This window comes from Streptomyces sp. NPDC033180 (genome assembly GCF_055577645.1).
In genome coordinates, this window is the sequence record NZ_JBVIPU010000005.1 from 57,412 (window position 1) to 156,668 (window position 99,257).

At 70.1% G+C, this 99,257-nt stretch carries 91 protein-coding genes and 1 pseudogene (1 of these 92 running past the window's edge); 56 read left to right on the forward strand and 36 right to left on the reverse strand.

The window, feature by feature from the left end; all coding sequences use genetic code 11:
- On the forward strand, positions 1-129 hold the 3' end of the coding sequence (locus ACZ5WE_RS16785; RefSeq protein ID WP_467688663.1) for a GNAT family N-acetyltransferase. Its footprint begins 993 nt before the window's first position; only the last 129 of its 1,122 coding nucleotides appear in the window; its start codon lies off the left edge, out of view; its stop codon occupies positions 127-129.
- A 56-nt stretch (positions 130-185) separates the two neighbouring features.
- Here the strand turns inward: ACZ5WE_RS16785 and ACZ5WE_RS16790 are convergent, their stop codons facing one another.
- Positions 186-1,367, reverse strand: coding sequence for a glycoside hydrolase family 26 protein (locus tag ACZ5WE_RS16790; RefSeq protein WP_467688664.1), 1,182 nt, complete (start codon positions 1,365-1,367; stop codon positions 186-188).
- A gap of 130 nt (positions 1,368-1,497) precedes the next feature.
- Between ACZ5WE_RS16790 and ACZ5WE_RS16795 the strand changes: the two genes are divergently transcribed.
- The gene (locus ACZ5WE_RS16795) at positions 1,498-2,769 is read left to right on the forward strand and encodes a carboxylate--amine ligase (protein ID WP_467688666.1); all 1,272 of its coding nucleotides are present in this window, start codon (positions 1,498-1,500) and stop codon (positions 2,767-2,769) included.
- A complete protein-coding gene (locus ACZ5WE_RS16800) occupies positions 2,762-4,042 on the forward strand; it encodes an NAD(P)-binding domain-containing protein (RefSeq protein ID WP_467688668.1) in 1,281 nt (426 codons plus the stop codon). Before ACZ5WE_RS16795 ends, ACZ5WE_RS16800 begins: the two co-directional genes overlap by 8 nt.
- Before the next feature lie 192 nt (positions 4,043-4,234).
- Here the strand turns inward: ACZ5WE_RS16800 and ACZ5WE_RS16805 are convergent, their stop codons facing one another.
- From ACZ5WE_RS16805 to ACZ5WE_RS16815, 3 genes are all read right to left on the reverse strand, one after another.
- Entirely contained in the window at positions 4,235-5,113 is an 879-nt protein-coding gene (locus ACZ5WE_RS16805) for a chaplin (RefSeq protein ID WP_467688670.1), read from the reverse strand.
- Positions 5,114-5,209: 96 nt separating this feature from the next.
- Positions 5,210-5,467 carry a chaplin gene (locus ACZ5WE_RS16810; RefSeq protein ID WP_467689191.1) on the reverse strand — a complete coding sequence of 86 codons (258 nt, stop codon included), beginning with the start codon at positions 5,465-5,467 and terminating at the stop codon, positions 5,210-5,212.
- Positions 5,468-5,679: 212 nt separating this feature from the next.
- On the reverse strand, positions 5,680-6,090 hold the full coding sequence (locus ACZ5WE_RS16815; RefSeq protein WP_467688672.1) for a rodlin: 411 nt from the start codon (positions 6,088-6,090) through the stop codon (positions 5,680-5,682).
- A 206-nt stretch (positions 6,091-6,296) separates the two neighbouring features.
- Here ACZ5WE_RS16815 and ACZ5WE_RS16820 point away from each other — a divergent pair, with 206 nt between their 5' ends.
- From ACZ5WE_RS16820 to ACZ5WE_RS16850, 7 genes are all read left to right on the forward strand, one after another.
- Positions 6,297-6,707 carry a rodlin gene (locus ACZ5WE_RS16820; protein ID WP_467688674.1) on the forward strand — a complete coding sequence of 137 codons (411 nt, stop codon included), beginning with the start codon at positions 6,297-6,299 and terminating at the stop codon, positions 6,705-6,707.
- Positions 6,708-7,307: 600 nt separating this feature from the next.
- Complete coding sequence (locus ACZ5WE_RS16825) at positions 7,308-8,243, forward strand: LCP family protein (protein ID WP_467688676.1); 936 nt, start codon at positions 7,308-7,310, stop codon at positions 8,241-8,243.
- A 111-nt stretch (positions 8,244-8,354) separates the two neighbouring features.
- On the forward strand, positions 8,355-8,762 hold the full coding sequence (locus ACZ5WE_RS16830) for a rodlin (RefSeq protein ID WP_467688678.1): 408 nt from the start codon (positions 8,355-8,357) through the stop codon (positions 8,760-8,762).
- A 105-nt stretch (positions 8,763-8,867) separates the two neighbouring features.
- Complete coding sequence (locus ACZ5WE_RS16835) at positions 8,868-9,167, forward strand: trypco2 family protein (protein ID WP_467688679.1); 300 nt, start codon at positions 8,868-8,870, stop codon at positions 9,165-9,167.
- Positions 9,168-9,178: 11 nt separating this feature from the next.
- The gene (locus tag ACZ5WE_RS16840) at positions 9,179-10,246 is read left to right on the forward strand and encodes an effector-associated domain 2-containing protein (protein ID WP_467688681.1); all 1,068 of its coding nucleotides are present in this window, start codon (positions 9,179-9,181) and stop codon (positions 10,244-10,246) included.
- 124 nt (positions 10,247-10,370) lie between these two features.
- Positions 10,371-10,538, forward strand: a complete 168-nt coding sequence (locus ACZ5WE_RS16845) for a hypothetical protein (protein ID WP_160507013.1) — start codon at positions 10,371-10,373, stop codon at positions 10,536-10,538.
- A gap of 29 nt (positions 10,539-10,567) precedes the next feature.
- On the forward strand, positions 10,568-12,466 hold the full coding sequence (locus tag ACZ5WE_RS16850) for an HEXXH motif domain-containing protein (RefSeq protein ID WP_467688682.1): 1,899 nt from the start codon (positions 10,568-10,570) through the stop codon (positions 12,464-12,466).
- Between the two features lie 49 nt (positions 12,467-12,515).
- Here ACZ5WE_RS16850 and fxsT read toward each other — a convergent pair whose 3' ends face one another.
- From fxsT to ACZ5WE_RS16865, 3 genes are all read right to left on the reverse strand, one after another.
- Positions 12,516-16,415, reverse strand: a complete 3,900-nt coding sequence (fxsT, locus tag ACZ5WE_RS16855) for an FxSxx-COOH system tetratricopeptide repeat protein (RefSeq protein WP_467688684.1) — start codon at positions 16,413-16,415, stop codon at positions 12,516-12,518.
- Positions 16,416-16,771: 356 nt separating this feature from the next.
- A complete protein-coding gene (locus tag ACZ5WE_RS16860) occupies positions 16,772-18,223 on the reverse strand; it encodes a VMAP-C domain-containing protein (protein WP_467688686.1) in 1,452 nt (483 codons plus the stop codon).
- A gap of 247 nt (positions 18,224-18,470) precedes the next feature.
- Positions 18,471-19,577 carry a threonine synthase gene (locus tag ACZ5WE_RS16865; protein ID WP_467688688.1) on the reverse strand — a complete coding sequence of 369 codons (1,107 nt, stop codon included), beginning with the start codon at positions 19,575-19,577 and terminating at the stop codon, positions 18,471-18,473.
- A gap of 250 nt (positions 19,578-19,827) precedes the next feature.
- On the opposite strand from ACZ5WE_RS16865, the gene ACZ5WE_RS16870 reads away from it, so the two are divergent.
- Positions 19,828-21,402 (forward strand): S8 family peptidase, encoded by a 1,575-nt coding sequence (locus ACZ5WE_RS16870; RefSeq protein WP_467688690.1) that lies wholly within the window; start codon positions 19,828-19,830, stop codon positions 21,400-21,402.
- Here the strand turns inward: ACZ5WE_RS16870 and ACZ5WE_RS16875 are convergent.
- Positions 21,399-21,539, reverse strand: a complete 141-nt coding sequence (locus ACZ5WE_RS16875) for a hypothetical protein (protein WP_467688691.1) — start codon at positions 21,537-21,539, stop codon at positions 21,399-21,401. The two genes, ACZ5WE_RS16870 and ACZ5WE_RS16875, sit on opposite strands and share 4 nt — an antisense overlap.
- A gap of 40 nt (positions 21,540-21,579) precedes the next feature.
- Here ACZ5WE_RS16875 and ACZ5WE_RS16880 point away from each other — a divergent pair, with 40 nt between their 5' ends.
- From ACZ5WE_RS16880 to ACZ5WE_RS16905, 6 genes are all read left to right on the forward strand, one after another.
- Positions 21,580-22,845: an alpha/beta hydrolase fold domain-containing protein gene (locus ACZ5WE_RS16880; RefSeq protein ID WP_467688693.1), complete on the forward strand. Its 1,266-nt coding sequence runs from the start codon at positions 21,580-21,582 to the stop codon at positions 22,843-22,845.
- Between the two features lie 177 nt (positions 22,846-23,022).
- Positions 23,023-23,775 (forward strand): GntR family transcriptional regulator, encoded by a 753-nt coding sequence (locus ACZ5WE_RS16885; RefSeq protein WP_467688695.1) that lies wholly within the window; start codon positions 23,023-23,025, stop codon positions 23,773-23,775.
- Between the two features lie 295 nt (positions 23,776-24,070).
- Positions 24,071-24,256 carry an SPOR domain-containing protein gene (locus tag ACZ5WE_RS16890; protein ID WP_467688697.1) on the forward strand — a complete coding sequence of 62 codons (186 nt, stop codon included), beginning with the start codon at positions 24,071-24,073 and terminating at the stop codon, positions 24,254-24,256.
- An 18-nt stretch (positions 24,257-24,274) separates the two neighbouring features.
- Positions 24,275-24,661: a (deoxy)nucleoside triphosphate pyrophosphohydrolase gene (locus ACZ5WE_RS16895; protein ID WP_467688699.1), complete on the forward strand. Its 387-nt coding sequence runs from the start codon at positions 24,275-24,277 to the stop codon at positions 24,659-24,661.
- 159 nt (positions 24,662-24,820) lie between these two features.
- On the forward strand, positions 24,821-25,237 hold the full coding sequence (locus tag ACZ5WE_RS16900; RefSeq protein WP_467688701.1) for an ATP-binding protein: 417 nt from the start codon (positions 24,821-24,823) through the stop codon (positions 25,235-25,237).
- 166 nt (positions 25,238-25,403) lie between these two features.
- Positions 25,404-28,031, forward strand: a complete 2,628-nt coding sequence (locus tag ACZ5WE_RS16905; RefSeq protein ID WP_467688703.1) for a SpoIIE family protein phosphatase — start codon at positions 25,404-25,406, stop codon at positions 28,029-28,031.
- A 14-nt stretch (positions 28,032-28,045) separates the two neighbouring features.
- Here ACZ5WE_RS16905 and ACZ5WE_RS16910 read toward each other — a convergent pair whose 3' ends face one another.
- The 8 genes from ACZ5WE_RS16910 to ACZ5WE_RS16945 form a co-directional block, all read right to left on the reverse strand.
- Positions 28,046-28,759 carry a PspA/IM30 family protein gene (locus tag ACZ5WE_RS16910; RefSeq protein WP_467688705.1) on the reverse strand — a complete coding sequence of 238 codons (714 nt, stop codon included), beginning with the start codon at positions 28,757-28,759 and terminating at the stop codon, positions 28,046-28,048.
- A 52-nt stretch (positions 28,760-28,811) separates the two neighbouring features.
- On the reverse strand, positions 28,812-30,923 hold the full coding sequence (locus tag ACZ5WE_RS16915; RefSeq protein ID WP_467688707.1) for a TPM domain-containing protein: 2,112 nt from the start codon (positions 30,921-30,923) through the stop codon (positions 28,812-28,814).
- A gap of 121 nt (positions 30,924-31,044) precedes the next feature.
- Positions 31,045-31,719, reverse strand: a complete 675-nt coding sequence (locus ACZ5WE_RS16920; protein ID WP_467688709.1) for a phosphotransferase — start codon at positions 31,717-31,719, stop codon at positions 31,045-31,047.
- 47 nt (positions 31,720-31,766) lie between these two features.
- Positions 31,767-32,999 carry an alpha/beta hydrolase gene (locus ACZ5WE_RS16925; protein WP_467688711.1) on the reverse strand — a complete coding sequence of 411 codons (1,233 nt, stop codon included), beginning with the start codon at positions 32,997-32,999 and terminating at the stop codon, positions 31,767-31,769.
- 104 nt (positions 33,000-33,103) lie between these two features.
- Positions 33,104-33,910: a succinate dehydrogenase/fumarate reductase iron-sulfur subunit gene (locus tag ACZ5WE_RS16930; protein ID WP_467688712.1), complete on the reverse strand. Its 807-nt coding sequence runs from the start codon at positions 33,908-33,910 to the stop codon at positions 33,104-33,106.
- Positions 33,907-35,844: a fumarate reductase/succinate dehydrogenase flavoprotein subunit gene (locus ACZ5WE_RS16935; RefSeq protein WP_467688714.1), complete on the reverse strand. Its 1,938-nt coding sequence runs from the start codon at positions 35,842-35,844 to the stop codon at positions 33,907-33,909. The genes ACZ5WE_RS16930 and ACZ5WE_RS16935 overlap by 4 nt, the downstream gene beginning before the upstream one ends.
- Positions 35,844-36,677 (reverse strand): hypothetical protein, encoded by an 834-nt coding sequence (locus ACZ5WE_RS16940; protein WP_467688716.1) that lies wholly within the window; start codon positions 36,675-36,677, stop codon positions 35,844-35,846. Before ACZ5WE_RS16940 ends, ACZ5WE_RS16935 begins: the two co-directional genes overlap by 1 nt.
- Before the next feature lie 76 nt (positions 36,678-36,753).
- Positions 36,754-37,071 carry a hypothetical protein gene (locus tag ACZ5WE_RS16945; RefSeq protein WP_467688718.1) on the reverse strand — a complete coding sequence of 106 codons (318 nt, stop codon included), beginning with the start codon at positions 37,069-37,071 and terminating at the stop codon, positions 36,754-36,756.
- Between the two features lie 378 nt (positions 37,072-37,449).
- Here ACZ5WE_RS16945 and ACZ5WE_RS16950 point away from each other — a divergent pair, with 378 nt between their 5' ends.
- The 7 genes from ACZ5WE_RS16950 to ACZ5WE_RS16980 all read left to right on the forward strand — a co-directional run bounded on the left by ACZ5WE_RS16950 (position 37,450) and on the right by ACZ5WE_RS16980 (position 48,433).
- Positions 37,450-39,774, forward strand: coding sequence for an ABC transporter family substrate-binding protein (locus tag ACZ5WE_RS16950; protein ID WP_467688720.1), 2,325 nt, complete (start codon positions 37,450-37,452; stop codon positions 39,772-39,774).
- A 331-nt stretch (positions 39,775-40,105) separates the two neighbouring features.
- Positions 40,106-41,980, forward strand: coding sequence for a translational GTPase TypA (gene typA, locus ACZ5WE_RS16955; protein WP_467688722.1), 1,875 nt, complete (start codon positions 40,106-40,108; stop codon positions 41,978-41,980).
- Positions 41,981-42,615: 635 nt separating this feature from the next.
- Positions 42,616-44,241 carry a peptide ABC transporter substrate-binding protein gene (locus ACZ5WE_RS16960; RefSeq protein WP_467688724.1) on the forward strand — a complete coding sequence of 542 codons (1,626 nt, stop codon included), beginning with the start codon at positions 42,616-42,618 and terminating at the stop codon, positions 44,239-44,241.
- Between the two features lie 81 nt (positions 44,242-44,322).
- Positions 44,323-45,252 (forward strand): ABC transporter permease, encoded by a 930-nt coding sequence (locus tag ACZ5WE_RS16965; RefSeq protein ID WP_467688725.1) that lies wholly within the window; start codon positions 44,323-44,325, stop codon positions 45,250-45,252.
- A complete protein-coding gene (locus ACZ5WE_RS16970; protein WP_467688727.1) occupies positions 45,245-46,201 on the forward strand; it encodes an ABC transporter permease in 957 nt (318 codons plus the stop codon). The genes ACZ5WE_RS16965 and ACZ5WE_RS16970 overlap by 8 nt, the downstream gene beginning before the upstream one ends.
- An 11-nt stretch (positions 46,202-46,212) precedes the next feature.
- The gene (locus ACZ5WE_RS16975) at positions 46,213-47,274 is read left to right on the forward strand and encodes an ABC transporter ATP-binding protein (RefSeq protein ID WP_467688729.1); all 1,062 of its coding nucleotides are present in this window, start codon (positions 46,213-46,215) and stop codon (positions 47,272-47,274) included.
- On the forward strand, positions 47,267-48,433 hold the full coding sequence (locus tag ACZ5WE_RS16980) for an ABC transporter ATP-binding protein (protein ID WP_399395119.1): 1,167 nt from the start codon (positions 47,267-47,269) through the stop codon (positions 48,431-48,433). The genes ACZ5WE_RS16975 and ACZ5WE_RS16980 overlap by 8 nt, the downstream gene beginning before the upstream one ends.
- Before the next feature lie 455 nt (positions 48,434-48,888).
- On the opposite strand, the gene ACZ5WE_RS16985 is transcribed toward ACZ5WE_RS16980, so the two are convergent.
- A complete protein-coding gene (locus tag ACZ5WE_RS16985) occupies positions 48,889-49,491 on the reverse strand; it encodes a hypothetical protein (protein ID WP_467688731.1) in 603 nt (200 codons plus the stop codon).
- A gap of 588 nt (positions 49,492-50,079) precedes the next feature.
- On the opposite strand from ACZ5WE_RS16985, the gene ACZ5WE_RS16990 reads away from it, so the two are divergent.
- The 5 genes from ACZ5WE_RS16990 (at position 50,080) to ACZ5WE_RS17010 (ending at position 55,863) form a co-directional block, all read left to right on the forward strand.
- Positions 50,080-51,711, forward strand: a complete 1,632-nt coding sequence (locus ACZ5WE_RS16990; RefSeq protein WP_467688733.1) for a peptide ABC transporter substrate-binding protein — start codon at positions 50,080-50,082, stop codon at positions 51,709-51,711.
- 70 nt (positions 51,712-51,781) lie between these two features.
- Positions 51,782-52,705: an ABC transporter permease gene (locus tag ACZ5WE_RS16995; RefSeq protein ID WP_467688735.1), complete on the forward strand. Its 924-nt coding sequence runs from the start codon at positions 51,782-51,784 to the stop codon at positions 52,703-52,705.
- The gene (locus ACZ5WE_RS17000; protein WP_467688737.1) at positions 52,698-53,675 is read left to right on the forward strand and encodes an ABC transporter permease; all 978 of its coding nucleotides are present in this window, start codon (positions 52,698-52,700) and stop codon (positions 53,673-53,675) included. Before ACZ5WE_RS16995 ends, ACZ5WE_RS17000 begins: the two co-directional genes overlap by 8 nt.
- A 6-nt stretch (positions 53,676-53,681) precedes the next feature.
- On the forward strand, positions 53,682-54,737 hold the full coding sequence (locus tag ACZ5WE_RS17005) for an ABC transporter ATP-binding protein (RefSeq protein WP_467688739.1): 1,056 nt from the start codon (positions 53,682-53,684) through the stop codon (positions 54,735-54,737).
- Positions 54,738-54,789: 52 nt separating this feature from the next.
- Positions 54,790-55,863 (forward strand): ABC transporter ATP-binding protein, encoded by a 1,074-nt coding sequence (locus ACZ5WE_RS17010; RefSeq protein WP_467689193.1) that lies wholly within the window; start codon positions 54,790-54,792, stop codon positions 55,861-55,863.
- Positions 55,864-56,126: 263 nt separating this feature from the next.
- On the opposite strand, the gene ACZ5WE_RS17015 is transcribed toward ACZ5WE_RS17010, so the two are convergent.
- Positions 56,127-58,304: a S9 family peptidase gene (locus ACZ5WE_RS17015; RefSeq protein WP_467688741.1), complete on the reverse strand. Its 2,178-nt coding sequence runs from the start codon at positions 58,302-58,304 to the stop codon at positions 56,127-56,129.
- A 149-nt stretch (positions 58,305-58,453) separates the two neighbouring features.
- Between ACZ5WE_RS17015 and ACZ5WE_RS17020 the strand changes: the two genes are divergently transcribed.
- The 8 genes from ACZ5WE_RS17020 (at position 58,454) to ACZ5WE_RS17055 (ending at position 66,168) form a co-directional block, all read left to right on the forward strand.
- Positions 58,454-58,648, forward strand: a complete 195-nt coding sequence (locus ACZ5WE_RS17020; protein WP_467688743.1) for a hypothetical protein — start codon at positions 58,454-58,456, stop codon at positions 58,646-58,648.
- Between the two features lie 64 nt (positions 58,649-58,712).
- A complete protein-coding gene (mshB, locus tag ACZ5WE_RS17025; RefSeq protein ID WP_467688744.1) occupies positions 58,713-59,681 on the forward strand; it encodes an N-acetyl-1-D-myo-inositol-2-amino-2-deoxy-alpha-D-glucopyranoside deacetylase in 969 nt (322 codons plus the stop codon).
- Positions 59,682-59,770: 89 nt separating this feature from the next.
- Positions 59,771-60,151, forward strand: coding sequence for a DUF6113 family protein (locus tag ACZ5WE_RS17030; protein ID WP_467689195.1), 381 nt, complete (start codon positions 59,771-59,773; stop codon positions 60,149-60,151).
- A gap of 170 nt (positions 60,152-60,321) precedes the next feature.
- Positions 60,322-62,499, forward strand: coding sequence for a hypothetical protein (locus tag ACZ5WE_RS17035; protein ID WP_467688746.1), 2,178 nt, complete (start codon positions 60,322-60,324; stop codon positions 62,497-62,499).
- A gap of 132 nt (positions 62,500-62,631) precedes the next feature.
- The gene (locus ACZ5WE_RS17040) at positions 62,632-63,600 is read left to right on the forward strand and encodes an ABC transporter ATP-binding protein (RefSeq protein WP_467688748.1); all 969 of its coding nucleotides are present in this window, start codon (positions 62,632-62,634) and stop codon (positions 63,598-63,600) included.
- Complete coding sequence (locus ACZ5WE_RS17045; protein WP_467688750.1) at positions 63,594-64,328, forward strand: ABC transporter permease; 735 nt, start codon at positions 63,594-63,596, stop codon at positions 64,326-64,328. Before ACZ5WE_RS17040 ends, ACZ5WE_RS17045 begins: the two co-directional genes overlap by 7 nt.
- A complete protein-coding gene (locus tag ACZ5WE_RS17050; RefSeq protein WP_467689197.1) occupies positions 64,316-65,542 on the forward strand; it encodes a sensor histidine kinase in 1,227 nt (408 codons plus the stop codon). The genes ACZ5WE_RS17045 and ACZ5WE_RS17050 overlap by 13 nt, the downstream gene beginning before the upstream one ends.
- A complete protein-coding gene (locus ACZ5WE_RS17055; protein WP_467688752.1) occupies positions 65,539-66,168 on the forward strand; it encodes a response regulator in 630 nt (209 codons plus the stop codon). Before ACZ5WE_RS17050 ends, ACZ5WE_RS17055 begins: the two co-directional genes overlap by 4 nt.
- Before the next feature lie 18 nt (positions 66,169-66,186).
- Here the strand turns inward: ACZ5WE_RS17055 and ACZ5WE_RS17060 are convergent, their stop codons facing one another.
- Positions 66,187-67,029 carry a transglutaminase family protein gene (locus tag ACZ5WE_RS17060; RefSeq protein WP_467688754.1) on the reverse strand — a complete coding sequence of 281 codons (843 nt, stop codon included), beginning with the start codon at positions 67,027-67,029 and terminating at the stop codon, positions 66,187-66,189.
- A 69-nt stretch (positions 67,030-67,098) separates the two neighbouring features.
- Positions 67,099-67,566, reverse strand: coding sequence for a DUF2000 family protein (locus tag ACZ5WE_RS17065; RefSeq protein ID WP_467688756.1), 468 nt, complete (start codon positions 67,564-67,566; stop codon positions 67,099-67,101).
- A 49-nt stretch (positions 67,567-67,615) separates the two neighbouring features.
- On the opposite strand from ACZ5WE_RS17065, the gene ACZ5WE_RS17070 reads away from it, so the two are divergent.
- Positions 67,616-68,422, forward strand: a complete 807-nt coding sequence (locus ACZ5WE_RS17070) for a helix-turn-helix transcriptional regulator (RefSeq protein WP_467688758.1) — start codon at positions 67,616-67,618, stop codon at positions 68,420-68,422.
- Between the two features lie 10 nt (positions 68,423-68,432).
- Here ACZ5WE_RS17070 and ACZ5WE_RS17075 read toward each other — a convergent pair whose 3' ends face one another.
- Both ACZ5WE_RS17075 and ACZ5WE_RS17080 read right to left on the reverse strand, forming a co-directional pair.
- Positions 68,433-69,269 carry a transglutaminase family protein gene (locus ACZ5WE_RS17075; RefSeq protein ID WP_467688760.1) on the reverse strand — a complete coding sequence of 279 codons (837 nt, stop codon included), beginning with the start codon at positions 69,267-69,269 and terminating at the stop codon, positions 68,433-68,435.
- A gap of 37 nt (positions 69,270-69,306) precedes the next feature.
- Entirely contained in the window at positions 69,307-70,326 is a 1,020-nt protein-coding gene (locus ACZ5WE_RS17080; protein ID WP_467688762.1) for a GNAT family N-acetyltransferase, read from the reverse strand.
- A gap of 143 nt (positions 70,327-70,469) precedes the next feature.
- Between ACZ5WE_RS17080 and fdxA the strand changes: the two genes are divergently transcribed.
- Positions 70,470-70,790: a ferredoxin gene (gene fdxA, locus ACZ5WE_RS17085; RefSeq protein ID WP_030573070.1), complete on the forward strand. Its 321-nt coding sequence runs from the start codon at positions 70,470-70,472 to the stop codon at positions 70,788-70,790.
- Positions 70,791-70,904: 114 nt separating this feature from the next.
- Positions 70,905-72,008 carry a bifunctional succinyldiaminopimelate transaminase/glutamate-prephenate aminotransferase gene (locus ACZ5WE_RS17090; RefSeq protein WP_467688764.1) on the forward strand — a complete coding sequence of 368 codons (1,104 nt, stop codon included), beginning with the start codon at positions 70,905-70,907 and terminating at the stop codon, positions 72,006-72,008.
- A 74-nt stretch (positions 72,009-72,082) separates the two neighbouring features.
- On the opposite strand, the gene ACZ5WE_RS17095 is transcribed toward ACZ5WE_RS17090, so the two are convergent.
- Entirely contained in the window at positions 72,083-72,526 is a 444-nt protein-coding gene (locus tag ACZ5WE_RS17095; RefSeq protein ID WP_467688766.1) for an ATP-binding protein, read from the reverse strand.
- A gap of 302 nt (positions 72,527-72,828) precedes the next feature.
- The gene (locus ACZ5WE_RS17100; RefSeq protein ID WP_467688768.1) at positions 72,829-73,761 is read right to left on the reverse strand and encodes a VldE C-terminal domain-containing protein; all 933 of its coding nucleotides are present in this window, start codon (positions 73,759-73,761) and stop codon (positions 72,829-72,831) included.
- A 62-nt stretch (positions 73,762-73,823) separates the two neighbouring features.
- On the opposite strand from ACZ5WE_RS17100, the gene dapE reads away from it, so the two are divergent.
- Both dapE and ACZ5WE_RS17110 read left to right on the forward strand, forming a co-directional pair.
- Positions 73,824-74,915, forward strand: a complete 1,092-nt coding sequence (dapE, locus tag ACZ5WE_RS17105; RefSeq protein WP_467688770.1) for a succinyl-diaminopimelate desuccinylase — start codon at positions 73,824-73,826, stop codon at positions 74,913-74,915.
- 105 nt (positions 74,916-75,020) lie between these two features.
- On the forward strand, positions 75,021-75,776 hold the full coding sequence (locus ACZ5WE_RS17110) for an LOG family protein (protein WP_467688772.1): 756 nt from the start codon (positions 75,021-75,023) through the stop codon (positions 75,774-75,776).
- Between the two features lie 214 nt (positions 75,777-75,990).
- Here the strand turns inward: ACZ5WE_RS17110 and folP are convergent, their stop codons facing one another.
- Positions 75,991-76,851, reverse strand: coding sequence for a dihydropteroate synthase (gene folP / locus ACZ5WE_RS17115; protein ID WP_467688774.1), 861 nt, complete (start codon positions 76,849-76,851; stop codon positions 75,991-75,993).
- Positions 76,852-76,975: 124 nt separating this feature from the next.
- Here folP and ACZ5WE_RS17120 point away from each other — a divergent pair, with 124 nt between their 5' ends.
- Positions 76,976-77,380 (forward strand): DivIVA domain-containing protein, encoded by a 405-nt coding sequence (locus ACZ5WE_RS17120; RefSeq protein ID WP_467688776.1) that lies wholly within the window; start codon positions 76,976-76,978, stop codon positions 77,378-77,380.
- Entirely contained in the window at positions 77,377-77,967 is a 591-nt protein-coding gene (locus ACZ5WE_RS17125; RefSeq protein WP_467688778.1) for a DNA-3-methyladenine glycosylase I, read from the forward strand. The genes ACZ5WE_RS17120 and ACZ5WE_RS17125 overlap by 4 nt, the downstream gene beginning before the upstream one ends.
- On the opposite strand, the gene chcB is transcribed toward ACZ5WE_RS17125, so the two are convergent.
- Positions 77,964-78,764 (reverse strand): 2-cyclohexenylcarbonyl CoA isomerase, encoded by an 801-nt coding sequence (gene chcB / locus ACZ5WE_RS17130; RefSeq protein WP_467688780.1) that lies wholly within the window; start codon positions 78,762-78,764, stop codon positions 77,964-77,966. The genes ACZ5WE_RS17125 and chcB overlap by 4 nt on opposite strands.
- 320 nt (positions 78,765-79,084) lie before the next feature.
- On the opposite strand from chcB, the gene ACZ5WE_RS17135 reads away from it, so the two are divergent.
- Complete coding sequence (locus tag ACZ5WE_RS17135) at positions 79,085-79,252, forward strand: DUF3117 domain-containing protein (RefSeq protein WP_003966491.1); 168 nt, start codon at positions 79,085-79,087, stop codon at positions 79,250-79,252.
- Positions 79,253-79,469: 217 nt separating this feature from the next.
- On the opposite strand, the gene ACZ5WE_RS17140 is transcribed toward ACZ5WE_RS17135, so the two are convergent.
- Positions 79,470-80,168: an O-methyltransferase gene (locus ACZ5WE_RS17140; protein ID WP_467689199.1), complete on the reverse strand. Its 699-nt coding sequence runs from the start codon at positions 80,166-80,168 to the stop codon at positions 79,470-79,472.
- Between the two features lie 153 nt (positions 80,169-80,321).
- On the opposite strand from ACZ5WE_RS17140, the gene sigE reads away from it, so the two are divergent.
- From sigE to ACZ5WE_RS17165, 5 genes are all read left to right on the forward strand, one after another.
- Positions 80,322-81,089 (forward strand): RNA polymerase sigma factor SigE, encoded by a 768-nt coding sequence (gene sigE / locus ACZ5WE_RS17145; protein WP_467688782.1) that lies wholly within the window; start codon positions 80,322-80,324, stop codon positions 81,087-81,089.
- Complete coding sequence (locus ACZ5WE_RS17150) at positions 81,086-82,186, forward strand: anti-sigma factor family protein (protein WP_467688784.1); 1,101 nt, start codon at positions 81,086-81,088, stop codon at positions 82,184-82,186. Before sigE ends, ACZ5WE_RS17150 begins: the two co-directional genes overlap by 4 nt.
- Positions 82,187-82,314: 128 nt before the next feature.
- On the forward strand, positions 82,315-84,237 hold the full coding sequence (locus tag ACZ5WE_RS17155; RefSeq protein ID WP_467688786.1) for a S1C family serine protease: 1,923 nt from the start codon (positions 82,315-82,317) through the stop codon (positions 84,235-84,237).
- Positions 84,238-84,319: 82 nt separating this feature from the next.
- Positions 84,320-84,802: a sec-independent translocase gene (locus tag ACZ5WE_RS17160; protein ID WP_467688788.1), complete on the forward strand. Its 483-nt coding sequence runs from the start codon at positions 84,320-84,322 to the stop codon at positions 84,800-84,802.
- Between the two features lie 186 nt (positions 84,803-84,988).
- A complete protein-coding gene (locus tag ACZ5WE_RS17165) occupies positions 84,989-85,663 on the forward strand; it encodes a hypothetical protein (RefSeq protein WP_467688790.1) in 675 nt (224 codons plus the stop codon).
- 86 nt (positions 85,664-85,749) lie between these two features.
- On the opposite strand, the gene ACZ5WE_RS17170 is transcribed toward ACZ5WE_RS17165, so the two are convergent.
- From ACZ5WE_RS17170 to ACZ5WE_RS17180, 3 genes are read right to left on the reverse strand one after another with little or no spacing between them, the layout of a single operon-like run.
- Positions 85,750-86,883 carry an Mrp/NBP35 family ATP-binding protein gene (locus ACZ5WE_RS17170; RefSeq protein ID WP_467688792.1) on the reverse strand — a complete coding sequence of 378 codons (1,134 nt, stop codon included), beginning with the start codon at positions 86,881-86,883 and terminating at the stop codon, positions 85,750-85,752.
- A 44-nt stretch (positions 86,884-86,927) separates the two neighbouring features.
- Positions 86,928-87,503, reverse strand: coding sequence for a DUF1003 domain-containing protein (locus ACZ5WE_RS17175; protein ID WP_467688794.1), 576 nt, complete (start codon positions 87,501-87,503; stop codon positions 86,928-86,930).
- The gene (locus tag ACZ5WE_RS17180) at positions 87,490-88,764 is read right to left on the reverse strand and encodes a magnesium transporter MgtE N-terminal domain-containing protein (protein WP_467688796.1); all 1,275 of its coding nucleotides are present in this window, start codon (positions 88,762-88,764) and stop codon (positions 87,490-87,492) included. Before ACZ5WE_RS17180 ends, ACZ5WE_RS17175 begins: the two co-directional genes overlap by 14 nt.
- A 247-nt stretch (positions 88,765-89,011) precedes the next feature.
- Between ACZ5WE_RS17180 and ACZ5WE_RS17185 the strand changes: the two genes are divergently transcribed.
- Positions 89,012-89,734: a hypothetical protein gene (locus ACZ5WE_RS17185; protein ID WP_467689201.1), complete on the forward strand. Its 723-nt coding sequence runs from the start codon at positions 89,012-89,014 to the stop codon at positions 89,732-89,734.
- A gap of 20 nt (positions 89,735-89,754) precedes the next feature.
- Here ACZ5WE_RS17185 and ACZ5WE_RS17190 read toward each other — a convergent pair whose 3' ends face one another.
- Both ACZ5WE_RS17190 and ACZ5WE_RS17195 read right to left on the reverse strand, forming a co-directional pair.
- A complete protein-coding gene (locus ACZ5WE_RS17190; RefSeq protein ID WP_467688798.1) occupies positions 89,755-90,267 on the reverse strand; it encodes a hypothetical protein in 513 nt (170 codons plus the stop codon).
- Between the two features lie 34 nt (positions 90,268-90,301).
- Positions 90,302-91,423, reverse strand: coding sequence for a magnesium and cobalt transport protein CorA (locus ACZ5WE_RS17195; protein ID WP_467688800.1), 1,122 nt, complete (start codon positions 91,421-91,423; stop codon positions 90,302-90,304).
- A 471-nt stretch (positions 91,424-91,894) separates the two neighbouring features.
- On the opposite strand from ACZ5WE_RS17195, the gene ACZ5WE_RS17200 reads away from it, so the two are divergent.
- Positions 91,895-92,479 (forward strand): suppressor of fused domain protein, encoded by a 585-nt coding sequence (locus tag ACZ5WE_RS17200; protein ID WP_467688801.1) that lies wholly within the window; start codon positions 91,895-91,897, stop codon positions 92,477-92,479.
- A gap of 18 nt (positions 92,480-92,497) precedes the next feature.
- On the opposite strand, the gene ACZ5WE_RS17205 is transcribed toward ACZ5WE_RS17200, so the two are convergent.
- Positions 92,498-93,775 carry an MFS transporter gene (locus ACZ5WE_RS17205; protein WP_467688803.1) on the reverse strand — a complete coding sequence of 426 codons (1,278 nt, stop codon included), beginning with the start codon at positions 93,773-93,775 and terminating at the stop codon, positions 92,498-92,500.
- A 161-nt stretch (positions 93,776-93,936) separates the two neighbouring features.
- Here ACZ5WE_RS17205 and ACZ5WE_RS17210 point away from each other — a divergent pair, with 161 nt between their 5' ends.
- The 3 genes from ACZ5WE_RS17210 (at position 93,937) to ACZ5WE_RS17220 (ending at position 96,312) form a co-directional block, all read left to right on the forward strand.
- Positions 93,937-94,578 carry a DUF6758 family protein gene (locus ACZ5WE_RS17210; protein ID WP_249587912.1) on the forward strand — a complete coding sequence of 214 codons (642 nt, stop codon included), beginning with the start codon at positions 93,937-93,939 and terminating at the stop codon, positions 94,576-94,578.
- 183 nt (positions 94,579-94,761) lie between these two features.
- Positions 94,762-95,637, forward strand: a complete 876-nt coding sequence (locus tag ACZ5WE_RS17215) for a PHP domain-containing protein (RefSeq protein WP_467688805.1) — start codon at positions 94,762-94,764, stop codon at positions 95,635-95,637.
- Positions 95,638-95,706: 69 nt separating this feature from the next.
- Entirely contained in the window at positions 95,707-96,312 is a 606-nt protein-coding gene (locus tag ACZ5WE_RS17220; RefSeq protein WP_467688807.1) for a MarC family protein, read from the forward strand.
- Between the two features lie 175 nt (positions 96,313-96,487).
- Here the strand turns inward: ACZ5WE_RS17220 and ACZ5WE_RS17225 are convergent, their stop codons facing one another.
- Positions 96,488-96,640: a hypothetical protein gene (locus tag ACZ5WE_RS17225; RefSeq protein WP_167829028.1), complete on the reverse strand. Its 153-nt coding sequence runs from the start codon at positions 96,638-96,640 to the stop codon at positions 96,488-96,490.
- A 200-nt stretch (positions 96,641-96,840) separates the two neighbouring features.
- Here ACZ5WE_RS17225 and ACZ5WE_RS17230 point away from each other — a divergent pair, with 200 nt between their 5' ends.
- Positions 96,841-97,758, forward strand: a complete 918-nt coding sequence (locus tag ACZ5WE_RS17230; protein ID WP_467688809.1) for an NYN domain-containing protein — start codon at positions 96,841-96,843, stop codon at positions 97,756-97,758.
- Here the strand turns inward: ACZ5WE_RS17230 and ACZ5WE_RS17235 are convergent.
- The gene (locus ACZ5WE_RS17235; protein ID WP_467688811.1) at positions 97,755-98,627 is read right to left on the reverse strand and encodes an alpha/beta fold hydrolase; all 873 of its coding nucleotides are present in this window, start codon (positions 98,625-98,627) and stop codon (positions 97,755-97,757) included. The genes ACZ5WE_RS17230 and ACZ5WE_RS17235 overlap by 4 nt on opposite strands.
- A 226-nt stretch (positions 98,628-98,853) precedes the next feature.
- A pseudogene (locus ACZ5WE_RS17240) lies at positions 98,854-99,257 on the reverse strand (DEAD/DEAH box helicase); the annotation flags it as partial.

Consider the following 99,257-nt stretch of genomic DNA (forward strand, 5'->3'; position numbering starts at 1 on the left):
GCCCGAAGGCGCACCGTCCCCGTGCTGCGGGCCGCCGCGTGGGAGGCGGCGGCCCGCAGCCGGGGCAAGGAGTTCCTGCGCGAACGCCGCGAACGCCGGGAACGCCGGGAGCGCCGGGACTGTTCCTGACGAGAACGCCAGGAACGGTCCTGATCAGTTCCTGACCAGTCCTGCCCGGAGCCCGCCTACGACCGCTTGTACCAGTCGAGGCGCATGCACAGCTTGCCGCCGAGCCAGTGCTCGACCCAGTCGCCCAGGTTCAGCGGGGAACAGTTCGGCGGTGTCGTGGGCTTCGTCGGCTCGGGGGTCGGCTCGGTGTCCTTGCGGCCGAAGAGCAGCGCCCGGTAGGCCTTGGACGACTTGGGATTGTCGTCGCACTGCCACACGCCGTGCGGGCAGTAGTCGGTGACGGTGTTGTACAGCGGCTTGTGCTCGTCCATCCAGGCGAGCATTTTCCGCATGTACTCCTCGTTGTCGCCGTTACGGAAAAGGCCCCACTCCGGGTAGGAGATCTCCTTGCCGTGGGCCTCAGCGAATTCCACGTGCTGTCGCAGGCCGTACGGCTCGCTGACCTGCTCGGCGAAATCGGTTCCCGATGGCTGGTCGTACGAGTCCATGCCGACGATGTCCACGACGTCGTCACCCGGATAGCACTGCGTCCAGGGAATGGCGTCCCGGCCCCTGTTCGGCGTGAAGTCGAACTTGAACTTCTGGCCCGGCACCGAACGCATTGTCGTGACGATGCGTTTCCAGTACTTCTTCCAGGACTCCGGGTCGGGGCCGCATCGATGGGTGTACGTGGTGCCGTTCATTTCCCAGCCGAGCACCACCACGGTGTCCGGAACGTCGAGCTTCACGAGCCGCTCGGCGAGGGCGCGGTAATGCTGGTCGAATTCCCCGGCGGCGCCCCGGCGGAGCAGCGAACGGACCTCCCAGTCGCCGACGTGTTCCTCGTTGCGCTCCATCATGGGGACGTTGAGCACGAAGAGCCGGTCGTCCTTCTCGCGCCGCCACTGGGCCCAGCTCTCGAGGAAGTTCGGGGCCCCCTCGATATTGCTCCACCGATCGCCCGGCAGGTAGGTGTGCCCCACGCGCAGCTCGGCGCCGCCCAGCCATGTGCTGAGCTCGGTCATGCGCTCCACGCCCTGGGGCCCGTAGGTGAGGTAGGCCCCGAACGCGGGGGCGTTGATCGGGGACGTCGGTGATGTGGGGGACGTGGGGGACGTGGGGGACGTGGGGGTCGGACCGGGGTCCTGTCCGGCTCCCCACGCGTAGCCAGGTCCGACGGCGAGCGCTGCTGATACGACGATTCCGGTGGCAACGAATGCCGGCCGTTTACGGGTGGTCCGGCGTCTCTGCAAGGCCATGGCCGCTCCTCATGCTGCTCCTTCGTCCACTGACACTCAGTCATATGTATTTCTATTGCGCCAATCGAGCCCCTAATCCTTTGGGCGTGCCCATCGCCCGCATGGGGGATCGAATTGAGAGGATTCGGCCGTGCTAACTCTCGACACCCGGGTCCCCGCGGTTCTGCTGCGGATCGACCGGAACCCCTTTCATCACGGCACGCTCGGAGCTGTTCGGTCTTTGGGCCGTGCGGGAGTGGAGGTACACGTAGCGGCCTCGGATTCCGTGGGGAGCCCGGTGCGCGAATCCCGATATCTGCACCAGACGCATCCTCCGCCACTGCCGGGCGCCTCACTCCAGGAGGTCGCCGTCGTGTTGCGCCGCATCTCCCACCGGGTGGCAAGGCCCGCCGTGCTCATTCCGATGGACGACGCGGGCGCCCTCGCGATCGGGCGCCTGCACAAAGAGCTGGCCGACATCTATCTCCTGCCGGACCAGCCGAGCGGACTCGCGGAACGGGTGGCCGACAAGGCGACGCTGGCCCAGCTGTGCGCCTCGGCCGGCATCCCGCACCCGGTGACGCTCCTGCCGGAGTCCGCGGCCCAAGCGGCAGCCGCCGTGCGGCAGTTGGGGCTCCCCGTGGTAGCGAAATGGAGCCGCCCGTGGCTGGTCCCCGGCGCCACGGGCCTGCGTAGCACGGTTCTGGTGCGGTCGGCGCGTCAGGTCCAGGAGCTCTACCGGCGGAGCGAGGAGGCGGGCAGCCGCCTCCTGCTGCAGGCGTTCCTGCCGGGCGGCTCCGGCCGCGACTGGTTCGTCCACGGATACGTCGACCGGAAGGGGGCCGTGCGCGGCGGCGGCACCGGGCGCAAGCACCGCGCCTGGCCCCGCGGGGCGGGCCTGACGGCGGTGGGCGAGTGGACACCCGACCCCGGCCTGCGGGCCGGCGTGGACAGACTGGTCGCCACCCTCGGCTACCGGGGGATCTTCGACCTCGACTTCCGGGTGGACGCCGCGACGGGCGAGCACTGCCTGCTCGACTTCAACCCGCGGCCCGGCGCCCAGTTCCGCCTTTTCGCCGACGGGGCCGACCTGGACGTGGTGCGCGCCCAGCACCTGGACATGACACACCGGCCGCTGCCGGCCGCCGCCGTACTCCCGGGCCGCTCCTTCGTCGTGGAGAACTACTCACCGCTGGCCGCCGTGCGCGTCCTGATCACGGCCGGGCCCGCCGCCACCGCGCCGCACCGCCGCGAACTGGCCTGGCACGCCCAGGACGACATGGCTCCCGCGCGTGCCATGTGGGTGCTGTGGTGCCGCCACGTGACGCGGCGGCTGGTCGGTCGACTGCGGCGGACGGTACGCCCCGCCGCGCCGACGACGCCCGTACCGATGACGAGAGAACGAGCAGTCGCCGATGCATGACCTGTTGGTTGTCGGAGCCGGCCCCTACGGGCTCTCCATCGCGTCACACGCCGCCGACGCCGGACTCGACGTACGCGTCCTCGGCCGGCCCATGGCGTCCTGGCGCGACCACATGCCGCGGGGGATGTTCCTGAAGTCGGAGCCCTGGGCGTCGAACCTCTCCGACCCGCGCCGCCGCTACAGCCTCGCCGCGTACTGCGAGCGCAACGGGACGCGAGCCCGGCACGGCGAACCGATCTCCGTGGAGACGTTCGCCTCGTACGGCCTGTGGTTCGCACGGCACGCCGTACCGGACGTCGACCAACGCATGGTGGCGTCGGTCGGGGCCTGCTCCGGGGGCTTCGAGGTGGTCACCGATGACGGTCGGACCGTCCGCGCCCGCACGGTGGCCCTGGCCGTCGGTGTGATCCCCTTCGTCGAAATCCCCCCGGTGCTGCACGGGCTCGGCACGGAGCACGTCTCGCACAGCAGCCACCACCGTGACCTGAACCGCTTCCGCGGCCGGGACGTCACCGTGATCGGCGGCGGCCAGGCCGCCCTGGAGACCGCGGCGCTCCTCGCCGAACAGGGAACGCGCGTCCGGGTCCTGGCCCGGTCGCGGCGGCTGAGCTGGAACAGCGTGCCCCCGGCGTGGAAGCGTCCGTGGTGGGAGTCCACCCGCGCTCCGCACAGCGGCCTCGGCTGCGGATGGCGCAACTGGTTCTACGCCGAGGTGCCGGGCGGCTTCCGGCGGCTGCCCGAGGCCACGCGCGCCCGAGTCCTTGCGGCGGCGCTCGGGCCGGCGGGGGCCTGGTGGGTGCGTGAGCGGGTCGAGTCACGCGTCGAGGTGCTGCTCGACCACGAGGTCGTCACGGCGTCGGCAGCGGCGGGTCGCGTGCGGCTCGCGACCGTGGGCAACGCGTGCGGCGGCCCGGACTTCGAGACCGACCACGTCATCGCGGCCACCGGCTTCAGGGCCACAAGCGCGCGCCTTGGCCTGCTGGCCCCGGACCTGCGCGGCAGCCTGGCGGTGAACGCCGCAGGGGAGCCCTGCGCCTCCGCCGAGTTCGAGTCCTCGTACCCCGGTCTGTTCCTCGCGGGCCTGGTGACGGCGTCCAGCTTCGGCCCGGCCATGCGCTTCGTGCACGGCGCCTCCTTCACGGCGGGCCGGCTGGTACGGGGCGTTCGGCGCAGCCTCCGGCGGGGGCCGGGACACCCCCGCGGCCGTCAAGCGCCGAGCGGCTCTCCCGCATCCCGGGAACTCGATCAGGTGATGCCATCGGCGAACGGGTGAATCGGTTCTTCGTCTGCGGCGATCAAGTGGTGGACTCTGTCGTCATGGGACGGGCCTGGTTGCCCTCCGCCAGCCGTCGGCGTCTTCGCCGTAGGTCGGCAACACCCCCCTTCGCGGGCCGGCCCCCCTCCCCTTCTGGCGGGGAAGAGACCCTCGGGTGTCTCTTCCCCGCCAGTGGCTTGTCCGGGCGTCCTAGCGGCCGGATGCAGCGCGCCCGCGGCGGTACAGGATCCCCCCGCCGACCAGCAGAGCGGCGCTGGCCGCCGCGGCGGCCAGGAGGTCCTGGTCGCTCCCGGTCTCAGCGAGCCGAGTGGACGCGTGCTGCGCCTCGTGGGCGGCCGACGGCAGCTGCCGAGCGGTCGAGGACGCGACGTACTGCGGTGGCTGACCGGCCTTCACCGGCGGGATGGCGCGGTCGGTCGGCGTCTCGGCCGCCCGGGGAGGCATCTCGTGTGAGGGAGGCGTCTCGGGCGAGTGAGGCGTCTCGTGCCGCGGGGGCGTCGGCGCGGACGCTCCGGTGGCGCAGCCGTTGCCGGCGGCCGGGTTGAGCAGACCGATCACGTCCACGGTGTTGCCGCAGGCCTTGACCGGGACGTCCGCGGGCGCCTGTGCGTTGTTGCCCGACAGGATGCCGGGCGAGTTGCTTGCCTCGCTCCGCGCCAGTGACTGGCTGCCCGCGTGCGTGCCCGGGTATGTGTCCGAGTGGGTGTCCCTGTCCGGGGTGTGGCCGTAACCCGGCCCGTCGTCCGTACGGGTGGACGCTCGCTGCGGGGTCGCCGCGTGCTGCGTCGCCGCGTGCCGCGGAGCACCGGCGTGCTCCTTGTGGGAACCCCCGGCGTTCGCGCAGTTGTTGCCCATGGCGGGATTGCCCACGCCGACCACGTTCGCGCTGTTGCCGCAGGCGTTCACCGGCACCTCCACGGGGGCCTGCACGCTGTTCCCCGACAAGATTCCGGGCGAATTCGCCGCCACGGCGTCCCCGCCCGCGGCGAACGCGGTCGAGCCGGACAGGGAGAGGATGCTGCTCGCGGCCGCGGTCGCGAGCATCCCTTTACCAATGACCTGTCGCATCTAGTTGTCTTTCTCTGAGCAGTGGAAAGCCGGCCTTGGAGGCGTAGCGACGCTCCAAGGCCGGCCATGAAAAGCAGCCTGTGGCTGGGTGCTACCTCAGACGTTGGCGCAGGTGTTGCCGAACGTCGGGTTCAGCAGGGCGATCACGTCGACGGTGTTGCCGCACACGTTGAGCGGAACGTGCAGCGGGACCTGGACGATGTTGCCGGAGAGAACGCCCGGGGACCCGACGGCCGCGGCCTCGGCGCCGGAGTCGGCGAACGCGGGGGCCGCCATGCTCATGGCCATCACGACACCAGCGATGATCGTTGCGCTCTTCTTGTGCTTCACAGAAGTTCCCTTCTCTGTGGTCATGCCGATCTGGCAGTCGAAACCGAGCGAGCTCTTCATGTACGTCTCGCACCATGACCCGCAGTTGGCAAACGAGTTGACGGTCCGGAAGAAACCGCCGGTTTCGACCGATCGGGAAATTCACCCGAATTACCGCATTCAAAAATGAAGAAGCCCGGGCTGCCGGCCACGCCTTGCGGCGGGCAGGCAGCCCGAGCGCTTCTCACGCCGGCAGATCAGCCGTTGCGCTCACCGTTCCCGGAGAGGACCGGGATGTCGTTCAGGATGTGCGACAGCGGCTCGTCGCCCTTGGCCTGCGTCGAGTTCTCGGTGCACTGCTGGTTCTGCGGCGCCGACAGGATCGGGATGTCCTGGACACCGACGTTCACGAGTCCGACGAGTGAGGTGAGGTTCGCCTTGACCGGCAGGCCGACACAGGGCTTGTTCAGCGAACCCTGGACGAGGGAGAGCTGGGGGCTCATGTCGCCGTGCGTCGCGGAGTTGCCGTACGCCTGCTGGGCACCGTTGCCGCTGAGGGAGGTGGTGCCGTGGTCGTCACCGATGGCCAGCGCCGACGGGGCCGCGGCAGCGGACATACCGACGACGGAAACGGCAACTGCCGCCGTGGCCATAGCCTTCTTCATCATTTTGTGTGTTCCTTTTCTGGCAGAAGCTCGAGTCACTGCGAGCTGACCAACCGGTCGGCGTGAGTTTGAGTTTCGGGGCTTCACTCGGTTGGGGTCGGTGTCGGCCTCGCATTGGGCCATCAGAGTGAATCGGAGCAACTATGCGCAGGGCGTGGAGTTAATCAGAGCGCTCCGGCGAACGGGGTTTCTCCAGAAGGGAATTACTTGTGATCAAGAAGGGTATGGCTGCAGCCGCGGTTGCCGTCTCCGTCGTCGGCATGTCGGCCGCCGCAGCTCCGTCGGCCATGGCGATCGGTGACGACCACGGCACCACGTCGCTCAGCGGCAACGGTGCCAAGCAGGCCTACGGCAACTCCGCCACGTACGGCAACATGAGCCCGCAGATGGCACTGATCCAGGGTTCGCTGAACAAGCCCTGCATCGGTCTCCCGGTCAAGGCGAACCTCACCTCGCTCGTCGGACTCGTGAACGTCGGTGTCCAGGACATCCCGATCCTGTCGGCGCCGCAGAACCAGCAGTGCACCGAGAACTCGACGCAGGCCAAGGGCGACGAGCCGCTGTCGCACATCCTCTCCGACATCCCGGTCCTCTCCGGGAACGGTAAGGCCAACCACTGATACCCCCACGCATCGCACAGCGGGCCGCCGTTCACCGGCGGCCCGCTGCCGTGTTCCGCACCCTTCGCGCCGTCAGCCACGCGGCCAGGGATCGTGCGACATGAGGGCTCGCCATTCCTGGTCGAGACGGCCCGGAACGGTTCTTCCCTGCCTTGCCCAGGAATCCTGCAGCGACGTGAAGATGGGGTCATCGACGCGGCGTTCCGGAGAATCTCTGCTCAGCGGGATGAGGCCCTGCCGCTTCCATTGACGCTTGAAGTCAGCCATGTTCCCTCGCCATCGACGGGCGTGTGTCGACCCATCTGTTCCAGATATGGAATCCGGGGAAACCGAACGGCTTAGGGCGAACGAGTTGTTGTTCGTGCGCGCCATGAACTACCGCGTTCAACAGTGGCGTCGAGCGGTTTACCGTTTCTTCGTCCCGGTTCCCCCGCAGCGGAGTCCAGCTTGCGTACTCACCTCAACCCACCGGCCGGATCCCGGCGCGCGCGGAGTTTGCGTATCGCCATTCCGGGGGTTCTTCTGATCGCCGCCGCAGTCGGAACGGGAAACGCCACGGCGCTGCCGCTCCCTGCCCAACGCGTCGATGTCTTCGGCGACATGGAGAATCGACCGAACGAGGGACGCGGTACGAATATCCTCCTGATGGGCACGGACGGCCGCGACACCATCACGCGCAAGGAGAAACGGGAGTTCTACGCGGGCGGAGTCGCCTGCGACTGCACGGACACGCTCATGCTGGTCCATGTCTCCGAGGCACAGGACCGCGTCAGCGTCGTGAGCCTGCCCCGGGACTCCTACGCCGACATTCCGGCGCACCGCGACAAGGCCACGGGACGGGAACGCCCGGCACACCCGGGGAAGATCAACGGCGCCTACGCGGAAGGCGGTCCCGCGCTGTCGGTGCGGACGGTCGAGGGCATGACCGGCGTCCGTGTCGACCGGTATCTGCAACTCGACTTCCGGCGCTTCATGGACAGCGTCGAGACGGTCGGCGGGGTGCGGGTCTGCACGACCCGCGCGCTCAAGGACAAGACGACGAAGCTCGACCTCGCGCCCGGCAGCCATCTGCTCAACGGCGGCCGGTCCCTGCAGTACGTCCGCTCCCGCCACGTGGACGCGAGCGCCGACTTCGGGCGGATCCAGCGCCAGCAGCGCTTCCTCGTCGCCGCGCTGCGCGGCGTACGTACCGAGAACGTCCTGGCCGACCCGGTCAGGGCAGCACGGCTCGGCCGGTTGCTTGTCGGCTCGGCACGGGTCGACCGGGGGTTCAGCGCCGAGCAGATCCTGAAGCTCGCCACGCGGTTGGGCGGACTCCCGGCGTCGTCCATGGAGTTCACCACGGTGCCGGTCAGCGGCTTCAGCGAGAAGCTGAACGGCTCGCTGCAGTGGGACAGGGCCAAGGCCGCCAAGGTCTTCACGGCCCTCCAGCAGGATCAGCCTCTGACGACGCCCAACTCGCAGGCCAGGCTGAGCGATCCGCCCCGGTTCGGGAGCCCCGCGACCGTCCGTGGTGACACCCTGGAATGCCGTTGACGGCCGTCTGATTACTGGGCCAACCGGGTCGAAGGTCGAAACCATTGCCGTGTCAGGCAGTTGATCATCACGCGGCTCTGCCAAGGGAGCCCGCTCTTGAAGGGAATCAAAATGAACAAGCTGTGGGCATCCGCGGCCATTGCCGCCTCCGTCGCCGGAATCTCGGCAGGGATGGCCCCCCAGGCCCTGGCGATCGGTGACGACCGCGGCACCACGTCGCTCAGCGGCAACGGCGCCGAGACGGCGTTCGGCAACTCGGCGACGAAGGGCAACCAGAGCCCCCAGCTGACGCTCGTCCAGGGCACGCTGAACAAGCCCTGTGTCGCCGTGCCGGTCAAGGCGAACATCACCTCGCTGGTCGCGCTCGTCAACGTCGGTGTCCAGGACATCCCGATCCTGTCGGCGCCGCAGAACCAGCAGTGCACCGAGAACTCGACGCAGGCCAAGGGCGACGAGCCGATCTCGCACATCCTGAACGACATCCCGGTCCTGTCCGGGAACGGCTCCGGCAACGGCTGACCAAGCCCTCAGGGGCCGGCCGTCGTCGTGCCGGCCGGCCCCTTCGGCTCTCCCCCGTGTCGCCTCCGCCGTGTGGAGGCGACACGCCGGGGGTAGAGGCCCGGCGTGATTGAACTCGCCGAAATGATCGCGCAGTTACGTGGAGAACTCGCCGCCGCCATGGCCGCGGCCGAGGATGAGGAACTGCGCTTCGAGCTGGGTGCCGTACAGCTGGAGGCGGAGTTCGCCGTACAGCGGTCCGCCGGCGCTGACGGCAGGATCCGCTTCTGGGTCGTCGAGGCAGGTGCCTCCGGCCAGCAGGCGAACAGCACCACCCACCGTGTCTGTCTCAGCCTGGAACCCCGCGTCCGCGGCTCCGATCAGCGGCCCTGGGTCCGCGGTGACCGGACCGCACGCGAGCGCTGAGCCCGGACACCATGTCGGCGTCAGAGGGTCTTGAAGCGGCGCGGGTCGCCGAGATACTGGTGGAGACGCCGGGCAAAGAGCCCGGACGGCGCGGGTCCGGCTACCGCGTGGGGGACAGGTCCGTCCTGACGGCCGCACATGTGGTCACGGGCCCCGTGACGTCGGTGCGAGTGCGCTTCGACGCCGATCTGCCGGGGGAGTGGAGCGCCGACGCACGCGTCGTGCTGCTCGCCGAGGCCGCGGACATGGCGCTCCTGGAGATCATGACCGCGTTACCCGGAGGCGCGGCTGTCGGGAGTCCCCGCTACGGCGCCGTGCCCGAATCCGACGTGGTGCTGCCCGTCAGCGCGATGGGCTTTCCCCGTTTCAAGCTGCGGGACGACAGCATGCGCCTCCTCGACGACGGCGCCCCCAGTCAGTACCGGGACTCCTGCCATGTCTCGGGGACCGTTTCCGTCCTGTCCAACCGCCGTGAGGGCACACTCGAACTGGCCGTTCTCGCGCCGCGCGCGGACCCCGAACCGGAGCGCTCGCCGTGGGAGGGAATGTCGGGTGCGGTGGTCTGGTCCGGCGGTGCCGTCATCGGTGTGATCAGTGCCCACCACCGCTCGGACGGCCTGGGGCGGCTCGCGGCCGGCAGGGTGGCGCACTGGTACGGCGCACTGTCATCGGCCGAGGTGGAACACCTGCATGAGGCCGCGGGTCTCCCGCGGCCCGGAGGGCTCGGTTCCGTGGCGGATCCGGAGGGGCCCGCGGCGCCCGCAAGTCTGGCCGATCTCCCCTCTGACCTGCCGTTACGTGAACTCATGGGGCTCGTCGACGCGTTGGTGGAGGTCCCTGCCCTGAAGGACGCCTCGGGCTTGGGCCTGGTGCTCGCCAGCATCGACGCGGAGATCGCCGCGAACCGGCCGAGGGACTCCAGACTCAGGATGGACATCTACGGCATCGTGCACACCTGTCTGCACTACCGGGGCACGCTCGATCAGCTCCTGGAGACGGTCCGGCTCCTTGAGGGGCAGTCGACGCAAGTGGCCCGCATTGACCGCGAGGCCGCCCAACTGGCCAAGCGGTACAGCTGACTTGATGTCGGGCACGGCTCGGATGCGGGGTTTCGCAGCGTGCCGTGCTGGGTCATCATGAGGGGGAAAGGGATGGCGCATGCACGGAATCGCGGGAGGGGACTTGGCAGCCGTGGAGCAATCGATGCCTGCCGTCGAGTCCGATCTCGTAGATCTCTCGGGGGTTTCTCTTGAAGCGCTGCTCTCCATGGACGGTACGGCCATCGCCGTGTCGCTGGAACAGCTCCTGCGGCACATTGACGGCCCCCAGGCCATCGCCGTGTCGTACAACCCCCCGGACCGCATCGACTGAGGAGATCGGTACGGTGCGGTGGAGGGCCCATGGCGGGTAAGTCCGCGATATCCGCGGCCCTGTCGTTCCACCAACTCTCGGCGGCCGGCGTCCGCGCCCTGGCGCGCGGCGAGGGCGGCAGGGAAGTGGTGGACGAGCTGCTCGCCGCGGAGCGCAGTCGGCGGCTGCTGATGCTGCGTGCCCTGGACGACGGGCTGTCCCGGAGCGGTCTGCCGCTCGGCTTCGAGGAGGCGCTGTCACCCGGGCCGGCCTGGGAGCTCCTCGAGCGGGTTCAGAGACAGGCGCCCGAGGTGTTCGAGGACGTGCTGATGTGCCCGCACACCGGCATGTGGCTCTCGCTCGCGCTGCGCCGGCTCAGGGGGACGTCGTACGAGGACGCGCCTTTGTGGGTGGTGACCGGACATCTGTCGGCGCTGGCCGCGGCGGCCGGCGCCCGAGCCGGTCTTGACGTCTCGATGACCGTTCCGGTGCGCCGCGGCGTCGTGCCGCTGCCGACGCTGGGATGCGCGGTTCTTCCGGTGGCCGAACCGTGGAGCACGGCACATGTCGTCGCTGAGGGCGGGTCGTTACGGGTCGTCGGCGAGAGCGGCGAAGTGGCCGTGCCCTGCGACTGGCGGGAGAGCGGTCCGGGCTGGCATGCGGTGCGCCGCGTGGCCGTCGGGTCCGAAGACCGCGTCAAACGGCTTGTCCTGGAGGAGCTGGATCCCTACCGCACGTTCCCCCGCCCGAGCGAGCCGACTCTCATGTCGGCTTCGGAGGACGTGAGCTGGCGCAAAATGCTGGCCGCCGCGTGGGAGGTCCTGCTGCGCGACGACGCGGAGAGCGCCGACGCGATGCGCCCCGGGCTGATGTCGGTGGCGCCTGTGTCGGCCAGGGAGCGGTTCCGGCCGTACAGCGGGACGGCGGGTGACGCGTTCGGCAGCGTCACGGCCTCCCACCCGGACGATGCGGCACAGCTCGCGGCCACGCTGGTGCACGAGTTCCAGCACACCAAGCTCGGCGGACTCATGCATCTGGGACCGCTGACCCGTCGGGCACAGGGCCCGGACCCGGACCCGGGCCCGGAGCAGCCGGAAGAGCTCTTCTACGCTCCCTGGCGCGACGACCCGCGGCCCTTGGGCGGCCTGATGCAGGGTATCTACGCCTTCGCGGGGGTCGCCCGCTTCTGGCGCGTCCACCGGCAGGCCGCCGACGCCGCGTACGCCCCGCTGGCCCACTTCGAGTTCGCGCTGTGGCGTGCCCAGGTCTGGTCCACGCTGAATCTGGTGGCGGGCCATGGGCAGTTGACGCCTCTGGGCCGACAGGTCATCGAAGCGCTGCGTGAGAGATGCGCGAAGTGGATGGCCGACGAGGTACCGGACCGCGAGCTGGAGCTGGCCCGGGAAGCCGCGGCAGACCACCGGGCCCGCTGGCGTGCCCAACATCTGCGGCCACCCGCCGCGGCCGTCCAGGAGGCGGTACGAGCCTGGCAGCGGGGGGAGAGCCGTCCGCCGGCGTCCCTGGCGGCCGAGCCCGAGCTCGTCCCGGATCCGGAAGGCCGGCACTTGGACGTGGCGGCCATTCTGGCCCGCTACCGCATCAGCGAGCCCGACGGAACCTGGCGGCAGACGGCTGCCACGGCGGAAGGCGTCAAGGGCGTCGACGCGGCCGATGTCCTGCTGGCCTGCGGCGACCGCGCCGGAGCCGAGGACGCCTACGCCGCTCAGCTGTCCGGTCGGGGCGCACCGGTGGCCGCCTGGGCGGGCCTGGGGCGGGCGCTCGGCGGCGCTGCGGACGACGAGGGCGGGAGCGCCGCCGCCCGGCTTCTGCGCCGGTACCCGGAGCGGGCCCGCGCCGTGCAGGACGCGCTGCGGGCCGGGACGGGCCATGGCGCGGACCCCGTACGGCTCGCCGAGTGGCTGGGCCGGGGCGGTACGGCAGGAGGCTAGAGGAGGCCGGCCGGGGCACGAACCCCGCAGCCGGCCCCGCCTCGTCGCGTTACAGCGACACCGGGTCGATGTCGCAGTTGGCCCGCTGGCCTTCCTTGGCCTGGAGGGTCGCGGGGTGCGGACCGGCCTCGTCGCGGATCCGGGGTGCGTCGAGCACGCGCTCCATGCGCTCCAGGGTGTCGGCCCGCAGCGCGTTGCCCGCCGCTTCCTCCCCGACCACGATGAGGTCCATCGCGAGGTTGCTCGCGCAGGCCAGGGTGGTGGGGTGGTCGGGGCCGAACGTCGACTGGCAGAGCGCGAGCGTCGTCTCACCACGCCTGCGCGCGTCCTGGTGGTGGGAGAGCGCGGCCAGGTCACTCGCCAGGTTGATCGCACAGGCGAGGGAGATCGGGTGGCCGGGGCCGAGCCGTTCGGCGAGCGAGGTGAGGGACGCCTCGTTCAGTCTGCGTGCCTCGTCGGGCTGGGCAAGGAGGCGCAACGTGACCGCGAGGTTGATGTCGGCCGAAAGGACGTGCGGGTGGTGCGGGTCGAAGATGCTGCGGTAGCCCTGGCAGGCCTTGATGCCGCGGGTGCGTGCCGCCTGCAGGTCGCCGTTCTGGCGCAGTGCCACCGACAGGGTCAGCGCGGTGGAGAGCGTCTGGGGGTGGGTGTCGCCGTAGCGCCGGGTGAACTGGGCGTAGGCGTCGGTGGCCAGTTCCAGGGAGCGTACGTGGTCGCCCTCCTTGCGGTACGACTCGCTGAGCTGGCGCATCACGCCGACCGTGGAGGGGTTGGCGCGGCCGAAGACGTCACGGAAGGCGCCGAGCACGGCTTCCTGGAGTGCGCGGGCGCCGACGTAGTCCCCGGTCTCGCGCACGTCGATGGCCACGGAGTTCTCCGTGACCAGGGTTCGCTGGTCGTCCCGGCCGAACAGCCGCATCTTCAACCCCAGTGTGTGGCGGTCGAGTTCGAGTGCGCGGCGGAACTCGCCGGTCAGGCGCAGGCTGACGCCGAGGTTGTGGGCGATGTTCATCGTCGTGGGGTCGTCCTCGCCGAACGCCCTGCGGGCCCGCTCGAAGGCGGTCTCGTCCAGCGCGGCGCCGAGGGCGAAGTGTCCTTCGACGCGGCGTACGGCCGCTTCGAGCTGGATCGCGTCCAGGGCGTCTTCCCTGGTGTCCTCGCGGTCGGTGGGGGCGGTGCGTTCGTAGATGCCCTTGAGCTGGTCCACCAGGGCGGCAGCGTCGTCGTAGCGGCCGACGACGCGGTACATGATGCACAGCCACTGGCCCATGAGGACGGTCTGCTGGTCCTCCTCGCCGAAGATCGTCAGCCAGGTGTCCCAGGCCTGCTCGGAGAAGTCGAGCGAGACCTCGTGATCGCCCCAGTAGTAGAGGTACTTGGCGATGTTCATGACAAGCTGACGCACCCAGGGCTGGTCCGACTTGATGGCGTCGGAGGCGATGACGTGACCGTACAGCTCGGCGTAGCGCTGCCAACTGGCCGCGTTGTTGGGCGATTTCGGGTCGGCTGCGGCGAGCAGAGTGTGGGCGCCATGGCGCATGCGGGTCTGCTCCTCAGGGGTCATGCGGTTGTTCAGGACGAGCTGAACAAGGCGGTGCATCTCGATGGAGTTCGTACGGTGGTCGATGCGTGCGAGGGAGTAGCGGTTCACCTCCCTTATGGCGCGCGCGAGCCGCATGGGGTCGTTCAGTGTCGCGTCGAGCTCGGGGAAGATGCTGCTGTTTCCCAGGCCCGAGAAGATGGACCGCGAAATCGGGTCGGGAGCGAAGTACGAGCAGAGCTGCAGCAGCCGCAGGGCTGACGGGCTGCGGTTCTCCAGATGGTCCAGGGAGACGTTCCAGGCGGCAGCCACCGGCAGTTGGTAGTCCGGCGGCGGGGCCACTTCGAGGAGTTCTGTGCGCTTGTCCTCGAAGAGCCGGAGGTACTCGGATGCCGGCATGCCCGTCTCCGCACGCCAGGCGGCGGCCTGCTCCAGGGCGAGCGGCAGGTCTCCGAGCGCCTCGGCAAGCCGGTCGGCCTCGTCGTCCTGGAGGGGCGGCCCGGAGTGGCGCAGGAGCTCCTTGCTCTCCTCACGGGTGAAGACATCCACCTCGAGCGAGCCGCCGACCAGGCCCCACCGCCTGTTGCGCGAGGTGACCAGGATCGTGCCGTTGCCCCCCGTGGGGAAGTAGTGGCGAACCTGTTCCGGATTGTCGGCGTTGTCGAAAATCAGCAGCCAGCGTGAGAAAGGACGGCCCTCGCGCAGCGCCTCGCGCACCGCGGGGCCCGCGATATTGGCCTCGGTGCTGGTCTCAAGACCCAGGCGGCCCGCCAGCTCCACGAGCGCCTGCCCGATCTGGCCGGGCCGCTCCGAGGGAATCCACCAGACGATGTCGTACTCGGCCTGATGGCGGTATGCGTATTCAATGGCCAGCTGGGTCTTGCCCACGCCGCCCATGCCGTGAATGGCCTCCGGCAGGACCGTGGTCGTGCCTTCCCGCAGGCGGTCGCCGAGGAGTTCGAGGAGTGCCATCCGGCCGGTGAAATTGGGGTTCCGAGGCGGTAGGTTTCCCCAGACGCGCGGCTGTGATGTGCGGTCCCCCTCCATCGTTTGCTGGGGCGTAGTCGACATCACCGATGCTCCTTCAGGATCGGGCCGAGAGACGGGGGTTCCACCGCTTTTCTCCAGGCTGACTGCGTAGCGACGATCGTGCCAGCCAAGTACCCCTGCCAGCAGGGCGGCGCGCTGCATGAAACGTCCGGAGAGTGCTCTCAGCGCGGCGAGTTCCACGCGGAGGAAGCCGATATTGCGACTGTTCACCCGGGGCATGGCCAGGGTGTCGAGCGGTTCGGCGGGGGAGGGGAGCAGCGAGGGGGCGCCGGTGCCGTCACCCGCCAGTAACGCGCGTACGTCGTGCAGGATCCGTGCCGTGTCGCTGCGGCGGCCCAGCGCGAGCAGCTCCTCGCGGATGTCGGGAGCGAAGGAGAACGCCACGTCCGTGATGTCGTCGCCCTGTTCTCCGCTGGGCCGGACGAGGCCGCTCATCAGCAGCTCCGACGCGTGCGCCGGGCCCGCTCCCGGCGTGGTCTCCAGGACCTTGCGGATGAGGGGGAGGCTCAGGGGGGCTGCGGATAAGCGTGTCGCCAGCGTGAAGGCGGTGGGAGACGCACCGGCGCGATAGTCCGACACGCGCTCCGAGGCGGGCACCGTGCTGCGCGGGTCGGGGACGTCGTCCGTCCAGGGCAGGGCGCGCGCGGCATCGGGCCTGCGCTTCCACTCCCGCGCCCGGATGGCGGACATCTCGAGCCACCGCGGCTCGGATCCCACGACGAGCTGGGTCCAGGCCTCGGCCCAGCGGTTGGTCAGCGCGAGGACCGGCACGAGGACGGCGTCCCCCTCGACCTCCGGTTCGGCCGGGTCGCGCGACTCCAGCGGGGCCTCGCGCAGCTCCCATTCGAGCCGGCTGTTGGCCGCCCAGGCGTGGTCGGCCCGCAGCCGCACCCGGCAGACGTCCAGACCCGTGCGGAACCACAGCTGCTGGGGGAGCACATGCACGACGGCGACCGGGCAGGTGCGGCCCCAGGCGCGCAGCAGGGGCATGACCGCGCCCGACCGCCAGCCGGCCGCGAGCCCGTCGGTCAGGACGAGGATCACGCGGCGCATGTCTCCCGCGCTGCCGAGCGGTTCCTCGGGGCCGAGTCGGGCGGGGTCGGTCTCGTCGGTGCCGCGCAGGCTCAGCACGCGGACGCGCGCGAAGTCCCCCTCGCGGTTCAGCTCGTCGACCAGGTCGTCGACAGCGTGGTCCCAGATCTTCATGGTCAGGTGGCTGTCGAGGACGAGGATCGCTTCGGAGCGCTCCCGTCTGCCCGACTGGCCGGTCCTCGCATGCCCGAGTCGGCCGAGAACGGACGCGGCCTCACGACGTGCCCGCGTTGCCGGTCCCTGCCGCGGCCCTCCGTCGTCATGCATATGCGCCCTCAAGGCGTCGTGGCGGCCAGGACAATGGTGCGGAGTCCCGCAGTGCGCGGGCGTGCGTGACATCCACAAGCGCAGCGTGACAGTGCGCCCGCAGTGCAAGCAAGGGGGTACGGCGGCATGGGCCGGGGCGCACGGAAATCGTGCTAGAAGTCGCGCCCGGGGCAGGGGAGTTCGTGCCCACGGCGGAGAAGGTGATGCCCCCGGCGCGTGGCTCCGTGCGCCCGGCCCGCAGGCGCGTGCGCCCGGCGGGTAACGGCCGGGTGGCGGCGGAGGCCGGTTCGTTCACGGCGCGGCACCCCCTTTCGCCGAGTGCGGGAGGTTCCCGGGGCGGTGGCCGGCGGGCCCGTTCAACTCGTCACCGGCGTACGGTCGGGGCCGGGCGGCCCGGGTCTGCGTTCCGGATCGTCGAGGAGGATCGCCAGATGGCGTCCCACGTGGTTGTCCCAGCCCTCGGGGCCCAGCGCCAGAGCTTCCTTGCGCCAATTTCCGGCGCGCGTCACCAGGCCGGCCAGGCCCCTGTCCTGGACCATCTCGGCGACCGCCTCCTTGAAGGCCGGGTCGCCGCAGTCACCGCGGTGCCAGATCATCGCGGGCACGCCCGCCCGCAGACCCGCCATGAACTCCTGATGGCTGGCGGGTGAGTCGGTGCCGGGCGGCTGGCTCAGCACCAGACAGACCGCGTGGTCGTCCTCCTTCAGCTCGCGCTCCAGATGGAAGTGCGACTGGCCGGGAGGGTTGAAGTACGAATGGCTGTCGGCCGGTTGCTCCTTGAGCTGGCGCCACTTCTTGTGCCACGGACGGTGCCAGGCGGCCTTGCGCAGGCGCTCGAAGCTGCGGATCAGCACCGCGTAGTCCATCACCAGGGGAGTGGGTGACGAGGACGAGGACTCCTTGTGCCACCACTCCACGGGTTCGCCCAGTAATTCCCACGGGAGGATGAATTCCAGGACGACCGGCTGTCTCAGGTCCGCCCACCGCTCCTCGGTCTGCTCGATGAGGACCTCGACCTCGGCGGGCAGGTCGTCGCGGTGCAGATGCAGGGTCTCGCCCGGCACGGGATGCCAGCCCTCGGCGTCCGACTGCCGCCAGTGGGAGAGGAAATAGCGGTCGGGGTCCACCCCGTCGGGCTCGAACTGGATCATCAGATACGCGGGCACCATGGACGGCGGGGCCTGCCGGGCCAGGTCGCCGCGCTGCCAGTCGGCGATCTGCTCCTCGAGGCCCCACGTCCTGGCCTGCTGACGGTTCCAGCGACGCAGGTCCTCCGCTGCCTCCATCTGTCCGTCCTCCACGAGCCGTTCGGCGGCCAGGGCCAGGAACGCCATGCTGACGGGGAGTTCCTTCGCGGCGGTGTTGTCGCCGGCCAGTCGTAGAAAGACTGCCCATCCCGTGTCGCACCACGCGGGCAGTTCCTGCGTGCGTGAGCGGCTGGCCCGCCGGGCGAGCGTGGCGAGCCCGGCCGACGAGCGCATGTCCCGCAGGATGGGTTGCAAGGGACGCAGATCGGCGCCGTCGAAGAACTCCACGGCCTCCCACTCGTCCACAAGAGGCAGCAGTGACGCGATGGCGGAGGACTGCTGCTCCAGATACTGCAGGCAGCGCACCAGGCAGCCCAGCCCGTCAGGGACCTGCGCGCAGTGCTCCACCAGCTGCAGCAGCCAGGGCCGCAGCGCCGCGTTGCGCAGGGGCTCCACCGGGGATGCCAGCTCGTCGCTCAGCATGCGCACCCATAAGTCGGCGCTGTTCTCCTGTCGTACCGTGCCCGAGTCCTGCAGTACGTCGACGATGTCGGCGACCAATTCGTTGCGAACCCTCGCAGGGCTGCGCCCTTCCACCCCCGTGACCTCCCGATCGCCACCAGCAGTCAGAGTTCAGCACTCATGTGGATCGATGGTGCGGCACCGTCATATCGATGGTGGCGACAAGCGTACGACCACAGTCCAGCTCAGGGCAGGCCTCCGGCCATGAGTAGAGCTGAGCTGTGACCATTCATCGCGTGCCGCCAACTCCCCCGCGGGTACGGTCAGTTCGCTCGGACGGGTGATTTCATCCGGCGGCAAGTCCTGACTTCAGACCCGCCCCGCACAGCGGAACCACAGCAGTCCGCTCGCCGAGCGCGCCGTCGCGTACGGCCGCCCAGCACGCGACACCGGTCGCTTCGACGAACAACCCGCGTCCCGCCAGATCCAGCTGGGCGGCCCGGATCTGGTCCTCCGTGACCGTCAGGAAGCCACCGCCGAGACCGCGTACGGCCCTCAGAATCTGCCGTGCGCGGGGCGGGCTCGCAATCGCGATGCCCTCCGCGAGCGTGGGCGCCGCCGAAGTGGAGCCCAGGGGCTCGTCGGCGCCCGCGTGCCATGCCTCGGCCAGCGGGGAGACGGCGGCGGCCTGCACGGCGTACAGCGCGGGTGCCTTCGCGATCAGGCCCGCCGCGTGCAGTTCCCGCACCGCGAGGGCCGCGCCGAGCAGCAGGGTGCCGTTGCCCACGGGCACGACGAGCGCGTCCGGCAGCCGGCCCCCCAGGTCCTCCCACAGTTCATGGACGTACGTCTTGGTGCCTTGCAGGAAGTAGGGGTTGTGGACGTGCGAGGCGTAGAAGGTGCCCGGTTCGTCGGCTGCCGCCCGGGTCGTCCATGCCGTCTTCTCGCGGTCTCCGGGGACGACTTCGAGCCGCGCCCCGTGTGCGCCGATCTGCTCGAGCTTCTTCGGCGACGTGCCCTCGGGGACGTACACCGTGCAGGGCAGCCCGGCCCGGGCGCAGTACGCGGCGATCGCCGTGCCCGCGTTGCCGCTGCTGTCCGCGATCACCCGCTCCGGGGCGAGACGCTGCGCGAGGGCGGCGAGCATGACCGCGCCCCGGTCCTTGAAGGAGAGCGTCGGCATCAGGAAGTCGAGCTTGGCCGAGATCGCGCCATCCAGCGGTACGAGCGGTGTGCGGCCCTCGCCGAGCGAGAACGCGGGGGCGGGCAGCGGCAGGGACTCCGCGTACCGCCACAGTGAATTGACCCTTCCGTTCAGGGACTTCAGCGGGGCGGGATTGGGGGAGAAGTCCAGGTCGAGGGGGCCGCGGCAGACGGGGCAGCACCAAGCGAGGGTGCCTGCGGGGACACGGGTTCCGTCGGTGGGGCAGAAACAATCCGGCAGTGCTGTCATGTGGCCAGGCTAGTTGGGGCAGTTGGGGCCGATGTGTCATGACGGGTGTTTGGCGGTCATGTTACGTCCGGTACTGACCCTTGTGAGATTCCTATGGATCCGCCAATCTTTCGTCCCGACGAAGGCAGGTTTTCGTCTCGGTGAGGGTAAGAACGAGCATTTTGTTTGACATGTCCCTGTCGGCACCCCTGTCTGCGTCATCCCTCACCATCCCCCACCAGCGCACCACCTATTGAGGAGGACCCCTCAGATGGCAGTGATGCGTCATACCCGCCGAAGACTGGCCGGGATCAGCACGACAGCGGCCCTGGCCCTCACCCTCGGCGTCGTCTCCGCCCTCCCGGCGACCGCTCAGCCGGGTCAGGCCGAAGGCACGATCGAGAACGCCGGGGCCCCCGGGGCGATACCGGGCAGCTACATAGTCAGCCTCGACGAGGACGCCGCGAAGGCGGGCTCCGAGGAGGGCAGGGCGCTGGCCGAGAAGTACGGCGCCGAGATCGACCGCACGTACAAGAAGGTTCTCAACGGCTACGCGGTCGAGCTCTCCGCGGCCGAGGCGAAGAAGTTCGCCGCGGACCCGGCGGTCGCGTCCGTCGTGCAGAACCGGACGTTCACCGTCGACGCCACCCAGCCCAACCCGCCGTCCTGGGGCCTGGACCGCATCGACCAGAAGACGCTCCCGCTGAACAACTCGTACACCTATCCGGACTCCGCCGGTGAGGGCGTCACGGCGTACGTCATCGACACCGGAGTCCGCATCAGCCACAGCGACTTCGGCGGACGCGCCTCCTACGGCTATGACGCCATCGACAACGACAACACCGCACAGGACGGCCACGGCCACGGCACGCATGTCGCCGGCACCGTCGGCGGAACCCTGCACGGCGTGGCCAAGAAGGCGAAGATCGTCGGCGTGCGCGTCCTGAACAACCAGGGCTCAGGCACCACCGCGCAGGTCGTCGCCGGCATCGACTGGGTCGCCAGGAACGCGGTCAAGCCCGCCGTCGCGAACATGTCGCTCGGCGGCGGCGCCGACAGCGCACTGGACACGGCCGTACGCAACGCCATCGCGTCCGGCATCACCTTCGCCGTCGCGGCCGGCAACGAGTCCGTCAACGCCTCGACGCGCTCTCCCGCGCGTGTGACCGAGGCCATCACGGTCGGCGCCACCACGAGCACCGACGCCAAGGCGAGCTACTCCAACTTCGGCAGCGTCCTCGACCTGTTCGCGCCCGGCTCGTCCATCACCTCGGCCTGGAACACCAACGACACGGCGACGAACACCATCTCGGGTACGTCGATGGCCTCCCCGCACACCGCGGGTGCCGCGGCGCTCTATCTCGCGGACAACCGCGCGGCGACCCCGGCGCAGGTGTCCGCGGCGCTGGTCAGCGCGGCCTCCACCGGCGTCGTCACCAGTCCCGGGTCGGGCTCGCCCAACCGCCTCCTGAACGTGGGCCCCGGCTCGACGAACCCTCCGGGCCCCAAGTTCGAGAACGCGACCGACTACGCGATCAACGACAACGCCACGGCCGAGTCCCCGGTCACCGTGAGCGGCGTCCCGGGCTCCGCCCCCGCCGCCCTGAGCGTGCCGGTAGCCATCAAGCACACCTACGTGGGTGACCTCCAGGTGCAGCTGATCGCGCCCGACGGCAGCGCGTACACGCTGAAGGGCTATGGAACCGGCGGTAGTTCCGACGACATCAACACCACGTACACGGTGAACGCGTCGTCGGAGACGGCCAACGGCACGTGGAAGCTGCGGGTGAGTGACAACGCGGCGCAGGACGTCGGCAGGATCGACTCCTGGGCGCTGCAGTTCTAGGCCGCGGGCCTTGAGCTGAGCTGCTCCCGTACGTGCGCGCTCTCGCCCTCGGGGAAGGGCTCCGGGTCGTCGACCCGGCCCGCCGCGAGGGCGAGGTGCGTCGCGTGAAGGCGCGGTCGTATGACGAGGCCGCTCACCTTAAGGGCCTTTTGTCCGCTTCTGTGATAGTTCTTCGGCGTGACGACTGTCGTGACGCCGGCCGTCGCGGGCCGCCGCACTCCGGGGCCCGCGGCATCGGACTCTCCCCGAAGGGGCAGCCGCAACGGCAGGAACGGGCCCAGGGTTTCGCGCCTCGCGCACCTGACCCGCTGGCTCCTCGTCGCCGTCGCCCTCCTGAACGCCGCCCTCGTCGTGCTCGTCGCCTCCCCGCTGCCCCGCGTCTCCCTCCTGGTGCTCGTCGCGGCGGCGGTCACCTCCTGGGGGCTCGCGCTCGTGCCGCCCGCGGTCATCGGCCTGGTCGCCGGAGTGGCCGCGGGGCGGCGTCACCCCTGGTGCGCCGGGTTGGCCGTCCTGACCGCGTTCGTCGCACTCGTGTACGGCGTCATGCCGTACGCCGCCGCCTACCGCACCGCCCGGGACCACGGGCAACCCCTGGCACCCAGCGCCTACTTCGAGGGCGTCAACTACGCCAAGGCCCCCGACGGCGACCGCACCCGCCGCTACGCGCGTATCGGTGAGCGTCGCGAGAAGCTGGACCTCTGGACCCTGCCGAAGCGGGCGGGGGTGCGTCACCCGGCCGTGGTCTGGGTGCACGGGGGAGGCTGGAACAAGGGACACCGCAGCCAGAGCCCGGCGTGGAACCGGTGGTTCAACGCGCGGGGCTGGTCGGTCTTCGACATCGACTACCGGCTCGCGCCCCGCGTGACCCAGCTCGATCAGATCGGCGACGTGAAGTGCGCCGTGGGCTGGCTGCGGCGGCACGCGCGCGTGTTCGGCATCGATCCCGACCGCCTTGTGCTCGCGGGGAGTTCGGCGGGCGGAAATCTCGCGCTCGCGGCCGCCTATACGGAGGGTGATGACCGCGTCCCCGCGTCCTGTGCGGTGCGTGACAGCTCGGTCGCCGGGGTGATCTCCCTCTACGGGCCGACCGACATGGCACGCCTCATCGCCGGGACCGCGCTGCGCGGCGACCCCATGATCCCGCGGCTGATGGGCGGTTCGGCGAAGGCCGTCCCCGCTCGCTACCTGCTCGGTTCGCCCGCGAAGCTCGTACGGGCCGATGTGCCGCCCACGCTCCTGCTGCACGGCAGCGCGGACCGGGCGGTGCCGGTGGCGCAGGCGCGCGAGCTGGCGCGGCGCCTTGACGCGGCCGGGGCGCCGTCGACGTATGTCGAACTCCCCTGGGCCGACCACTGCTTCGACGTGAACTGGGGCGGCTGGGGGAGTCAGATCGCCAGATCGGCGATCTCCCGCTTCCTCGCCATCCGCGGCGAGAGCGCTTGACCGACGCCCTCCCCCGGACTGCCCCGGGAAAGTGATCGCCATAGCCGCGGAAAGCCCCTGCGTAAAGCCCTGCACACCTCAAAATCATCACTTCGGGTGATTCCTTGGCCTTGGGTTGCGGTCAACAACCCACGGTTGCCAGGCTGTTGCTGTCTGTCAACCTGATGGGAGTGGCCAGTGACTTTCGGTGAACAGCCGGCGTATCTGCGTGTCGCGGGTGATCTCCGCAAGAAGATCGTCGACGGTTCGCTGCCGCCGCACACCCGGCTCCCTTCGCAGGCCAGAATCCGCGAGGAGTACGGGGTGTCGGACACGGTCGCTCTGGAGGCCCGCAAGGTCCTGATGGCCGAAGGTCTGGTCGAAGGACGTTCCGGATCCGGCACCTATGTGCGCGAGCGCCCCGTGCCCCGCCGCGTGGCCCGCACCGGCTACCGAGCGTCCGGCGGCTCGACGCCCTTCCGTCAGGAGCAGGCGGAGGACGGCGCGCGCGGCACCTGGGAGTCGCGCAGCGAGCAGGTGGAGGCCAGGAGTGCGATCGCCGAGCGTCTTGGCATCCGCGCGGGCGACCGCGTCATGTGCACCAAGTACGTCTACCGCGACGCGGGCGAGGTGATGATGCTCTCCACCTCCTGGGAGCCCCTCGCCGTCACCGGACGCACTCCGGTGATGCTTCCCGAGGAAGGGCCGCTCGGCGGCTGCGGAGTGGTCGAGCGGATGGCGGCCATCGACGTGGTCGTGGACAACGTCGCGGAGGAGGTCGGCGCGCGCCCGGGGCTTGCGGAGGAGCTCATGGCGCTCGGCGGTGTCCCCGGGCATGTGGTGATCGTCGTGCAACGGACGTACTTCGCGTCGGGCAAACCGGTCGAGACGGCCGACGTCGTGGTGCCCGCGGACCGGTATCGCATCGCATATCACCTGCCGGTGAGGTGACGGAGCGCTCCGGCGCACGCCCGAAGTCCGGGCGGGCCCGTCTGTTCATGGGGACCACGAGGTGACGCGCGCTCAACTTCCGTAACGCCCGAACAGTCAGCCTCGGCACGAACCGGTGCCACCAGGGGGCGCATCCGACAGGTGCGCCCCCTCGGCGTTGGCCAATTGCGTACCTCTTTGTGCAAAGTCGTATCCGCTGAGTAAAGGTCGGGCGTAGGCTCGGGCATATGCGGATTGCGGTTTCCTTACTGATCGAGGCGTGGCGCGCGCCGGGGGCGGCGAGCGGAGGGGCGCGATGAATGACGGAACGGCCGTACTTCCCTGGCTCGTGATACGTCAGGATGACAACGGCAACCGCTACAGGGTGGGCAGGTACGCGACGAAGGCCGAGGCCGAGAAGATCGCGGAAAGCCTCGACGACCACGGCCGCCGCCAGCTGTACAGCGTGGAGAAGCTGAGCCAGAACGGCAGCGCGCGCTGACCGCATAGGCTCCGCCGCATGACGGAACGGATCGTGGTGGGCGCCGCCCTGTACGAGGACGGCCGCCTGCTGGCCGCGCGGCGCAGCGCGCCCCCTGAGCTCGCGGGCCGCTGGGAACTGCCCGGCGGGAAGGTCGAGCCGGGCGAGCACCCCGAGGAAGCCCTGGTGCGAGAGCTGCGCGAAGAGCTGGGCGTCGCCGCCGAGCCGGTGGCGAGGGTGCCGGGGGAGTGGCCGCTCAAGCCGGGGTACGTCCTGTGGGTGTGGACGGCGAAGCTCCTGTCCGGAGCCCCCGAGCCCCTGGAGGACCACGACGAACTGCGCTGGCTCTCGCCGGACGAGGTCTGGTCGGTTGACTGGCTGGACGCGGACGTCCCGGCGGTGGCGGTCGCGATGAAGTGCCGTTAGCAGGGGGAGCGCGCGAGGTCATGCCTCCCCACACTTGAGCCCCACCTACGCCGTTCGTGCCACTGTGCGCCCAGGTAAGCGGTAGTTCCGCCGGGATATCGGGTATGTGCCCATTAACCCCATGAAACCGGACAAGGGTCCGCTGTTGCTGGTCTGGAAGTGATCGGCGTGATCGACACCGAAGGCGACTGCGCCGAGTGGGATTTTCCCGCGGACCCGGGCGCCGTGCGCATGGCCCGTGCCGTCGTCCGCAAGCAGCTCGGTGCCTGGGGCCTGGCCGCCCTCGGTGACATCACCGTGCTCCTCGTGAGCGAACTGGTGACCAACTCCCTGCGGCACGCGTCAGGCCCCATCGGGGTACGGCTCGTACGCCCGGCCGGGCCTTCGGGCACCCTCCTCGTGGAGGTGTCCGATCCGCTCCCCGACCCGCCCCGGGAGCGTGACACCACACCTGATGACGAGGGGGGCAGGGGTATCCAGTTGGTGGCCCGCGCGTCGCGACGCTGGGGGACGCGACAGGGCAGGACGGGGAAGACGGGGAAGACGGTGTGGTTCGAGCTGGTGCTGCCGGGTTAGAAGACTGGCAGCGTGGGACAGACACAAGACGGTCACGGGCCAAAAAGAGTTGAGTCCGTGCTGTGATCGTGAACGCCGTGTGGCGTGGCTCCGTAGTGCTGGATACTGCGGGCAGCCGCATCCGGTGACCGGTGCCGGACGTGGTGAGCTGGAGGGGACGGTTCGCGTGAGCGAGATACCAGCGAAGGCGACGGAGCAGGACGGGCCGTCGGGTGACGCCAGGGGCGAAGCTGCGGATGATGTGATGTGGCAGAGCAGTCCACCCGGTTCGATCTACGACTACATCAAGGTGGCCTCGTTCTCGATAGGCCCCGACGGTCTCATCGACCAGTGGAGCCTGCGGGCCGAGCGGCTGTTCGGAGTGGCCGCCGACGACGCCGTGGGCAGGGACCCGATCGAGGCCTTCGTCCCGTCCGAGCTGCGCAGCAGCGGGCACCGCAAGATGGCGGAGATCCTGGACGGCAGGGAGTGGACCGGATCCGTTCCCTTCCGGGCGCCCGCGCGGTCCGACGGGTCCGACGGGTCCGACGCGGAGACCCACAAGGGCTCCGAGGGCATCGCCGAGGTCTATGTGATGCCGACCGAGACGGAGGAGGGCGAGCGGGCCGCCGTCTGCATCGTCGTCGACGTGCGGGCGCTCCGGCAGATCGAGACCGACCTCGCCGCCTCGCAGGCCATTTTCGGCCAATCTCCCTTCGGTTTCCTGCTGTTCGGCACGGACCTGAAGGTGCAGCGGGCCAACCGCCGCTTCGCCGCGGTCTTCGGCGGCGGCGTCGAGGAGCACCGCGGCCGCACCGTCCACGACTATCTGCCGCGGCACGAGGCCGACCGCATGGCCGCCGCCCTCAAGCGCGTCCTGGAGACCGGCGACTCCGTCACGGACATGCAGATCGTCGGCCCCGCCCCCGGCAGCAACGAACGCCGCCACTGGTCGATCAACCTCTACCGCGTGCACAGCGGTTCGGGCCGGCCCATCGGCGTCGCGGGCCTCGGCACCGACGTCACCCGACGGCACGCCGCCGCCCGCGAAGCCGCCCACGCCCGCCGCAACCTCGCCCTGCTCAACGAGGCGGGCGCCCGGATCGGCAACTCCCTCGACCTGGAGACGACCGCGCGCGAGCTGCTCGACGTCACCGTCCCCGGCTTCTGCGACCTCGCCTCCGTAGACCTCTACCAGGGGTTGCTCGTCGGCGACGAGACACCTCCCGGCCTCGCCGACGGCAGCGCCGAGCTGCGCCGCGTCGCCTTCGCCAGCGCAGTCGCCGACGCGCCCTTCCCGGAGGGCGGCCACCCCGTCGACGTGGGCGCCGTGCACCGCTTCGCCTTCACATCGCCCTGCGCCGACGCCCTGCGCACGGCACGGCCGCGGCTCGTCTCCGCGGCCGACGACGGCTCCGCGAGCAGGCTCACCGGGGGGCTCATCCAGTCGACGCTCGCCGTGCCGATGGTCGCCCACGACACCGTCGTCGGCCTCGCCCAGTTCTCCCGCACCAAGGGGAGCGAGCCCTTCGGGGAGCGCGATCGCGCCCTCGCCGTCGAGCTCGCCGCGCGCGCCGCCGTCTGTATCGACAACGCACGCCTCTACCGCCGCGAGCACGAACGCGCGCTGATACTGCAGCGCTCCCTGCTGCCGCCGGGCGATCCCGAGGCGTCCGGCCTGGACATCGCCTGCCGCTATCTGCCGGGCAACGCGGCCACCGAAGTCGGCGGCGACTGGTTCGACGTCATCGAACTGCCGGGCCACCGCACCGCCCTGGTCGTCGGTGACGTCATGGGCCGCGGCCTGCGCGCCGCCGTCGCCATGGGCGAACTGCGCACCGCCGTACGCACCTTGGCGCTCCTCGACCTGGAGCCCGCCGAGGTACTCTCCGCGCTCGATGAGATCGCCCGCGGCCTCGGCGACCCCTCGGGCACCCAGCAGGCCACCAGAGCGGCCCGCCAGACGCGTTCCGCGAACGGGACGGACCTCTCGGAGGTCTACCTCGCCACCTGCGTCTACGCGGTCTACGACGCCGTCACGCGCCGCTGCACCTTCGCCAACGCCGGCCACCTGCCGCCCGTACTCGTCGAGCCCGGCGAATCGCCGCTCATGCTCGACGTGCCGCCCGGCATGCCGCTGGGCGTCGGCGGTGAGCCCTTCGAGGAGGTCGAGGTCGAGCTGCCCGAGGGCGCCCTGCTCGCGCTCTACACGGACGGGCTCGTCGAATCCCGCGACCACCCCCTGGACGAGGGCCTGAACGCGTTCGTACGCGCCCTCGACGACTCCGCGCCCGCCCTTGAGGACGTCTGCGACCACGTCCTGAACACCCTCGACACCCACCACGGGGAGGACGACATCGCGCTGCTCATGGCGCGCATCCAGGGCCTGCCCGCCGAGGCCGTCGGCGACTGGACGCTGCCGCGTGACCCGAAGTCGGTGGGCCGGGCCCGCGAACTGGCCTGCGCGCAGCTGCGCACCTGGGACCTGGAACCCCTCTGCGACACGACCGAACTGCTGGTCAGCGAGCTCGTCACCAACGCGCTCCGGTACGGCGAGGGCGACATCCGGTTGCGGCTCCTGCTGGATCGCACCCTGGTGTGCGAGGTGTGGGACGCGGGCCTCGTCCAGCCGCGCCGCCGCCGGGCGCGCGACACGGACGAGGGTGGGCGCGGGCTGCAGCTCGTCGGCCTGCTGAGCGCCGCGTGGGGCTCGCGCAGGACGCCGCGCGGCAAGACGGTGTGGTTCGAGATGCCGTTGCCGGACAGCGGGGTGGAGCCGATGGACGCGGCGGAGGCGCTGCTCAGTCTGTTCTGAGTGCCTCTACGTGGTCATGTGGTCGCTTTGAGGGCGGCCAGGCGGGCTTCGACCTCCGCCGTGTCACCCAGGCTGTCCAGCTGCTCGAACTGCGCGTCCAAGGAGGATGCGGCGAGCTCCTGCTTCCCCAGCGCCTTGGCCTCCTCGCGGCGCACCTTGTCCTCGAAGCGGCTCAACTCGCTGGCCGGATCGAGGACATTGATGTTCTGGGCGGCGTCCATCATCTGGTTCTGCGCCTGCGCGGTCTTGGAACGGGCGATCAGTTGGTCGCGCTTCGACTGGAGCTGGGTCAGCTTGGCCTTCATCTGGTCGAGGCCGGACTTCAGCTTGTCGACGACCTCGGCCTGCGAGGCGATCGTCGGCTCGGCGTCCTTGGCCTCCCGCTCGGACTGCAGCTGCCGCTGCAGCGCGACCTTGGCGAGGCCGTCGAACTTGTCGGCTTCCACGGCACTGCCGCCCGATCGCAGCTCGTCCGCCTTCTTGCTGGCGGCGACCGCCTTGGTGCCCCATTCGGCGGCGGCGTCCTGGTCCTCCTTGTGGTCCAGTTCCAGCATCCGCAGATTGCCGATGGTGGTCGCGACCGCCTCCTCGGCCTCCCGGATGTTGTTCGTGTAGTCGCGGATCAGCTGGTCGAGCATCTTCTGCGGGTCCTCGGCCTGATCGAGGACGGAGTTGATGTTGGCCTTGGCGAGCTGGGCCACGCGGCCGAGGATCGTCTGCTTGGTCATGACGGGCTCCTTCATATGAGGGGTGGTGGGAGAGGGGCAGGGCGGGCATGGCTCAGAACCTTCCGCCCCCGCCCATCCGCCCCCGGGTCCCCCCGCCGCCGAAGCTTCCGGGGCCGCCGCCTCCGAAGCCGCCTCCCCCGAAGCCGCCCCCTCCGAAGCCCCCTCCGCCCATCCCGCGGCCCCCGCCTCCGAAGAGCTCGCCGAGGATGATGCCGCCGAGTACCGCGCCGCCCATGCCGCCGCCGCGCCCGCCGACGCCTCCGTAAGGGTTGCCGTAGCCGCGTACGTCGCGTTCGGCGAGCTGCTGGGCCTGCCGGGCCAGGGCGTCGGCCTGTTGGGCCTCGGCGAGCGCCGCGGAGGCATCGGTGTCCTGGGCGGCCTGCGCGCCCGAGAGGTGCCGCTGGGCCTCGGCCAGACGGGTCCGCGCCTCGCTGCCCACCCCGCCCCGGTGCGTGCCGATGAAGTCCGCCGCCGTTCCCACGGCGCTGCGCGCGGTGAGCAGGGCCTGGCCGAGGAGGGTGGCGGCGCGCTGCCTGGTGACCTCGCGTTCGCGGGCGCCCGCGAGGGACTCGTCGAGGAGCGCGTCGGCCTCCTCGACCCTGCGCAGGGCGTCGATCGGGTCGTGCGGGCCCGCGGCCATCTTCTTGCGGACCTCGGCGACCACCGTCTGGGCGCGGGCGATGCGGCCGTGCAGGTCGGCCGTGGAGGCTCCCGCCGTGGTGCCTTCGAGGAGGCCGCGCGCCTCGGCGAGGTCGGTCTCCGTCTCGGTGAGCGCGGCGGGGAGCTTCTCCGCGGCCAGCGCGAGCTCGTCGGCGAGCCGGTCGACGGCGTCCACGAAGGTGCCCGCCTGGTCGACGGCGCCTTCGGCGGCCCGTAGATGGACGGCGGCCTTGCCGTTGTCGCCCGCGTCGATGGCCTGGCGGGCCTCGTTCAGATGCGTCGTGGCGAAGAGGAGACGGTCCTTGGCCTGCTCCACATGGCCGAGGACGGGCGCCGAGGCGGGCGCCGCGTACTGTTCGCGGATCGCGCCGAGGGTGGTGTCCGCCGCGGTGGTGCGGGCCGTGACCTCCCTGAACACCTGCTCGGCGTGGTCCAGGGCCCCCGTGACGTCGCGTTCGAGGGCGCGCAGTTGGTCGAAGCCGGCCGCTTCGGCGTCGAGGCGGCGGCCCGCCTCGGTGCAGCGCGCGACGATCTCGTCCAGCATGGTGCGCCGGGTCGCGTCGTCCTCCGGATAGGCGTCGTCCAGCTGCTGGCGCAGCTTGAAGGCTGTGGTCAGCTCGGAGCGCGCGTACGCGAGCGCGTCCGTGAAGGGCCGCACCGCCTCGTCGCCGAACTGCGCGGTGGCGAAACCGAGTTCCTCAGCGCTGGTGCGGATCGCGTCGTCGGTCTCCACCAGGAGCTGCTTGCTCTGCTTGTCGAGCTCCGGGAGCGGAGTCGGCCCCTCGCCCGCCGCCCCCTTGCCCCAGCCGCCGCCTCCGGGCGTCGTACGCGTGTTGGTGCGCCGCTTGCGGCGGCTGTACGCGACCGCCGCAAGGGCGCCCGCGCCGCCGACCACCACGATGGGCAGGACGAGGTCGCCGGTGGCCGTCTCGTCCCCGCTGCTGCCGCCGCCGCCCGGATCCGCCGCTCCCGGGGTGATCGCCGGGGTCGGGACGGGCCCGCCGGAGAGCACCGCGCTGTAGCCGTTCGCGGCGCCGATGGCCGCGCCGGCCCAGTCGTTCTGCCGCAGCGCGGGCTTGATCGCGGTGGTCGCGACGTCCTGGAGCTGGGCCTCGGTGAGCCGGGAATCGGCGTCCGCGGAGTAGGCGTACTGGCGGTCGTGCGTGGCCACGGCGAGCAGCACGTCGTCCAGGCCGAGCCCGTTGCGCTCGGCGGTGGCATCCGCCCAGTCCTGCGAGCCGCGCCCGGAGAAGTCCCGAACGTAGACGACGAAGAGCTGGAGGCCGCGGTCGTCGTAGAGCCGGTCGAGTGCCCGCGCGGTGGCCTCCTCGCGGTCGCCGAGCGCGCCCACCTTGTCGGTGATCTGGCCGTCACGCGAGAGCGTGACCGGGTCGTCGGCCGGGGCGGCGAGTGCCACGGGGGCGGACAGGAGCAGCAGGCACCACGTGAGCAGTGCGCCGGCTACCGCTGTCGCCCGCACGGCTATGTGCGAGGGCGGCGTCACATTTGGGAGCGTATGACCGTCTTGGGGGGTGCGCGACCGGGGGGCGCGGCCCGCGGTGTGCGGCCCGTGGGGAGGGCGGCGTCTCTCTCCAGTGCCCCTCTCCCGCCCCGGGCCCCCGGCGCTACTCCAGCACCAGTTCCACCGCCGCATCCAGCCACCGCACCTCGTCCGCCCCCAGCGTCGGATTCGCCGCCCGGCGCGCGCGGGCCTCCGCCAGGTGGCTGTCGGCCGTGGCCCTGACGTCGACCGCCGCATCCGTCAGGAGCGTGGCCAGAGCGACACGTGACCCCGCGGCCTCAGGCCTCCCGCTCACCGCGACCTCCGCGAGGATCAGCGCCGACATCGCCCAGTCGAGGCCCGGCGGGCCCTCCTCCGTGGTGGTCCAGTCGATCACCACGGGGCCCTCCGGCGTGAGGATCACGTTCTCCGGGTGGAGGTCGAGGTGCAGGACGCGGTCCGTGGGCGAGGTGGACGAGCGGGCAGGAAGGGCGTGCAGCGTGTGCAGCAACCGGGCAAGGACCACGGCCGCCTCCTCCGGCGTGATCGCACCCCGCATCGCGGCCTGCGCCATGGTCGGCCCCGACAGCCGCCCCATGACCAGGTCGGTACGCCGTGACCCGGGCTCGGCCGGGCGGACCCGCGGTACGGGGTAGCCGTGCTCCGACAGATACGTCATGACGGCGGCCTCGTCCGTCGCGTCGGTCCCGTCCCGATACCGACGCAGCACCCATGTGTCGTCCAGCGCGAAGACATCCGCGGTGCGTCCGGTACCGAGCAGCCGATCAGTCATCCCCATCCCGGGAGCGTAAGACGCCTCCATGCCTCGCGCAGCGGGATGGCGCCTCACCCCGCGAACTCCACCTCCGGGTACTTCCCCGAAGGCCCGTCAAGGAGGTGGTCGTTCCGGCCTCGCAGCCAGCGGTCGAAGAACGACGTCGCGTACGCCCGCTCCGCTGCCACCGCGCGGCTCGGGTCCACCGAGCCGATGTTCTCCTCGATGACCTTGCCGTCCACACCGGCCTGCGGGAGCAGCGCGGCGAGGTCCGAGTACGTCTGGTGCACCGAGCCTCGCAGGGTCAGGTTCCGCTTCCAGCCGGTCGAGTGGGACCAGAACGCGCGCCACGACGGTTCCGTCGTACGGTCGCTGCCCTGCCTTCCCATGAGGAGGAACGGGCCGCTCAGGCCGTGCTGGGCCACCGGCGTCAGGTTCGTGCCGTTCGGTTCGGGGTTGTTCTCCAGGGTGCCATCCATGTTCATGCCCGCCTTGACCCGGGCGTCCTCGTACATGGTCTCGGCAGCCGCGATGCCGCCCGCCGACTGGCCGAACATGCCCACCCGCTTGTGGTCCACGACCCTGGAGAGGCCGTTCGGAAGCGAGCCGAGGCGGTCCAGTACGAACTTCGAGTCGGCCACCCGGACGTCGAGCACCTTCTTGAGCAGCGCGGGCACCGCTTCGTTCCGCTGCGCCTCCTCGAGGGCCTTGATGAGCGGGGCGTCGTCCTTGACCGAGCCGTCGGGGAACTGCACCCCCGGCGCCTCATAGGTGTGGTCGATCGTCACCACCACATAGCCCCGGCTCGCCAGCTCCTCGACCACCGAAGTACCCCAGGTGCGCGGGTCGTTGGCGCCCGCCGCGTACAGCAGGACCGGACGGCGCCCCTCGCTCGTGTCGGCCGGGGCTCCCTCTCGCGCGTGCGTACGCGTCGCCGCGAAGTCGATCGCGTCCTTGGGGATGCCGTGGGGCGATCTCGCGTTCCAGCGCTCAGCCGCGCCGGGCGCCATGTACGGGGCGAGACGGTGTCCCGCGCCCTTCGGACTTCCCGCCGCCGGATACCAGACGCTGATCATCAGCTCTCGGTACGGCACGGACGTCACCCAGGGGTCGTGCCGCGAGGTGTCGACGACGCGAGCCGACACCGTGCCGATCCGGTGCGGTCCCGTGGGCGCGGGGAGTTTCGCCTCGATGCCCATGGGCCCCGCCTGCGCGGGGGCCGGGGCGGCGAGCACCGTCACCGCCAGACCGGCTGCGGCAAGTCCCAGCACCGAGCGTCGCGTCAAAGCCGAGGAATTGTTCATGCCTCCATGCTGATCTCGCCCCGCCCCCCGTGACCATGGGGGAAATCACGAGTCTTGGGTGTGGGGGTTTACCCCCACACCCAACGGGGTTCACCCCCACGCCCCTACTGCTCCCCGCGCCGCCGGATCTTGTTCCCGAGCCACACCAGCGGATCGTACTTCCGGTCAACTGCCCGTTCCTTCAACGGAATCAGCGCATTGTCCGTGATCTTGATGCCCTCCGGACATACCTCCGTACAGCACTTGGTGATGTTGCAGTAGCCGAGTCCGTGCTCGTCCTGGGCGGTCTGCTTGCGGTCGATGCCCGCCTCCTCGGCCGCGTCCAGCGGGTGCATGTCCAGCTCCGCGACCCGCATCAGGAAGCGCGGCCCCGCGAACGCCGCCTTGTTCTCCTCGTGGTCGCGCACCACATGGCACGTGTCCTGGCACAGGAAGCACTCGATGCACTTGCGGAACTCCTGGGAGCGGTCCACATCCGCCTGCATCATGCGGTACTCGCCGGGTCCGAGGCCCGCCGGCGGCACGAAGGACGGCACCTCCCGCGCCTTCGTGTAGTTGAAGCCGACGTCCGTGACCAGGTCCCGCACCACGGGGAAGGCCCGCAGCGGTGTCACCGTGATGACGTCCTCGCGGCTGAACACCGACATCCGCGTCATGCACATCAGCCGCGGCCGGCCGTTGACCTCCGCCGAGCACGAACCGCACTTGCCCGCCTTGCAGTTCCAGCGCACCGCGAGGTCGGGGGCCTGGGTCGCCTGCAGGCGGTGGATGATGTCGAGGACGACCTCGCCCTCGTTGACCTCGACCTTGAAGTCCGCCAGGTCGCCGCCCCCGACGTCCCCGCGCCAGACCCGGAACCGTGCGTCGTACGAGGTGGAACTCGGCGTGGACGCGGACGTAGACGTACTCACTCGTAAAGCTCCTCTTCGGCCAGGTACTTGACCAGCTCTTCCTTCTCGAAGAGAGCAAGCAGGTCGGGACGGATGGGCTCGGTGGTGACCCGCACCAGATCGATCTGGCCGCGCACGGGATCCGTCGCCGCCAGCCCGCCGGAGGGGTCCGTGAGCTGGCAGAGCAGATTCGCGCGGCGCCATTCGCGGTTCATCCCCGGATGGTCCTCGCGGGTGTGTCCGCCCCGGCTCTCCGTGCGCTCCAGGGCGGCCCGCGCCACGCACTCACTGACCAGGAGCATGTTGCGCAGGTCGAGCGCGAGGTGCCAGCCGGGGTTGAACTGGCGGTGGCCCTCGACACCGGCCCGCCGTGCCCGCACCCGCAGTTCCGCCAGCTTCCCCAGGGCCTGCTCCATCTCGGCCTCGCGGCGGATGATGCCGACCAGGTCGTTCATCGTCTGCTGGAGTTCCTGGTGGAGGGTGTACGGATTCTCCGGCGTCGCCCCGTCCTCGGGGCCCTCCGCGCTGAACGGCCGCAGTGCCTCGGCGGCCGCGGTGTCCACCTGGACCTCGTCGATCACCGGCCTGACGCCTGCTCCGGTGAGCCCGGCCGCGTACCGCGCCGCGTGCAGCCCCGCGCGCCGGCCGAAGACGAGCAGGTCGGAGAGGGAGTTGCCGCCGAGCCGGTTGGAGCCGTGCATGCCGCCGGCGACCTCGCCGGCCGCGTACAGACCCGGTACGCGCACCGCAGCCGCCGTGTCCGACTCGACCGCGATGCCGCCCATCACGTAGTGGCAGGTCGGTCCGACCTCCATCGCCTCGGCGGTGATGTCGACGTCCGCCAGCTCCTTGAACTGGTGGTACATGGACGGGAGTCGGCGCCGGATGACCTCGGCGGGCATGCGCGTCGACACGTCGAGGTAGACCCCGCCGTGCGGCGAGCCGCGGCCCGCCTTCACCTCCGAGTTGATCGCGCGCGCCACCTCGTCGCGCGGCAGCAGTTCCGGAGGCCGCCGGTTGTTGTCCGGGTCCTCGTACCAGCGGTCGCCCTCGTCCTCCGACTGCGCGTACTTCTCCTTGAAGACGTCCGGCACGTAGTCGAACATGAACCGCTTGCCCTCGGAGTTGCGCAGTACCCCGCCGTCGCCGCGCACCGACTCGGTGACCAGGATGCCCTTCACCGAGGGCGGCCAGACCATCCCCGTCGGGTGGAACTGCACGAACTCCATGTTCAGGAGCGGCGCACCGGCGAGCAGCGCGAGCGCGTGGCCGTCGCCCGTGTACTCCCACGAGTTGGACGTCACCTTGAAGGACTTGCCGATGCCGCCGGTCGCAAGGACCACGCTCGGGGCCTCGAGCACGAAGAAGCGGCCGGACTCGCGGTCGTAGCAGAACGTGCCGCTGACCCGCTCGCCCTCCTTGAGTACGCGGGTGACCGTGCACTCCTGGAAGACCTTCAACCGTGCTTCGTGGTCGCCGAACTCGCGCTCGTCCTCCTGCTGCAGGGAGACGATCTTCTGCTGGAGCGTACGGATCAGTTCGAGGCCGGTCCGGTCGCCCACGTGCGCGAGGCGGGGGTACTCGTGCCCCCCGAAGTTGCGCTGGGAGATGCGCCCGTCCGCCGTACGGTCGAACAGGGCGCCCCAGGTCTCCAACTCCCATACGCGATCGGGGGCTTCTCGCGCGTGCAGCTCGGCCATCCGCCACTGGTTGAGGAACTTGCCGCCGCGCAGGGTGTCGCGGAAGTGCACCTGCCAGTTGTCGCCGGAGTTCACGTTGCCCATGGAGGCCGCGATGCCGCCCTCGGCCATCACCGTATGGGCCTTGCCGAACAGGGACTTGCAGATCACGGCGGTACGGGCGCCCTGCTCACGCGCCTCGATCGCGGCCCGCAGGCCCGCTCCGCCGGCTCCCACCACGACAACATCCCACTGCTGCCGCTCCACTTGAGACATCAGAACAACCTCGGATCGTCGAAGGCGCCGGACGCGATCAGATACACGTAGAAGTCGGCGAGCGCCACACTCACCAAGGAGGCCCAGGCGAGCAGCATGTGACGGGCATTCAGTTTGCCGACCCACTGCCACATGCGGTAGCGCACGGGGTGCTTGGAGAAGTGCTTGAGCTTGCCGCCGACGATGTGCCGGCAGGAGTGGCAGGAGAGGGTGTACGCCCAGATCAGCACGATGTTGACCAGCATGACGAGGGTGCCGAGGCCCATGTGGCCCCACTCGTAGTGCTCGTCGCGGAACGAGAGCACGGTGTCGTACGTGAGGATGCCCGCCACCGGAACCGCCGCGTAGAAGAAGTAGCGGTGGATGTTCTGCAGGATGAGCGGGAAACGGGTCTCTCCGGAGTACTTCTTGTGTGGCTCGGCGACCGCGCAGGCGGGCGGTGACGCCCAGAAGCCGCGGTAGTACGCCTTGCGGTAGTAGTAGCAGGTCAGGCGGAAGCCGAGCGGGAAGATCAGGATCAGCAGGGCGGGGGAGAGGCCCCACCAGCTCCCGAATATCTCCCAGTTGGGCCCCGACCGCATCGGCTCGCAGTTCTCGGCGAGGCACGGCGAGTAGAACGGTGAGACATAGGGCGCCGCGTAGTAGTCCGCGTTCGCGAAGGCCCGCCAGGTCGAGTAGACGATGAAGGCGAAGAGGCCGGCGGCGGTCGCGGCGGGCGCCAGCCACCAGCGGTCGGTCCGCAGATGGGCAGCGCTGATCGCGGCGCGCGTCGCCGCTCGTACGCCGCCGGGTTCCTGACCGCTTTTCAGCTGGGGTTCCGTGCCAGTGGCCAACGAGGCTCCACTCCTTTGTCCTCAGGTTGGGCGGCCGGGCTCGGTCGTCCCGGGTGCTCAGGGCGCGCTGGATGGTTCAAGGTGCGTGCCGGTCGCTCGCGCCGAGGCCCTCGTCGTCCGCGCCCGTCCACAGAGAGCTGTCGTAGGGCGTATCGGGGATGGTGACCAGGTCGGTCCGCTTCTGCGGGGCTATGGCCGGGCCCGGAGTCGCGGCGTCGCGCAGCAGCGCGACGCTCTCGCGCAGGTGGTCGGCGTCCGTGCGGACGCGGCGCACGTCGATCCCGGCGAGACCGCCTCGGGAACCCTCGTCGACCTGCTGCTCCAGCTTGCCGACGGTGCGGACCAGATCGTCGAGGCATCGCTGAACAGCCGTCAGATCATCCTGCAGAGCCATGACTTGCCCTCACTTCAGGGGTGCGGCGGCAACGTTCATGCGCCTGCGAGTGTCGCGCGTCACATCCCGGCTTGTGAAGGGATCTGCCGGGATTCCCGGCTCGTACGCGCTGAAACGCGCCGCTGGAACACGCCGGGGTGTACGCCGCCGCCCCGACATGCCTCAGGGCGCGGGCCGAGGCCCTCGTCACGCTCGGTCACGCGGGGTTGGGCCGCACGAGTGGGATCTGGCGCCCCCGCGCCGTGTCGTCCTTGTGTGCCGAGCCCCGTCCCCTTCAGTGGATCGATAGATGTGATCAGCTCCATATACCGCCAAACGTGATCAAACCCGGCCCGGTCCTGGTAGCGGGCGGCCGGGCGAGCCCCGGAGGTACCCGTCATGTCCCCAGACCGCGCCAGACTGAGATCTGCCGTGTTCCTCGCCACGGGCGTGCTAGCCCTGCCCGCCCTCGCCGCCTGCAGCTCCCAGGACGAGGCAGGCTCCCCGACCGCCGGCCAGGACATCGCGCCCGCGGGCCGGGACCTCGTCGCCGACGGCGGGACCATGAACTGGGCCGTCGACGCGATGCCGGAGACCCTCAACTCCTTCCAGTCGGATGCGGACGCGGGCACGTCACGGATCGCCGGCGCGGTCCTGCCTTCGATGTTCCGCCTCGACGCGCAGGGCAGGGCGCAGCAGAACACGGACTACCTGGAATCCGCGAAGGTCGTCGAGCGCGAGCCCAAGCAGGTCGTGCTCTACAAGCTCAACCAGCAGGCGGTGTGGAGCGACGGCCGGGAGATCGGCGCCGATGACTTCGCGGCCCAGCAGCGCGCCCTGTCCGGCAAGGACAGCGCGTACTGGACGGCACGCAACGCGGGCTACGACCGCATCGAGAAGATCGAGCGCGGCGCGGACAACCTGGAGGTTCGCGTCACCTTCAACAAGCCCTACGCGGACTGGCGTTCGCTCTTCTCTCCGCTGTATCCGAAGGAGGTCATGGGCACTCCTGACACCTTCAACGACGGAGCGCGGCGCAAGCTCAAGGTGAGCGCCGGCCCGTTCGCGGTGCAGGACTTCGACAGCAAGGCGGAAGAGGTCACGCTGGTGCGCAACCCGCGCTGGTGGGGCAGGCCCGCGAAGCTCTCCAAGCTGGTCCTGCGCGAGGTGGCGCGCGAGGAGCGGGCCGCCGCGCTCGCCCAGGGCAAGGTCGACCTGGCCGAGATCGACGCCCCCGAGGCCCGGCGCATCACGAACGCCGCCCGGGACCAGGGCGTCCAGGGCCCGCTCAGCCATGGCCCCGAGGCTCGGCTGACCCCCGCCAAGGCGCTGCGCTCCTGGGCGATCGCCCACGGCTCCGACGAGGAGTCGGCCGACAGCGAGCAGCAGGCCCGCCGGCGGACCGGCAAGGCGATCGAGAAGTACGCCACCGAGCAGACCGGCCTGCGGGGCTACACCGTCCGCAAGTCCCTCGAACCCGCCTACACCCAGCTCGCCCTCAACGGCACCGAGGGCCCGCTCGCCGACGACCGGGTGCGCCGCGCGGTGGCCCGCGCCCTCGACCGCGAGGAGCTCGCCAAGGCGGTCCTGACGCCGCTCGGCCTGCCCGCCAAGCCGGTCGGCAGCCACCTGGCGCTCGCCGGGCAGCAGGCGTACGCGGACAACAGCGGGGCCCTCGGCGACCAGGACACCGCGGAGGCGCGGGCGCTGCTCGCGGACGCGGGGTGGACGCAAGGCGGCCCGGTGAAGGAGCCGAAGGGGAAGACGGCCGGGGGAGAGGCGGACGCAAAGAAGGCGAAGGCGGACTCCGGATCCGATGGAGCGCAGGACGCGGCGGAGGATTCGGACGGCGGGGAGGACTCGGGTGACGACGGCACGTACGTCGTCGGCGAGGACGACCAGAAGCCGGGCGACAGCGGCACCTCGGTGCTCGCCCCCGCACCGGCGGCGGCGTACCAGCAGGCGGCGCTGACCCGCCAGGCGGCGTCCCTCACGACCCAGCGCGAGGCGGACAAGGAGAAGAAGAAGGACCCCGGCGGTCACGCCAGGCAGCGCGCCGAGAAGAAGGCCGAGAAGAAGGCCGCGAAGGGCGGAGCGCCCGGCGCGTACGCCCCCAAGGGCACGGCGGCTCCCAAGGGCTCCGCGGCGGGCGGCCCGATGGCCAAGGACGGCAAGCCCCTCACCCTCCGCTTCGTGCTGCCGTCCGGCGAGGGCTCGGAGTCGCTGCGGACGGTGGCCGACCGGATCTCGCGGATGCTGGAGAAGATCGGGATCCGCACGGAGACGGCGAAGGTCGCCGACGACAGCTACTTCAAGGACCACATCGCGTCCGGTCAGTACGACCTGGCCCTCTACTCCTGGCCCGCGTCGGCCTTCCCGGCCACGGACGCGCGCCCGATCTTCGCCAAGCCGGTGCCGGCCGCGGACGGCTCGCTGAACGTCGAGCAGAACTACACGCGGGTCGGTACGGACCACATCGACCAGCTGTTCGACCAGGCGATGGGGGAGCTCGACGAGGACGAGAGCCGCGCCCTGGTCAAGAAGGCCGACGCCCGCATCTGGGCCGAGGCCGGCTCCATCCCCCTCTACCAGCGCCCCCAGCTGATGGCGGCCCGCACGAACCTGGCGAACGCGGGTGCGTTTGGCTTCCAGGTACCGAACTACGAGGACATGGGCTTCCTGAAGCCGGGCGCCGAACCCTCGGGCAAGCCCGAGGCGAAGTAGCTCCACCGCAGGTCAGGCTGGTAGCTCCGGCACAGATCACGCTCAGATTCCGCTCAACTCCCTTGCCCGCCGGCACCCCCGGCGGGCAAGGTCGTTCCCACCCATTGACCTGTGCTTGACCCGGATGCTTCCAGCAGCACCCCGAACCGCTTTCCAGCGCCACCCCGAACCCCTGAAACCCCTGGTCAGACCCCTGCCAAGGCCCCGCGGAGGTCGCCCCCGCGCAAGGCACGTAGACTGGGGTGAGGCCGTGGCGTGTTCTGCCCGGCAGGGCACGCGTGCCGGACCGTACGCGCGGCCATCCACTCTTCCCGGGAGAAGCGCAGCTCGTATGCCCACGCGCCATGACATTCGTAATGTTGCCATCGTCGCCCACGTCGACCACGGCAAGACCACCCTGGTCGACGCCATGCTCAAGCAGGCCGGCTCCTTCGCCGCGCACGCAGCCGAGTCCCTCGACGACCGCATGATGGACTCGAACGACCTGGAGCGTGAGAAGGGCATCACGATCCTGGCCAAGAACACGGCCGTCAAGTACCACCCCAAGGATGGCGGCGACGTCATCACCATCAACATCATCGACACCCCCGGCCACGCCGACTTCGGTGGTGAGGTCGAGCGCGGCCTGTCGATGGTGGACGCGGTGGTGCTCCTCGTGGACGCCTCCGAGGGCCCGCTGCCGCAGACCCGCTTCGTGCTCCGCAAGGCCCTCGCGGCCAAGATGCCGGTCATCCTGTGCATCAACAAGACGGACCGCCCGGACTCCCGGATCGCCGAGGTCGTCGACGAGACGTACGACCTGTTCCTGGACCTGGACGCGGACGAGGACCAGATCGAGTTCCCGATCGTCTACGCCTGCGCCCGTGACGGCGTCGCCTCGCTGACGAAGCCGGAGGACGGCACCGTCCCGGCCGACAGCGAGAACCTGGAGCCGTTCTTCTCCACGATCCTGGACACCGTCCCGGCCCCGAAGTACGACGAGGACGCGCCCCTCCAGGCCCACGTCACGAACCTCGACGCCGACAACTTCCTCGGCCGTATCGCGCTGTGCCGCGTCGAGCAGGGCGAGCTGCGCAAGGGCCAGACCGTCACCTGGATCAAGCGTGACGGCTCGCAGTCCAACGTCCGCATCACCGAGCTGATGATGACGGAGGCGCTCACGCGCAAGCCCGCCGAGAAGGCGGGCCCCGGTGACATCTGCGCGATCGCCGGTATCCCGGAGATCATGATCGGTGAGACCCTCGCCGACCCCGAGAACCCGATCGCGCTCCCGCTGATCACGGTCGACGAGCCCGCGATCTCCATGACCATCGGCACCAACACCTCGCCGCTCGTCGGCAAGGGCGGCAAGGGCCACAAGGTCACCGCCCGCCAGGTGAAGGACCGTCTGGACAAGGAGCTCATCGGTAACGTCTCGCTCCGTGTCCTGGACACCGAGCGTCCCGACGCCTGGGAGGTCCAGGGCCGTGGTGAGCTCGCGCTCGCCATCCTGGTCGAGCAGATGCGCCGCGAGGGCTTCGAGCTGACCGTCGGCAAGCCCGAGGTCGTCACCAAGCAGATCGACGGCAAGACGTACGAGCCGATCGAGCGCATGACCATCGACTCGCCCGAGGAGCACCTCGGCGCCATCACGCAGCTGATGGCGACCCGCAAGGGCCGCATGGAGACGATGACCAACCACGGCTCCGGCTGGATCCGCATGGAGTGGATCGTTCCGTCGCGTGGCCTCATCGGCTTCCGTACGGAGTTCCTGACCCAGACCCGCGGCACCGGCATCGCGCACTCGATCTTCGAGGGTCACGAGCCGTGGTTCGGCGACCTGCGCACCCGCCACAACGGCTCGCTCGTCGCGGACCGTTCGGGTTCGGTCACGCCGTTCGCGATGGTCAACCTCCAGGAGCGCGGTGTCATCTTCACCGAGGCCGGCACCGAGGTCTACGAGGGCATGATCGTCGGCGAGAACTCGCGCGCCGACGACATGGACGTGAACATCACCAAGGAGAAGAAGCTCACCAACATGCGTGCGGCTTCCGCGGACACGACCGAGAACGTCGTGCCCGCCCGCAAGCTGTCCCTTGAGCAGTCCCTGGAGTTCTGCCGCGACGACGAGTGCATCGAGGTGACCCCGGAGACCGTGCGTATCCGCAAGGTCGTCCTGGACGCCAAGCAGCGTGGCCGCTCCGCCTCGCGCGCCAAGCACGGCTGAGGCCGGAGCAGAGCCCGGTGAAAACCCGGGCCCGGCACAGCAGCCGTTGACGCTCGGCGAATTCGGCTTCCGAGGCCGGTTTCCGCCCCTCCCCCAGGGAGGGGCGGAAACCGGCCTCTCGTGCGTCTGCCGGGGTTACCCCTTTGCGGGGGCCCAGCGGCACTACGCTGGCCCGGACTTCGGGGGAGGCGGTTCTCCGACTGCTGCCCGCGGCCGCGACTCTCCGCGCATCTACGCGCGTCCGCCCGGCAACCCCGAAAAGGCCCCGCGAACCGCCTGGAGCCCGGACCGCCGCAACCGGTTTTCCCGGGCCATCTGTCCGGAATACGGACAGCGTTGACCGTTAGATGTGTAACACGTCCGTTTCGCAACCATCTATCTCGGATCGGTTTGTCCGGATTTTGGAAGTTGTACGCACCAGGTGTGATTGAACCGAGACCAAAAGGGTGTGGTCGGGCGGTACCTCATGGCTAATAGTTGACCGCGTATAGCTCGGGTCAATGGGTCACGCGCTGTGGGGAGCGCCGACTCACGAGCACACTGGGGTACTTCGATCCACGCGCCGTCAGGGGTGTCGGCGCGGATTCTCGTACCCCCTCTTGTAGTGAACAAGTGGACTCATGAGGAGGAACCCCATGCGTGGTGCCAAGAGCGCCAAGTGGGTCGCGATAGCGGGTGTCGTGGCGCTGACGGCAACGGCCTGTGGTGGCGGCGACGACAGCAGCGGCAACAGCGGCAAGGTCGACCCCAAGGGGATCGTCAGTTACGCCAACGGTGAGCCGCAGAACGCCTTGCAGCCCGCCAACACCATGGAGGCGTACGGCAGCGTCGTCATCAACTCCCTCTTCACGGGGCTTGTCAACTACGACAAGCAGGGGAACATCACCTACGAGAACGCCGAGTCGGTCACCCCCGACAAGGACAACAAGGTGTGGACCGTCAAGCTCAAGTCGGGCTGGAAGTTCCACAACGGCGAGGCCGTCACGGCCAAGTCGTACGTGGACGCCTGGAACTGGGCCGCGAACCCGGCCAACGGCCAGCAGAACAGCGCCTGGTACCGCGACATCGTCGGCTACGACAAGGTCCACCCCGAGAAGGGGAAGGGCACGGGCAAGACCATGTCCGGCCTGAAGGTCGTCGACGACAACACCTTCACCATCACGCTGAACTCGGGCGTCCCGTACTACGCGTACAAGCTCGTCTACTCGCCCTTCTACCCGATGCCCTCGGCAGCGCTGAAGGACCCGAAGAAGTACGGCGAGGCGCCGGTCGGCAACGGTCCCTACAAGCTCAAGAGCTGGGACCACAAGAAGTCGATCCAGGTCACGGCCTGGTCCGGCTACAAGGGTGCCAAGAAGCCGAAGAACGGCGGCATCAACTTCAAGGCGTACACGACGCCGCAGGCCGCGTACAACGACCTGCGCTCGGACAACGTCGACACGATGCCGCTGATCCCGGACAGCGAGCTCGCCAACTTCAAGCAGGACTTCGGCGACCGTGCCATCGAGTCCGACTACTCGGCGATCAACACGGTCAACCCGGCCTTCTACAGCAAGACGTTCAAGGACATGGACGTCAAGGTCATCCAGGGCCTGTCGATGGCCATCGACCGCGACACCATCGCGAAGACCACCTTCGCCGGTACGCGTGAGTCCGCCACCGGCTGGGTCGCCAAGGGCGTCAAGGGCTACAAGGCCGGTGCCTGCGGTGAGTTCTGCAAGTTCAACCCGAAGAAGGCCAAGCAGTTCGTCAAGGACGGCGGCGGCGTTCCCGGCAACAAGATCTCCATCCAGTACAACGCCGACCAGCCGCACGAGGGCTGGGTCACGGCGGTGTGCAACAGCATCACCAAGTCGACCGGCGTGAAGTGCGTCGGCGACCCGAAGACCGACTTCCAGGCCGACACCGAGGTGCGGGACAAGAAGCAGGTCAAGGCGATGTACCGGTCGGGCTGGGTGCTCGACTACCCGTTCAACGGCAACTTCCTCGCCGACCTCTACGGCACGGGCGTCGACGGCAACAAGGGCGGCTTCTCGGACAAGAAGTTCGACGAGCTGACCAAGAAGGCCGACGCGGCCAAGACGATCGACGAGTCCGCGGAGCTGTACAACGAGGCTGAGAAGCAGCTCGTCAACACCTTCCCGGGCATCCCGCTCTGGTACAACAAGACGCTCTCCGCGTACTCCAAGAACGTGAAGCACGTCGAGTTCGACCAGGCCGGCGACCCGATCCTCACCGACATCGAGGTCTTCGAGAAGTAGGCGTCGGAGCCCGGTTCCCGAAGCGACGCCCGGCGATCCCGGGCGTCGCTTCGGGCGGCTTCGGATTGGACGGAGGCACCAATGGGGCGTTATGTCGCGCGGCGACTGCTCCAGATGATCCCGGTCTTCATCGGGACAACCCTGTTGATCTTCATCATGGTCAACGTGCTCCCCGGCGACCCCGTAAGGGCGCTGTGGGGAGACAAGCCGCCGGACCCGGCGCAGGTGGCGCAGATTCGCCACGACCGAGGTCTGGATCTCCCGCTCTGGCAGCAGTACCTGCACTACATGGGCAATCTGCTGCAAGGGGACTTCGGCAAGACGATCGCCGGCAACCGGCCCGTCATCGACGAAATCACCCAGGCGTTCCCGGTCTCGATGCGACTGGCCTCCATGGCCTGGACGTTCGAGCTCATCGTCGGCATCACGCTCGGCGTGCTCGCCGGCATCAAGCGCGGCCGTCTGGTCGACAACACGGTCACGCTCTTCACGCTCCTGGTGATCTCCGTTCCGATCTTCGTGGTCGGTCTGCTGTCCCAGCTCTTCTTCGGCAACGAACTGGGGTGGATCACACCCACGGTCCAGGACTCCGAGAGCATGGCCCAGCTGATGGTCCCCGCGATCGTGCTCGGCATGGTCGGCCTCGCCTACGTGGCGAGACTGACCCGTACGTCGATCGCCGAGAACCGCCAGGCGGACTACATGCGCACGGCAGTGGCCAAGGGCCTGCCGCGGCAGCGCATCATCACCCGGCATCTGCTGCGCAACTCGCTGATCCCCGTGGTGACTTACCTCGGTACGGACGTCGGCACCCTGATGGGTGGCGCGGTCATCACCGAGGGCATCTTCAACGTGACGGGCGTCGGCAACCTCCTCTTCCAGGCTCTCGCCCGCCGCGAGGGCGCGGTCATCGTCGGTGTCGTCACCGTCCTGGTGCTCGTGTACCTCGCAGCCAGCCTGATCGTCGACCTGCTTTACGCGGTCCTGGACCCGAGGATCCGTTATGCCTGACCTCACCAAGTCCCCGGCCGTGGACGACAAGACCGTGACGCCGGACTCTCCCGTCGACGCGATCGCCGCCGGTCCCGCACCGGGCAGGCCGCGCAGCCTGTGGAGCGACGCGTGGCGGGAGCTGCGGAGCAACCCGCTCTTCGTCATATCCGCGTTCCTGATCGTGGTCCTGCTGATGGTGGCGGCCTTCCCCGGCCTGTTCACCGGCGCGGACCCGGACAGTGGCGACCAGGTCAAGCACTTCCTGGGCAAGCCCGAGCTCGGCCAGTTCTTCCAGGAGGGCTGGTTCGGATACGACAGGACGGGCCGCAGCATCTACGCCCGTGTCGTCTTCGGCGCGCGCAACTCGATCCTCGTCGGCGTCGGCGTGACCATCCTGGTCACCCTCTTCGGCGGTCTGTGCGGCATGCTCGCGGGCTACTTCGGCGGCTTCTGGGACAGCCTGCTCTCCCGGCTCACCGACGTGTTCTTCGGCATTCCGTTCCTGCTCGGCGCGATGGTCGTCCTGAACGCCTTCACCGACCGCACGGTGTGGGTCGTCATGGGCGCGCTGGCCTTCCTCGGCTGGACGCAGATCGCGCGTGTCATGCGTGGCGCGGTCATCACGACCAAGCACGCCGACTACGTGGTGGCGGCGCGCGCGCTCGGCGCGGGGACCAAGCGGATTCTGTTCCGCCACATCCTGCCGAACGCGCTGGCCCCGGTGATCGTCGTGGCGACCATCTCGCTCGGCACGTACATCGTCGCCGAGTCGACGCTGTCGTACCTGGGCCTCGGTCTCGGCGACGGCGCCATCTCCTGGGGCGGCGACATCTCCAGGGCCACGCAGGACATCCGGAACAACCCGCACACGCTGTTCTTCCCGGCAGGAATGCTGAGTATCACGGTGCTGGCGTTCATCATGATGGGTGACGCCGTACGCGAAGCCCTCGACCCGAAGCTGCGCTGAGGGAGGCGTAAATGACCAGCATCGACATCAAGGAAGACTCGGTTCCCGCCCCCCGCTCGGGCGAGGAAAGAAGCGGCAGGCTCCTGGACGTCAAGGACCTGCACGTCGAGTTCCACACCCGCGAGGGTGTCGTCAAGGCAGTCAACGGCGTCAACTACAGCGTGGACGCGGGCGAGACGCTCGCCGTCCTCGGTGAGTCCGGCTCCGGCAAGTCCGTGACGGCGCAGGCCATCATGGGCATCCTCGACATGCCACCCGGCAAGATCCCGCAGGGCGAGATCCTCTTCCGCGGCCAGGACATGCTGAAGATGTCCAACGAGGAGCGCAGGAAGATCCGCGGCCGCAAGATCGCGATGATCTTCCAGGACGCGCTGTCGTCGCTCAACCCCGTGCTCTCGGTGGGCTACCAGCTCGGCGAGATGTTCCGGGTGCACGACGGCGTCAGCCGCAAGGAGGCCAAGGCCAAGGCCATCGAGCTGATGGAGCGGGTGAAGATCCCGGCCGCCAAGGAGCGGGTGAACGACTACCCGCACCAGTTCTCCGGCGGTATGCGCCAGCGCATCATGATCGCGATGGCGCTCGCCCTCGAACCGGACCTGATCATCGCGGACGAGCCCACCACGGCGCTCGACGTGACGGTCCAGGCCCAGGTCATGGACCTCCTGGCCGACCTGCAGCGCGAGTACAACATGGGCCTGATCCTGATCACCCACGACCTCGGCGTGGTCGCCGACGTCGCGGACAAGATCGCGGTCATGTACGCGGGCCGGATCGTCGAGACGGCCCCGGTCCACGAGCTCTACAAGCGCCCCGCGCACCCGTACACGCGCGGTCTGCTCGAGTCGATTCCCCGGCTCGACCAGAAGGGCCAGGAGCTCTACGCGATCAAGGGCCTGCCGCCCAACCTGCTCCACATCCCGCCCGGCTGTGCCTTCAACCCACGCTGCCCCAAGGCGCAGGACGTCTGCCGTACGGACGTGCCGGCCCTGGTGTCGGTGACGGAGCAGGACGGCACGGATCTGCCGGGCCGCGGCAGCGCGTGCCACTTCTGGAAGGAGACGATCCATGGCTGAGCCGACGAAGGCTTCGAAGCTCTCGAAGACGGACGAGCCCGCCGACGCCACCCCGAACGTCTCCGAGGTGGAAACGGTCGACGCGGCAAGCGCCGAGGAGGCCGTCGCGGCCATCGAGGCGCCGGTGGAGCGCGGCGAGCCGATCCTCCAGGTCCGCAACTTGGTGAAGCACTTCCCGCTGACCCAAGGCATCCTGCTCAAGAAGCAGATCGGCGCGGTCAAGGCGGTCGACGGCATCTCCTTCGACCTGTACCAGGGCGAGACCCTCGGCATCGTGGGCGAGTCCGGCTGTGGCAAGTCCACGGTCGCCAAGCTCCTGATGACGCTGGAGCGGGCCACGGCCGGCGAGGTCTTCTACAAGGGCCAGGACATCACCAAGCTGTCCGGGCGTGCGCTGAAGGCGGTCCGCCGCAACATCCAGATGGTGTTCCAGGACCCCTACACGTCCCTGAACCCCCGTATGACGGTGGGCGACATCATCGGGGAGCCCTTCGAGATCCACCCCGAGGTGGCTCCCAAGGGCTCGCGCCGCCAGAAGGTCCAGGATCTCCTGGACGTGGTGGGCCTGAACCCGGAGTACATCAACCGCTACCCGCACCAGTTCTCGGGCGGTCAGCGTCAGCGCATCGGCATCGCCCGAGGTCTGGCCCTCAACCCCGAGATCATCATCTGCGACGAGCCGGTCTCGGCCCTGGACGTCTCCGTCCAGGCCCAGGTCATCAACCTGATGGAGAAGCTGCAGGACGAGTTCAACCTCTCGTACCTCTTCATCGCGCACGACCTGTCGATCGTCCGGCACATCTCGGACCGCGTGGGCGTGATGTACCTCGGCAAGATGGCGGAGATCGGCTCGGACGAGCAGATCTACGAGCACCCGACGCACCCGTACACGCAGGCGCTGCTCTCCGCGGTGCCGGTGCCGGACCCGGAGGCACGCGAGGGCCGCGAACGGATCATCCTGACGGGCGACGTCCCGTCCCCCGCGAACCCGCCCTCGGGCTGCCGCTTCCGCACCCGCTGCTGGAAGGCGGAGGCGAAGTGCGCGGAGGAGACCCCGCTGCTGGCGATCCCCCAGCGCTTCGCGGGCCAGGACACCCCGGCGGCCCACGAGTCGGCGTGCCACTTCGCGGAGGAGAAGGACGTCGTGCACGCGGCGTGAGTGTGTGTACGGCCTGCACGTGATGGGGGCGCCCGGAACCAGTTGGTTCCGGGCGCCCCCATTTTCGTCCTCGGCGGAGGACACCGTGCAGGAGGAGCAGGCGTGGGTGTGGCACCCGGGGCGGCGTCGACCGGAAGGTGTGGGCTGCCGGGGGGGGGCGACGGGGCGAACTCGCCCTACTGGGCCGGCACCACTGAGTCCTCCTCGCAGCTGCGCGTCGGCGTCGAGGGTGCGCGAGTGGGTCTCCGTGGTGGAGGTGGACACGGATAGGCCTGGCTGAGGGAGCGCGCCGGCTTGGCGTAAGGTGCAGGCCCGCCGGGCCTCACCGAACCGGGCTCTTCCGGTTCAGGGCGGGGCCGGGAATTGACGAATCGAGGTCCAGGGACGCAAAAGTGCCTGCGTTCTTTGCCTCCCCACCGGGGCGCGACGAACGCAGGCACTTGAGCCAGGCGCGGTCAGCTGAAGACCGTCTGGGGCTTGACGTAGGTCTGCTTCCCGTCGTTCGCCCAGATCTGAAGCGCAAGCTTTTCGACGCACTTCGAGTACTTGCCTGAGCCGCTGTCGTACAGGCAAGCCTGGACCCTGAGGGTGCTGTTCTCGTAGTAGTCCTTGTTGCAGTGGCCCCACTTTCCGAATCCGTGACTGTTGATACAGACACCCTGTCGGTAGAGCGAGCCGTTGCGGTAATTCTTCCACTTCAGGGCGACAGACTTTCCGTCTTTGTCATTGTCGCCGATCCACCATTCATCGCCGTTGGCATTAAAGTACTCGACGCCTACGGGCGGGCCGCCGAGATTGCCGCCATTGAAGTACCACCATCCGGGACCTCCGGAGTTATATCCCTTCCCAGGTCCGCCAGACGAGTACTTGGCGTGATCAGTCTCGTAGGAAACTGCCGCAGCGTGGGGGGCCGATGCTATTCCCAGGGCGAGACTGATTGTGAGAGACGCTGTGACAGCCCATGCGGAGCGCGACTTCACCAAGACTATTCCCCTTTTTCGTTTCTGACGTTCGTCCCCGTGCTGAAAGATGGTCGGGCTACTGAAGTGCACGGCCACCGACTGACGGGAGTGGAACGCTACCACTCGGTCTTTCAGGCTCCGTCATCGGCAAGCGTTCGAATGTCGACGAAGTCACGGAATGGAAACGGCGAAATCGTCTGGGTTGCCTGCGGGTGCCCAGAAGTGCGCCCAGGCTGATGATGCAAATGAATTCCTGAAGGCGGCCAGGAGTGCGGAGTAGGGCGTGGGGAAAAGCGGTGGTGGGCGTCAACTGCCCTAATGCTCGGGCCTTCTGGTCATGAGTCAGGGCCGCACTGACGGTCCGCCCCTTGGTGATCCCACCAGTGAGGAGCCGTCACTTCTTGTGCGGTCCAACTCGCTCCGTACGACGTCGGATTGACGGTGCCAGGATGTCGAAGAGGCCGAGTCCGCTGGAAATGCCCGAGCGTCAGATCCCTGATCCCGCCGCCCCTCGAGCGAAGGGTGACCGGCCGATGTTGTGGCTGGATCGACTCTGGGAGGCATCTCGCGCGTCGCGCGAGTGCCACGGCGCGCACTCGGAGGGATGCCCCTAAGGTGCACTATGTCTGGTTTAGGTAAATATTGAGCGTACGTGACGCGTGACCGTTCAAGAGGAGGAACTCGATGCGTGGAGCCACGCACGCCAAGTGGGCCGCTTGTGCGGTGACCGTCGCGCTCGCGGCGACCGCCTGTGGCGGAGGCGGGGGCAGCGGTGGTGGCGGCGACGGCTCCGGGATCGTGGGGTCCTCCTGGGGTGATCCGCAGAATCCGCTGGAGCCTGCGAACACCAATGAGGTGCAGGGCGGCAAGGTGCTCGACATGCTCTTCCGGGGTCTCATGCGGTACGACCCGAAGACCGGCGAGGCCAAGAACATGGTCGCCGAGAAGATCGACACCAAGGACTCGCAGAACTTCACCGTGAAGATCAAGAGCGGCTGGAAGTTCAGCAACGGCGAGAAGGTCACTGCCAAGTCCTTCGTCGACGCCTGGAATTACGGCGCCCACCTGAAGAACAACCAGAAGAACGCCTACTTCTTCGGCTACATCGAGGGGTATGAAGACGTCCACCCGGAGAAGGGGGACGCCAAGGCCGACACGCTCTCCGGGCTGAAGGTCGTCGACGACACCACCTTCACCGTCAAGCTCACGCAGAAGTTCTCCACCTGGCCCAAGACCCTCGGCTACCCGGCCTTCGCACCACTGCCCAAGGCGTTCTACGACGACCACGACGCATGGCTCGCCAAGCCTGTCGGCAACGGCCCGTACACCGTGGACTCGTACGCCAAGGGATCGAAGATGTCCCTGCGGAAATGGGACGGGTACAGCGGTACGGACAAGGCGCAGAACGGCGGTGTGGATCTCAAGGTCTACACCGACAACAACACCGCCTACACGGACCTGATGGCGGGCAATCTCGACCTCGTCGACGACGTTCCCGCCTCGCAGCTCAAGAACGCCAAGAGCGATCTGGGTGACCGCTACATCAACACCCCGGCGGGCATCATCCAGACGCTCGCCTTCCCCTTCTACGACAGCAAGTGGTCGAAGGCGGGGATGGAGAAGGTCCGGCAGGGGCTCTCCATGGCGATCAACCGTGAGCAGATCACCGAGACCATCTTCCAGAAGACCCGTACTCCCGCCACCGACTGGACGTCCCCGGTGCTCGGTGAAGCCGGCGGGTACAAGGCAGGGCTGTGCGGTGACGCCTGCAAGTACGACGCGGCCAAGGCGAAGAAGCTGGTCGAGGACGGCGGCGGCATCCCGGGCGGCACGCTGAAGATCACGTACAACGCGGACACCGGCTCGCACAAGGAATGGGTCGACGCGGTCTGCAACTCCATCAACAACTCCCTGGGCCAGGACAAGGCATGCGTCGCCAACCCGGTCGGCACGTTTGCCGACTTCCGCAGCCAGGCGTCGCAGCAGAAGCTTGACGGCGCCTGGCGCGCGGGATGGCAGATGGACTATCCGCTGATCCAGAACTTCCTGCAGCCGCTGTACTACACGGACGCCCCGTCCAATGACGGCAAGTGGTCCGACAAGAAGTTCGACGATCTCGTCGACAAGGCCAACGCCGAGACCGACACCGCGAAGGCCGTCTCCACCTTCCAGGACGCCGAAAAGGTGCTCGCCGAGCAGATGGCGGTCATTCCGCTCTGGTACCAGAACGGCAGCGCCGGCTACTCGGACAGGGTCTCCGACGTGGCCCTGAACCAGTTCAGCGTGCCGGTCTACAACGAGATCAAGGTCAGCTGAGGCCAGGGAGCGGTCATCCGGCGCCCGTCACCGCGTCGGATGACCGCTTCCGTTACTTCCGGAGCCCTTCATGGGACGTTATGTGATCCGGCGTCTGCTGCAGATGATCCCGGTCTTCTTCGGCGCCACACTGCTGATCTTCCTGATGGTGAACGTGATGGGCGACCCCGTCGCGGGCCTCTGCGGGGACCGAAAGTGCGACCCCGCGACGGCCGCCCAGCTGAAGAAGGAATTCGGCCTCGATAAGCCCGTGTGGCAGCAGTACGTGACCTACATGGGCAATGTCTTCACCGGCGACTTCGGTACCGCATTCAACGGGCAGAAGGTCACCGAGCTGATGTCGACGGCCTTCCCGCTCACGATCCGCCTGACGCTCGTCGCGATCGTCTTCGAGATCGTCATCGGAATCTCGCTGGGCGTCGTCACGGGCCTGCGGCGCGGTCGTCCCATCGACACCGTCGTACTGGTCCTGACGCTCGTCGTCATCGCCATTCCCACCTTCGTCACCGGCCTGCTTCTGCAGCTGTTCCTCGGTGTCGAGTGGGGGATCATGAAACCCTCCGTCTCCTCGGAGGCGCCCGTCAACGAACTCATCGTGCCAGGCCTCGTGCTCGCCTCTGTGTCTCTGGCGTACGTGACGCGTCTGACCCGGACCTCGATCGCCGAGAACCGACGTGCCGACTACGTCCGCACGGCCATCGCCAAGGGACTGCCCAGACGCCGCGTCATCATCCGGCACCTGCTGCGCAATTCGCTCATCCCAGTGGTCACCTTCATCGGCACCGACATCGGCGCGCTGATGGGCGGCGCGATCGTCACCGAGCGGATCTTCAACATCCACGGCGTCGGCTTCCAGCTCTACCAGGGGATCCTTCGCCAGAGCACGCAGACCGTCGTCGGCTTCGTGACCGTCCTCGTCCTGGTCTTCCTGGTGGCCAACCTGATCGTCGACCTGCTGTACGCCGTTCTCGACCCGAGGATCCGCTATGCCTGAACCCCGAGAGCCAGACGGAGCCATCGCCCCGACCGGTGCGGGCGGCGCGATGGACCTCGCGGCGACCGAGGGGACGACGCTGGAGAAGGGGCCCGGCGGGTCCGGAGGCGCCGGCCCTTCGGCCCCGGCCCGCAGCCTGTGGTCCGACGCCTGGCACGAGCTGCGGCGGAACCCGGTCTTCATCATCTCGGGCCTCGTCATCCTCTTCCTGGTGGTCATCGCGATCTGGCCGTCCTTGATCGCTTCTGGCAATCCCCTCTCCTGCGACCTGTCGAAGAGGGAACAGGGATCCCAGCCCGGCCACCCCTTCGGCTTCGACGGCCAGGGCTGCGACGTCTACACACGGACCGTGTACGGGGCCCGCGCCTCGGTCACCGTCGGCGTCTGCGCCACGCTCGGCGTCGCGATCCTGGGCAGCGTGCTCGGCGGGCTCGCGGGGTTCTTCGGCGGGTTCTGGGACGCGATCCTCTCCCGGATCACCGATGTCTTCTTCGCCATTCCCGTCGTACTCGGCGGCCTGGTGCTCCTGTCGGTCGTCACCAGCAACACCGTCTGGCCGGTGATCGGCTTCATGGTCCTGCTCGGCTGGCCGCAGCTCTCGCGCATCGCCCGCGGCTCCGTCATCACCGCCAAACAGAACGACTACGTCCAGGCGGCGCGGGCCCTCGGCGCCTCCAACTCGCGGATGCTCCTGCGGCACATCGCGCCGAACGCGGTCGCGCCGGTGATCGTGGTGGCCACCATCGCGCTGGGTACGTACATCGCCCTGGAGGCGACCCTCTCGTACCTCGGCGTCGGTCTGAAGCCGCCGACCGTGAGCTGGGGCATCGACATCTCGGCCGCATCCCAGTACATCCGCAACGCCCCGCACATGCTGCTCTGGCCCGCCGGAGCGCTCGCCATCACCGTGCTCGCGTTCATCATGCTCGGCGACGCGGTGCGCGACGCCCTCGACCCGAAGCTGAGGTAGGCGCCCATGGCAACCGTGGCATCCGGAGCATCCGGTGCGTCCGAGGCGCCCACCCCAGGGGCGTCCAAGCTGCTCGAAGTGCGCGACCTGCACGTCGAGTTCAGGACCAGGGACGGCGTCGCCAAGGCCGTCAACGGCGTCGACTACACCGTCAGCGAGGGCGAGACGCTCGCCGTGCTCGGCGAGTCCGGTTCCGGCAAGTCCGTGACCGCGCAGGCCATCATGGGCATCCTCGACATGCCGCCCGGGAAGATCACCGGGGGAGAGATCCTCTTCAAGGGCCAGGACCTCCTCAAGCTCAAGGCGGAGGAGCGGCGCAAGACGCGCGGCGCCGGAATGGCGATGATCTTCCAGGACGCCCTGTCGTCGCTGAACCCCGTGGTCAGCGTCGGCCAGCAGCTCGGCGAGATGTACGTCGTCCACCAGGGGATGTCCCGCAAGGACGCCAAGGCCAAGGCCGTCGAGCTGATGGACCGGGTGCGCATCCCGGCCGCGAAGGAACGCGTCGGGCAGTATCCGCACCAGTTCAGCGGCGGCATGCGCCAGCGCATCATGATCGCCATGGCGATGGCGCTCGAACCCTCGCTGATCATCGCCGACGAACCGACCACCGCCCTCGACGTGACCGTCCAGGCCCAGGTGATGGACCTCCTTGCCGAGCTCCAGCGCGAGCTGCACATGGGCCTGATCCTGATCACCCACGACCTGGGCGTCGTGGCCGATGTCGCCGACAACATCGCCGTCATGTACGCGGGCCGCATCGTCGAGAAGGCTCCCGTCCACGAGATCTACAAGGCTCCCGCGCACCCGTACACCCGCGGTCTCCTGGAATCCATCCCCCGCCTCGACCAGAAGGGCCAGGAGCTCTACGCGATCAAGGGCCTGCCGCCCAACCTCATGAACATCCCACCGGGCTGCGCCTTCAACCCCCGCTGCCCGATGGCCCAGGACATCTGCACGACCGACGAGCCGCCCCTCTACGACGTGACGTACGAAGGTCTGGCCGCCGACCGCCGGAGCGCCTGCCACTTCTGGAAGGAGACGCTCCATGCCTCGTGGTGAGCACGTCAGCAGGAAGCAGCTGGAGGACGAGGGTGAGACCGCTCGGCAGCTGATGCACAAGGCGCAGGCGGAGCACGAGTTCGCCGCACACGGCTCGGCGTCGGGCCATGAGCCGATCCTCCAGGTGCGGGGCCTGGTCAAGCACTATCCGCTCACTCAGGGCATCGTCATCAAGAAGCACATCGGCGCGGTCAAGGCCGTCGACGGCGTCGACTTCGACCTCGGGCGTGGCGAGACGCTGGGCATCGTGGGGGAGTCCGGCTGCGGCAAGTCGACGGTCGCCAAGATGCTGGTGAACCTGGAGCGGCCGACGGCGGGCGAGATCCGCTACAAGGGCGAGGACATCAGCAAGCTGTCCGGGCGCGCGCTGAAGGCCGTGCGCCGCAACATCCAGATGGTCTTCCAGGACCCGTACACGTCGCTCAATCCCCGGATGACGGTCGGCGACATCATCGGGGAGCCGTACGAGATCCATCCGGAGGTCGCGCCGAAGGGCTCGCGGCGGCAGAAGGTGCGAGAGCTGTTGGACGTGGTCGGGCTCAACCCCGAGTACATCAACCGCTATCCGCACCAGTTCTCCGGCGGGCAGCGCCAACGGATCGGTATCGCGCGGGGGTTGGCACTGCGGCCCGAGATCATCGTGGCGGACGAGCCGGTGTCGGCGCTGGACGTCTCGGTGCAGGCGCAGGTGGTGAACCTCCTGGCCCAGCTCCAGAGCGACTTCGACCTCTCGTACGTGTTCATCGCCCACGACCTGTCGATCGTGCGGCACATCTCGGATCGGGTGGGTGTGATGTACCTGGGGCGGATCGTCGAGATCGGCTCCGAGGACGAGATCTACGAGCATCCGACGCACCCCTACACGCAGGCGCTGCTCTCGGCCGTGCCGGTGCCGGATCCCGAGGCGCGGGAGCGTCGGGAGCGGATCATCTTGAGCGGGGATGTGCCCTCGCCGGCGAATCCGCCCTCGGGGTGCCGGTTTCGCACGCGGTGCTGGAAGGCGCGGGAGCGGTGCGCCCTGGAGGTGCCGGCGCTGGCCGTTCCGGCGGAGTTCCGTGGCGTCTCCGGGCCCGCTGCCCACGACTCGGCGTGCCACTTCGCTGAGGAGAAGCAGGTGGTGCCGTAGGGGCGGTCCCTGCGAGGCTCTGTCCTCAAACGCCGGACGGGCTGAGATTTCAGCCGTCCGGCGTTTGAGGACGCCCCCGCGCAGCGGGTTTTCGGGAAGGGGCGGGGTTGGGGAAGAAGCCTGTTCGTGCTTTACACACGGGCAATCGCGCCGTCGCACCGGCGATATACGCCAGCGGCAGGCTGGTCAACGTACGGCCGTGCGGGTGCCGTAGGTCGGCCGGGGCAAGCCATGTCGCCCCGGCCGACCGCCGTGCTCCGGGGCTAGCGCATCCCCAGCGAACGCTTCAAGAAGTCCACCTGAAGCAGCAGCAGATTCTCCGCGACCTGCTCCTGCGGAGTCATGTGCGTGACCCCGGAGAGCGGGAGGACCTCATGGGGCCGCCCCGCGGCCAGCAGCGCCGACGACAGGCGCAGGGCGTGCGCCACCACCACGTTGTCGTCCGCGAGGCCGTGCACGATCATCAGCGGCCGGGACGGGTTCTCCGGGGCCGACAGACCCTCCTCCGTGACGAGGGAGTTCAGGGCGTACGGGGCCGGGTCCTCACCGGGGTTCCCCAGGTACCGCTCCGTGTAGTGCGTGTCGTACAGCTGCCAGTCCGTCACCGGCGCCCCCGCCACCCCCGCGTGGAAGACGTCGGGACGGCGAAGGACCGCGAGCCCGGCGAGGTAACCGCCGTAGGACCAGCCCCGGATGGCGACCCGGTCGAGGTCGAGGGGGAAGGACGCAGCGAGGCCCTGCAACGCGTCCACCTGGTCGTCCAGGGTCAGGGTGAAGTCCCGCCGGATCGCCTTCTCCCAGGCGGGGGAGCGGCCCGGCGTACCCCGGCCGTCCGCGACGATCACGGCGAAGCCCTGGTCGGCGAACCACTGGGACGTGAGGTACGGGTTGTGGGCGGCGAGGACCCGCTGGCCGTGCGGGCCGCCGTACGGGTCGAGGAGTACGGGCAGCGGCCCCGAGCCCTCCTCGTAGTCGGTGGGGAGCAGGACGGCGCACGGGATCTTGCGTGCGCCCCCTTCGGTCAGAGTCACGCGCGGCGTGAGCCCCGGACGCCGCGCGTGTGAGGCGACGGTGGCCACCTGCTTGCCGTCGCGCAGTACCTGGACGCGGGAGCCCGGTTGGTCAAGGGTGGCCGACACGAGGACCGTGAGGCCGCCGGAGCGCACCGCCGAGTGCACCCCGGGTTCGCCGGAGACACGCTCGACGCCCAGTTCGTTGACCCGGTAGACGTGCACCTCGCCCGTCTCCGGGGTCGCGGCTGCCGCTCCCGCGGATGCCGAGATCAGTACGTCGTCGTCCGCCACGTCGAGCACCGCGCGGACGTGCAACTGATGCCCCGTCAATGGGCGTTCACCCACCGCCAGGACCCGCGCGCCGCCCTCGTCCACGATCCGTACCAGGCGTCCGCTGGGGGACCAGGAGGGAGCCCCGGGGAAGAGCTCCAGCCACTGCGGATCCTCCTCCGCGTGCACCATGCGGGTCGAGCCGTCGTCCGGGTCAACCGCCAGGTAGAGCTGGCTGAGCTGGTCCCTGGACTGGACGAGGAGCAGCGGCGCCCCCGCCGACGACCAGTGCACCCGCGCCAGATACGGGTAGCGGGCGCGGTCCCACATCACCTCGGTGCGCGCGCCGTCCAGGGTCACGACGAAGAGGCGTACGTCCGCGTTGGCCGTGCCCGCCGCCGGGTACGCGACCCGCGCGGGCTCCGTCTCCGGGTGCGCGGGGTCGGCGATCCACCAGCGCCGTACGGGAGCGTCGTCGGCGCGTGCGACAAGGAGCCGGTCCGACTCGGGCGACCACCAAAAGCCCCGCGAACGCTGCATCTCCTCGGCCGCGATGAACTCCGCGAGGCCGTACGTCACGGTCGCCTTCTCGACGGAGTCCGGCTCCGGCGCCACAAGGGCACGGTCACCTTCCCCGTCGGCGCCTGTCACCCGCAGGGCGCCCCCGGCCACGTACGCGATGTGGCGGCCGTCGGGCGAGGGGCGCGGATCGATCACCGGTGCGGGGGCGGGCAGTTCGCTTGCCGTGCCCACGCGCAGCTCCGCCGCGAAGAGCCGTCCGGAGAGGGTGAAGGCGGCGAGCTCCACCGCCGCGTCCGTCGCGTACCCCACGATGCCCGCGCCGCCCTCGCGGCTGCGCTCACGCCGGGCCCGCTCCTCGGCGGAGAGCCGCTCGACCGCGCCCTTCAACAGAGCCTGGGGATCGGCCGCGACGCGCTCGGTCGCGCCGTCCTGAAGGTCCAGGACCCAGAGTTGGTTCGCCCGGTCCGTGCCGGACGACGAGCGAAGGAAGGCGACGCGGGACCCGTCCGGCGCCACCGTGAACGCGCGGGGCGCACCGAGAGTGAAGCGTTGCGTGCGGGCGTGCAGGCGGGGGAAGGAGAGCCGCTGCGCGTGACTCTCGGCGGGCCCGGTGGTTCCGGGCGTCTCGGTGGTCATCCTCCGAGCCTATGGGGCATGCGCCCCCTTGTGCTGCCGTGCTCCGAGTCATGCGGACCCACGGATAGTTATGATCCGTAGCGCTTAGTGGGTATGAACCTGCTGGCGTCCGCACTGGTGCAGGGTCTTGGACTTGGAGGTGAGCCGCCGTGGCACTCTCGATTTCGGCGGTGGTGCTACTGGCGATCATCGTCTTCTTGCTGGTCAAGAAGTCAGGATTGAAGACCGGCCACATGATCGTCTGTGTGCTGCTCGGCTTCTACCTGGCGGGCTCCTCCATCGCCCCGACGATCAACGAGCTGACGACGAACGTGGCGGGGATGATCGGCGACATCAAGTTCTGAGCCGTTCGCTTGATCCGTCCGCTCACGTTCCGACCGGTGCGCGGGGTGCTCGTAGGGTGGTCCCATGACGGAACTGCCCGCCCGGCGTCTGCTGCTCGTGCACGCGCACCCCGACGACGAGTCGATCAACAACGGCGCGACGATGGCCAAGTACGCGGCCGACGGCGCCCATGTCACGTTGGTGACCTGCACGCTGGGCGAGGAGGGCGAGGTCATCCCGCCCGACCTCGCCCATCTCGCGCCCGACCGCGAGGACGCGCTCGGCCCGCAGCGCATCGGCGAGCTGGCCGCCGCGATGAAGGAGCTGGGCGTCGCCGACCACCGCTTCCTCGGCGGCACCGGCCGCTACCGCGATTCCGGGATGATGGGCATCGAGCAGAACCACCGCGCGGGCGCCTTCTGGTCCGCCGATCTCGACGCCGCCGCCGCGCACCTCGTCGAGGTGATCCGCGAGGTGCGGCCCCAGGTCCTCGTGACGTACGACCCGGACGGCGGGTACGGCCACCCCGACCACATCCAGGCCCACCGCGTCGCGATGCGCGCCGCGGACCTCGCGGCCGAGGGCGCCTTCCGCGCGGATCTCGGCGAACCGCACACCATCCGCAAGATCTACTGGAACCGCGCACCGCGCTCCGTCGTCGAAGAGCGGTTCCGGTGGATGGAGGGTGCCCTGCGGCACTCGCCGTTCACGACCCCCGGCGTGGTCGCGGACGTCCCCGGTGTGACGGACGACGAACGGATCACGGCGGAGATCGACGGGACGGCCTTCGCGCAGGCGAAGGCGGCGGCGATGCGCGCGCACGCTACGCAGATCGAGGTGCAGGGCCCGCTCTTCGTCCTGTCGAACGGGCTCGCGCAGCCGATCTTTGATGTGGAGTACTACGAGTTGGTGCGAGGAAAGGCCGGTGCGGTGGACGGCGAGCGTGAGACGGATCTGTTCGCGGGGCTTGAAGGTGCGGGGCTCGAAGGCTCAGCAGGACACGCAGGCTCGGGGCACGCAGGCTCGGGGCACGAAGGGGTGACGAGGCTGTGAGTACTCGTTCGCGTGCCACGTCGTCATCGTCGGCTTCCGGCGCGTCGTCCGCTGCCTCCCCGCCGGGCGGCAGCGCGCTTGCCCAGCCACTGAACCTCGGTCGCATCGCCTCGTACGGAGGCCTCTTCGTGCTGGGCTTGGTCGTCGGCACGGCCGGCGTGCTCGTCCAAGGGGGCTGGTTCCCGGGCTGGTTCCCGGGCGGGTTGCTGCTCGCGCTTCTCGGGGCCGCCGGGCTCTTCTACGGGGGAGCGCGTGCCGTCGGTACCAGAGCGGGGGCGGTGGCGCCTGCGGCGGGCTGGTTCGTCTCCGTCATGCTGCTCATGGCCAGTCGGCCCGAGGGGGACTTCCTCTTCGGCGCGGGATTCGGCTCGTACGCCTTCCTGTTCGGCGGGACGGCGGTCGCTGTGATGTGTGCCACCCTCGGTCAGCGGCCGCAACCAGGCGGGCCCGCCGCCCGACTTGGCAAGTGACGTACCACTTCAGCCCGTGTGCCGCACGGGTTTGACGGCGGTCACAGGATGAGTGCCGACGGCGGCCAGTATGGTGGTGCGCGCCGTCGAGCCTCCCCCAGCCTCCGGCCGGGGGGAATTCCCCTCCGCGCGGGGAGCACGGACGGCGGAGCCAACCGGGAGAACCTGCCTTGAGTCGTGAAACTGACAGTTCGTCCTCCGGGCCCCAGGGGCGCGGTGGAGCCGCTTACCCCTCGGGGACGCCGCCGTACGGCTCCCCCGCGCAGGGCGCCGCGTCGGACGGCGCCGTGGAGGGCGCGCAGCGGCAGGCCGCCGAGGAGCGGCCCGACGAGCCCAAGACCGAGACCACGCTGACCACGCGCATCCGGATCAACATCCCCGGGTCGCGGCCCATCCCACCGGTCGTCATGCGCACGCCCGTCGGGGACAGCGATGCCGGTGCGTCACGTCCGCTGGACGGGGGCCGCGCGGCCGACGGACCCGACGCCGGGGACGGCGCGGGGCGCCCGGGGGCCGCGAACGGCGCGGGTGGGCCCGGTTCCGCCGGGCTGCCCGCTTCGGGCTCCGCGCCCGCGGGGCCTCCCTCCGCCGGGTCGTCGTCGCCGTCCGCTCCGGCCGAGGAGAAGACGAGTGACTGGTTCGCGCCGCGCAAGAGCAGCAGCGCGTCCGGGCCCACCGGTTCGGGGGCCGGCGGCAGCGGCAACGGCTCGGGTACGGGCTCCTTCGACGTGTCGGGGGCCGTGGCATCGGGACCGCTCGGCTCGGGTGCGCCGCAGGGCGGCGACCCGCAGCGCGGGGACCTGCCGTACTTCTCCGGTGGCGGCGCGGGCGACGGCGGCCGTGGACCGTCGGGGCCCACCAGCGGGCCGATGACCGGTGACGGACCGATGGCGCCGAGGCTCACCGATCCGTCCGACCCGGCGAACCAGGCCAACCCGGCAGGCCGGGCGAACCCGTTGACTCCGCCGGATCAGGGCGGTTCGGGTAACCGCCCCAACCCGGCAAACCCGGGCAATCGCCCCAACCCGGCCAACCCGGCCAACCCCGCCGCCCGTTCGGGTGCCGGTGCCGGAGCGCCCGCGATGGGCGACGACACCGCCATCCTCACGCCGCAGAAGGCGGGCCCCGTCCAGGGGCCCCCCGGCGGCCCCCGGCCCCCCGCCGCGGGCGGCCCGGTCCCCGGCGGCCCCGGCTCCATCCCGGGTGGCCCGAGCGCGCCCTCTCCCGGAACCAACGTCTCCGGTGACACCCTGACCAGCGGCATCCCCGTCGTGCCGCCCGCGCAGAACTCGCCGTTCGCCACGGGCCCGCAGGGGGACGGACCCGTCCCGCACACCCCGCCCAAGCTGCCCGAGCCGGTGCAGCCGAACGTGCCCGTCGCCGCGGCCCCGGCCAAGAAGAAGGGGCGCAACAAGCTCGTTCTGGTGGCCGTCGCCGTGGTCGTCGTGGCCTGCGGGGCCTACGGCGCCGGTCTGTTGATGAACCACGCCGACGTACCGAAGGGCACCACCGCGCTCGGCGTCGACATCGGCGGCGGCACGCGCGACGAGGCCGTCAAGAAGCTCGACGCGGCGATCGGCGAGAGCGTGGCCAAGCCCCTGAAGCTGTCGGTCGACGGTGAGACGGTCACGCTCAAGCCTGACCAGGCGGGTCTGACCCTGGACAGCCAGGCGACCGTCCGCGAGGCCGCGGGCAGCGACTACAACCCCGTATCGGTGATCGGATCGCTCTTCGGCGGCGCGCGCGTCGCCGAGCCGGTCATGCCCGTGGACGAGGAGAAGCTGGCGGCCGCCCTGGAGCGCGCCGCGGGCGGCTCGGGATCGGCCAAGGAGGGCACGGTCAAGTTCCTGCCCGGCAAGGCCGTCCCCGTGTACGGCAAGGCGGGCAAGGGCATCGACGTCGCCGCGTCGACCAAGGCCGTCTCGGAGGCGTACAGGAAGCAGGTCGAGACCGGTAGCGCGGGCACCGTCGCGGTGCCCGTCACGACCCGCAAGCCGACCGTCCCGAACGCCGAGGTCGACAAGTTCATGACGCGCTTCGCCAAGCCCGCCATGTCCGCCAACGTCACGATCAAGGCGGGCAACGCCTCGATCCCGTTCGGTCCGGCGAAGTCCCTGCCGAAGGTGCTCGAGACGAAGGTGCTCAAGAACGGCACGCTGCAGGTGCACTACAACACCGTCGAGCTCAAGAAGCTCTACGGCAACGTCTTCGACGGCATCCTGATCCAGCGCGGCAACGGCGACAAGACGCCGGTCCAGCCGACGGACGTGGCCGCCGCGATGAACAAGGCGCTGATCGGCAAGACGCCGGCGGAGCGGGTCGGTGTGATCGAGACCGACGCCAACTGATTTCCCGTACGCACCCGGAGGCCGGGCGGACCACAGAGGGGACCGCCCGGCCTCCGGCGTGTCCGGCATGACATCTGTCATCCCGGACTCGGCACACACGACACTGCCGCCGCCTGCCGCCTCTTGGCGACGATGGATCACATGACAGCAGTGAGCCGTACAGCAGCGAGTCGTACAGCGGTGAGCTTCGAGCAGGTGACCAAGAGCTACGGCGACGTCCGTGCCGTAGACGCCCTCACGCTCGATCTCCACCCCGGCGAGACGGTCGCCCTCCTCGGGCCGAACGGCGCGGGCAAGTCCTCCACGCTCGATCTGCTGCTCGGCCTGCGGCACGCGGACAGCGGCACCGTACGGGTCTTCGGCACCAGCCCGCGCGAGGCGATCACCGCGGGCCGGGTCGGCGCGATGCTGCAGAGCGGCGGCCTGATGGCGGAGGTCACCGTCCGCGAGCTGGTGCGGCTCGCCTGCGACCTGCACCCCAGGCCGCACCGCGCGGACGACGTGCTGGCCGCCGCGGGCCTCACCCAACTCGCCGACCGCAAGGTCGACAAGCTCTCCGGCGGGCAGGAGCAGCGCGTCCGCTTCGCGCTCGCGACCGCCGGAGCGAACGACCTGATCGTCCTGGACGAGCCGACCACCGGCATGGACGTCACCGCGCGCCAGGCCTTCTGGGCGACCATGCGCGAGCAGGCCGCCCAGGGCCGCACGGTCCTGTTCGCCACGCACTACCTGGAGGAGGCCGACGCGATCGCGGACCGCGTCCTCGTCCTGCACCGCGGCCGTCTCCTCGCGGACGGCACCGCCGCCGAGATCAAGGCGAAGGCGGGGGCGCGGAGGGTCGCCTTCGACCTCCCGGAGCTGGACGCCGCACTCGCGGAGAAGCTGCGCGCCCTGCCGCTGCTCACCGCCGTCGACGTGTCCGGGCACACCGTACGGCTGCAGTCGACGGACGCCGACGCCACCGTGCACGCGCTCTACGGGCTCGGTCTTCACCCCCGCAATCTCGAAGTGGCGGGGCTTGGCCTCGAGCAGGCCTTCGTGGCGATCACCGCGGCCGAGGAAGCCGGCAAGGAGCCCAAGGAGGAGGCAAGGACATGCTGATCAAGCTGGAGATCATCCGCGCCCTGCGCAACAAGAAGTTCCTGTTCTTCTCGGTGGTCTATCCGTCGATGCTCTTCCTGATCATCGCGGGCGGCCAGAGCGGCACGGACATGGTCGGCGACACAGGGCTCGCGCTGCCCGCCTTCTTCATGGTGTCGATGGCGTCGTTCGGCGCCCTCACCGCCGTCCTCATGGGCAACAGCGAGCGCATCGCCAAGGAGCGCGAGAGCGGCTGGGTCCGCCAGCTGCGCCTGACGAGCCTGCCCGGACGCGGCTACGTGCTCGCGAAGACGGCCAGTGCCGCCGTGGTCAGCCTGCCGTCGATCGTCGTGGTGTTCGTGGTCGCCGCCGCCGTCAAGGACGTACGCCTCGATGCCTGGCAGTGGCTGGCCCTGACCGGCGCGATCTGGGCGGGCAGCCTCTGCTTCGCCGCGCTCGGTGTGGCCATCGGCTATCTCGCCACCGGCGACGCCGTCCGCCCGATCACGATGATCGTGTACTTCGGGCTCTCCGTGCTCGGCGGCCTGTGGATGCCCACGGCGACCTTCCCGCAGTGGCTGAGCGACATCGCGTCCTGGCTGCCGACCCATGCGTACGCTGCCCTCGGACAGGCCATCGAACTGGGCGACGCCCCGCACGCGAAGGACATCGTGCTCCTCGTCGGGTACTTCGTCCTCTTCGCGGGCGGCGCGGCATGGTTGTACCGGAAGGACACATCGAAGGCGTGAGTGACACCGACCGCACCGAGCGGGCCCACCCGCTGGACACCTTCGGGCATCCGCCGGCGGGCCGCCGCCAGGTGCTGACGAAGGTGCTCTGGATCGGTATCTGGCTGGTCTTCCTGGCCGGCCCGGTGAAGGACCTGCTGAGCTCGGACCGTGGTGGCGTGGCCACGGCACTCGGCTGGCTCGGCCTGGCCGCGTTCGTGGGCTGCTACCTCTCCCTGGTCTTCCGCTACACGGCCCGGGTGCACGACTGGCGTGCGGTGCACGTGTCGTTCGGGGCGCTGCTCGCGCTGGCCGTCGGCCTCTCGTTCGCCTTCGGCACGGCCTGGCTGGGGCTCTTCGTGTACGTGGCCGTGTCGGCCGGGGCCGTGCTGCCGTTGTGGCACGCCACCTGGGTCATCCCGGCCGTCACCGGCGTGATGATCGCGGTCGGCCTGCGCACCGACAGCGTCGAGGACCTGCTCGGCAGTCTCGCCGTGCTGACCCTCCTGGTCGGCTTCGCGATGACAGGGGTGCGCCAGCTGGTGCGTACGACGGTCCAGCTGCGCCAGGCACGGGCCACGGTCGCCCAACTTGCCGCGAACGAGGAGCGGTTGCGCCTCGCCCGTGATCTGCACGACCTCCTTGGCCACTCGCTCTCCCTCATCACCCTGAAGAGCGAGCTGGCCGGCCGGATGCTCCCCGCCCACCCCGACAAGGCCGCGCAACAGGTGGCCGACATAGAGCAGGTCAGCCGCCAGGCCCTGGTGGACGTGCGCGAGGCGGTCTCCGGCTACCGCAGGCGGACCCTCGAAGGCGAGCTCGCGGGCGCGCGCACGGCGCTCACCGCCGCCGGAGTCGAGGCCGACGTACCGCTTCAGGCACCCGCCGTGCTGCCCGGTGAGCAGGGGGAGACGGCGCTGGCCTGGGCGCTGCGCGAGGCGGTGACGAACGTCGTGCGGCACAGCGGTGCGCGCCGCTGCACGGTGGCGATCACGTCGCGGCACACCCTGGACGGGCCGGTCGTCGAGCTGTCCGTGGAGGACGACGGCAGGGGTGGCTCCTTTGTCACCCGGGGCAACGGCCTGACGGGTCTGTCCGAGCGGGTGGAGGCGGTCGGTGGCGTCCTCGACGTGGGGCCCGGCGCCCGCGGGGGCCTCCGGCTCACGGCCAGGGTGCCGCTGGACCGGGGCGCGGAGCCGGCGTCCGGCGCCGCCGCCCTAGGATCTTCCGCATGAGTACGAACAGCGCGGCCCCCACCGTCAGAGTGCTCCTCGCCGAGGACCAGTCGATGGTCCGCGAGGCGCTGGCGGCGCTGCTCGGCCTGGAGCCGGACATCGACGTGGTCGCCCAGGTGGCCCGCGGCGACGAGGTGCTCGCGGCGGCACGCGAGCACGCCGTGGACGTGGCGCTCCTCGACATCGAGATGCCCGGCCGCACGGGCATCGAGGCCGCGGCCGAACTCCACGCGCAGCTCCCCGAGTTGAAGATCGTGGTGCTCACCACCTTCGGCCGCCCCGGCTATCTCCGCAGCGCCATGGAGGCCGGCGCCGACGCCTTCCTGGTCAAGGACGCGCCCGCGGCCCAGCTCGCCGACGCCGTCCGCAAGGTCCTCGCGGGGGAGCGGGTCATCGACCCCACGCTCGCGGCGGCGGCACTCGCCGGAGGCGCGAACCCGCTGACCGACCGCGAGCGCGAGGTCCTGCGGGCGGCGGCCGACGGCGCCACCAACGCCGAGCTTGCCACGGCCCTGCACCTCTCCCCGGGGACGGTCCGCAACTACCTCTCGACAGCGATCCAGAAGCTGGCCGTGCGCAACCGCGCCGAGGCGGTCAACGTCGCCCGCGACAAGGGGTGGCTCTGAACTGCCGGGCCCGAGCGGTCAGTTAAGCATCGCCCGCGCCCCGCTCGCCTCCTGGCGCAGCCGCACTGCCGCCTCTTCGTCGGTGGCGGCCAGGGCGTCGGCGTACATCTCGATCTCCAGCGCGCCCGCGAGGAAGTCGCCCCGCCGTACGAGGAGTTGGGCGCGGTCGTAGTGCAGCCGGTCGGAGTGCGCCGGCAGCAGCAGGGAGAGTTCGACCGCCCAGAGCGCGACGTCCGAGCGCTCGGGGCGGGCCGCTGCCCACGCGCGGATGTTGTTGAGGACGCGCAGAACGATGTCGAGAGGTCCCGCGGGACTCAGCATGGACGGTACGAGCGGCGTGCCCGTGGCTCCCGCCACCAGCAACTCCGCGTCCGTGGGGGACAGTACGTGCCCGCCCGCGAACGGATTGGCCAGGACCTGTTCGTCGCGCGCGCCGAAGCCGACCACGAAATGGCCGGGCAGGGCCACTCCGTGCACGGGCACGCCCGCGCGACGGGCGACCTCGATCCACACCACCGAAAGCAGGATGGGCAGGCCTCTGCGCCGCCGAAGGACCTCGTGCAGCAGCGCTGACCGAAGGTGCTGGTAGTCGCCGGGTCTGCCCCTGAACCCGTAGTGCGTGCCGAGCAGTTCGGCCAGGGTGAGAGCCCAGGACCGGGGGTCGCCGGCCTTGGCGGGGAGCCGATCGGCCAGCTGATCGGCAAGGCGGTCGAGGATGCGCCGCGTCGTGCGCACGCCCGCGTCGTCGAGATCCGGGTCCGCCTCCGCGCCGATCAGCAGGCACAGCAGCGCGAGATCGGGCCGCGCGGACCGTGCCTGATCGGCGAAGAGGCTTCGCCGCTCCGGGGATTGGGGATGCATAGGAGCTTCGTGCCCTGCCGGGCCGATCGATAGCGCTCCGATCTCTTCCCGCCCCGGTGCCCCCCTCGGTCAAGGGTGCATCCGGGCCCCTTTGAGGACCTTGTCGACCGCGTTGCGCGGGCCGTGGACGAGGATTCCCACCAGGTCGAGCTGAGCCGTCGGCACGGCCCGCACCGCGGCCCGGTTGTCCCGGTCGTTGCCGGTGGCGAACAGGTCGGACGTGAACACCGCCCTCGGCAGCGAACGCGAAAGCGCGCGGCCGTGCGCGGCGGTCAGCGTCTCCTTCGCCCCTTCGAAGACCATGACGGGCTGCCGGAACATCGACAGGTAGGGGGTGCCGTCGGCGTCCTCGTACGGCTCGCCGACCACCTCGGGAGCCGCCGTGCCGAGCCCGCTGACCAGGAACGCGGTCACGTTGAGGCGCTGCCAGGGCTCCAGGTCGTCACGGAGCAGCACGGCGATCTTCGTGTCGAAGCGGACGGGCGCCTCGCCCGTGATCCCGGCGGTGGCGGTGGCTGTCTCAGCGGTGGTTCTCATGCCTCGAGACTGCCGAGTGGGCCGTCGCCGCGTCTTGTACGTTCTTTGCATGGTGGCCCGGCAGGAGATATCCGCATGGCGCCCGCCGGTCGCGGGTGTCGTGGAGGTCTTCCATGCCCACTTCACCGAGCACGCGTACCCGATGCACGTCCACGACGCGTGGACCCTGCTGATCGTGGACGACGGAGCCGTCCGCTACGACCTGGACCGCCATGAGCACGGGACACCGGGCGACACCGTCTCCCTGCTCCCGCCCCAGGTCCCGCACAACGGCTCGCCCGCCACTCCCGACGGCTTCCGCAAACGCGTGCTCTACCTGGACATGACGCAGCTGGACGCGAGCTTCATCGGCCCCGCGGTGGACGGCCCCGATCTGGTCGACCCCGTCCTGCGCAGCCGCGTGGGCCGGCTGCACGCGGCCCTGGCCCGCCGGGGCGACGAACTGGAGGCCGAGAGCCGCCTGGCCCTGATCGGCGAGCGGCTGCGCGGACACCTGCGCCCCAGGCTCACCACCGAACCGGCCGGCGGCCCTGGACAGGGCGTTGCCCAGAACCTCCGCGACCTCCTGGACGAGCGGCTGCTCGACGGCGTGACGCTGGACGAGGCCGCGCGCCTGGTCCACGCCCACCCCACCCATCTCGTACGCGCCTTCAGCGGGGCCTTCGGTATCGCGCCGCACCAGTACGTGATGTCCCGCCGCGTCGACCGTGCCCGCCGTCTCCTCCTGGCGGGGCAGCCGCCGGGCGAGGTGGCGAGCGCCGCCGGCTTCTACGACCAGTCGCACCTCACCCGGCACTTCAAGCGGGTGGTGGGCATCGCACCCGGGCGCTACGCCCGTACGCGAGCGGGCAGTTGAGCGGACAGAGTCAGTTGAGCATCGCCCGCGCGGCCCGCGCCTGGTCCCGCACCCGGTCCGCCGTGGTCGGCTCCACCGGCGTCACCACGTCGGCGTACAGCTCGAGTTCCGCGGCGCCCGCGAGGAAGTCACCGCGCTGGACCAGGAGTTGGGCCCGTTCGTAGCGCAGCCGCGCCGGGTGGGCGGGCAGCAGCAGGGAGAGTTCGACCGCCCAGAGCGCGACATCCGAGCGCTCGGGGCGGGCCGCCGCCCACGCGCGGATGTTGTTGAGGATGCGCAGCACGACGTTCAGCGGATCGGCGGGCGTCAGCATCGATGCGGACACCGTGCCGCCCGAAGCCCCGGCGACGAGCAGCTCCGCGTCGGCGCCCGTGAGGAGCCGCCCGCCGGCGAACGGGTCGACGAGGACCTGCTCCTCGCGGGCGCCGAAGCCGACCACGAAGTGACCGGGCAGCGCGACGCCGTAGACGGGCGCTCCCGCCCGCCGTGCCACCTCGATCCACACCACCGAGAGCAGGATCGGAAGACCGCGGCGGCGCTCGAGGACCTCGTGGAGGAGGGAGGACTCCAGACGCTGGTAGTCGGCGGGCGTTCCCATGAACCCGCACCGCGCGCCCAGGAGTTCGGCGAGCGCGGCCGCCCACTCCCGCGCCCCGCCGGGCCGGTGGGGGAGCTGCCCGGCGAGCCGGTCGAGCTCGATCTGCGCCGCGTCGATGTCGTCCTCGCCGAGCTCCGGATCCGCCTCCGCGCTCACCAGGAGGCACAGCAGGGACAGGTCGGGCCGCTCGGACCTGGCCTCCTCGGCGAACCGCCGTCTGGACGCGGCCGTCCTTGACTCCTCGTGCATGCGTGCCTCGCGCCTTACTTACCGAGCCGGCCGGTAGCTACCGAGCCGACGGGTATCGATAGTGGTGGTACGTGTGGTGCGCGGCGAAGCCAAGACGGCCGTACAGCGCCCGCGCACCCTCGTTGTCGTCCTCGACCTGCAGCCAGGCCGCCGAAGCGCCTTCCGCGAGCGCCTGCCGGGACAGCGCGGCCATCACCGCGGTCGCCAGTCCCTGCCTGCGGTGCGCCGGATCCACCTCGACCGCCATGAATCCCGCCCAGCGTCCGTCCACGACGCACCGCCCGATCGCCGCGGGCCCGGCCTCATGAGAGCCCCCGGGCACGGAAGCGAACCACACCGAGGGGCCGCCCGCCAGCACCTTGAGCACATGGGGCCCCGGGACCCCGAATCGCTTGTACCGCCGCAGCCACGCCTCGTCGAAGGAGCGCGACAGAAGCACCTGTTCCGCCCCTGTTCCGGGCGCGTCCAGATCACCGAGGGGCGCGAGAGCGCCGATGTGGAGCTCGGCGCTCACCTCGCGCTCCCATCCCCGCTCCTCGAGCTCCGCGCAGAGCACCTCCTGGGTGCCTTCGGCCCCGGTCGCGGTCTGTATGTACGCGGGCAGCTCCCGCTCCTCGTACCAGTCGCGTACGGATGCGAGGGCCTCGCCCAGCGGCCGTCCCGGATCGCCCAGCGGGAGCACCGAGTTCGCCCGCCGGGTGAATCCGGCCGCTGCCCGCAGCTCCCACTCGCCGAGCGGCTCGCTCTCGACGGGCTGCCAGGCGCGCGCGGACACGCGTGCCAGCTCCGGGTAGGAAGCCGCCGGGCCGCGCCTGCGGGCCGGGGCCGCGGGGACGACCTTGCCCGCCACCAGGACACTCTCCGCGAACCGGACACGCTCACCATCGCGACGTGTGATCAGCACCACACCGTCATTCCACGATGTGAGAACACCCACCGTGTCAGTGAACTTGCCGTCCGTTCCGGGCCCTTCATTCAGGCGACGTACCGAAACTCGTTTGCCCACGTCAGCAGGGGTGATGCGGACCTCAAGCCGTCCGCCCGAAATGAATTCCACAGCTCTCTATGCCCCTCCTGTTCGGATCACGCCCGGGAACGGAGATACTAGAGGTGGGCATCGACGACGCCGCGCTCCCGCGCGCCAGGCGAGCGGAGCCTGAGGACGGCCCGCCAACGCCCGTATCGAGGAGGAACGACAGCGTGACATACGTCATCGCGCAGCCTTGTGTCGACGTCAAGGACAAGGCGTGCATCGAGGAGTGCCCGGTCGACTGCATTTACGAGGGCTCCCGGTCCTTGTATATCCACCCGGACGAATGCGTCGACTGCGGAGCCTGCGAACCGGTCTGCCCGGTCGAGGCGATCTTCTACGAAGACGACACTCCGGAAGAGTGGAAGGACTACTACAAGGCGAACGTCGAGTTCTTCGACGAGCTCGGATCGCCCGGTGGTGCCAGCAAGCTCGGTCTGATCGAGCGCGACCACGCCTTCATCGCCGCATTGCCGCCGCAGAACCAGTAACGGCAGCTTGAAGCGCCGCCCCGGTCCCGTACGGCACAGTCGCCGTGCGGGACCGAGGCATTTGCCCACCCAGAACGTATCCGCAGTACGTACACGCAGTACGGGAGTCAGCACGTGTCCGCAGCCTCAGGTCTCTCCGGCCGCCTTCCCGCCTTCCCCTGGGACAAGCTCGAGCCGTACAAGGCCACGGCGGCCGCCCACCCCGGCGGCATCGTCGACCTGTCGGTGGGCACCCCGGTCGACCCGGTCCCGGAGCTGATCCAGAAGGCGCTGATCGCGGCGGCGGACTCGCCGGGCTACCCGACGGTGTGGGGCACGCCCGAGCTGCGCGACGCGATCACCGGCTGGTGCGAGCGGCGCCTCGGCGCGCGCGATGTCACGCACCGGAACGTGCTCCCGATCGTGGGCTCCAAGGAACTGGTGGCCTGGCTCCCGACGCAACTGGGCCTCGGCCCGGGCGACGTCGTCGCCTACCCGCGCCTCGCCTACCCGACGTACGAGGTGGGCGCGCGCCTGGCCCGCGCCGAGTACGTCTCGTACGACGACCCGACGGACCTCGACCCGACGAACCTCAGGCTCCTCTGGCTCAACTCGCCCTCGAATCCGACCGGTCGCGTCCTGTCCGGGCAGGAGCTGACCCGTACCGTCGCCTGGGCGCGTGAGCACGGCGTCCTCCTCGTGAGTGACGAGTGCTACCTGGAGCTCGGCTGGGAGGCGGAGCCGGTCTCGGTCCTCCACCCGGACGTGTGCGGCGGTTCCTACGAGGGGATCGTCGCCGTCCATTCGCTCTCCAAGCGCTCGAACCTCGCGGGCTACCGCGCGGCGTTCGTCGCCGGTGACGCGGACGTCCTCGGCGACCTGCTGCAGATCCGCAAGCACGGCGGCATGATGACGTCCGCGCCGACGCAGGCGGCGGTCGTCGCCGCGCTCGGGGACGACCAGCACGTCCACGAACAGCGCGAGCGGTACGCGGCCCGCCGCACCGCCCTGCGCGACGCCCTCCAGAAGCACGGCTTCCGCATCGAGCACAGCGAGGCGAGCCTCTACCTCTGGGCGACCCGGGACGAGTCCTGCTGGGACACCGTCGGGCATCTCGCGCAGCTCGGCGTCCTCGTGGCGCCCGGCGACTTCTACGGCCCCGCGGGCGACCGCTTCGTACGGGTGGCGCTGACCGCGACGGACGAGCGCGTGGCCGCGGCGGTCGAGCGGCTCGTCTGAGCGGCCGAAGCCGCAGCGACGTGCGAGAAGGGCCCGGAGCCAGTGCTCCGGGCCCTTCTCGCAGGGACGGCGAATCAGCCGAGCGGCAGGCTCTTGACCGGCAGCTGGTCGGTGGGCAGGCCGCCCTTGCCGACGGCGTCGGTCGGCAGGCCGCCCTTGGTGGCCGTGCCCGCGGTGTCGCCGACCACGTCACCGGCGCTGCCCGCGAGGTCACCCGCGGCCTTCTGCGCGACGGGGGTGGCGGTCTTGGCGCCGGAGCCGACGACCTTGCCCGCGGTCGGGACACCCTTCTTCACGGCCTTGCTGCCGGTCTCACCCGCGAGACCGGTGGTGTTCTGTGCCGCGCCGTCGACGGTGTTGCCCAGACCGGCGCTGTCCAGGGCGGTCACACCGCCCAGGTCAGGGGTGGCCGGAAGCTGTGCGGCGCTTGCGGAGCCGGCCGCACCGACCACGGGAGCCGCCCCCGCTGCGATGAGCAGCGCGGCGCGGGCGATCCGACGGGTCAGGGGGAGGGACATGATGCTCCTTCAGACGGGAGAGAACGTTGGGGTGTCCGGCCGGATGGCCTCCGGCGCTTGGACGCAGTGACTACCGCTCGAAGCCCTCGAAGGTTGCGGTGGCTCAACGCAAAGAATTGGCAATGCATCGCATAATCGGCTGTGGATAAAAACGGGCAAAAGGATCAGTCGGAGTGAGCCTGCTGAATCGTCAATGCTCTGTGTTCGCAAGGGGTCCGGCGGGTGCGGGGAGGGTGCGCGAAAGTCTGGGCGGTCCATCGCCCGTGCGTGATCAGCGTGACTCGATCGGGTGACCCGCCGTACTACTGCCCAAGGACAATTCGGACCTCGCCCGCGCCGGTGTCGGCGTCGGTGCGCTGCCTTTCTGCGTCTGTTGCGGCAGCCCTGCCCGGCTTGCGCCATTCCTTGCCGGAATCCGCGGCGCTCCACTCCCGGCCGCCGTACGAGACGCGCTCGATGCCGAGCGTGGCTGCCTGGGCCACCGCCCAGTGCGCCAGCTCCCAGCCCCGCTGCTCGGCCCCGCCCTCGGCGCCTGCCGCCGTGGCGTTCACCGGGACAGTGACCGTGTCGCCGCTGCCGCCCTCCGGGGTCACCTCGCGGCCGAAGTCCCGGACCAGGGCCTCGCGCACCTTCGCCGGGTCGCCCGGCTCGTCGGCCGTGCGGCCCTCGCAGGTGAGGGTTGCGGGGGCGCGGCCCGTCAGCGCGGCGGCGAGCAGCGCGGCGTCCGGCTCGTGCTTCGCGTACGCCTGGGGGTAGCCGCTGCGCTGCACGCGCTGCGCCGCGACGGTCAGGGGGAGCCGTGAGTAGCCCGGGACGTCCTTGAGATGGGCGTAGAAACGCGCCGCCGAGTACGCCGGGTCCATGATCTGTTTCTCGTTGCCCCAGCCCTGCGAGGGCCGCTGCTGGAAGAGGCCGAGCGAGTCCCGGTCACCGTGGCTGATGTTGCGAAGGCCCGACTCCTGGAGCGCCGTCGCCAGGGCGATGGTGACCGCGCGCTCCGGCATGCCGCGCGAGGTGCCCACGGCGGCGACCGTCGCCGCGTTCTGTGCCTGCTCGGCCTCGAACTCGTACGACGCCCCGTCGCCGTTGCCCGAGACGACCTGGCAGCGCGGAGCGGGCTTGCCGCCGAAGACGTACTGCACGATCACGTACCCCACGAGAGCGAGCAGGACCGCGACCGCGGCCCCGATACGGAGGAGGCGGCCGCGCCGGGCGAGGGTGGGGGGCTCAGGCACGCGACCAAGGTACTGGAGGTCACCGACAAGGCCGTGCGCCGAGGGGCGTTAGGGTCGAAGCCATGGCCCAGACCTCACACGACACGTCGCTCGACCTCACGCTCGACGCCGCCGCGCTCACCGCCCAGCTGGTCGATTTCCCGTCGCCGAGCGGTCAGGAGAAAGCCCTCGCGGACGCGATCGAGACGGCCCTGCGCGGTCTGCCGCACCTCACGGTCGACCGGCACGGCAACAACGTCGTGGCGCGCACGAATCTGGGCCGGGCCGAGCGCGTGATCCTCGCCGGGCACATCGACACCGTCCCGATCGCGGACAACGTGCCGTCGCGCCTGGACGAGGACGGCATCCTGTGGGGCTGCGGCACCTGCGACATGAAGTCGGGCGTCGCCATCCAGCTGCGCATCGCGCAGACCCTTACCGAGCCGAACCGCGACCTCACCTTCGTCTTCTACGACAACGAAGAGGTCGCCGCGCATCTGAACGGCCTCGGCCATGTCGCCGAGGCCCACCCCGACTGGCTCGCCGGCGACTTCGCGATCCTCCTGGAGCCGACCGACAACCAGGTCGAGGGCGGCTGCCAGGGCACCCTGCGGGTCTTCCTGAAGACGAAGGGCACGCGCGCGCACTCCGCGCGCGCGTGGATGGGCTCGAACGCCATCCACAAGGCCGCGCCGATCCTGGCGAAGCTCGCCGCGTACGAGCCGCGCAAGCCGGTGGTCGACGGCCTGCGGTACCACGAGGGCCTCAACGCCGTACGCGTCGAGGGCGGCGTCGCCACCAACGTCATCCCCGACGAGTGCACCGTCGTCGTCAACTTCCGCTACGCGCCGGACCGCTCCGAGGACGAGGCACTCGCCTTCGTGCGCGACTACTTCGCCGACTGCGAGATCGACGAGTTCGTCGTCGACGACCACACGGGCGGCGCGCGCCCCGGCCTCGACCACCCGGCAGCCGCGGCCTTCATGGCGGCGGTCGGCGGCGAGGCCCTTCCCAAGTTCGGCTGGACGGACGTCTCCCGCTTCAGCGCGCTCGGCGTGCCCGCCGTGAACTACAGCCCGGGGAACCCGCTGCTCGCCCACAAGATCGACGAGCGCGTGAAGGCCTCCCTCATCCCGGAGGCCGAGGAGCGGCTGAGTGCCTGGCTGACATCCTGATTTCCCGCAAGGGTCCGTCGCCCGTAACGCCCGTAGATCTACGCTGAAGCAGCACGTCGAGCACACCAGCACGTCGAGCAGGACCGTCAGTGGAAGGGGACGTTCATGGGTAGTCCAGAAGGGCAGGGCCCGCGGGACGAGCAGCACTTGGGGCCCGTGGTGCGGCGGCGTGAGCAGATCACCCCCGGCACCACCGACCAGCGGCTCCTCGACACCGACGCCGAGGGCGAGTCGGAGTGGGTGCACACCGACCCCTGGCGGGTCATGCGCATCCAGTCCGAGTTCGTGGAAGGCTTCGGCGCGCTCGCCGAACTCCCCAGCGCCATCAGCGTCTTCGGATCGGCCCGCACGCCGCCGGGATCACTGGAGTACGAGGCGGGCGTCCGCATCGGCAAGGCACTGGTCGACGCGGGCTTCGCCGTGATCACCGGGGGCGGCCCCGGCGCCATGGAGGCGGCCAACAGGGGCGCGCGCGAGGCCAAGGGCGTCTCCGTGGGCCTCGGCATCGAGCTGCCCTTCGAGCAGGGCATGAACGAGCACGTCGACATCGGCGTGAACTTCCGCTACTTCTTCGTGCGGAAGACCATGTTCGTGAAGTACGCGCAGGGCTTCGTGGTCCTGCCCGGCGGCCTCGGCACCCTGGACGAGCTCTTCGAGGCCCTCACCCTCGTCCAGACCCGCAAGGTGACCCGCTTCCCGATCGTCCTCTTCGGCTCGGCGTACTGGGGAGGACTCGTCGACTGGCTGCGCGACACGGTGGTGGCCGGCGGCAAGGCCTCGGAACACGACCTGCACCTCTTCCACATCACGGACGACGTGGACGAGGCGGTCTCCCTGGTGACGAAGGAAGTCGGCCGCTAGGCCCTGGCCGGGCGGGCGGGGCGAGCCACTTCGGGCGGGGCCGTCCGACCCCGCCTCGCTGCGGCCATTCCCAACACCGCTGCTTCGCGGCGGATCTTCCCCACTCGCCCACCCGATTCCCCGTGCCCTCCCCAGCCCGTCCGGCGTTCGAGGTTCGGAGGTCTGGGGAGGGCCCCGGACCTCCGGGGCGGCGTCGGGGGAGAGTTCCTGCTCCTTACGCCAGCCCCCGCCGAGCCACCGCCGGCTCCCGGTGCCCGGCGATCGTGGTCACCATGTCGAGGACCTGCCGCGTCTCCGCGACCTCGTGCACCCGGTACACCTGCGCCCCCAGCCAGGCCGACACCGCGGTCGTGGCGAGCGTCCCCACCACCCGCTCCTTGACCGGCTTGTCGAGCGTCTCGCCGACGAAGTCCTTGTTGGACAGGGACACGAGCACGGGCCACCCGGTCTCCACCATCTCCCCGAGCCGCCGCGTCGCCTCCAGCGAATGCCGCGTGTTCTTACCGAAGTCGTGCCCGGGATCGATCATCACGGACTCACGCGGAACCCCGAGCGCGACCGCGCGCTCGGCGAGGCCGAGGGTGACGGAGAGGATGTCGGCCATGACGTCCTCGTACGTGCGCCGATGGGGGCGGGTCCGCGGCTCGGCGCCACCCGCGTGCGTGCACACCAGACCCACGCCGTAGCGCGCGGCGACTTCCGCGAGGCGGGGATCGACCCCGCCCCACGCGTCGTTCAGGAGGTCGGCGCCGGCCTCGCAGACCGCCTCGCCGACCTCGTGCCTCCACGTGTCAACGCTGATGACGACATCGGGGAACCGCTTGCGCACATCGGCGACGAAGCCGACCGTCCGCCGCGCCTCCTCCTCGGCCGTCACCTCGTCGCCGGGACCGGCCTTGACCCCACCGATGTCGATGATGGCAGCGCCCTCCGACACCGCCTGCTCGACGCGGGCGAGCGCGGGCTCGTCGCGGAACGTGGCGCCCTGGTCGTAGAAGGAGTCAGGGGTCCGGTTCACGATTGCCATGATCACCGGCTCGTGCGCGTCAAATTCACGCCTGCCAAGCCTGAGCATCCCCGGTGAGCCTCCTTCGTCGGTGCCGTGGTCCGGCCGCCTGCGACCTTAACTGTCACAGGTGCATGGCACGATCGGACCCTGACAGTTTCAGCACGGCAGTCGAGCGTGGGGGCCCGAAGAGATGGTCTTGTTCTTGTTCCTGGTCATCGCCCTCGTCGTGGTGGTCGGCGCGGTGACCTTGGCCGTGGTCGGCGGAGGGGAGCGCGCCGCGCTGCCCGACGTGGCGGCCGAGCGGTTCACCGACCCGCTGCCGCCGGACCGTGCCCTGCGCCGCGCGGACGTGGAAGCAGTGCGCTTCCCGCTGACCCTGCGGGGCTACCGCATGGCGGACGTGGACGACGCCCTTGGCCGCCTCGCCGCCGAACTGGCCGAGCGTGACGCCCACATCGCGGAGCTGGAGGCCGCTCTCGCCGGCGCACAGGCCACCGCCGTCGGCGGCCCCGGCCTCTTCAAGACGCACGGCCCGGCCACGCCCCAGGACCAGCCGGCCCCGAAGGACGCGGCCGAAGAGGAGGACGGCCGGTGAGCGGCGACGCGGTGGCGGGCCCGGACGGCAGACTGCGCTGCCCCTGGGGCCTCTCGACCGAGGACTACGTGACGTACCACGACGAGGAGTGGGGCCGCCCGGTCCACGGGGACGACGCCCTGTACGAACGGCTCTGCCTGGAGGCCTTCCAGTCCGGCCTCTCGTGGATCACGATCCTGCGCCGCCGCGAGGGCTTCCGCGCCGCCTTTGCCGACTTCAAGATCGCTGAGGTCGCGCGGTTCACCGACGCCGACCGGGAGCGCCTCCTCGCCGACCCCGGCATCATCCGCAACCGCGCCAAGGTCGACGCGACCCTCGCCAACGCGCGCGTGCTCGCCGACTGGTCAGAGGGAGAGCTCGACGAGCTCATCTGGTCGCACGCGCCGGGCCCGGCCTCCCGCAGGGCCCCGAGCGCCCTGGCCGACGTACCGGCCATCACGCCCGAATCCACGGCCCTGTCCAAGGCCCTGAAGAAGCGCGGCATCCGATTCGTCGGCCCCACCACGGCATACGCTCTCATGCAGGCCTGCGGCCTGGTGAACGACCACCTGGAGGACTGCGTGATCCGCGTCCCCCAGGGGCGCTAGCGGCCCAGGTACTTCGGCTTCGCCTTGTCCAGGAACGCCTGGACGGCGATCGCGTGGTCCTCGGAGGCGCCCGCCTTCGCCTGGAGCTCCTCCTCCTTGGCCAGGGACTCCTCCAGGGTGTGGCCCGCCGCGTAGGCGAGCGACTCCTTGAGGGCCCCGTAGGCGAGGGTCGGGCCCTCGGCCAGAGTGCGGGCCAGCTTCTCCGCCTCGGCCGCCAACTCGGCCTCCGGGACGACCTTGTTGGCGATCCCCAGGTCGTACGCGTCCTGTGCGCTGATGTTGCGCGGGAACAGCAGGAGATCGGCGGCACGGCCGGGACCGATCAGGCGCTGCAGCGTCCAGGAGACGCCCGAGTCGGCGGTCAGCGCGACGCCGGCGAAGGACGTGTTGAAGCGCGCGGTGTCCGCGACGACGCGGTAGTCGGCGGCGAGCGCGAAGCCGAGGCCCGCACCGGCCGCGACGCCGTTGACCCCGGCGACGACCGGCTTGGCCATCCCCGTCAGGGCGCTCAGGATGGGGTTGTAGTGCTCCCGCACCGTGCTCATCGTCTGTCCGGTGCCCGCCGCGCGGTCCGACATGAGCAGACCGACGTGTTCTTTCAGGTCCTGCCCCACACAGAAGGCACGCCCGGTCGCGGTGAGCAGGACGGCACGGACCGCGGGGTCCGACTCGGCCGACTGCACCGCCTCTCGCAGAGCGACCTTGGCCTCGACGTTCATCGCGTTCATCGCCTCGGGGCGGTTGAGCGTGATGGTCGCGAGCCCGTCGCTCACCTCGTAGAGCACGGTGTCGGCCATGGTGAATCCCCTCCAGTGGTCCTGCGCCGGTCATCTTTGTCCGAGCCCAGCATGACGGAGATCATCGGGCTCCGACATGAGGGGAGATATGTGACCTGCGTCAAAGGATTCCCGGCCGCTCAGGCGTAAGAGGCGGCGCAGTATCGCAGCCACATCGCCGAATTGAGTGGTTTTGCGGGCGCGCGTTGCGCAAGCGATGCAGACCGATGTTGGTCATCGGGTCCTGCCATGCGGGATAATGGCCTGGAAGCAATATGTTCGATGCCGGTGACACCTGGGTTGTCGGCTGCGATGAGCTGGTTTCAGGAAGGGGAACGAGCATGGCGGCCATGAAGCCGCGGACGGGCGACGGCCCGCTCGAGGTGACCAAGGAGGGGCGGGGCATCGTCATGCGCGTTCCGCTCGAAGGCGGCGGACGACTTGTCGTCGAACTGACTCCGGACGAGGCCGATGCACTCGGCGACGCCCTGAAGAAGGTCGTCGGCTGACGCGGAAGCGCCCACACTTTTTCACTGCCCCGGCATCGTAAAGACATGCCGGGGCAGTGCTATGTCCGGGATACCGGGGCCCCGCAGGAGGGCCCCGTCAGGGGCGCGGGGAACTGCGCGCCGAGCCACGATGCGTCCGCAGCCAGAGAACGAGGCACCACAAGCCGGACGGAACACGAAGCACCCGGGGGACAGAACCGCTCGCCCAGGGGAACGCTCAGCGTTTGACCGCGCAGAGCAGGCCGTCGCCCACCGGGAGCAAGGCCGGCATCAGGTCCTGGCTCTCGCGGACGGTGCGCAGGAGCTCGCGGATGCGCAGCACCTCGGCCGGCTGGGGACCGGAGTCCACCGTCCGGCCGTCGGAGAAGGCGCCCTCGAAGCAGACAAGCCCGCCCGGGCGCAGCAGGCGCAACGATTCAGCGAGGTAGTCCAGGTACTCCGTGCGGTCGCCGTCACAGAACACGAGGTCGTATCCGCCGTCCGCGAGGCGCGGCAGTACGTCGAGTGCGCGGCCGGGGATGAACCGCGCGCGGTTGCCGGCGAATCCGGCGGCACGGAAGGCCTCCCGCGCGAACTGCTGGCGCTCGGGCTCGGGATCGACGGTGGTCAGGACTCCGTCGGGTCGCATTCCGTGCAGCAGGTGGAGCCCGGACACGCCCGTGCCCGTTCCGATCTCGGCGACGGCCTTGGCGTCCGCCGTGGCTGCCAGCATGCGCAGTGCGGCGCCCGTACCGGGAGACACCGAGGGCAGCCCTGACTCCTGGGCCCGGTCACGGGCCCAGCGCGTGGCCTCGTCCTCGGCGACAAAGGCGTCGGCGAACGCCCAGCTCGTCTGCCGGTTGCCGGTAATGGCCCTCTCCTGTCCCCGTGGTTGCCTGGCCGTGACTGTATCCGTTGGGGGTGGGAACCCGCAGATGGGACCGGGCGTTTAGTAGGGGTAGGCGGACGCCGGGGGTAACGAATGGATCAAGACTGGCCGTGGGCTCTTCGACCAGGCGGGACAGCTGGCAGGAAGCCCGTACCAAATTCCAGTAAAAACGCTTATCCGGAGCTAACGGGCGAGGTGGTTATGGTAGGGGCTCCACTGGACACCACCAGAGCCGACAGGGGAGGTGCGGCTGCGTCCGCGAATCGGAGAGGAGCGCTGAAGCGCTTTCTCGGGTTGGTGGGTGAGCCGAAATCCGTGACCGACACCGCTGACCGATTCCACGCTGCCAGCTCCGCTCAGACCGCGACCTTTGCCGCTGACGCGGATTCGCAGGCGTGGACTCCGCCCACCTGGGAGGAGATCGTCAGCACGCACAGCGGACGGGTCTATCGCCTTGCGTATCGCCTGACCGGCAATCAGCACGACGCCGAGGACCTCACACAAGAGGTCTTCGTCCGTGTCTTCCGGTCCCTGTCGACCTACACCCCCGGCACGTTCGAGGGCTGGCTGCACCGCATCACCACGAACCTCTTCCTGGACATGGTGCGCCGCAAGCAGCGCATCCGCTTCGACGCCCTCGGGGACGACGCGGCCGAGCGCCTCCCCAGCCGTGAGCCGTCGCCGCAGCAGGTCTTCAACGACACGCACTTCGACGCGGACGTGCAGCAGGCGCTCGACACCCTCGCTCCCGAGTTCCGCGCGGCAGTGGTCCTGTGCGACATCGAAGGCCTCTCGTACGAGGAGATCGCCGCGACCCTGGGCGTCAAGCTGGGCACGGTCCGCAGCCGTATCCACCGTGGCCGCTCGCAGCTGCGCAAGGCCCTTCAGCACCGGTCGCCCGAAGCCCGCGCCGAGCGCCGCTCGCTCGCAGGAGCCGTGGCGCTGGGAGGAGGGGGCGCGACCGCGTGAGTGGATCACGGTCGAATCCTGTTGAGCGGCATCTGGCCGAGCAGCATCTGGGGGACCGACTCGCCGCCCTGGTGGACGGTGAGTTGGGCCATGACGCGCGTGAGCGAGTCCTCGCTCATCTCGCGACCTGTCCGAAGTGCAAGACCGAGGCCGACGCACAGCGGCGGCTCAAGAGTGTCTTCGCCGAGGTGGCGCCGCCGCCTCCCTCCGAGAGTTTCCTCGCCCGGCTCCAAGGCCTTCCCGGCGGTGGCAGCGAGCCTCCTTCCGGCCCAAGACCCCCTGGAAGCAGCGGCTTCGCCACCGCGGACACCGAGTCCGGGCTGCCTCCGACCGGAGTCTTCGGCATACAACCGGAGACCTTCGGCTACGCCCCCGCGGGCGCCCATGGCCCGCTGCTGCCGAGTTCGGGCCGCGGTTTCCGTATCCATGACGTCGACCGCCACGACGTGGGCCGCCACGAGGCCGAGCGTTCGCTGTGGCGTGGACGGCGGTTCGCCTTCGCCGCCGCGGGTGCGGTGTCGCTGGCCGCGATAGCGCTGGGCGGCGTCACGACGGGCGTTCCCGCCGACCCGGGTGACCCGCGCGCGGGCTCGGGCACCAGCAACAGCTCCGGCAGCACCAACAGCTCGGGCGGCAACAGCGGTTCGGGCAGCGGTAACAGCAATGCGACGCCGATGCGTTCGCCGGGCTCGGGGGCCACCACGGCTCCCGATTCCGTCCGACGCCGTGGCAGCGGACCGCTGACGGTGCAGGGCCAGCGTCCCGGAGTCCTCGCGGCGCCGGTCGCGCCGACGCGGGCGACCGGGCCCCTGCTGCCCGGAGTGCCCGCCCGGGGTCCTCGTATCCAGCAGCCCGAGTCCGTGTCCGCCCCGCATCAGGTCGCGGCGCCGATGCTGACCGGCGCGGCGATCATGTCCCCGCTGATCCGGCCGGTCCCTCCCGTCGTACCGAGCGGCACGCCCGCCGCGGGCACTGTGCCGACGCTGGGCGGGGTGGCTTCGCAGGGTGCCAGTTCGAGCGGTGAGGCGGACCCGGCGCACACCTCGGCGTCCTCGCCCATCGAAGGCACACTGCAGGGCACTTCGCAGATCCATTGACGTGCTCTGCGGGCTTCGGCGCGGGAACCTGGTTGAATCCTCGGTGGGCCGTGCCTGCCCGAGGCTTGTGGCGGGCGCGGAGTTGAGCACGTGAACGGCGTCCGCCGTAGGCCAGGTGTGGGGAGAGCATGGACGAGGGCAAGCCCACGAAGGCGAAATGGTGGAGCCGCCCCAGGTCGGCGTCCGCGCCTGACGGAACGGGACCGGAGCGGGGCGGCCCCGACGAGGCCATAGCCCCCGCCGGCCGAGCGGAGGACGCCTCCGGCGACTTCACCCTGGCCGCGGCGGTTCCGCCTGGGGCGGTGCCTGAGCCGCCTTCGCTCGGGTTGACCCCCGAGCCCGCTCCTCCCGCGGCGCCGCCCGGCTCCACCCCCACAGCTCCGGCTGCCGCGGCTCCTCAGAGGGGCGCCCCGGATCCGGGCGTTCCGGCCCAGGCGGGCCCCGCTCCCGTCGTGCCCGGCGACGCTGCTTCGGGCAGCCCGGCTCCGGGTGCCCCAGCTCCGGTCGACGCGGCTTCCGCCCCGGCCACTGGGCCCGGCGCCCCGGATTCGGGCGTTCCGGCCCAGGCGGGCCCCGCTCCCGTCGTGCCCGGCGACGCTGCCGCTCCTGGTGGCTCCGCTGAACGCCCCCGTCCGCTGCACGATCCCGATCCGTACAGCACCCCGCCCTACGGTGAGCCCGGCCCCTGGGCCCCCGCCCCGCCCGTACAGCACCCGGCGGCGACCCCGGCGCACGGCACGCAGCTTCCGGCGGCGAACCACAGCGGAACCCCGCCCCACGGCACCCCCGGACCGGCCCTCGCCCCGGCCCACAGCACCCCCCAACCGCAGGCCCACCCCCAGCCACCCGCAGCCGCCGCCCCGCCCCGGCAGCCCTACGACCCCTGGAACGCGCCCCTCCAGCAGAACGGTGCCGTTCCTGTCGACGAGGCCAAGCAGAAGAAGCTGGCGCGGCGGATCATTCTGGTCGGGATCGCTGTCATCACGCTCGTGGCCGGTGGCATCGGTGGAGCCATCGGGGCCTATCTGGAGCGCAACGCCGGAGTCTCGGACATCGAGCTGCCGCAGGCCAGGTCGCAGGACAAGGCGCGGGCCAAGGACAGCGTCGCCGGGATCGCGGCGAGCTCGCTGCCCGGCGTCGTGACCCTGCACGTCAGCGGCGACGAGGCGCAGGGCACCGGCACCGGCTTCGTGCTGGACGGCAAGGGCCACATCCTCACCAACAACCACGTGGTCGAGCCCGCGGGGACCGGCGGCGAAATATCGGTCACCTTCAGCGGCGGCGAGAGCGCCAAGGCGGAGGTCATCGGCCGCGACGCGGGGTACGACCTCGCCGTGGTCAAGGTCTCCGGCGTACGCGGACTGAAGCCACTGCCCCTCGGCAACTCCGAGAACGTCCAGGTGGGCGACCCCGTCGTCGCCATCGGCGCCCCCTTCGACCTGGCCAACACCGTCACCTCCGGCATCATCAGCGCCAAGGAGCGCCCCATCACCGCCGGTGGGGAGAAGGGCGACGGCAGTGATGTCAGTTATGTCGACGCGCTCCAGACCGACGCCCCCATCAACCCCGGCAACTCCGGCGGCCCGCTGATGGACGGCGACGCCCGCGTCATCGGCATCAACAGCGCCATCCGCTCCGCCGACGACAGCTCCGCGCCCGGCGGCGGGCAGGCAGGTTCGATAGGGCTCGGCTTCGCCATCCCCATCAACCAGGGCAAGCGCGTCGCCGAAGAGCTGATCAACACCGGCAAGGCCACGCACCCTGTGATCGGTGTCACGCTCGACATGGAGTACACGGGCGACGGCGCCCGCGTCGGCGACAAGGGCAAGGACGGCGGCCCCGCCGTGAACAAGGGCGGCCCCGGCGACCGCGCCGGCATCAAGCCGGGCGACGTCATCACCGAGGTGGACGGCCGGCGCATCCACTCCGGCGACGAGCTGATCGTCAAAATCCGCGCCCACCGGCCCAAGGACAGTCTCGAACTGACCGTCCAGCGAGCGGGAAAGGACCGGAAAGTGACCCTCGTGCTCGGGGCTTCGGACGGGAGCTGATCCACGTCCGTCGCCCAGCGGCTACCGGACGGACAGGAACGCCGGGTACCGTGGACCCGGTCCGGATGGCAAGGAGCTCAAGGTGTTCTCAGACATTGGCCCGCTCGAGGTAGTGGCGCTGATCATCCTCGCCGTGCTCGTTTTCGGCCCGGACAAGCTGCCCAAGCTCATTCAGGACGCCTCGCGCACCATCCGTAAGATCCGTGAATTCTCGGACAGCGCCAAGGCGGATATACGCAGTGAACTCGGCCCGGAATTCAAGGACTTCGAGTTCGAGGACCTGAATCCGAAGACCTTCATCCGCAAGCAGCTCGACAACGACGAGCTCGGCCTGAAGGAAATCCGGAACGGCTTCGACCTGAAGAAGGAGATGGCCGAGGTCACCGACGCCGTGCACGGGCGGGAGAGTGAATCCTCCGACGGCGCGACGGGCACGGACAGCGGGTCCGACACGGGCGGCGGCCGCGTCGACATGGCCAAGAAGGACGGCCGCATCGACATGGACAAGAAGCCCGAGAAGGCCGCGCCCGCCGACCCCCCGCCGTTCGACGCGGACGCCACCTGACCTCCTCCGAGGCACCCGCGGTGCGCCCCCGAGCGCGCCGCCCGGCACCCCTTCCGATACACCCGTCCGCCGACCGGTGTCCCAGCTTCCGGAACGGGTGTGGCTATCCTGCCTTGTTGTCCGGCTGAGGACGCCCGAGGGGGGCGGGCCCTGCGGACCGATGAGAACGAGGAGGCGGCCGGGTACATGGAGACGACAAGTCGCGTAGGCGCACAGGCGCCGGCCGCGGACGGCACCGCACAGGCGATGCCCTCCGCCCGGCGCACGGTCGACAGCTATCTGCTGGCGCCCTTCCCCTGGTACGGCCTCGACGAGGCCTTCACGGGGCAGCGCTGGCTGATGCAGGTCGGCAACGCCGCGGACGGCGCGGTGGAGCACGGCTCCATCGGGCACGGCGATGAGCCGTCGGTACGGAGTGACGGACCCTTCGGGAACAGCGACAAGGAGCGCTTCGCGGTCGTGGTGACCGTCGCGGCCAACCCGGTGCGCCGCAGCCCGGACGGCACAGGCCTCCTTGAGGCGACGTCGGTGTCGTCCGCGGCCTGGCTCGCCGGAGTGGGGTTGCTGTCCTTCACCTGGCCCAGCCAGATGGACCACACCCTGCGCGACGACTGGCTGGACCAGCAGACCGAGACGGCCTGGACCCTCGCGGACGATCTGCAGGGCGAGGACTGGTCGACGCTCTCGCTCCCGGTGGACGGGGTGCCGACCTCGTTCCACTACCGCGAGTCCGAGTTCGGCTGGGTACTCGCAGGATCCACCGAGGAGGGCGTGCACCTGGGCGCCTACGGGCGCGGCATGAGCGCGTACGGCCTGGGCTTCTCCGTGGTCAAGGACATCCACGCGTACGCCGCCGACTAGCCGGCCGTCGCACACATACGCCGATGGGGGCGCCGCTCATGACGAGCGGCGCCCCCATCGGCGTACGGAAGAAGGCTTGAAAGGCCTCAGAACTTGTTGCGCGGGGTGATGCCCAGGGTCATGCCCGCGAGGCCGCGCTGGCGGCCGCCCAGCTTGCCCGCGATCGTGCGCAGGGCCGAGCCCGCGGGGGAGTCGGGGTCGGTCAGGACGACCGGCTTGCCCTCGTCGCCGCCCTCGCGCAGGCGCACGTCGATCGGGATGGAGCCGAGGACCGGGACGTTCGTGCCCGTGGTCTTCGTGAGGCCCTCGGCGACGCGCTGGCCGCCGCCCGTGCCGAAGACATCGACCATCTCGCCGCAGTGCGGGCAGGGAAGACCCGCCATGTTCTCGACGACGCCGACGATCTTCTGGTGGGTCTGTACGGCGATGGAGCCCGCGCGCTCGGCGACCTCGGCCGCCGCCTGCTGGGGCGTCGTCACGACGAGGATCTCGGCGTTCGGGACGAGCTGGGCGACGGAGATCGCGATGTCGCCGGTGCCCGGCGGCAGGTCGAGGAGCAGGACGTCGAGGTCGCCCCAGAAGACGTCCGCGAGGAACTGCTGGAGGGCGCGGTGGAGCATCGGGCCGCGCCACACGACCGGGGCGTTGCCCGGGGTGAACATGCCGATCGAGATGACCTTCACGCCGTGCGCCGACGGCGGCATGATCATGTCCTCGACCTGGGTGGGCTTCCCGTCCGCGCCCAGCATCCGGGGCACGGAGTGGCCGTAGATGTCCGCGTCCACGACGCCGACCTTCAGGCCGTCCGCCGCCATCGCTGCCGCGAGGTTCACCGTCACCGAGGACTTGCCGACGCCGCCCTTGCCGGACGCGACGGCGTAGACACGGGTCAGTGAGCCGGGCTTGGCGAAGGGGACCTCGCGCTCGGCGGTGCCGCCGCGCAGCGCGCTCGCGAGCTCCTTGCGCTGCTCGTCGCTCATCACGTCGAGGGTGACGTCGACGCGCGTGACGCCCTCGACGGCGGCGACCGCGTCGGTCACGTTCTTCGTGATGGTCTCGCGCATCGGGCACCCGGAGACCGTGAGGTACACGGTGACCGCTACCGCCCCATCAGGGGAGATACCTACCGATTTGACCATCCCCAACTCGGTGATGGGTCGATGAATCTCGGGGTCGTTCACCGTCGCCAGTGCTTCACGCACCGCGTCTTCCGTAGCCATACGTCCGATAGTACGGCGCGGTAACCGTGCCCCGGAAAGAGCCGTCAACGGTCGCCTACATCACGCCCGCCGCTCTCCTCGGCCGGGAATACGACGCGGTTCCCCCTGCGCTGCTCCTCCAGCTCCTTGACCAGGTCCTGGAGTTCGGAACGGATCCAGTCGCGGGTGGCCACCTCGCCGAGCCCCATGCGCAGCGAGGCGATCTCGCGGCTCAGATACTCGGTGTCCGCGATGGAGCGCTCGTTCTGCTTGCGGTCCTGTTCGAGGTTGACCCGGTCCCGGTCGTCCTGCCGGTTCTGCGCGAGCAGGATCAGGGGCGCCGCGTAAGACGCCTGGAGGGACAGCGCGAGGGTCAGGAACAGGAAGGGGAACGGGTCGAAGCGCAGCACCTCGGGCGCCCAGACGTTCCAGGCGACCCACACGATGATGGTGACCGTCATCCAGACGATGAAGCGCCCCGTGCCCAGGAACCGCGCGATCCGCTCAGAGAGCCGCCCGAAGGCCTCGGGGTCGTACTCCGGCAGGAACTTGCGGCGCGGCGGCCGAGGCTGGTCGAGTCGGAAGCGCGGGGCGGGCCTGGGCTCGACGCGGGTGTCCCGCTCCCGGTCAGCCGGTGGCACGCGGCACCTCTTCCTGGTGGAACTCGGTCTCGCGCCAGTCGTCCGGCAGCATGTGGTCGAGCACGTCGTCGACGGTGACCGCGCCCAGCAGCGAGCCGCCCTCGTCGACGACGGGGGCCGCGACCATGTCGTACGTGGCGAAGAACCCGGCGACCTGCGGCAGCGCGGTCTGCGGCAGGAGCGTCTGCAGATCGTCGTCGAGGATCGAACTGACCAGCGTGTACGGCGGATCGCGCAGGAGCCGCTGGAAGTGCACGGTGCCCAGATACTTGCCCGTCGGCGTCTCGTCCGGCGGGCGGCACACGTAGACCTGCGCGGCGAGCGCGGGGGACAGGTCCTGCTGGCGCACCCGCGCCAGGGCGTCCGCGACCGTCGCGTCCGGCCTGAGCACGATCGGCTCGGTCGTCATCAGACCGCCGGCGGTGCGCTCCTCGTACGCCATCAGGCGCCGCACATCCGCCGCGTCGTCCGGCTGCATCAGCGTGAGCAGCCGCTCCTTGTCCTCCTCGGGCAGCTCGGCGAGCAGGTCGGCGGCGTCGTCCGGGTCCATCGCCTCCAGGACGTCGGCGGCGCGCTCCTCCTTGAGCTTGCCGAGGATCTCGATCTGGTCGTCCTCGGGGAGCTCTTCGAGAACGTCGGCGAGCCGGTCGTCGTCGAGCGCGGCGGCGACTTCGGCCCGCCGTTTCGGCGTCAGGTGGTGCAGGACGTTGGCGAGGTCCGCGGGGCGCAGCTGTTCGAAGGTGGCGAGCAGGCTCTCGGCGCCCTGGCCGTGCTCCTCCAGGGAGAAGCCGTCGACAGCCGACCACTCCACGGTGAGCGTCTCCCCCTTGCGCCGAAAGGTGCCTCCCTTGCCCTTGCGCACGAAGACCCGGTCGATCTCCCAGTCGCGGCGGGCCGGCAGCTGCTGCACCGACACGTCGAGGACGGTGACCTCCTCGTCCGACTCGACGAGCCTGACCCGACGGTCGAGCATCTCGCCGAGCACGAGCCGCTCGGTGGGCCGCTGCTCGAAGCGCCGCACGTTCAGTACGCCGGTGGTGATGACCTGGCCCGTCTCGATGCCGGTCACCCGGGTCATCGGCAGGAAGATGCGGCGCCGCGTCGACAGCTCCACGACCAGGCCGAGGAGGCGGGGCGGTCTGCGCTGCACTCGCAGCGTCGCCACAAGGTCACGCACCCGGCCCACCTGGTCGCCGTTCGGGTCGAAGACGGCGGTACCGGCCAGATGCGAGACGAAGACCCGGGAGGCGCTTGCCGCCATTGCACGCGCCTTTCTCGCTCGTAGCTTTTCGGCTGTTCTGTCGATCAATGCGGGCTTCAGGCTAGCCCGTCCCGGTCGGATACGCCCCGGCGGTGCGTCCGGCCGGACTGGCGACGATCCAACTGGTCAGCACGGGTACGCTGCCGTACTGCCGTAGCCGTAGCCGTCGTCCCCACGAGAGGCAGCGCCCCCTGTGTCAGCGATCCCCCCGGTCCGCCGCATCCACAAGAAGACACTCGTGAGCGCGATGTGCGCGGGTCTCGTCCTGGGGGTCACCGGTCTGACCGGGTGCAGCAGCGAGGAGGACCCTGACGCGGGCACGAACGGCATCGGCAAACTCTCCGCCGCGAAGATCCAGAGCAAGTCCCGCGCCGCCGCCGACGCGGCACCCGCCGTGCGGCTCTCGGGCACGCTGGTCAGCAAGGGCCACACGTACAAGCTCGACATGCGGCTCAAGGGCGAGGGCGGCACCGGCTCGGTCACCTCGAAGGGGGAGACCTTTCAGCTGCTGCGCGTCGGCAAGCAGCTCTTCCTGAAGGCCGACTCCGCCTTCTGGACCCACGAGGACGCCAAGGGCGGCGGCGAGAAGCCCGGCAAGGCGGACGACCAGGCCGCGGCCAAGCTCGACGGCAAGTACGTGAAGGTCCCCGAGGAAGACGCGTCCTACCAGCAGCTGAGCGGCTTCACCGACAAGGACGTCCTCCTGGCGGGCATGCTCACCCTGCACGGAGCGCTCGCCGCCGGAGACCGCGGCACGATCGACGGCAACCCCAGCATCGAGATCACCGGCGACAAGGGCGCGGGCGGCACCCTGGATGTCTCCCTCGAGGGCAAGCCCTATCCGCTGCGCCTGGAGCGCGCGGGCGACGCGGGCACGCTCCGACTCAGCGACTGGGGCACGGACTTCACGCTCAGCGAGCCGGACGAGGACGAGATGGTGGACTACGGCGAGCAGCTGCCCGACTCGTAGAGGCCCGGTCCGAGGACCGGTCAGCCCCGCCGCTTCTTCCGCCTGAACAGCAGCCGGGGCAGCGCGTCGGGCAGCGGCTGCCGGGTGGTCGCCCCGGTCGGCAGGGGCGGGGCCGCGAGGGAGCCGTCGGGCAGGTCGGTGATCGTGTCCTGCGGGGTGAGCCGGACGACCCGGCACTCGTCGGCCCAGCGCTGCGGCATCCGCTCACCGTCGGGCGCGTTCAGGCGCTTGCCCTTGAGCTCGGCGACGGCCGCCTCCCACGCATCGGAGCGCGGCGCGAGCTCGGTCACCTTCGCCGTCCAGGCGACGAGACGGCCGCCCTTGTCCTTGCTGCGTACGGTCACTTCGGCGGTGCCGCCGTCGACGAGCCCCGGCAGCGGCTGCTCGCCGGGGCCGTCACCGATGAGGTGCGCCGCGCCCTCGTGCCACACATGCCACAGAGCGCGGGCAGGACCTTCGCCGCGCACCCAGATGAGGCCCGACTTCTTGGTGGCCTCCTCGACGAGGGCCTGGGCGAGCAGCGTTTCTGTCATGCGCGCAGCCTATCGAGCCGCCTGCCGGGTGCGCCTAGAGCCAGCCGTTGCGCTTCAGGGTGCGGTGGATGGTCCAGCAGGCGCCGGCGATGAGGCCGAGCACCATCGGGTAGCCGAACCGCCAGTGCAGCTCGGGCATGTGGTCGAAGTTCATGCCGTAGACCCCGCAGACGGCCGTCGGGACGGCGATGATCGCCGCCCAGGAGGTGATCTTGCGCATGTCCTCGTTCTGCGCGACCGCGGCCTGGGCGAGGTTGGCCTGGAGGATCGAGTTGAGCAGCTCGTCGAAGCCGACGACCTGCTCCTGGACGCGGGCGAGGTGGTCGGCGACGTCACGGAAGTACTTCTGGATGTCCGGGTCGACGAGCCGCATCGGCCGCTCGCTCAGCAGCAGCATGGGCCGCAGCAGCGGTGAGACGGCCCGCTTGAACTCCAGGACCTCCCGCTTGAGCTGGTAGATCCGTCCGGCGTCGACACCGCGCGCGGAGCCCTTGCCCTTGCTGGGGGCGGAGAAGACCTCGGTCTCGACCTCGTCGATGTCGTCCTGCATGGCGTCGGCGACCGCGAGATAACCGTCGACGACGTGGTCGGCGATGGTGTGCAGGACCGCGGACGGCCCCTTGGCGAGCAGCTCGGGCTCCTCCTGGAGCCGGCGCCGCAGGGCACGCAGCGAGCCGTGGCCGCCGTGCCGCACGGTGATGAAGAAGTCCCGCCCGGTGAAGCACATCACCTCGCCCGTCTCCACGATCTCGCTGGTGGCCGTGAGTTCGGCGTGCTCGACGTAGTGGATCGTCTTGAAGACGGTGAACAGCGTGTCGTCGTAGCGCTCCAGCTTGGGCCGCTGGTGGGCGTGCACCGCGTCCTCGACGGCGAGGGGGTGCAGCCCGAACTCGGCTGCGATACCGGCGAATTCCGACTCGGTCGGCTCGTGCAGACCGATCCAGGCGAAGCCGCCGTCGCGACGGACCTGGAGCATCGCCTCGTGCGGCGTGAGCGTGTCGTGGCAGGCCGCGCGGCGGCCGTCGCGGTAGACGGCGCAGTCGACGACGGCGGAGGCGGCGGTGGGGTCGCGCGTGGTGTCGTACGAGCTGTAGGCGCTGCCGTCCTTGCGGAGTGAGGGGCGGACGGCGGCGCGAAGGTCACGGATCATCGACATGGGCAGGCTCCTTTGACGGAGGCCGCCGGCGACGGGTGGAACTACCCGGAATGGGGACGTCCTGCTGCGGGTGTTTGGCACGTCCACAAAGCGGGGAGCACCGCACCATCGCGGTGGCAGCTTCGCTACTGACTCAGATCAGAGAACTCAGAGAGATCAGGTGGAAACGAAGTGCTCTTCCGTCGCACGCGAGCACGGGGAGTACAGGCGCACAGTGGCAGCTACAGAGCTGCGTGAGGTGTCAGACGGAAGAACGGGTGGTACTGCACGGTCGACTTCGATCCATGGCAGCCCCACCTCCTCCGGCCGGTCCCCCGTAGGGGAAGTCCCAAGCGCGTAGCGCGCGAAGTCATCTGCCCGGGCTTGAAAGCGCGCTCTGCGTGCTGCCCGGAACCAGCGGCCAACACTATCAGCCGACTGAAGAGTCAAGCCCCGCCTTTACCCACCACTGACGAGTTCTATGCTCGCGTCATGGCTGATGTTCTTGCTCTGGTCGAAGCCCGTCTCCGTACTGGCCTCGGTGAACCGGACGCCCGCGCCGCGGTGACCTTCCTCGGCACCGACCGCGTCGAAGTGCTGCGCTTCACGGACGGGGACGTGGTCAGATACGCCACCCTCGGCATGTCGGCCCAGCCGATGGCCGATCCCACCGCCGCTCTGGCCGACCCGGTGAAGGGTCCGCGCGCGGAGTTGATCCTCTCGGTACGAGGAGGTGTCGCCGACACGGACAAGGTGTTGCGCCCCCTGGCCGTCCTTGCCGCGTCGCCCCAGGTCGAGGGCCTGATCGTGGCTCCCGGTGCCTCGCTCGACGTGGGCGAACCGCTGTGGCCCGGCGCGCAGTTCACGTCGGTGCTCGTGGCGGAGCCGGGCGGACTGGTGGAGGACTTGGAGCTGGACGAGCCGATGGAGCCCGTACGGTTCCTGCCGCTGCTGCCCATGACGCCGAACGAGGGCGCGTGGAAGCGGGTGCACGGCGCGCAGGCCCTCCAGGAGCGCTGGCTGAACAGCGGAACGGACCTGCGCGATCCGCTGCGCAAGTCCGTGTCCCTCGACTGAGTTTCCTTACCCAGGGCCTCAGTTGGCGAAGACGGTGACGCTGTCCTCGGTGGCGTGCTTCGGTTCGAGTGCCTCGGCCTCGTGGGCGAGGGAGTTCCTGCGGACCCAGACCACGACCGCGCCGAGCACCGCCGTGACGGCCGCGACCACGAAGGGGATGTGGATGTTGCTCCACTCCTCGATCTTCGGCGCGAAGAACGGGGCCGCGGCGGCCGCGAACCACCGGACGAAGTTGTAACCGGCGCTGGCGACCGGGCGCGGCGCGTCCGATACGCCGAGTGCGAGCTCGGTGTAGACGGTGTTGTTCACGCCGATGAAGGCGCCGGACAGGATCGTGCAGACGATGGCCGTGGCGTGGTTGCCGTACCCGAGGACCAGCACGTCCGCCGCGAGGAGCACCAGCGAGCCGCCGAGCACCTTCAGCGAGCCGAGCCTCGCCTGCAGCCGCGGGGCCACGAGCACCGAGAAGACCGCGAGCAGCAGACCCCAGGCGAAGAAGATGGCGCCCGACTTGTAAGGGGTCATGTTCAGCACGAACGGCGTGAAGGCCAGGACCGTGAAGAACGTGTAGTTGTAGAAGAACGCGGAGGCGGCGGCCGACGCGAGCCCGCCGTGGCCGAGGGCCTTGATGGGTGCGAGCAGTGAGGTCTTCTGCGCTGGCTTCGGCTGCTCCTTCAGGAACGCCGTGATGCACAGGAAGCCGACCGCCATCAAGGCGGCCGTGCCGAAGAACGGGTAGCGCCAGCTCGCGTTGCCGAGCACCGCGCCGAGCAGTGGTCCGCACGCCATGCCGAGACCGAGCGCCGACTCGTAGAGCAGGATCGCGGCGGCGCTGCCACCGGCCGCGGCGCCGACGATGACGGCGAGGGCGGTCGACACGAAGAGCGCGTTGCCAAGGCCCCATCCCGCGCGGAACCCGACGAGTTCGCCGACCGACCCCGAGGTGCCGGCCAGCCCCGCGAAGACCACGACGAGCGCGAGGCCGAGCAGCAGGGTCTTCTTGCCGCCGATCCGGCTGGAGACGAACCCGGTCACCAGCATCGCGACGGCGGTGATCAGGAAGTACGAGGTGAAGAGCAGGGAGACCTGGCTCGCGGATGCGTCGAGGCCCTTGGCGATGGAGGGGAGGATCGGGTCGACGAGCCCGATGCCCATGAAGGCGACGACGGACGCGCCCGCGGTGGCCCAGACGGCCTTCGGCTGGCGCAGAAGGCTGGTCACCCCCTCGTCGAACGGATCTTCCGCGGAGGGTCCTCCCGGGCGTCCTGCTGGGGCTCCTCCTGTACTGCTGTTCATGCCTGCTCCTTCAGCGGCTTCCGTCGAGATCGTTGACGTATACACATATTAGTTAGCCAAGCTAAAAGATGCAAGCTACATCTAGTTTTGCCTGGTGACAGGGCCACCGGACGGGTGATCGTCCTTGACGGGGCGACGACCGGGGAGGACCGTTGGTCGCTATGAGGGGCGAACCCAGTTGCCCGAAGTGTGGTGGCCGGGTCAGGGCTCCCGGTCTCTTTGCCGACTCCTGGCAGTGCGATGTGCACGGGACGGTGCATCCGCTGCAACCTGTGATCCCGCCCAGCGTCGAGGCCCTCCAGGTCGTGGTGCATCGCGCTCAGGTGCCGGTGTGGATGCCGTGGCCGCTGCCGGTCGGCTGGTTGTTCACGGGCGTGGCCTGCGCGGGCGACGACCGCAGCGGCGGCCGCGCCACCGCCGTGGCCTGCTCGGGTCCCGCGCCGCTCGGCGGCATGGGCGAGCTTGTCCTGGTCGCCGAGGAGCTCGGCGTCGGCCTCGGCGCGCGCTACGCGGGCATCGACGGCCCGGACCCCGGCCCGTATCTGAACGTCGAGAAGCCACCGCAGGCCAAGCTCCTCGCGGCGGGCCGGCCGACCCCGATGTGGCATGTGGCGGGCACGCCGGACGATCGCGCGGTCTTCGCGGGTGAGGCGCGCGGCCTGTGGCTGTGGGCGATCGCGTGGCCGGAGCAGTCGGGACTTCTGATGTACGACGAGCTGGTGCTCACCGACCTGCGGGACGCGGGAGCAGAGGTGGACCTGCTGCCGTGCGGGGCGCTTTCGCCGCGGATTCTGATGCCGTGAGGTGTGTGCGGTCGGCGCTTCGAGGGGTCGGCGGTTCGTCGGTGGAGTGAGGGGTGTCTCCCTTGCGGCGGGCGGCGGAGCGTATCGGTCCCGTTATCCTTGAGCATCCCCCTGCGGCCATCCCTCGTGGACCGGTCCGCGCCCGCCCCCGCCCCCGCCCCGTCAGAGCCTGGAGTCCGCGTCGTGCGCATCGACCTGCACACCCACTCCACCGCATCCGACGGCACGGACACCCCGGCGCAGTTGGTGCGCAACGCTGCCGCCGCCGGACTCGACGTCGTCGCGCTCACGGACCACGACACCACCCGCGGGTACGGGGAAGCCGTCGCGGCCCTGGGAACGCTCGACCGGGGCCTCACCCTCGTCACCGGCGCCGAACTCTCCTGCCGCCTCGACGGCGTGGGCCTGCACATGCTGGCCTACCTCTTCGACCCCGACGAACCCGAACTCGCCCGCGAGCGCGAGCTCGTGCGCGACGACCGGGTGCCCCGCGCGAAGACGATGGTCGGCAAGCTCCAGGAGCTCGGCGTCCCGGTCACCTGGGAGCGGGTCGCGCGCATCGCGGGCGACGGCTCGGTGGGCCGCCCGCACATCGCCGAAGCCCTGGTGGAACTGGGCGTCGTGCCCACCGTCTCGGACGCCTTCACGCCCGACTGGCTCGCCGACGGCGGCCGCGCGTACGCGGAGAAGCACGAGCTGGACCCCTTCGACGCGATTCGCCTGGTCAAGGCCGCGGGCGGCGTCACCGTCTTCGCGCACCCGGCGGCCGTCAAGCGAGGCCAGGTGGTGCCCGAGGCCGCGATCGCGGCGCTGGCCGCCGCCGGTCTCGACGGCGTCGAGGCCGATCACATGGACCACGACCCGGCCACCCGCACCCGGCTGCACGGCCTCGCCGCGGACCTCGGTCTGCTGGCCACGGGGTCGAGCGACTACCACGGCAGCCGCAAGACCTGTGTGCTCGGGGAGTTCACCACCGACCCCGAGATCTACGGGGAGATCACGCGCCGCGCGACCGGGGCGTTCCCGGTGCCGGGCGCGGGCGGAAGCGCTACCGCTTAACCCTCACCTCCCCCTGAGTGCCGCCCTTCCGCGCGGCGTTTTCGTACCACTCTCTGCAAGGCCATCACTGTGTTCGACGTCGCCGTCTTCGGATCCCTCTTTCTCACCCTTTTTGTCATCATGGACCCCCCTGGGATCACCCCGATCTTCCTCGGACTGACCTCCGGCCGCCCGGCCAAGGTGCAGCGGAAGATGGCCTTCCAGGCCGTGTGTGTCGCCTTCGGCGTCATCGCGGTCTTCGGGGTCCTGGGGCATCAGATCCTCGACTACCTGCATGTCTCCGTCCCCGCGTTGATGATCGCGGGCGGTCTGCTGCTCCTGCTGATCGCCCTCGACCTGCTCACCGGCAAGACGGACGAGCCGAAGCAGACCAAGGACGTCAACGTCGCCCTCGTGCCGCTCGGCATGCCGCTGCTCGCGGGGCCCGGCGCGATCGTCTCCGTCATCCTGGCCGTCCAGGACGCCGACAGCGTCGGCACGCAGCTCTCCGTATGGGCGGCGATCGTGGCGATGCACGTCGTGCTGTGGTTGGTGATGCGCTACTCGCTGCTGATCATCCGGGTCATCAAGGACGGCGGCGTGGTCCTGGTGACGCGGCTCGCGGGCATGATGCTCTCCGCGATCGCGGTGCAGCAGATCATCAACGGCGTGACCCAGGTGATCAACGGCAGTTAGGGCGAGCCGGGCGCAGGCCGCCCCTGCCCCTCGACTCTGTCCTGGACCCTCCACTGAGCCCTACCCCTCGACTCTGCCCTGGCCCCTCGACTCTGCCTCCCCGGGCATGCCAAGGGCCCCCGTACCAAAGGTGTACGGGGGCCCTTCAACCTGTGCAATCAGTGCAACCTGTGCGTTACGAGGCCGGGGATTCGGCCGGCCGGATATAGATGCGCTGGCCGATCGCTGCGGCCTGCTGCACGATCCGATTGACGGAGGCGGCGTCTACGACGGTCCGGTCCACGGCAGCGCCGTCGACGTCGTCGAGTCGCATGATTTCGAAGCGCATAGGGCTTCTCCCTTCGTCTGGTCATCCTCCTGAAGGAGAACTACTGGAGTTGCGGCCGCCGGGACAGCAGTGTCCGGCGTTCCATATGGGTAGAACGAGTTGCCCCCAGCAAACATTCCCTACGCTAAGGAAATTTTTCGACAGACTAATTACTCGCGAGTAGCGAGACCGGTTGTGTTCGCTGCGTGACCAACGGGACAATGGCACCGATGAACGACGAGATCGAGATCAGCGCCCAGATCAGTGCCCAGCTGGAGCGCGCCAACGGACTCCTCGAGCGCATGCTCGCCGAGGTGGCGAAGACACCGTCCACACACGCGATCTTCGTCGATGCCGGGTACGTGTACGCGGCGGCGGGACGCCTCGCGGTCGGCACGGAGGACCGGCGTGCCTTCGACCTGGACGCCGAGGGGCTGATCGAGGCGTTCATCGACAAGGCGCGCACGATCTTCGCGGACAGTCGTCTGCTGCGCGTCTACTGGTACGACGGTGCCCGGCGTCGCATCCACACCGTGGAGCAGCAGTCCATCGCGGAGCTCCCCGACGTCAAGGTCCGCCTGGGCAACCTCAACGCGAACAATCAGCAGAAGGGCGTGGATTCCCTCATCCGGACGGATCTGGAGTCACTCGCCCGGCACCGGGCGATCAGTGACGCGGCTCTGATCGGGGGCGACGAGGACCTGGTCTCGGCGGTGGAGGCGGCGCAGGGGTACGGCGCGCGGGTGCATCTGTGGGGCATCGAGGCGAGCGAGGGCCGCAATCAGGCGGAGCCGCTGCTGTGGGAGGTCGACAGCCAGCGCACGTTCGACCTCGACTTCTTCAAGCCGTACGTGTCCCGGCGCAGCGCCGCGGCGACGTACGAGACGGCGGGCACGCCGCGGCCCGCCCGCGAGGACGTGCGGTTCGTGGGCGCGCAGATCGCCGCGAAGTGGCTGGCCGCGCGGGGGCGCGCGGCGCTGGTGGACCTGCTGCCGGGGCACCCGTACCTGCCGGGGTCCGTGGACCAGGAGCTCCTGGTGGAGGCCGAGAAGCTGCTCGCGTACTCACTGCGGGGGCAGTCGGACCTGCGGCGGGCGCTGCGGGACGGCTTCTGGGAGCACCTGCAGACGCAGTACTAGCGGCTGCTGATCCGGTCCCAGAAGGCGATGAGGGCGGCGGCGGTCTCCGCGGGGCGGTCGGTGTTGGGGGAGTGCTCGGCACCCTCGATGACCGTGCGGTGGGCCCGCAGCCGCTCGGCCATCTCGTCGAGCCAGGGGATGGGCCAAGTGTCATCGCGCTCGCCGGAGATGACGTGCTTGGGCAGAGGCGTGGCGGCGAGCTCCGTGACGCGGTCGGGCTCGACGCAGAGCTGCTTGCCGGTGGCGATGAGCTGGGCGGGGCTGTGCCGCAGCCAGCGCTCGCGCAGGACCTCGCCGTCGAGGTCGGCCTCCTCCGGCGGGTCCATGGCCTGGATCGCCGCCCAGGCCTCGGTCATGGACAGGACGCCGAGCGCGTCCGTCAGCATCTTGGCGCGGGCCTGCTGGGAGGGCGCGATCAGGGCCGGGCCGGATGCCATCAGGGTGAGCGAGGCGAAGGTGTGCGCGGGGGCGCGGAGGGTGGCGGCGCGGGCGATGAGGCCGCCGAGGGAGTGGCCGAGGAGGTGGGGTGCGCCGTTGCCGTTGCCGTCGCCCTCACCGATGGCGTCGGCCTGGGCGAGGACGTCGAGGGCCAACTCGCCCTGTGTGTACGGGAATTCGTCGTCCGGCGGGCCCGGGGTCTCGTACTGCCCCCGGCCGTCGACGGAGACGGCTCGGTATCCGGCATCGGCGAGGGGCCTGAGCAGGGCGATGAAGTCCTCCTTGCTCCCGGTGAATCCGGGGAGCAGCAGGACGGTGCCCTTGGCCTCGCCGGCCGGGCGGGCGTCCAGGGTGGCGAAGTCGCCGCGCGCGGTCCTGAGGGGGCCGGCGTCGACGCCGGGGGGCGGAGTGAAGGTCGGGGGCCTGCTCATGCCTTGAGGCTAGCTGCCGGCTTGGCGGCCGTTGCATTCCCGGTGGTGTCCTGCGGGGCGGGGGATCGGGTGGGTGGGAGAGATCCGGTGCGGAGCGCCGGGACAGGGGCGGGCAGAGGGCCCGAACTCGGAAGCGGTGGCGTGGAGTTGAGGGGGAGCGGTACGGCGAAGGCCCGGCACCCCCGCAGGGGGCCGGGCCTTCGGACGTCAAACCTCAGCGGAGCGCTCAGCTCTCCTCGGCCGGCGCAGCAACCGCCTTGCGGGGCTTGCGGCGCGGCTTGGTGACCGTAGCTTCCTCGGCGGCAACCGGAGCCTCCGCAGCCTTACGCGTACGGCGGCGCGGCTTCGTCTCCTCCGTCGGCTGAGCGGGGATCTCGGCCTCGACGGTGTCCACGACGGTTTCCGCGGCCTTGCGGGTGCGGCGGCGGGGCTTGGCGGCCGGGGCTTCGGCCTCGGTCTCGGCGGCCTCTGCCACCTCCACCGCGGGCTCCGCTGTCTTGCGGGTGCGGCGGCGGGGCTTCGCGGCGGGGGCCTCGGTCTCGGTGGCTTCCGCCACCTCCGCCACGGGCTCCGCTGCCTTGCGGGTGCGGCGGCGGGGCTTCTCGGCGGGGGCCTCGGTCGTCTCGACGT

Coding starts and splice junctions, on each gene's coding strand:
- ACZ5WE_RS16945 (WP_467688718.1), bottom strand. CDS start 37,071: ATGGCTCTGCAGGATGATCTGACGGCTGTTCAGCGATGCCTCGACGAT.
- ACZ5WE_RS16845 (WP_160507013.1), top strand. CDS start 10,371: ATGCCTGCCGTCGAGTCCGATCTCGTAGATCTCTCGGGGGTTTCTCTT.
- ACZ5WE_RS17135 (WP_003966491.1), top strand. CDS start 79,085: ATGGCGGCCATGAAGCCGCGGACGGGCGACGGCCCGCTCGAGGTGACC.
- ACZ5WE_RS16830 (WP_467688678.1), top strand. CDS start 8,355: ATGAACAAGCTGTGGGCATCCGCGGCCATTGCCGCCTCCGTCGCCGGA.
- ACZ5WE_RS16825 (WP_467688676.1), top strand. CDS start 7,308: ATGGAGAATCGACCGAACGAGGGACGCGGTACGAATATCCTCCTGATG.
- ACZ5WE_RS17200 (WP_467688801.1), top strand. CDS start 91,895: ATGGCTGATGTTCTTGCTCTGGTCGAAGCCCGTCTCCGTACTGGCCTC.
- ACZ5WE_RS16790 (WP_467688664.1), bottom strand. CDS start 1,367: ATGGCCTTGCAGAGACGCCGGACCACCCGTAAACGGCCGGCATTCGTT.
- ACZ5WE_RS16950 (WP_467688720.1), top strand. CDS start 37,450: ATGTCCCCAGACCGCGCCAGACTGAGATCTGCCGTGTTCCTCGCCACG.
- fxsT (WP_467688684.1), bottom strand. CDS start 16,415: ATGCATGACGACGGAGGGCCGCGGCAGGGACCGGCAACGCGGGCACGT.
- ACZ5WE_RS16935 (WP_467688714.1), bottom strand. CDS start 35,844: ATGTCTCAAGTGGAGCGGCAGCAGTGGGATGTTGTCGTGGTGGGAGCC.
- ACZ5WE_RS17210 (WP_249587912.1), top strand. CDS start 93,937: ATGAGGGGCGAACCCAGTTGCCCGAAGTGTGGTGGCCGGGTCAGGGCT.
- ACZ5WE_RS16810 (WP_467689191.1), bottom strand. CDS start 5,467: ATGACCACAGAGAAGGGAACTTCTGTGAAGCACAAGAAGAGCGCAACG.
- ACZ5WE_RS16960 (WP_467688724.1), top strand. CDS start 42,616: ATGCGTGGTGCCAAGAGCGCCAAGTGGGTCGCGATAGCGGGTGTCGTG.
- ACZ5WE_RS17180 (WP_467688796.1), bottom strand. CDS start 88,764: ATGGCGGCAAGCGCCTCCCGGGTCTTCGTCTCGCATCTGGCCGGTACC.
- ACZ5WE_RS17205 (WP_467688803.1), bottom strand. CDS start 93,775: ATGAACAGCAGTACAGGAGGAGCCCCAGCAGGACGCCCGGGAGGACCC.
- ACZ5WE_RS17005 (WP_467688739.1), top strand. CDS start 53,682: ATGGCAACCGTGGCATCCGGAGCATCCGGTGCGTCCGAGGCGCCCACC.
- ACZ5WE_RS16975 (WP_467688729.1), top strand. CDS start 46,213: ATGACCAGCATCGACATCAAGGAAGACTCGGTTCCCGCCCCCCGCTCG.
- ACZ5WE_RS17040 (WP_467688748.1), top strand. CDS start 62,632: ATGGATCACATGACAGCAGTGAGCCGTACAGCAGCGAGTCGTACAGCG.
- ACZ5WE_RS16925 (WP_467688711.1), bottom strand. CDS start 32,999: ATGAACAATTCCTCGGCTTTGACGCGACGCTCGGTGCTGGGACTTGCC.
- ACZ5WE_RS16995 (WP_467688735.1), top strand. CDS start 51,782: ATGGGACGTTATGTGATCCGGCGTCTGCTGCAGATGATCCCGGTCTTC.
- ACZ5WE_RS16805 (WP_467688670.1), bottom strand. CDS start 5,113: ATGCGACAGGTCATTGGTAAAGGGATGCTCGCGACCGCGGCCGCGAGC.
- dapE (WP_467688770.1), top strand. CDS start 73,824: ATGGCCCAGACCTCACACGACACGTCGCTCGACCTCACGCTCGACGCC.
- ACZ5WE_RS17120 (WP_467688776.1), top strand. CDS start 76,976: ATGGTCTTGTTCTTGTTCCTGGTCATCGCCCTCGTCGTGGTGGTCGGC.
- ACZ5WE_RS17230 (WP_467688809.1), top strand. CDS start 96,841: ATGGCACCGATGAACGACGAGATCGAGATCAGCGCCCAGATCAGTGCC.
- ACZ5WE_RS17095 (WP_467688766.1), bottom strand. CDS start 72,526: ATGTCCCTCCCCCTGACCCGTCGGATCGCCCGCGCCGCGCTGCTCATC.
- ACZ5WE_RS16850 (WP_467688682.1), top strand. CDS start 10,568: ATGGCGGGTAAGTCCGCGATATCCGCGGCCCTGTCGTTCCACCAACTC.
- ACZ5WE_RS17195 (WP_467688800.1), bottom strand. CDS start 91,423: ATGTCGATGATCCGTGACCTTCGCGCCGCCGTCCGCCCCTCACTCCGC.
- ACZ5WE_RS17075 (WP_467688760.1), bottom strand. CDS start 69,269: ATGCACGAGGAGTCAAGGACGGCCGCGTCCAGACGGCGGTTCGCCGAG.
- ACZ5WE_RS16800 (WP_467688668.1), top strand. CDS start 2,762: ATGCATGACCTGTTGGTTGTCGGAGCCGGCCCCTACGGGCTCTCCATC.
- ACZ5WE_RS17225 (WP_167829028.1), bottom strand. CDS start 96,640: ATGCGCTTCGAAATCATGCGACTCGACGACGTCGACGGCGCTGCCGTG.
- ACZ5WE_RS16980 (WP_399395119.1), top strand. CDS start 47,267: ATGGCTGAGCCGACGAAGGCTTCGAAGCTCTCGAAGACGGACGAGCCC.
- sigE (WP_467688782.1), top strand. CDS start 80,322: ATGGTAGGGGCTCCACTGGACACCACCAGAGCCGACAGGGGAGGTGCG.
- ACZ5WE_RS17170 (WP_467688792.1), bottom strand. CDS start 86,883: ATGGCTACGGAAGACGCGGTGCGTGAAGCACTGGCGACGGTGAACGAC.
- ACZ5WE_RS16870 (WP_467688690.1), top strand. CDS start 19,828: ATGGCAGTGATGCGTCATACCCGCCGAAGACTGGCCGGGATCAGCACG.
- ACZ5WE_RS16890 (WP_467688697.1), top strand. CDS start 24,071: ATGAATGACGGAACGGCCGTACTTCCCTGGCTCGTGATACGTCAGGAT.
- ACZ5WE_RS17000 (WP_467688737.1), top strand. CDS start 52,698: ATGCCTGAACCCCGAGAGCCAGACGGAGCCATCGCCCCGACCGGTGCG.
- ACZ5WE_RS16920 (WP_467688709.1), bottom strand. CDS start 31,719: ATGGGGATGACTGATCGGCTGCTCGGTACCGGACGCACCGCGGATGTC.
- ACZ5WE_RS17045 (WP_467688750.1), top strand. CDS start 63,594: ATGCTGATCAAGCTGGAGATCATCCGCGCCCTGCGCAACAAGAAGTTC.
- ACZ5WE_RS16865 (WP_467688688.1), bottom strand. CDS start 19,577: ATGACAGCACTGCCGGATTGTTTCTGCCCCACCGACGGAACCCGTGTC.
- folP (WP_467688774.1), bottom strand. CDS start 76,851: ATGCTCAGGCTTGGCAGGCGTGAATTTGACGCGCACGAGCCGGTGATC.
- ACZ5WE_RS16840 (WP_467688681.1), top strand. CDS start 9,179: ATGTCGGCGTCAGAGGGTCTTGAAGCGGCGCGGGTCGCCGAGATACTG.
- ACZ5WE_RS17010 (WP_467689193.1), top strand. CDS start 54,790: ATGCACAAGGCGCAGGCGGAGCACGAGTTCGCCGCACACGGCTCGGCG.
- chcB (WP_467688780.1), bottom strand. CDS start 78,764: ATGGCCGACACCGTGCTCTACGAGGTGAGCGACGGGCTCGCGACCATC.
- ACZ5WE_RS16965 (WP_467688725.1), top strand. CDS start 44,323: ATGGGGCGTTATGTCGCGCGGCGACTGCTCCAGATGATCCCGGTCTTC.
- ACZ5WE_RS17190 (WP_467688798.1), bottom strand. CDS start 90,267: ATGACAGAAACGCTGCTCGCCCAGGCCCTCGTCGAGGAGGCCACCAAG.
- ACZ5WE_RS17110 (WP_467688772.1), top strand. CDS start 75,021: ATGGGTAGTCCAGAAGGGCAGGGCCCGCGGGACGAGCAGCACTTGGGG.
- mshB (WP_467688744.1), top strand. CDS start 58,713: ATGACGGAACTGCCCGCCCGGCGTCTGCTGCTCGTGCACGCGCACCCC.
- ACZ5WE_RS17235 (WP_467688811.1), bottom strand. CDS start 98,627: ATGAGCAGGCCCCCGACCTTCACTCCGCCCCCCGGCGTCGACGCCGGC.
- ACZ5WE_RS17065 (WP_467688756.1), bottom strand. CDS start 67,566: ATGAGAACCACCGCTGAGACAGCCACCGCCACCGCCGGGATCACGGGC.
- typA (WP_467688722.1), top strand. CDS start 40,106: ATGCCCACGCGCCATGACATTCGTAATGTTGCCATCGTCGCCCACGTC.
- ACZ5WE_RS16895 (WP_467688699.1), top strand. CDS start 24,275: ATGACGGAACGGATCGTGGTGGGCGCCGCCCTGTACGAGGACGGCCGC.
- ACZ5WE_RS17015 (WP_467688741.1), bottom strand. CDS start 58,304: ATGACCACCGAGACGCCCGGAACCACCGGGCCCGCCGAGAGTCACGCG.
- ACZ5WE_RS17165 (WP_467688790.1), top strand. CDS start 84,989: ATGGAGACGACAAGTCGCGTAGGCGCACAGGCGCCGGCCGCGGACGGC.
- ACZ5WE_RS17060 (WP_467688754.1), bottom strand. CDS start 67,029: ATGCATCCCCAATCCCCGGAGCGGCGAAGCCTCTTCGCCGATCAGGCA.
- ACZ5WE_RS16970 (WP_467688727.1), top strand. CDS start 45,245: ATGCCTGACCTCACCAAGTCCCCGGCCGTGGACGACAAGACCGTGACG.
- ACZ5WE_RS17155 (WP_467688786.1), top strand. CDS start 82,315: ATGGACGAGGGCAAGCCCACGAAGGCGAAATGGTGGAGCCGCCCCAGG.
- ACZ5WE_RS16910 (WP_467688705.1), bottom strand. CDS start 28,759: ATGACCAAGCAGACGATCCTCGGCCGCGTGGCCCAGCTCGCCAAGGCC.
- ACZ5WE_RS16815 (WP_467688672.1), bottom strand. CDS start 6,090: ATGATGAAGAAGGCTATGGCCACGGCGGCAGTTGCCGTTTCCGTCGTC.
- ACZ5WE_RS17055 (WP_467688752.1), top strand. CDS start 65,539: ATGAGTACGAACAGCGCGGCCCCCACCGTCAGAGTGCTCCTCGCCGAG.
- ACZ5WE_RS16990 (WP_467688733.1), top strand. CDS start 50,080: ATGCGTGGAGCCACGCACGCCAAGTGGGCCGCTTGTGCGGTGACCGTC.
- ACZ5WE_RS17070 (WP_467688758.1), top strand. CDS start 67,616: ATGGTGGCCCGGCAGGAGATATCCGCATGGCGCCCGCCGGTCGCGGGT.
- ACZ5WE_RS17185 (WP_467689201.1), top strand. CDS start 89,012: ATGTGCGCGGGTCTCGTCCTGGGGGTCACCGGTCTGACCGGGTGCAGC.